This is a genomic window from Micromonospora sp. NPDC005174, from assembly GCF_040608495.1.
GTDB lineage: Bacteria > Actinomycetota > Actinomycetes > Mycobacteriales > Micromonosporaceae > Micromonospora.
This window is the reverse complement of the sequence record NZ_JBEXIJ010000001.1, coordinates 1-113,454: the sequence shown is the minus strand read 5'-3', so window position 1 is coordinate 113,454 and position 113,454 is coordinate 1. Positions and strand designations below refer to the sequence as shown.

Annotated in this window: 107 protein-coding genes, 1 tRNA gene and 1 other RNA gene (1 of these 109 only partly in view); 48 read left to right on the top strand and 61 right to left on the bottom strand. The window is 71.2% G+C overall.

Going from position 1 to position 113,454, the window contains the following annotated elements:
- On the bottom strand, positions 1–144 hold the 5' end (the start) of the coding sequence (locus ABZU91_RS00545; protein ID WP_355051904.1) for a cupin domain-containing protein. Its footprint begins 249 nt before the window's first position; 144 of the gene's 393 nt are visible here — the first part of the coding sequence; the start codon lies at positions 142–144; the stop codon falls past the left edge of the window.
- A 287-nt stretch (positions 145–431) separates the two neighbouring features.
- Positions 432–1,325 (bottom strand): sulfotransferase domain-containing protein, encoded by an 894-nt coding sequence (locus tag ABZU91_RS00540; protein ID WP_355232816.1) that lies wholly within the window; start codon positions 1,323–1,325, stop codon positions 432–434.
- 91 nt (positions 1,326–1,416) lie between these two features.
- Between ABZU91_RS00540 and ABZU91_RS00535 the strand changes: the two genes are divergently transcribed.
- Complete coding sequence (locus ABZU91_RS00535) at positions 1,417–2,487, top strand: hypothetical protein (RefSeq protein WP_355232815.1); 1,071 nt, start codon at positions 1,417–1,419, stop codon at positions 2,485–2,487.
- Between the two features lie 20 nt (positions 2,488–2,507).
- Here the strand turns inward: ABZU91_RS00535 and ABZU91_RS00530 are convergent, their stop codons facing one another.
- A complete protein-coding gene (locus tag ABZU91_RS00530) occupies positions 2,508–2,789 on the bottom strand; it encodes an adhesin (RefSeq protein WP_355232814.1) in 282 nt (93 codons plus the stop codon).
- Between the two features lie 274 nt (positions 2,790–3,063).
- Between ABZU91_RS00530 and ABZU91_RS00525 the strand changes: the two genes are divergently transcribed.
- Positions 3,064–3,795 (top strand): aquaporin, encoded by a 732-nt coding sequence (locus ABZU91_RS00525; protein WP_355232813.1) that lies wholly within the window; start codon positions 3,064–3,066, stop codon positions 3,793–3,795.
- A gap of 51 nt (positions 3,796–3,846) precedes the next feature.
- Positions 3,847–5,430 carry a D-alanyl-D-alanine carboxypeptidase/D-alanyl-D-alanine-endopeptidase gene (dacB, locus tag ABZU91_RS00520; RefSeq protein WP_355232812.1) on the top strand — a complete coding sequence of 528 codons (1,584 nt, stop codon included), beginning with the start codon at positions 3,847–3,849 and terminating at the stop codon, positions 5,428–5,430.
- Positions 5,431–5,444: 14 nt separating this feature from the next.
- Here the strand turns inward: dacB and ABZU91_RS00515 are convergent, their stop codons facing one another.
- From ABZU91_RS00515 to ABZU91_RS00505, 3 genes are all read right to left on the bottom strand, one after another.
- Positions 5,445–5,768: a hypothetical protein gene (locus ABZU91_RS00515; protein ID WP_355232811.1), complete on the bottom strand. Its 324-nt coding sequence runs from the start codon at positions 5,766–5,768 to the stop codon at positions 5,445–5,447.
- A gap of 87 nt (positions 5,769–5,855) precedes the next feature.
- The gene (locus ABZU91_RS00510) at positions 5,856–6,821 is read right to left on the bottom strand and encodes a hypothetical protein (RefSeq protein ID WP_355232810.1); all 966 of its coding nucleotides are present in this window, start codon (positions 6,819–6,821) and stop codon (positions 5,856–5,858) included.
- A 165-nt stretch (positions 6,822–6,986) separates the two neighbouring features.
- Complete coding sequence (locus tag ABZU91_RS00505) at positions 6,987–7,580, bottom strand: pentapeptide repeat-containing protein (RefSeq protein ID WP_355232809.1); 594 nt, start codon at positions 7,578–7,580, stop codon at positions 6,987–6,989.
- A 72-nt stretch (positions 7,581–7,652) separates the two neighbouring features.
- Here ABZU91_RS00505 and ABZU91_RS00500 point away from each other — a divergent pair, with 72 nt between their 5' ends.
- Positions 7,653–8,885: a serine hydrolase domain-containing protein gene (locus ABZU91_RS00500; protein WP_355232808.1), complete on the top strand. Its 1,233-nt coding sequence runs from the start codon at positions 7,653–7,655 to the stop codon at positions 8,883–8,885.
- A gap of 53 nt (positions 8,886–8,938) precedes the next feature.
- On the top strand, positions 8,939–9,580 hold the full coding sequence (locus tag ABZU91_RS00495; RefSeq protein WP_355232807.1) for an NAD(P)H-binding protein: 642 nt from the start codon (positions 8,939–8,941) through the stop codon (positions 9,578–9,580).
- Positions 9,581–9,592: 12 nt separating this feature from the next.
- Here ABZU91_RS00495 and ABZU91_RS00490 read toward each other — a convergent pair whose 3' ends face one another.
- Together ABZU91_RS00490 and ABZU91_RS00485 are read right to left on the bottom strand one after the other, a co-directional pair.
- Positions 9,593–10,057, bottom strand: a complete 465-nt coding sequence (locus ABZU91_RS00490; RefSeq protein ID WP_355232806.1) for a PPOX class F420-dependent oxidoreductase — start codon at positions 10,055–10,057, stop codon at positions 9,593–9,595.
- A 45-nt stretch (positions 10,058–10,102) separates the two neighbouring features.
- Complete coding sequence (locus ABZU91_RS00485) at positions 10,103–10,741, bottom strand: hypothetical protein (RefSeq protein WP_355232805.1); 639 nt, start codon at positions 10,739–10,741, stop codon at positions 10,103–10,105.
- A 305-nt stretch (positions 10,742–11,046) separates the two neighbouring features.
- Between ABZU91_RS00485 and ABZU91_RS00480 the strand changes: the two genes are divergently transcribed.
- Positions 11,047–11,826: a D-Ala-D-Ala carboxypeptidase family metallohydrolase gene (locus ABZU91_RS00480; RefSeq protein WP_355232804.1), complete on the top strand. Its 780-nt coding sequence runs from the start codon at positions 11,047–11,049 to the stop codon at positions 11,824–11,826.
- A gap of 105 nt (positions 11,827–11,931) precedes the next feature.
- Here the strand turns inward: ABZU91_RS00480 and ABZU91_RS00475 are convergent, their stop codons facing one another.
- The 4 genes from ABZU91_RS00475 to ABZU91_RS00460 form a co-directional block, all read right to left on the bottom strand.
- Complete coding sequence (locus tag ABZU91_RS00475; RefSeq protein ID WP_355232803.1) at positions 11,932–12,426, bottom strand: hypothetical protein; 495 nt, start codon at positions 12,424–12,426, stop codon at positions 11,932–11,934.
- An 88-nt stretch (positions 12,427–12,514) separates the two neighbouring features.
- On the bottom strand, positions 12,515–13,939 hold the full coding sequence (locus ABZU91_RS00470) for an ATP-binding protein (RefSeq protein WP_355232802.1): 1,425 nt from the start codon (positions 13,937–13,939) through the stop codon (positions 12,515–12,517).
- A 63-nt stretch (positions 13,940–14,002) separates the two neighbouring features.
- Entirely contained in the window at positions 14,003–14,767 is a 765-nt protein-coding gene (locus ABZU91_RS00465; protein WP_355233075.1) for a response regulator transcription factor, read from the bottom strand.
- Complete coding sequence (locus ABZU91_RS00460) at positions 14,746–15,999, bottom strand: histidine kinase (protein WP_355232801.1); 1,254 nt, start codon at positions 15,997–15,999, stop codon at positions 14,746–14,748. The genes ABZU91_RS00465 and ABZU91_RS00460 overlap by 22 nt, the downstream gene beginning before the upstream one ends.
- Before the next feature lie 132 nt (positions 16,000–16,131).
- Here ABZU91_RS00460 and ABZU91_RS00455 point away from each other — a divergent pair, with 132 nt between their 5' ends.
- Genes ABZU91_RS00455 through ABZU91_RS00440 form a run of 4 tightly spaced genes read left to right on the top strand, consistent with a single transcriptional unit; the run spans position 16,132 to position 19,157 of the window.
- A complete protein-coding gene (locus tag ABZU91_RS00455; protein ID WP_355232800.1) occupies positions 16,132–17,028 on the top strand; it encodes an ATP-binding cassette domain-containing protein in 897 nt (298 codons plus the stop codon).
- Positions 17,025–17,822, top strand: a complete 798-nt coding sequence (locus ABZU91_RS00450) for an ABC transporter permease (RefSeq protein ID WP_355232799.1) — start codon at positions 17,025–17,027, stop codon at positions 17,820–17,822. Before ABZU91_RS00455 ends, ABZU91_RS00450 begins: the two co-directional genes overlap by 4 nt.
- A 2-nt stretch (positions 17,823–17,824) precedes the next feature.
- Entirely contained in the window at positions 17,825–18,562 is a 738-nt protein-coding gene (locus ABZU91_RS00445; protein ID WP_355232798.1) for a hypothetical protein, read from the top strand.
- A 31-nt stretch (positions 18,563–18,593) separates the two neighbouring features.
- Entirely contained in the window at positions 18,594–19,157 is a 564-nt protein-coding gene (locus ABZU91_RS00440) for a heme-binding protein (RefSeq protein ID WP_355232797.1), read from the top strand.
- A gap of 23 nt (positions 19,158–19,180) precedes the next feature.
- On the opposite strand, the gene ABZU91_RS00435 is transcribed toward ABZU91_RS00440, so the two are convergent.
- Together ABZU91_RS00435 and ABZU91_RS00430 are read right to left on the bottom strand one after the other, a co-directional pair.
- Positions 19,181–21,607 (bottom strand): ABC transporter permease, encoded by a 2,427-nt coding sequence (locus tag ABZU91_RS00435; RefSeq protein WP_355232796.1) that lies wholly within the window; start codon positions 21,605–21,607, stop codon positions 19,181–19,183.
- Entirely contained in the window at positions 21,604–22,353 is a 750-nt protein-coding gene (locus ABZU91_RS00430; RefSeq protein WP_355232795.1) for an ABC transporter ATP-binding protein, read from the bottom strand. Before ABZU91_RS00430 ends, ABZU91_RS00435 begins: the two co-directional genes overlap by 4 nt.
- A 169-nt stretch (positions 22,354–22,522) precedes the next feature.
- Here ABZU91_RS00430 and ABZU91_RS00425 point away from each other — a divergent pair, with 169 nt between their 5' ends.
- The 3 genes from ABZU91_RS00425 to ABZU91_RS00415 are packed head-to-tail and all read left to right on the top strand — an operon-like array spanning position 22,523 to position 24,914.
- Positions 22,523–23,680 carry a sensor histidine kinase gene (locus tag ABZU91_RS00425; RefSeq protein WP_355232794.1) on the top strand — a complete coding sequence of 386 codons (1,158 nt, stop codon included), beginning with the start codon at positions 22,523–22,525 and terminating at the stop codon, positions 23,678–23,680.
- Positions 23,677–24,345, top strand: a complete 669-nt coding sequence (locus ABZU91_RS00420) for a response regulator transcription factor (protein WP_355232793.1) — start codon at positions 23,677–23,679, stop codon at positions 24,343–24,345. The genes ABZU91_RS00425 and ABZU91_RS00420 overlap by 4 nt, the downstream gene beginning before the upstream one ends.
- 29 nt (positions 24,346–24,374) lie before the next feature.
- Positions 24,375–24,914, top strand: a complete 540-nt coding sequence (locus ABZU91_RS00415; protein ID WP_355232792.1) for a DUF1697 domain-containing protein — start codon at positions 24,375–24,377, stop codon at positions 24,912–24,914.
- Between the two features lie 32 nt (positions 24,915–24,946).
- Here the strand turns inward: ABZU91_RS00415 and ABZU91_RS00410 are convergent, their stop codons facing one another.
- Positions 24,947–25,921, bottom strand: a complete 975-nt coding sequence (locus ABZU91_RS00410) for an MBL fold metallo-hydrolase (protein WP_355232791.1) — start codon at positions 25,919–25,921, stop codon at positions 24,947–24,949.
- A 153-nt stretch (positions 25,922–26,074) separates the two neighbouring features.
- The gene (locus tag ABZU91_RS00405) at positions 26,075–27,028 is read right to left on the bottom strand and encodes a serine hydrolase (RefSeq protein WP_355232790.1); all 954 of its coding nucleotides are present in this window, start codon (positions 27,026–27,028) and stop codon (positions 26,075–26,077) included.
- Here ABZU91_RS00405 and ABZU91_RS00400 point away from each other — a divergent pair.
- Positions 27,011–27,970 carry a LysR family transcriptional regulator gene (locus ABZU91_RS00400; protein ID WP_355232789.1) on the top strand — a complete coding sequence of 320 codons (960 nt, stop codon included), beginning with the start codon at positions 27,011–27,013 and terminating at the stop codon, positions 27,968–27,970. The genes ABZU91_RS00405 and ABZU91_RS00400 overlap by 18 nt on opposite strands.
- A gap of 97 nt (positions 27,971–28,067) precedes the next feature.
- Positions 28,068–28,919, top strand: coding sequence for an aldo/keto reductase (locus tag ABZU91_RS00395; RefSeq protein WP_355232788.1), 852 nt, complete (start codon positions 28,068–28,070; stop codon positions 28,917–28,919).
- Positions 28,920–28,975: 56 nt separating this feature from the next.
- Here ABZU91_RS00395 and ABZU91_RS00390 read toward each other — a convergent pair whose 3' ends face one another.
- Positions 28,976–29,818 carry a helix-turn-helix transcriptional regulator gene (locus ABZU91_RS00390; RefSeq protein ID WP_355232787.1) on the bottom strand — a complete coding sequence of 281 codons (843 nt, stop codon included), beginning with the start codon at positions 29,816–29,818 and terminating at the stop codon, positions 28,976–28,978.
- 103 nt (positions 29,819–29,921) lie between these two features.
- Here ABZU91_RS00390 and ABZU91_RS00385 point away from each other — a divergent pair, with 103 nt between their 5' ends.
- Complete coding sequence (locus tag ABZU91_RS00385) at positions 29,922–30,674, top strand: SDR family oxidoreductase (RefSeq protein ID WP_355232786.1); 753 nt, start codon at positions 29,922–29,924, stop codon at positions 30,672–30,674.
- 82 nt (positions 30,675–30,756) lie between these two features.
- On the top strand, positions 30,757–31,743 hold the full coding sequence (locus ABZU91_RS00380) for an aldo/keto reductase (protein ID WP_355232785.1): 987 nt from the start codon (positions 30,757–30,759) through the stop codon (positions 31,741–31,743).
- A 24-nt stretch (positions 31,744–31,767) separates the two neighbouring features.
- Here ABZU91_RS00380 and ABZU91_RS00375 read toward each other — a convergent pair whose 3' ends face one another.
- On the bottom strand, positions 31,768–32,283 hold the full coding sequence (locus ABZU91_RS00375) for a GNAT family N-acetyltransferase (RefSeq protein ID WP_355232784.1): 516 nt from the start codon (positions 32,281–32,283) through the stop codon (positions 31,768–31,770).
- Positions 32,284–32,458: 175 nt separating this feature from the next.
- Between ABZU91_RS00375 and ABZU91_RS00370 the strand changes: the two genes are divergently transcribed.
- Positions 32,459–33,472 carry an ATP-binding cassette domain-containing protein gene (locus ABZU91_RS00370; RefSeq protein WP_355232783.1) on the top strand — a complete coding sequence of 338 codons (1,014 nt, stop codon included), beginning with the start codon at positions 32,459–32,461 and terminating at the stop codon, positions 33,470–33,472.
- The gene (locus ABZU91_RS00365; RefSeq protein WP_355232782.1) at positions 33,469–34,329 is read left to right on the top strand and encodes an ABC transporter permease; all 861 of its coding nucleotides are present in this window, start codon (positions 33,469–33,471) and stop codon (positions 34,327–34,329) included. Before ABZU91_RS00370 ends, ABZU91_RS00365 begins: the two co-directional genes overlap by 4 nt.
- Positions 34,330–34,577: 248 nt before the next feature.
- On the opposite strand, the gene ABZU91_RS00360 is transcribed toward ABZU91_RS00365, so the two are convergent.
- The gene (locus ABZU91_RS00360) at positions 34,578–37,949 is read right to left on the bottom strand and encodes an AAA family ATPase (RefSeq protein WP_355232781.1); all 3,372 of its coding nucleotides are present in this window, start codon (positions 37,947–37,949) and stop codon (positions 34,578–34,580) included.
- A 109-nt stretch (positions 37,950–38,058) separates the two neighbouring features.
- On the opposite strand from ABZU91_RS00360, the gene ABZU91_RS00355 reads away from it, so the two are divergent.
- From ABZU91_RS00355 to ABZU91_RS00335, 5 genes are all read left to right on the top strand, one after another.
- Positions 38,059–38,589: a PadR family transcriptional regulator gene (locus ABZU91_RS00355; RefSeq protein WP_355232780.1), complete on the top strand. Its 531-nt coding sequence runs from the start codon at positions 38,059–38,061 to the stop codon at positions 38,587–38,589.
- Positions 38,586–39,314 (top strand): ABC transporter ATP-binding protein, encoded by a 729-nt coding sequence (locus tag ABZU91_RS00350; protein WP_355232779.1) that lies wholly within the window; start codon positions 38,586–38,588, stop codon positions 39,312–39,314. The genes ABZU91_RS00355 and ABZU91_RS00350 overlap by 4 nt, the downstream gene beginning before the upstream one ends.
- Before the next feature lies 1 nt (position 39,315).
- The gene (locus ABZU91_RS00345) at positions 39,316–41,100 is read left to right on the top strand and encodes an FtsX-like permease family protein (RefSeq protein WP_355232778.1); all 1,785 of its coding nucleotides are present in this window, start codon (positions 39,316–39,318) and stop codon (positions 41,098–41,100) included.
- Between the two features lie 107 nt (positions 41,101–41,207).
- Complete coding sequence (locus ABZU91_RS00340; RefSeq protein WP_355232777.1) at positions 41,208–41,657, top strand: helix-turn-helix domain-containing protein; 450 nt, start codon at positions 41,208–41,210, stop codon at positions 41,655–41,657.
- On the top strand, positions 41,650–42,018 hold the full coding sequence (locus ABZU91_RS00335) for a DUF4180 domain-containing protein (RefSeq protein WP_355232776.1): 369 nt from the start codon (positions 41,650–41,652) through the stop codon (positions 42,016–42,018). The genes ABZU91_RS00340 and ABZU91_RS00335 overlap by 8 nt, the downstream gene beginning before the upstream one ends.
- A 5-nt stretch (positions 42,019–42,023) precedes the next feature.
- On the opposite strand, the gene ABZU91_RS00330 is transcribed toward ABZU91_RS00335, so the two are convergent.
- From ABZU91_RS00330 to ABZU91_RS00320, 3 genes are all read right to left on the bottom strand, one after another.
- On the bottom strand, positions 42,024–42,656 hold the full coding sequence (locus tag ABZU91_RS00330; RefSeq protein WP_355232775.1) for a hypothetical protein: 633 nt from the start codon (positions 42,654–42,656) through the stop codon (positions 42,024–42,026).
- A 171-nt stretch (positions 42,657–42,827) separates the two neighbouring features.
- Entirely contained in the window at positions 42,828–43,733 is a 906-nt protein-coding gene (locus tag ABZU91_RS00325; RefSeq protein ID WP_355232774.1) for a hypothetical protein, read from the bottom strand.
- Between the two features lie 157 nt (positions 43,734–43,890).
- Positions 43,891–44,817: an S-4TM family putative pore-forming effector gene (locus ABZU91_RS00320; protein WP_355232773.1), complete on the bottom strand. Its 927-nt coding sequence runs from the start codon at positions 44,815–44,817 to the stop codon at positions 43,891–43,893.
- Between the two features lie 249 nt (positions 44,818–45,066).
- Between ABZU91_RS00320 and ABZU91_RS00315 the strand changes: the two genes are divergently transcribed.
- A complete protein-coding gene (locus tag ABZU91_RS00315; protein ID WP_355232772.1) occupies positions 45,067–47,475 on the top strand; it encodes a hypothetical protein in 2,409 nt (802 codons plus the stop codon).
- Between the two features lie 53 nt (positions 47,476–47,528).
- Here the strand turns inward: ABZU91_RS00315 and ABZU91_RS00310 are convergent, their stop codons facing one another.
- Complete coding sequence (locus tag ABZU91_RS00310) at positions 47,529–47,915, bottom strand: peptidase inhibitor family I36 protein (RefSeq protein ID WP_355232771.1); 387 nt, start codon at positions 47,913–47,915, stop codon at positions 47,529–47,531.
- 390 nt (positions 47,916–48,305) lie between these two features.
- On the opposite strand from ABZU91_RS00310, the gene ABZU91_RS00305 reads away from it, so the two are divergent.
- On the top strand, positions 48,306–49,190 hold the full coding sequence (locus ABZU91_RS00305; RefSeq protein WP_355232770.1) for a cellulose binding domain-containing protein: 885 nt from the start codon (positions 48,306–48,308) through the stop codon (positions 49,188–49,190).
- Between the two features lie 93 nt (positions 49,191–49,283).
- Here ABZU91_RS00305 and ABZU91_RS00300 read toward each other — a convergent pair whose 3' ends face one another.
- Positions 49,284–50,423, bottom strand: a complete 1,140-nt coding sequence (locus tag ABZU91_RS00300; protein ID WP_355232769.1) for an FAD-binding oxidoreductase — start codon at positions 50,421–50,423, stop codon at positions 49,284–49,286.
- 215 nt (positions 50,424–50,638) lie between these two features.
- Here ABZU91_RS00300 and ABZU91_RS00295 point away from each other — a divergent pair, with 215 nt between their 5' ends.
- From ABZU91_RS00295 to ABZU91_RS00285, 3 genes are all read left to right on the top strand, one after another.
- Positions 50,639–51,157 (top strand): flavoprotein, encoded by a 519-nt coding sequence (locus ABZU91_RS00295; RefSeq protein ID WP_355232768.1) that lies wholly within the window; start codon positions 50,639–50,641, stop codon positions 51,155–51,157.
- A 108-nt stretch (positions 51,158–51,265) separates the two neighbouring features.
- Positions 51,266–52,783 carry a hypothetical protein gene (locus ABZU91_RS00290; protein WP_355232767.1) on the top strand — a complete coding sequence of 506 codons (1,518 nt, stop codon included), beginning with the start codon at positions 51,266–51,268 and terminating at the stop codon, positions 52,781–52,783.
- Positions 52,783–53,376, top strand: coding sequence for a GNAT family N-acetyltransferase (locus ABZU91_RS00285; RefSeq protein WP_355232766.1), 594 nt, complete (start codon positions 52,783–52,785; stop codon positions 53,374–53,376). The genes ABZU91_RS00290 and ABZU91_RS00285 overlap by 1 nt, the downstream gene beginning before the upstream one ends.
- A gap of 22 nt (positions 53,377–53,398) precedes the next feature.
- On the opposite strand, the gene ABZU91_RS00280 is transcribed toward ABZU91_RS00285, so the two are convergent.
- The 4 genes from ABZU91_RS00280 to ABZU91_RS00265 form a co-directional block, all read right to left on the bottom strand.
- The gene (locus ABZU91_RS00280; RefSeq protein ID WP_355232765.1) at positions 53,399–54,124 is read right to left on the bottom strand and encodes a GIY-YIG nuclease family protein; all 726 of its coding nucleotides are present in this window, start codon (positions 54,122–54,124) and stop codon (positions 53,399–53,401) included.
- A 239-nt stretch (positions 54,125–54,363) separates the two neighbouring features.
- Positions 54,364–54,843, bottom strand: a complete 480-nt coding sequence (locus ABZU91_RS00275) for a very short patch repair endonuclease (protein WP_355232764.1) — start codon at positions 54,841–54,843, stop codon at positions 54,364–54,366.
- 11 nt (positions 54,844–54,854) lie between these two features.
- A complete protein-coding gene (gene dcm, locus ABZU91_RS00270; RefSeq protein WP_355232763.1) occupies positions 54,855–56,009 on the bottom strand; it encodes a DNA (cytosine-5-)-methyltransferase in 1,155 nt (384 codons plus the stop codon).
- A gap of 64 nt (positions 56,010–56,073) precedes the next feature.
- Positions 56,074–56,418: a helix-turn-helix transcriptional regulator gene (locus ABZU91_RS00265; protein ID WP_355232762.1), complete on the bottom strand. Its 345-nt coding sequence runs from the start codon at positions 56,416–56,418 to the stop codon at positions 56,074–56,076.
- 241 nt (positions 56,419–56,659) lie between these two features.
- Between ABZU91_RS00265 and ABZU91_RS00260 the strand changes: the two genes are divergently transcribed.
- Positions 56,660–57,097 carry a VOC family protein gene (locus ABZU91_RS00260; RefSeq protein ID WP_355232761.1) on the top strand — a complete coding sequence of 146 codons (438 nt, stop codon included), beginning with the start codon at positions 56,660–56,662 and terminating at the stop codon, positions 57,095–57,097.
- Positions 57,098–57,132: 35 nt separating this feature from the next.
- Here the strand turns inward: ABZU91_RS00260 and ABZU91_RS00255 are convergent, their stop codons facing one another.
- From ABZU91_RS00255 to ABZU91_RS00240, 4 genes are all read right to left on the bottom strand, one after another.
- Positions 57,133–58,350: a hypothetical protein gene (locus tag ABZU91_RS00255; RefSeq protein ID WP_355232760.1), complete on the bottom strand. Its 1,218-nt coding sequence runs from the start codon at positions 58,348–58,350 to the stop codon at positions 57,133–57,135.
- A gap of 157 nt (positions 58,351–58,507) precedes the next feature.
- Positions 58,508–59,644: an epoxide hydrolase family protein gene (locus tag ABZU91_RS00250; protein ID WP_355232759.1), complete on the bottom strand. Its 1,137-nt coding sequence runs from the start codon at positions 59,642–59,644 to the stop codon at positions 58,508–58,510.
- A gap of 196 nt (positions 59,645–59,840) precedes the next feature.
- The gene (locus ABZU91_RS00245) at positions 59,841–60,374 is read right to left on the bottom strand and encodes a hypothetical protein (RefSeq protein WP_355232758.1); all 534 of its coding nucleotides are present in this window, start codon (positions 60,372–60,374) and stop codon (positions 59,841–59,843) included.
- Positions 60,375–60,419: 45 nt separating this feature from the next.
- Positions 60,420–61,568 carry a hypothetical protein gene (locus ABZU91_RS00240; RefSeq protein ID WP_355232757.1) on the bottom strand — a complete coding sequence of 383 codons (1,149 nt, stop codon included), beginning with the start codon at positions 61,566–61,568 and terminating at the stop codon, positions 60,420–60,422.
- A gap of 244 nt (positions 61,569–61,812) precedes the next feature.
- On the opposite strand from ABZU91_RS00240, the gene ABZU91_RS00235 reads away from it, so the two are divergent.
- The 3 genes from ABZU91_RS00235 (at position 61,813) to ABZU91_RS00225 (ending at position 66,364) form a co-directional block, all read left to right on the top strand.
- A complete protein-coding gene (locus ABZU91_RS00235; RefSeq protein ID WP_355232756.1) occupies positions 61,813–63,345 on the top strand; it encodes a gluconokinase in 1,533 nt (510 codons plus the stop codon).
- Between the two features lie 56 nt (positions 63,346–63,401).
- A complete protein-coding gene (locus ABZU91_RS00230) occupies positions 63,402–64,916 on the top strand; it encodes an SLC13 family permease (protein WP_355233074.1) in 1,515 nt (504 codons plus the stop codon).
- Between the two features lie 152 nt (positions 64,917–65,068).
- The gene (locus ABZU91_RS00225) at positions 65,069–66,364 is read left to right on the top strand and encodes a serine hydrolase (RefSeq protein WP_355232755.1); all 1,296 of its coding nucleotides are present in this window, start codon (positions 65,069–65,071) and stop codon (positions 66,362–66,364) included.
- Between the two features lie 7 nt (positions 66,365–66,371).
- On the opposite strand, the gene ABZU91_RS00220 is transcribed toward ABZU91_RS00225, so the two are convergent.
- The 7 genes from ABZU91_RS00220 to ABZU91_RS00190 all read right to left on the bottom strand — a co-directional run bounded on the left by ABZU91_RS00220 (position 66,372) and on the right by ABZU91_RS00190 (position 74,452).
- Positions 66,372–67,130 carry a MerR family transcriptional regulator gene (locus ABZU91_RS00220; RefSeq protein ID WP_355232754.1) on the bottom strand — a complete coding sequence of 253 codons (759 nt, stop codon included), beginning with the start codon at positions 67,128–67,130 and terminating at the stop codon, positions 66,372–66,374.
- Between the two features lie 50 nt (positions 67,131–67,180).
- Positions 67,181–69,421 (bottom strand): EAL domain-containing protein, encoded by a 2,241-nt coding sequence (locus tag ABZU91_RS00215; RefSeq protein ID WP_355232753.1) that lies wholly within the window; start codon positions 69,419–69,421, stop codon positions 67,181–67,183.
- A gap of 365 nt (positions 69,422–69,786) precedes the next feature.
- Positions 69,787–70,020 carry a zinc-ribbon domain-containing protein gene (locus ABZU91_RS00210; RefSeq protein ID WP_355232752.1) on the bottom strand — a complete coding sequence of 78 codons (234 nt, stop codon included), beginning with the start codon at positions 70,018–70,020 and terminating at the stop codon, positions 69,787–69,789.
- A 174-nt stretch (positions 70,021–70,194) separates the two neighbouring features.
- Positions 70,195–71,064, bottom strand: coding sequence for an SRPBCC family protein (locus ABZU91_RS00205; RefSeq protein WP_355232751.1), 870 nt, complete (start codon positions 71,062–71,064; stop codon positions 70,195–70,197).
- Complete coding sequence (locus ABZU91_RS00200) at positions 71,057–71,614, bottom strand: helix-turn-helix domain-containing protein (protein WP_355232750.1); 558 nt, start codon at positions 71,612–71,614, stop codon at positions 71,057–71,059. Before ABZU91_RS00200 ends, ABZU91_RS00205 begins: the two co-directional genes overlap by 8 nt.
- Positions 71,615–71,714: 100 nt before the next feature.
- Positions 71,715–73,058, bottom strand: coding sequence for a class I SAM-dependent methyltransferase (locus tag ABZU91_RS00195; protein ID WP_355232749.1), 1,344 nt, complete (start codon positions 73,056–73,058; stop codon positions 71,715–71,717).
- Positions 73,055–74,452, bottom strand: a complete 1,398-nt coding sequence (locus ABZU91_RS00190) for an FAD-binding oxidoreductase (protein ID WP_355232748.1) — start codon at positions 74,450–74,452, stop codon at positions 73,055–73,057. Before ABZU91_RS00190 ends, ABZU91_RS00195 begins: the two co-directional genes overlap by 4 nt.
- A 93-nt stretch (positions 74,453–74,545) precedes the next feature.
- On the opposite strand from ABZU91_RS00190, the gene ABZU91_RS00185 reads away from it, so the two are divergent.
- Positions 74,546–75,016 (top strand): YbaK/EbsC family protein, encoded by a 471-nt coding sequence (locus ABZU91_RS00185; protein ID WP_355232747.1) that lies wholly within the window; start codon positions 74,546–74,548, stop codon positions 75,014–75,016.
- Between the two features lie 58 nt (positions 75,017–75,074).
- Complete coding sequence (locus ABZU91_RS00180; protein WP_355232746.1) at positions 75,075–75,785, top strand: RICIN domain-containing protein; 711 nt, start codon at positions 75,075–75,077, stop codon at positions 75,783–75,785.
- On the opposite strand, the gene ABZU91_RS00175 is transcribed toward ABZU91_RS00180, so the two are convergent.
- Positions 75,782–77,086, bottom strand: coding sequence for an MFS transporter (locus tag ABZU91_RS00175; RefSeq protein WP_355232745.1), 1,305 nt, complete (start codon positions 77,084–77,086; stop codon positions 75,782–75,784). The genes ABZU91_RS00180 and ABZU91_RS00175 overlap by 4 nt on opposite strands.
- Positions 77,087–77,156: 70 nt before the next feature.
- On the opposite strand from ABZU91_RS00175, the gene ABZU91_RS00170 reads away from it, so the two are divergent.
- Positions 77,157–78,146, top strand: coding sequence for a DJ-1/PfpI family protein (locus ABZU91_RS00170; RefSeq protein ID WP_355232744.1), 990 nt, complete (start codon positions 77,157–77,159; stop codon positions 78,144–78,146).
- 130 nt (positions 78,147–78,276) lie between these two features.
- Here the strand turns inward: ABZU91_RS00170 and ABZU91_RS00165 are convergent, their stop codons facing one another.
- The 7 genes from ABZU91_RS00165 to ABZU91_RS00135 form a co-directional block, all read right to left on the bottom strand.
- Positions 78,277–78,741: a hypothetical protein gene (locus ABZU91_RS00165; RefSeq protein WP_355233073.1), complete on the bottom strand. Its 465-nt coding sequence runs from the start codon at positions 78,739–78,741 to the stop codon at positions 78,277–78,279.
- A 113-nt stretch (positions 78,742–78,854) separates the two neighbouring features.
- Positions 78,855–80,807, bottom strand: coding sequence for a VWA domain-containing protein (locus tag ABZU91_RS00160; protein WP_355232743.1), 1,953 nt, complete (start codon positions 80,805–80,807; stop codon positions 78,855–78,857).
- A gap of 2 nt (positions 80,808–80,809) precedes the next feature.
- On the bottom strand, positions 80,810–82,261 hold the full coding sequence (locus ABZU91_RS00155; protein ID WP_355232742.1) for a sigma 54-interacting transcriptional regulator: 1,452 nt from the start codon (positions 82,259–82,261) through the stop codon (positions 80,810–80,812).
- Between the two features lie 66 nt (positions 82,262–82,327).
- The gene (locus tag ABZU91_RS00150; protein ID WP_355232741.1) at positions 82,328–83,404 is read right to left on the bottom strand and encodes a hypothetical protein; all 1,077 of its coding nucleotides are present in this window, start codon (positions 83,402–83,404) and stop codon (positions 82,328–82,330) included.
- A gap of 80 nt (positions 83,405–83,484) precedes the next feature.
- Entirely contained in the window at positions 83,485–84,135 is a 651-nt protein-coding gene (locus tag ABZU91_RS00145) for a response regulator transcription factor (RefSeq protein WP_355232740.1), read from the bottom strand.
- Positions 84,132–85,376 (bottom strand): histidine kinase, encoded by a 1,245-nt coding sequence (locus ABZU91_RS00140; protein WP_355232739.1) that lies wholly within the window; start codon positions 85,374–85,376, stop codon positions 84,132–84,134. Before ABZU91_RS00140 ends, ABZU91_RS00145 begins: the two co-directional genes overlap by 4 nt.
- A 55-nt stretch (positions 85,377–85,431) precedes the next feature.
- Positions 85,432–85,929: a hemerythrin domain-containing protein gene (locus ABZU91_RS00135; RefSeq protein WP_355232738.1), complete on the bottom strand. Its 498-nt coding sequence runs from the start codon at positions 85,927–85,929 to the stop codon at positions 85,432–85,434.
- A 104-nt stretch (positions 85,930–86,033) separates the two neighbouring features.
- Between ABZU91_RS00135 and mgrA the strand changes: the two genes are divergently transcribed.
- A complete protein-coding gene (gene mgrA / locus ABZU91_RS00130; protein ID WP_355232737.1) occupies positions 86,034–87,029 on the top strand; it encodes an L-glyceraldehyde 3-phosphate reductase in 996 nt (331 codons plus the stop codon).
- Positions 87,030–87,052: 23 nt separating this feature from the next.
- On the opposite strand, the gene ABZU91_RS00125 is transcribed toward mgrA, so the two are convergent.
- Positions 87,053–87,958: a lytic polysaccharide monooxygenase gene (locus ABZU91_RS00125; protein WP_355232736.1), complete on the bottom strand. Its 906-nt coding sequence runs from the start codon at positions 87,956–87,958 to the stop codon at positions 87,053–87,055.
- 138 nt (positions 87,959–88,096) lie between these two features.
- Here ABZU91_RS00125 and ABZU91_RS00120 point away from each other — a divergent pair, with 138 nt between their 5' ends.
- Together ABZU91_RS00120 and ABZU91_RS00115 are read left to right on the top strand one after the other, a co-directional pair.
- Complete coding sequence (locus tag ABZU91_RS00120) at positions 88,097–88,219, top strand: 50S ribosomal protein L36 (protein ID WP_091591861.1); 123 nt, start codon at positions 88,097–88,099, stop codon at positions 88,217–88,219.
- A 225-nt stretch (positions 88,220–88,444) separates the two neighbouring features.
- On the top strand, positions 88,445–89,677 hold the full coding sequence (locus ABZU91_RS00115) for a hypothetical protein (RefSeq protein ID WP_355232735.1): 1,233 nt from the start codon (positions 88,445–88,447) through the stop codon (positions 89,675–89,677).
- A 70-nt stretch (positions 89,678–89,747) separates the two neighbouring features.
- On the opposite strand, the gene ABZU91_RS00110 is transcribed toward ABZU91_RS00115, so the two are convergent.
- Together ABZU91_RS00110 and ABZU91_RS00105 are read right to left on the bottom strand one after the other, a co-directional pair.
- Positions 89,748–91,121 (bottom strand): fatty acid--CoA ligase family protein, encoded by a 1,374-nt coding sequence (locus ABZU91_RS00110; protein WP_355232734.1) that lies wholly within the window; start codon positions 91,119–91,121, stop codon positions 89,748–89,750.
- Positions 91,111–92,649 (bottom strand): NAD(P)-binding domain-containing protein, encoded by a 1,539-nt coding sequence (locus ABZU91_RS00105; protein ID WP_355232733.1) that lies wholly within the window; start codon positions 92,647–92,649, stop codon positions 91,111–91,113. Before ABZU91_RS00105 ends, ABZU91_RS00110 begins: the two co-directional genes overlap by 11 nt.
- A gap of 63 nt (positions 92,650–92,712) precedes the next feature.
- On the opposite strand from ABZU91_RS00105, the gene ABZU91_RS00100 reads away from it, so the two are divergent.
- From ABZU91_RS00100 to ABZU91_RS00070, 7 genes are all read left to right on the top strand, one after another.
- The gene (locus tag ABZU91_RS00100) at positions 92,713–94,230 is read left to right on the top strand and encodes an aromatic amino acid ammonia-lyase (protein ID WP_355232732.1); all 1,518 of its coding nucleotides are present in this window, start codon (positions 92,713–92,715) and stop codon (positions 94,228–94,230) included.
- Positions 94,220–95,785, top strand: coding sequence for an NAD(P)-binding domain-containing protein (locus tag ABZU91_RS00095; protein WP_355232731.1), 1,566 nt, complete (start codon positions 94,220–94,222; stop codon positions 95,783–95,785). Before ABZU91_RS00100 ends, ABZU91_RS00095 begins: the two co-directional genes overlap by 11 nt.
- A 1-nt stretch (position 95,786) precedes the next feature.
- On the top strand, positions 95,787–96,776 hold the full coding sequence (locus tag ABZU91_RS00090; RefSeq protein ID WP_355232730.1) for an alpha-hydroxy acid oxidase: 990 nt from the start codon (positions 95,787–95,789) through the stop codon (positions 96,774–96,776).
- The gene (locus tag ABZU91_RS00085) at positions 96,773–98,026 is read left to right on the top strand and encodes a cytochrome P450 (RefSeq protein WP_355232729.1); all 1,254 of its coding nucleotides are present in this window, start codon (positions 96,773–96,775) and stop codon (positions 98,024–98,026) included. The genes ABZU91_RS00090 and ABZU91_RS00085 overlap by 4 nt, the downstream gene beginning before the upstream one ends.
- A complete protein-coding gene (locus tag ABZU91_RS00080; RefSeq protein ID WP_355232728.1) occupies positions 98,023–99,282 on the top strand; it encodes a cation:proton antiporter in 1,260 nt (419 codons plus the stop codon). Before ABZU91_RS00085 ends, ABZU91_RS00080 begins: the two co-directional genes overlap by 4 nt.
- Before the next feature lie 71 nt (positions 99,283–99,353).
- On the top strand, positions 99,354–100,010 hold the full coding sequence (locus ABZU91_RS00075; protein ID WP_355232727.1) for a response regulator transcription factor: 657 nt from the start codon (positions 99,354–99,356) through the stop codon (positions 100,008–100,010).
- Complete coding sequence (locus ABZU91_RS00070; protein ID WP_355232726.1) at positions 100,007–101,215, top strand: HAMP domain-containing sensor histidine kinase; 1,209 nt, start codon at positions 100,007–100,009, stop codon at positions 101,213–101,215. Before ABZU91_RS00075 ends, ABZU91_RS00070 begins: the two co-directional genes overlap by 4 nt.
- A gap of 95 nt (positions 101,216–101,310) precedes the next feature.
- On the opposite strand, the gene ABZU91_RS00065 is transcribed toward ABZU91_RS00070, so the two are convergent.
- Positions 101,311–101,383: transfer RNA gene (locus tag ABZU91_RS00065), tRNA-Ala, on the bottom strand.
- A gap of 87 nt (positions 101,384–101,470) precedes the next feature.
- Positions 101,471–102,061 carry a YqgE/AlgH family protein gene (locus ABZU91_RS00060; RefSeq protein WP_234583082.1) on the bottom strand — a complete coding sequence of 197 codons (591 nt, stop codon included), beginning with the start codon at positions 102,059–102,061 and terminating at the stop codon, positions 101,471–101,473.
- A 172-nt stretch (positions 102,062–102,233) separates the two neighbouring features.
- On the opposite strand from ABZU91_RS00060, the gene ABZU91_RS00055 reads away from it, so the two are divergent.
- Positions 102,234–103,034 (top strand): S-methyl-5'-thioadenosine phosphorylase, encoded by an 801-nt coding sequence (locus ABZU91_RS00055; RefSeq protein WP_355232725.1) that lies wholly within the window; start codon positions 102,234–102,236, stop codon positions 103,032–103,034.
- Between the two features lie 123 nt (positions 103,035–103,157).
- Positions 103,158–104,753, top strand: a complete 1,596-nt coding sequence (gene mdlC / locus ABZU91_RS00050) for a benzoylformate decarboxylase (RefSeq protein ID WP_355232724.1) — start codon at positions 103,158–103,160, stop codon at positions 104,751–104,753.
- A gap of 81 nt (positions 104,754–104,834) precedes the next feature.
- On the opposite strand, the gene ABZU91_RS00045 is transcribed toward mdlC, so the two are convergent.
- The 9 genes from ABZU91_RS00045 to pruA form a co-directional block, all read right to left on the bottom strand.
- Complete coding sequence (locus tag ABZU91_RS00045) at positions 104,835–105,782, bottom strand: hypothetical protein (RefSeq protein WP_355232723.1); 948 nt, start codon at positions 105,780–105,782, stop codon at positions 104,835–104,837.
- Between the two features lie 102 nt (positions 105,783–105,884).
- On the bottom strand, positions 105,885–106,529 hold the full coding sequence (locus ABZU91_RS00040; RefSeq protein WP_355232722.1) for a hypothetical protein: 645 nt from the start codon (positions 106,527–106,529) through the stop codon (positions 105,885–105,887).
- A gap of 141 nt (positions 106,530–106,670) precedes the next feature.
- Positions 106,671–107,046: a transfer-messenger RNA gene (ssrA, locus tag ABZU91_RS00035) on the bottom strand.
- Positions 107,047–107,150: 104 nt separating this feature from the next.
- Entirely contained in the window at positions 107,151–107,630 is a 480-nt protein-coding gene (gene smpB, locus ABZU91_RS00030) for an SsrA-binding protein SmpB (RefSeq protein WP_124775313.1), read from the bottom strand.
- Between the two features lie 217 nt (positions 107,631–107,847).
- Positions 107,848–108,723: a permease-like cell division protein FtsX gene (ftsX, locus tag ABZU91_RS00025; protein WP_355232721.1), complete on the bottom strand. Its 876-nt coding sequence runs from the start codon at positions 108,721–108,723 to the stop codon at positions 107,848–107,850.
- 67 nt (positions 108,724–108,790) lie between these two features.
- On the bottom strand, positions 108,791–109,471 hold the full coding sequence (gene ftsE, locus ABZU91_RS00020; RefSeq protein ID WP_007455859.1) for a cell division ATP-binding protein FtsE: 681 nt from the start codon (positions 109,469–109,471) through the stop codon (positions 108,791–108,793).
- 118 nt (positions 109,472–109,589) lie between these two features.
- Positions 109,590–110,711 carry a peptide chain release factor 2 gene (gene prfB, locus ABZU91_RS00015; protein ID WP_355232720.1) on the bottom strand — a complete coding sequence of 374 codons (1,122 nt, stop codon included), beginning with the start codon at positions 110,709–110,711 and terminating at the stop codon, positions 109,590–109,592.
- 118 nt (positions 110,712–110,829) lie between these two features.
- Positions 110,830–111,345, bottom strand: coding sequence for a PadR family transcriptional regulator (locus ABZU91_RS00010; RefSeq protein WP_355232719.1), 516 nt, complete (start codon positions 111,343–111,345; stop codon positions 110,830–110,832).
- A 175-nt stretch (positions 111,346–111,520) separates the two neighbouring features.
- Positions 111,521–113,149, bottom strand: coding sequence for an L-glutamate gamma-semialdehyde dehydrogenase (pruA, locus tag ABZU91_RS00005; protein WP_355232718.1), 1,629 nt, complete (start codon positions 113,147–113,149; stop codon positions 111,521–111,523).
- Positions 113,150–113,454: the final 305 nt, after the last annotated feature.

Here is a 113,454-nt window from a genome sequence, read left to right as displayed (position 1 = left end):
GTCGATGCCCTCGTGCACCTCCTCGCCGATCTCCCCGCCCGGCGGGATGGTCATGATCACCAGCTGGGTGTGCTCGCCGGTCCACAGCACCCGCCGGAAGTCGGGGCTCTTCTCGGCGACGGTCGCGATCGTGAAATGCTCCATGGCCCGGTCATACCCCATTCGATCACGCGTCACGCCGGGACTGGCAGATGGTGGAATTCCCCACGCTCGACAGGTTTGAGTCCGCGCCCAGCGGGGATCGTCAACTCCGACCGGCGCGAACGGCCGGTCGAGCCAGGTCCCCGCTGGCGTACCGCCGAACGGCTGCGGTGGTGGGAGACGGCCAGAGCGCGGCGACGTTGCGACCACGGTCGAAGCGGCGCCGCGCGCTCGTTTCCGCGTATGCCCCAGAGGTCGCGGTGTACACGGCAGGCGTCGCGGTGTACGTCTCAGGCGTCGCGGTGCAGCCAGGCGAGAAGATCCGGTGGGGCCAGCGCCCGCGCCCGCTCCTCGTAACGGGCCAGACCGGCCGGGTCCAGCAGGTCGCGCCCCTGACCCGAGCCGCCCCGACGGAAGAACGCCCGGCGGTCCCGCAGGACGCCCAGCGTGTCCGGGGCGAGCTGATCGGCACGCTCCCGCATCCGGCCGAAGGTGGCCGCCTCGACCAGATCGGGCCACCGCCCGGCGGGCACCGCGACACCCCACCGGTCGGCCAGAAGGCGCATCTGGCCACCCAGGTCGGCGCGAAGGTCGTCGTAGTGCACCAGTTCGACGTTCGGCTCGTGCCGGCGGGCCCAGGCGTCGCCCAGGTGCCAGAACACCCCGGGCAGCGAGTCCAGCTCGACGCGCGGGTCCACCTCGTGGTCGATCCAGCTCGGCAGCCACTCCGCCAGCGGCGGACGGACCCGCGGCGGCCCCGCCGGCGCGGGCTGGCCGGTCAGCTCGGCGACACGGGCACGGTCCAGGTTGCCGGCCTGGTGATACAGGGAGATCGCCATGTCCAGCGGATGCCGCGCCACCACCACGTAGTGCGCCCGGGGATCGAGCGGTACGCCGTCCAGCGGAGTGTGCGTCTTGACGAACCGGCGGTGCGGCTGGGCGGCCAACCGCTGATACACCACGTCACGTGGCTCACCGAGCCAGTCCAGCCAGGGCGACAGCTCGGACAGCGGCGCCGGCAGCTCCGGGGTGCCCAGCACCAGCAGCGCGCAGATCATCTGCATCCAGGTGGTGCCGCTCTTGGAACGGGTGCTGATCACGATGTCGCCGGCACGGAACGGAAAGCCGACCCAGCGGGCGCTGTCCTCGTCGTCGGAGCGGTAACGGTGGGGCGACGTGGACATCGGGCGAGCGTAGTCGCCGAACCGACAGTCAGACAGCAGATTTTCGGTACCAGAAGTGGGGAGGCATGCAAATGCCTGACTAGATTGAAGTATGGTGCCCGCCCACGGGGGCCGGGCAGTGGCACCGGTCTACCGCCCCATCCTCGCCAGCCGCCGACGCGGCGAGCTGGAGGCGTTGAATCACCTCGATCCGGCGGCTGCCCCGCTCGTCGCCCCGATCCTGGAGGTCAGCGCGGTCGACCGTTCCATCTCCGACGCCCTGCGTCGGCTGCCGACCGGCCTGCTACCGGCCGTCGACGTGACAGCCCTGCCCGACTCGACCGACACCGAGCTGGCCCGGTGGGGCGTACCGCTGATGCCCGTCGTGGGGCTCGCGGAGAGCGAGCGGCGGCTCATCGCGCACGGTGCGGCAGCCCGGGCGTACGCGCGGCGGGCGCTGGTCCGGGTGCGGGTCGCGCACGACCGGGCTGGTCCGGACGCGGACACGACCGCCGTGGAGCGGATCTGGCGGTACACCGGCCTCGCGCCGGAGGAGTGCGATCTTCTGGTGGACGCGGGTGACGTCTGCTGCCCGGCGGACGTGCGGGTGGCGGAACCACGGGTACGCCGGCTGCTGGACTGGGCCCGTCGCCACGCCTGGTGCTCGGCGACGGTGGCGGCGGGCGGTATGCCTCCGACGCTGTCCCGGTTGCCCACCGACGAGCCGGTGCGGCTGGGACGCTGGGACTGGCAGCTCTGGCAGCGGCTGGCGGACGTCGGCGTCGACTACGGCGACTACGGCGTCGGCTCGGCGCTGCCCGACTCGGGCGACGCCGGCGACCGACTGCCCACGGTTCGCTACACCGCCGAGGACGGTTGGTGGGTCTACCGCTGGTCGCGCCGGGGCGGCCGGGGCGACGAGCGCTTCGCCGACCTGTGTCGCACGCTGGTGGCGGCATCGCACTGGTCGAGCGCCGGAGCGGCGTTCTCGTGGGGCGACCACGAACTGCTGCGGCGCGCACGCCGCGGGGCGGGGGCCGGGTCACCCGCCAACTGGACGGCGTGGAGCACGTCGCACCATCTGGCGCACGTGCTCGCCGCGCTGCTCCGGCCCGACGACACCGGCGGGCCGGGCTGGCGCCCGCCGCCGGGCCCGCCGCAGCGAGGGCGATCGCTGCGGTGAGACCCCTTCGGGGCGCGTGTCTACTGCTTCTCGGTGAAGCCGAACTGGATGATGCCCTCGTCGTCGACGGTGGCATCCACCGATGCTTCGCCGAGCAGTTCGGCGGCGTCGGGGTCGAGGAAGATCCGCGCGCCCTGGTTGTCGACGACCTGGTCGCCCTGCTCCGGCTCGGGCACCAGCTCCACGGTGAGCGATCCGGCGTCGGTGTCGGCCGCGATCCGTACGCCACCGTCCTGGGCCACGTCCTGTTGGCTGGCGAGGTCACGGATGACGAGCACGGCGTTGTCGGTCATGGTGAGCATTGGTGGAACTCCTCGTGGTTTCTCGGCTCGCGGTCGGTTGTCGCGCAGACCGGACAATCGGCCCGCGTGCGAGCACGCGTGGGAGGCGACGGGAGGGACGGACGGTCATCGCCGTCGCATCGAATCGGGGCGGCTGAGAGGCCCCTTCTCTGCCCACCGTGCCCCGTGCCCGGCGATCCGTCAAATAGAGCGGAGTCAGTCGAGCGCTCGCTCCCTGCCTGGTCACGAACCTGATTTGCCCGCTAGCGGGCGGAACTATCCTTACGCTGAGTACATGGATGACGCCCGTCGCGCAGCCGCGGAATTTCTCGGCACGCTGTTGCTGGTCTTCTTCGGCGTCGGCGCTGCGGTCGCCGCGCGGGTCCAGGGTGGTGTGGTGGTCGTCGCGCTGGCCTTCGGGTTCGTCATGCTGGCCCTCGTCTACACGATCGGTCCGCTCTCCGGTAGTCATGTCAACCCGGCGGTGACGCTCGGTGTCCTGCTGTCCGGCAAGATCTCGGTGATCGGCGCTGTCGCCTACTGGATCGCGCAGTTCGCCGGGGCGACGGTGGCCGGTTTCCTGCTCTGGGCGCTGACCCGTTGGGGTGACGTAGCGGACCAGACCGGGGCGCTGGGCTCGAACGGGTACGGCGCGCACATCAACCGGGGTGGCGCGGCCGTGGTGGAAATCGTGCTGACCTTCCTCTTCGTCCTGGTCGTCCTGGTGGTCACGAGCCGTACCGAGAATCCGGGCACCGCCGGGTTGGCCATCGGACTGGCCCTGGCCGCCACCCAGCTCGTCGGCGTGACGCTGACCGGCGCGGCGGTCAACCCGGCCCGAGCCTTCGGTCCGGCCGTCTTCGAGGGTGGAACGGCGCTCCGCCAACTCTGGGTGTTCATCGTCTTCCCGCTGCTGGGCGGTGCGCTCGCGGCGCTGGTGGCACCGCTGGTGATGGGCGCGCAGCGGCACTACTGGGGCGGACACGAGCGAGCGGTCGGCAGACCGGGACACCACGAAGGGCAATAACCTTCGTCCGGGGCTCTTTTCCGGCGATTACCTTCGTGGCAGCATCGGCGCATGCATCGTCGTCTCTTTCCGCGCGCCGTCGCGCTGCTCGCGCTGGTCGCCACCGTGGCCACGGTCGGCGCGTCCGGCGCCACCGCCGAGTCGCCGACCCCCGCGACGACCCGCCTGCGCGCCACCATCGACGCGATCCTCGCCGACAACCGGCTGACCGGCGCGCAGACCTCGGTGGTCGTCGTCGACACCAGCACCGGCGAGACCCTCTACGACCGCAACGGCGACCGGCGGCTGATCCCGGCCTCCAACACCAAGTTGCTGACCTCCACCGCCGCCCTCGGGCTGCTCGGTTCCGGCCATCACTTCAGCACCGACGTGCAGGCCACCGGAGCGCGCCGCGCCGGGTTGCTCTCCGGCAGTCTCTACCTGCGGGGCGGCGGTGATCCGACCATGCTCGCGGCCGACTACGACGCGCTCGCCGCACGGGTGGCCGCCGCCGGCGTCCGGGTCGTCACCGGCAACCTGGTCGCCGACGACACCCGCTACGACCGCACCCGGCTGGGCCCCGACTGGACGTGGGACGACGAGCCGTACTACTACGCCGCGCAGGTCTCCGCGCTGACGGTCGCCCCGGACACCGACTACGACGCGGGCACCGTGATCGTGCACGCCGCTCCCGCCGACCGGGCCGGCGCCCGCCCGGTTGTCACCACCACGCCGCCCACCAGTTACGTCCGCATCGACAACCGCGCCGAGACGGTCAGCGAGGGTGAGACGTCGATCTCCATCGAGCGCGAACACGGCGGCAACACGGTCGTGGTGACCGGCCGGATCGTCGTCGGCGACGAGCCCGCGAGCGACTGGGTGACCGTTTGGGAACCCACCGGCCTCGCAGCCGAGATCTTCCGGGCAGCGCTGTACCGGCACGGCGTCCGGGTGCTCGGCCGGACCGTGCTCGGCGAGCCCACCCCGGAGACGGCCCACCCGGTGGCCAGACACGACTCGATGAGCCTCGGTGAGCTGATGACGCCGTTCCTCAAGCTCTCCAACAACGGGCACGCCGAGGTCCTCACCAAGGAGATCGGCCGCGTGCTGTCCGGCACCGGCACCTGGTCCGCCGGTCTCACCGCGATCAGCGAGTACGTCGCCGACACCGGAATGGACACCGGAACGCTGCGCCAGCGCGACGGCTCGGGACTGTCCCGCCGCAACCTGGTGCCGGCGGCCGAGTTCGTCGACCTCCTGGCCGCCGTGCGTACCCAACCCTGGTTCGCCGCCTGGTACGCGGCGCTGCCCATCGCGGGGCAACCGGAGCGTTTCGTGGGCGGCACGCTGCGCAGCCGCATGGCCGGCACCCCGGCGGCGGGCAACGTCCACGCCAAGACCGGCAGCCTGACCGGCGTGTCCGGGCTGTCCGGCTACGTCACCAGCGCCGACGGTCACCTGCTGGCCTTCTCCATCCTGCTGAACAACTACCTGACGGCGTCGGTCAAGGCGCTGGAGGACCAGATCGCCGTGACGCTGGCCGGTCACCGCGAGGACGCCGCGAGCACGGCATGGATCGCGCGGCCCGAGGTGCCCCAGGCGCCGCGTACGCCCGAGGGCGTGGAGTGCTCCTGGGTCAAACCGATCACCTGCTGACCGGCGGAGGCGGGTCAGGCCGGGTGCTTCGGTGTGGGGGGCACCGCCGCGGGGTCGCCGCGCTCGATGAGGGCGGCGATCTCGGCGGCGTGCAGGCCGCGGAGCGTCAGGACGCGGGTGCCCCAGCGGTGCAGCCGGCAAGGGTGCGGGCTGGCGTCGTTGCGACAGACCACTCCGCCGGACCAACGGCGGGGCGCGTGCACGACCACCGCACGCACCGCGAACTGGGCATCCTCGCCCGTCACGTACGGCGGCAGGGGAATGTCGCGGAGCGCCTCCGGCTCGTCGGCGCCGGAGGAGACGGCGGGACGGAGGCGGTGGGCGGTACTGCTGCTCATCTGCACTTCCTCCACAGTGGAAGGTGAGACGGGGACAGCAGAAAGCTACGTCGACGTGGACGGAGGGCGACGGACAAACTGTCCCGCTCAGCGCAGCGCGACAGCCTGGAGGCCGACGTTGCCGCAGTGTTCGGTGAAGACCTTCTCGACCGTCCAGGTCACCACCAGCCGGGCGTCCTTCGGCGCCGTGAACCGGATGACGAACTGGGCGCTCTGACTGGTGTACGGGTCCTCCAGACGCACCGTGCTCACCGGCCCTCCGGTCGACAACCGCACGTCCAGCCGGCCGCGTGCCATCCAGATCCCGGCGTAGACCTGGACGGTGCGCGACGTGCCGCTGCCGGCGACCGACAGGCTGAATCCGTTGCCGACGCCGCAGGTGTAAACGCCGTCGGAGCTGCCCCGATCCCACCGCTCGGGCGCACCGTCGGACCAACGGACAACCTCCTGGTTGCCGTCCCAGCCGACCCGGCGGCCCTTGCCGCCCCCGTCGACGATCTCCCCGGAGCCGGAGCGCTTGCGGACTGTCGAGTCACCGCCGCGCAGCCCCCAGTGCATCCAGTCGCGGGTGCCCACGGCGGTCAGGTCGACCTCGGCGGGCACCTCGGCGCGGCTCACCGACAGCAGCGACGTCGACGGTTTCTCCGCAGGAGGGGTCGTGGGCGGGCTCGTCGACGGGGTCGGCTCGGGCGAGGGTGGGCGCTGACGGGGCCGCAGACCCGGCAGCGCCGGGCCGGCATCGGTGCGCCCGTCGGCGCCCGGCAGACCCGTCGGACGGACTGCCCCGGCGGGCACGCCACCCGAGCCGCCGGCCCTGCCGTCACCCGAGTCCGGGTCGGACCGGGTGCCGAGGTACGCGACGAGCACCACGAGGCAGACGGCCGCGCCGGCTCCTTCCAGCGCCCAGCGCCGCCGCTGTCGGGCGCGCGTGAGTCGGCGCAGCGCGCGGTGGTTCAGACCGACGGCGTCGGTTCGCGGCCGGTGCGACGCAGGTCGGTCTGCCGGGTCGTCTCCGGCCCGCGAACCATCCCGCGTACGGTCCTCGTCCGCCACCGACCCCTCCACGTTGCCGCCCGACCGCCACCGCACCTGACGGATCGACCGTCCACTGTGGGTCGTTTACGATTGCACCGGCGTGGTCGACACGCTAAATCGGGACAGCATGACGTGTCCAGTCCGGATCGGGACGGTATGGGACAGGGGTTGGTCGATCCCAGCTCAGCCGATCCGGAAGCCCAGCGCCTGGGCGATGACGAGAGCCTGCTCGGCGTCCACGATCGCGCCGGCGCACTCGGCCGACGTCGGGTCGAGCGCGGTGAGGTCGCTGCGCCGCAGGTCGGCACCGCCGAGGCGGCAACGCTGAAGCTGCGCGCCGGAGAGGTCGACACCGGTCACGGCGGCTCCGCCGAGGTTGGCGCCGGTGAGGTCGGCCTCGCGCATCCGCACGTCGCTGAGCCGGACGGCGCGCAGGTCCGCGCCGGGTAGCGCGACGAACGACCAGTCGCCGCCGTCGACGCGCAACGGGCGCAGCTCGCACTGGACGAAGGTGCTGCCCACCAGCTTGCAGCCGGTGAACTCGGCCTCGAAGAAGTTGCAGCGCTTGAAGACACAGCGGGTGAACGCCGAGTCGAGGTGCCGGGACGCGTTGAACCGCACGTTGCCGAACGTGCAGCCGGTGAAGACCGCGCCCCGGGTGACCGCCTCGGTCAGGTCCACGTCGTAGAACTCGCAGGCCACGAACTGACGATCGGTCAGCTCCTCGCCGTACCAGTCCTCGTGGCGGAAGGTCACGTCCTCGGTCAACTCCGGCATCCGGCCAGGCTAACGACGCCGCCGGGGGCGGCCTCTTCCGGTAGCGGCGTACCGGCGAGTAGTTTCGGCGGCGTGAGTGTGGCGCGGAGCAATGACCCGGATGAGATCGGCTTCGACCCGGCGCGGCTGGCCCGGATCGACGACCACTTCGGCAGGTACGTCGACGACGGCCGGCTGGCCGGCTGGCAGGTGGTGGTCACCCGCCGCGGCGAGGTGGCGCACTCCTCGACGTACGGCGTTCGGGACCGCGAGTCGGGGGCGCCGGTCGAAACCGACACGCTCTGGCGGATCTACTCGATGACCAAGCCGGTCACCTCGGTCGCGGCCATGATGCTGTGGGAGGAGGGCCGCTTCGAGCTGACCGACGAGATCAGCCGCTGGCTGCCCGAGTTCGCCGACATGCGGGTCTACTCGAAAGGCTCGACGCTCAAGCCGTACACGGTGCCGGCGACCGAGCCGATCCGGGTCTGGCATCTGCTCACCCACACCGCCGGCCTGACGTACGGCTTCATGCAGACGTCGGTGGTCGACGGGCTCTACCGGGCCGCCGGCTACGACCTGTACCCGCCGACGGACGTCGACCTGGCCACGGCCTGTGAAGTCTTCGGCGGACTGCCGCTGCTCTTCGAGCCCGGTACGGCCTGGGGTTACTCGGTCGCCACGGACGTGCTCGGTCGACTGGTCGAGGTGGTCTCCGGGCAGAGCCTCGACGCCTTCTTCGCGGACCGGATCTTCGCCCCGCTGGGCATGACGGACACCCGCTGGTGGGTCGAGGGCGACGAGGCCGAGCGGCTGGCCGCGCTCTACGCACCTGATCCGCGCAACGGGCAGGCGACCCGCTACGACCGGCTCGGCACCCTCGCGCACCACAAGCCCGGCCTGCTCTCCGGTGGCGGTGGCCTGATCTCCAGCGCGGCCGACTACCACCGCTTCACCCAACTGCTGCTGCGCGGCGGCGAGTTGGACGGCGTACGCCTGCTCGGGCCTCGCACGGTGCGTTTCATGACCCGCAACCACCTGCCCGGCGGGCAGGACCTGGGCACCCTGTCCACCGGCGGCTTCGCCGAGAGCACCCTGGACGGGATCGGCTTCGGCCTCGGCTTCGCGGTCGTCGAGGATCCGATTCCGAGCCGGGTGCCGAGCAGCGTCGGCGAGTACTACTGGGGTGGGGTCGCCAGCACCGCCTTCTGGGTGGACCCGGCCGAGGAGATCACCGCGCTCCTTTTCACGCAGCTCATGCCGTCGAGCACCTACCCACTGCGCTCCCAACTGCGCCAGCTCGTCTACGCCGCCCTGGTCGACTGACCGGGATCGCCGTTTGACGGGCGGGCGGCCGGCCCGGTCCCTAGCCTGGGCTGGTGAGCACCATCGTCGTGTTTGGCGCGGGCGGCACCGCCGGATCGCGGGTCGCCGCCGAGGCGGCCGACCGGGGGCACCGGGTGATCGCCGCGGTCCGTCGTCCGGAGGCGACCTCGTACCTGCCGGACGGCGTGCGGACGGTCACCGGCGACGCCACCAGCGAGCGCAGCGTCCGGGAGCTGGCACCGGACGCGGACGCCCTGGTGGTGGCCATCGGTGGTGGCGAGCGTGGGCTGTGGCGCAGCGCCGCCGAGACCCTGGTGACCACCCTGCGGGCCATGCCGGCGGCGCCCCGGATCATCCACCTGGGTGGCGGTTCCACCCTGCTCACGCCACGCGGCACCCGGTTCCTCGACGAACCGGACTTCCCCGAGCAGTACCGGGAGTCGGCGATGGGCCAGGCCGACGCCCTGGACTACTACCGCAGCTCCGCCGACGGGGTGCGCTGGACCTACGTCTCGCCCCCACCGCTGGAATTCCACCCCGGCGACCGCACCGGGCACTACCGGACGGGCACCGACGAGCCGGTCACCGACGACCAGGGCCGCTCGGTGCTCACCTATGAGGATCTCGCGGTCGCGATCGTCGACGAGATCGAGCAGCCCCGGTACGTCAACACGCGGTTCACCGCCGCGTACTGAGCGACAGCGCGATCAGTCGGCGAGGCGGGCCGGGAAGCCGCCGGTGGCGATCGGACCCCAGGCGTCGATGGTGACCCGGATCAGCGACTTGCCCTGACGCACCATGGCCGCCCGGTAGTCGTCCCAGTCCGGGTGCTCGCCGGAGATGCTGCGGAAGTACTCGACCAGCGGCTCCAGCGCCTCGGGCAGGTCCAGCACCTCGGCGGTGCCGTCGAGCTGCACCCAGGGGCCGTTCCAGTCGTCGGAGAGCACGCAGGCCGAGACCCGGGGGTCGCGGCGGATGTTGGTCACCTTCGCCCGCTCGGGGTAGGTGGACACGACCAGCCTGCCCTCGCCGTCGATGCCGGCGGAGACCGGGGAGGACTGCGGGCGGCCGTCGGCCCGGGTGGTCATCAGCACCACCCGGTGTCGCGGGCGGAGGAAGTCGAGCAGGGCGTCCCGGTCGACCCGGGTGTTCTTCGCGATGCTTGGCGCCATCTCTCGTTCCTACCAGGGCGGCGGCGGGTCCGGGGGCGGTGGGGGTCAGCGGGGGCGGGCAGCGGTGGGTGGCACCGCCTGGCTGGGCACGCGAGGTCGCCCGGCCGGGCGCCAGGCCCGGCCGTTGGCGTAGATCACCCGAAAGCCGAGGTACGAGGCGAGTGGCGCCCAGTGCGCCGAGCCCATCCGCAGTTCGGCGGCGTTGTGCCGCTGCCCGTTGGCCAGCACGTCGAGCAGGACGGTTTCGAAGGCGGCCGATTCGACCCAGTCGACGTCCCGGGTGAAGCCGCAGATCAGCGCCGCGCCGGTGACCTCCAGGAACTCGCGCAGCACCGCGTCCGACGCGCGCAGCACGGAGCAGCTGCCGAAGTAGAGCCTGCGCCCCTCGCAGCGGCCGGCCATCAGCTCGGCCACCTCGTTCAGCTCCACGGACTGCCAGTCGGTGAGGCAGAGGCGACTCGGCTCGCCGTGCATGGCGAAGAAGCCGACGCGGTGGTCGGCGTACTGCTTGAGCAGCCAGCGGTCCAGGAAGTAGAACAACTCGTCGCGGGTGGCCGCGTCCTTGTGGATGAACCGGATCTTGCCCAGCCGCTCCAGCAGTTCGAGGGTGGGCAGCACGGAGCCGCGTTCGTTGAGGTCGCGGTGCCACTGACCCTCGACACAGAAGACGCCACCGCGTGCCACGTGCACCTCCGCCCGTCCGCCGCCCGAGGCTGACGTTACCGGCTGCTCGTCGGCGAGGAACATCACCCTGGGTGTGGCTGATTGCGACGTTCGGTGCAGTTCTCGCGCTACCTGCGCGATCGGGGGAAATGGCTGTTTCACAAATCAGCCGAATTCACAGGCGACGCCCAGGAACGGGCGATTCGTGAGGACAATTCTCGTTATTGCCGCCAAGCGCCCTGATCAGTGCGAGGGTGGAAATCACGGGACGTCCCGGTCGATGTCCCAGAGCCCACCCCATTCGCTCTCCTATCGGGAGGACTTCTGTGCGCGTAAACACCTTGAAGCGAGTCGCAGTCGCTTTCGCCCTGGCACTGCCCGGGGCAGCGATCGCCGCGGTGGTCGCCGCGCCGGCAGCGTACGCGGACGGCTGCTACACCTGGAACCGCAACCTGTACCAGGGACGCTCGGGCGACGACGTCCGTCAGTTGCAGATCCGCGTCGCCGGCTGGGCCGGCTCCCGGGACATCGTGGAGAACGACGGCCGCTACGGACCAAAGACCGCCGCCGCGGTGAAGCGGTTCCAGCAGGCGTACGGGCTACGCGCCGACGGCATCGCCGGCCCGCAGACCTACGCCAAGCTGTACCAACTCCAGGACAACGACTGCACCCCCGCGCACTTCAGCTACGGCGAGCTGGACAACGGGTGCGGCGGCAGCGGCTGGAGCGGCGGCCCCCTGTCGGCGGCCCAGACGAAGCAGAACGCGCTGCGCACCATGTGGAAGCTGGAGGCGCTGCGCAAGAGCCTCGGCGACAAGCCGCTGAACGTGTCGAGCGGTTACCGCAGCCGCGCCTGCAACAACCAGGTCGGCGGCGCGTCGGACAGTCAGCACCTGTACGGCAACGCGGCCGACGTCACCTCACGGACGTCGTCGCTGTGCCGGGTGGCGAAGGATGCCCGTAACCACGGCTTCAGCGGGATCTACGGGCCGGGCTACCCCGATCACGACGACCACGTGCACGTCGACTCACGGCGCGAGAACAACAGCGACAACAGCTCGAACACGACGAGCTGGTCCGCGCCGGACTGCGGGATCGGCGGCTGACGACTGGACCAGCCGGTCGGCGTGACGTCGGCCCGGCGCGGGTGGGGAACCCCGCGTCGGGCCGGCGTCGTGTCGTCCCCTGAAGGGCGGCTCGGGGTAGGCCGTTCAGCTCGCCCGGGGCCAGCGCGGCGCGGTGACACCGGGAGCCGCCGGTCGGCCGGCAGCGGCAGCAGGTCGTACCCCCGTGGGGGTGACCCGCGCGGCCTGGTGCCGCGCCGGCAGTCCGGCCCGGCCGGGTGGCGGCGCCGCGTGGCCGGCGGTCGTCGCCGGCCGGACGCCGGTCGGCCGCGCGGACGACGGCCCGGTCGCGGTGAACGGGAAGGGCACGTGCACGAACGGGTTGCCGTGCCGGATCAGCGCCTCGATCTGCCGCTCGTTGAGCCCGTGTGTCTCCAGGACCCGCCGCCCCCACCGATGCAGGCGGCACGGATAGGAAGCGCCGTCGTTGCGGCACAGCGGCCCGGTCGGCCACTCCTCGGCGGTGTGCACGACCACCGCCCGGACCGCGAGCCGGACATCCTCGGGGGTCAGTGGCGCCGGCATTGGCACCTCACCCAGCACCTGGTCGATGGGATCCGTCGACTGCTCACCAACTCGCACGGCAGGCCTCCCGCAGTTCGGCAGCGGTACGGCGGACCCACCGCACCGACATCCTCGGGCAGTGGTACGGCCGGCATCGGACGAAAGTTCAATCCCGGTACGCGCTGAGCAGATCCTCTGGCGACAGCACGTGGATTCCGTCGACGGCGGTGCCGCTGCGCGACACGGCAACGGTCGGCACCGATTCGTCCGCTCCGGGCAGCCGGGACCGGTGCAGAAGCAGTCTGCCCAGGTCATGGGCATCGAAGGGGCGGTTCTCCTGCCACTTCACCGAGCCGACGAAGCAGATGCGCTGAGCGACCGGCCCACGATCGGCACCGACGATGTCGATCTCGGGGTCGTTCGTACGGGTCCAGTAGCCGCCGATCACCGATGCTTCGGCCGGCAGCGTGCCTCCGGGCAGCCGGCGCATCGTCTCGCGGACGACAGGTTCGATCGCCCGACCTCGCCAGGACGTCCACGATCGCAGAATCCGCTCCAAGGTCAGGTCACCTCGCCCACGCTCGATCTCGGCCAGGTGGGGCCCCAGGAACGACAGCCAGAAACGCAGGTACGGATCAGCCACCGCATACCTCGTCTCCCGCGACGGCTTGGTCGACAGCGGGACGGCGACCTCCACGGCCCGCTTCTGGGTCAGCAGACCCAGGGCGCGGTTCAGGGACGCCTGCGGTAGATCCCCCGCCGCGCGGGAGATCAGCGTGAAGGTCCGCTCACCGGTGCCGATGGCTCGCAGCACCAGGCCCGCCTGGGACTGGGGTGGGAACTCCGCCGCGAGCGCGCGTTCGCCGCTGACCAGCAGGGCCGAGGTCGGGTCGCGTACCGCGTCGGCCAGATATTCGTGCACCGACGCGCCGGTCGGCCACTCGTCGAGGATCAGCGGCAGACCGCCGGACACCAGATAGGCGTCGAACGCGTCGGCGGCGGCCAGATCGAGCATGTCGCGGACGTCGGCCGGGCTCAGCGGAGGGATGACCATCTCGGTGGCCCGCTGGTGGAACGGCCGACCATAGTCGTTCAGGGCTTCCATCATGGCCAGGTCCGAGCCGACGCAGATCAGCAGGACCGGCCGCCGGGACAGCTCGCGATCGAAGACCTTCTGGAGCGTGCCCTCGAAGCCCGGATCGCTCGCGATGAGATACGGCATCTCGTCCAGGACGACGACGCTCGGCCGGTCGGTCGGCAGCGCGGCGGCGAGGAGGGTGAGCGCGGCGTCCCAGGTCCGTGGATGCTGCTCGCTCAACAGGTGCGCTCCGGGCAACGTGGAGGCGGCCGCCGCTTCCACGAAGAGGGCGAGATCGGCCGCGGCGGTCGGCTGCGCGGAGGCGGTGAAGAAGAGGTGTGGGACCTCAGCTCGCTCGACGAACTCCTCCACGAGCCGGGACTTGCCGACCCGTCGGCGACCGCGCATGAGCAGGGCGCGACCCGGGCGACCAGCCCGGCCGCCTCGCTGCACACGGGAGAGCATGCCGCTCAGGAGGTCGAGTTCCCGGTCCCTCCCCACAAAGCCGTCCACGATCACCCCTGATACTGCCAACGATGGAACAACCAGAAATGAGTGTAACCTCATCCGTGTTGTTCAGACGAGGTCGGCGTCGTGCACGAGCAGGGCCACCTGGACCCGGTTGTTGAGGTCGAGTCGGGTCAGCAGGCGGGAGACGTACGCCTTCACCGTCGCCACGCTCATGAACAACTCCCCCGCGATCTCCGCGTTGGTGCGGCCCCGACCGAGGGCGATGGCGACCTGCCGCTCCCGTTCGCTGAGCCCACCGAGCAGGCGCAGCGCCCGCTCCTGACGCGGATCGGGGCCGGGCAGGCCCGGGTTGGCGGCGGTCACGTGCTTGATCAGCGTGCGGGTCACCGTCGGAGAGAGCATCGCCTCGCCCGCGGCGACACGGCGTACCGCGTGCACGATGTCCGCCGGCGGGGTGTCCTTGAGCAGGAAACCGGCCGCGCCCGCGCGCAGTGCCCGCAGCACCTGCTCGTCGGCGTCGAAGGTGGTGAGCACCAACACCTCGGGCGGGTGCGGTTGCGTGCGCAGCGCCTCGGTGGCGGCCAGCCCGTCCACCCGGGGCATCCGGATGTCCATCAACACCACGTCGGGGGCGTACGCGGCGACCGCCGCGGGCACCTCGCCGCCGTCGGCCGCCTCGCCCACCACCAACAGGTCCGGCAGGCCGCCGAGGATCATCGAGAGCCCCGCCCGGACCAGCGCGTCGTCGTCCACGATCAGCACCCGTACCGGCTCCGCCCCGCCGGCCGGGCCGGACCCGTCGCGGGCGCCGCGCACGTCAGGAGAGCCAGGCCCGCCGGCCGGCCCGGTCACGCCGGCCACGGCAGCCAGGCTGCCAGCCGGAAGTCGCCGGTGTCGTCCCGACCGTAGGCGAGTCGCCCGCCGGCCAGGGTGACCCGTTCGCTGATGCCGACCAGGCCGGTGCCCGCGCCCGGAAGTGTGCCGCCGACCGGAGCGCCCACCGGCCACCGGTTGGCGATCGCCACGGTCAGCCCGGTGCCCGGCCCGCCCGCGACGTCCACGGTGACGGCCGCGCCGGCCGCGTGCTTGCGGGCGTTGGTCAACCCCTCCTGGACGATCCGGTACGCGGCCCGCCCCAGCGCCGCTGGCACCTCCTCCGGCCGGGCGACGCTGTCGCTGACGTTGACCCGCACCCCGGCCGTCCGCGACTCGTCCACCAGGGCCGGCAGGTCGGCGAGGGTGGGCTGCGGCGGCTCGGGCGCGTCGCCGGTGGCGTCGCCCTCGGCCCGGAGCACCCCGATGACCTCCCGCAGGTCCTGCAGGGCGGCGTGCGCGCTGGCTCGGATCACCCCGGCCGCCCGCCCGACCTCGTCGGCCGGCGCGTCGGGGCGGAACTCCAGCGCGCCCGCGTGCAGGCTGAGCAGGGAGATCCGGTGGGCCAGCACGTCGTGCATCTCCCGGGCGATGCGGGTGCGTTCGAGGTGGCGGGCCTGGGCGACCCGCAACTGCTGCTCGGCCTCGGCACGCTCGGCGCGCTCGCGCAGCGACACGATCAACTGCCGCCGGGCCCGCACGAACATCCCCCAGGCCAGCACGGCGAACGTGATCACCACGCCCCACGACACGGTGGCCCAGTACGGCCAGCTCGGATCCGGGCGTGCCCAACTGAAGATCAGGTTGGTAACGAGGCCGGCACCGGTTAACGCGATCGCGACGGCGGTGCGGCGGTGCACCACGACGGTGAAGTACAGAATCAGCAGCGGGACGGCAGCGGCCAACGAGAAGGCGCTCAGCGGCAGGGTGGCCACCGCCAACCCGAGCGGCCACCGTCGCCGCACCCAGAGCAGCCCGCAGGAGGCCAGCCCGAGCAGCGCGTCCACGCCGGCCATCCAGTCGTGCGGCAGCGGGATCGCCGTCTCCGGAGCGGGCGACAGGGCGTCCACGGTGGCGAACAACACCCAGAGCAGCCCAGCCAGGAACGCAAGGCTGTCCACGATCCAGTCGCGGGTGGTGCGGCGCGGGTGTGCCCGGTCACGTTCGCCCGGCACGACCAGCTCCCCTGGCAGCAGCCAGGGGTGTTCCGGGACGGCGAGGCTGGTCACGCGCCCATGCTAGGCAGCAACGGGCACCGGCAACCAGCTACCAAAGTATCGTCCGGAGCGTCGACCAAGGTCGACGCGACGCCGACCGGTGGCCGCAGCGGATGACCGGACGGCGCGGGCAGGCTCGACCGCATGATCAGCGTGGAGAACCTCACCAAGCGGTACGGGCCGCACCCGGCGGTGGACGACGTGTCGTTCCAGTGCGAGCCGGGCACCGTCACCGGCTTCCTCGGCCCCAACGGCGCCGGCAAGTCGACAACCATGCGCATGATCTGCGGGCTGACCACACCGACCGCCGGTCGCGCCACCGTCTCCGGACACCCCTACCGGGAGCTGCCCAACCCGGGACGGGAGGTCGGCGTGCTGCTGGACGCCTCCGCCCAGCACGCCGGGCGCACGGGCCGCGAGGCGTTGACGCTGTCCGCGTACACCCTGGGTCTGGACAAGCGCGAGGTCGCCGCGAAGCTCGACCTGGTCGGGTTGAACGCGGTGGCGGCGAAGCGTCGGGTACGGGCGTACTCGCTGGGCATGCGCCAGCGGCTCGGCCTGGCGCAGGCGCTGCTCGGTGACCCCCGGGTGTTGATCCTCGACGAGCCGGCGAACGGCCTGGACCCGGAGGGGATCTTCTGGATGCGGGGTCTGCTGCGCGACTTCGCCGACCGGGGCGGCACGGTGCTGCTCTCCTCCCACCTGCTCCGCGAGGTGGAGGCGGTCGCGGACCGGCTGGTGGTGATCGGGGGTGGCCGGATCGTGGCCCAGGGCAGCAAGGACGAGTTGCTGGCCGGTGGCGGCACGGTGGTGCGGGCGCGCGACGACGTGGCGCTGCGTCGGGCGCTGGAGGCGGCCGACCTGACCGCCGCCGACAGCGCCGACGGCCTGCTCGTGCAGGCGGACGCCGAGACGGTCGGCCAGGCCGCGTCCGACGCCGGAGTCGCGCTGACCGAGCTGCGCCCGGCCGGCAGCGGCGGCCTCGAACAGCTCTTCCTCACCCTGACCGCCGGCGAATCCACCAGAGAGGCCGTCCGATGACCACCACCACCGCGCCCACCGCCGGCGCCGTCGCGCCCCGGCACCATTCCCCGGTACGCCGACCGTCACTGCTCCGGCTCACCGCCGTGGAACTGCGCAAGCTCGTCGACACCCGGGCCGGCCGCTGGTTGCTGATCACCATCGGCCTCGTCGTCGTCGCGGTCGTCACCCTCCTGCTGATCTACGCGGAGGACGCCGAACAGACCTTCGGCACCTTCTTCGTGACCTCGCTGCTGCCCGCCAACGTGCTCCTGCCGGTGCTGGGCATCCTGTCGATCACCAGCGAGTGGTCGCAGCGCACCGCCCTCACCACGTACGCGCTGGTGCCCCGGCGGGAACGGGTGGTGGCCGCGAAGCTGATCGCGGTGGTGCTGGCCGCGGTCGCCTCCGTGCTGGTCGCCGTCGCCGTCGCCAGCGTCGGGACGCTCGTGGCGTCGGCCACGGGCGGTGCGGGCACCTGGCAGGTCGGCGCGACGCTGATCGTCAACGGGGTGATCGTCCAGGTGGCCGTGGTGCTGATGGGTGCCGCCTTCGGCCTGCTGCTGCTCAACACGCCGTTGGCGATCGTCGGCTACCTGCTGCTGCCGACGCTCTGGTCGGTGCTCGGCGAGATGGTCCGGCCCCTGCGCGGTCCGGCCGAGTGGCTGGACACCAGCCGGACCATGGAGCCGTTGTTCGGCAGCGATGCGCTCACCGGCGGACAGTGGGGGCGGCTGGCGGTGTCCCTGCTCGTCTGGATGGTCCTTCCGTTGGCCGCCGGCCTGGTCCGGACGCTGCACCGCGAGGTGTCCTGACCATGGACGCGGCCGACTGTCGCCCCCACACGGTGGTCACCGGTGGTCCGCTGGAACTGGTCGTCCTGTGGGGTGGCTTCCCGCTGCTCGGCGCGGGCGCCGGTTGGCTCCTCGCGGCGTCGACGGGGTGGCTGGCCCGGTTGTCGTGGGTACCGTTCGGCGACCTCGTCAGGTGGTTGGACCGGCTGCCCGAACCGCAGGCGACCCTCGGCGCGATCGCCGTGGGCGTCCTCGCCGGCCTGGTCGTCGCCGGCGTCGGCACCGCCGAACGGCTGATCGTCACCGTGGACGGGGTGCAGGTCCGGCTGCGCCGCGCCGACCAGATCCGCACCGCCGCGCGGGCCGACACCCGGGTGGTCTTCCTGGCCGACAAGCACCTGGTGCTGCTCGACGGCCACGGCGCGGAACTCCTGCGGGAGTCGACGGACCTGCCGGCGGTCCAGTTGGCGGAGGCGTTCCACGCGCACGGCTGGGCCTGGGCGGACGACGACCCGCACCGGTCCGCGTACCGGCTGTGGGTGCCCGACCTGCCCGGCCTACCGGCCGGCGCGGACGCGCTGCTGCGCGCCCGCGACCGGGCTCTCGGACGGGACCGCCGCGACGACGTGCGGGAACTGCGCCGTGAACTCGGCCGGCTCGGGGTGGTGCTGCGCGACGAGGGTGGACGCCAGTACTGGCGGACCGTCGCCCCCAAAGCGGGACAGCCGACTTCGGCCGAGCGGGAGCCCGAGGGCAGGTAGCGTCAGTCCCAGGAGATCCTGGGAGCGCACGATGACCGAGCAGCAGCCGTACCGGGTGGTGTCCCGACACCCCGGCTTCGAGTTGCGTCGTTACCCGGCCCACCTGGTGGCCGAGATGCAGGTCCAGGCGTCGTTCACCCGGGCGCCGATCGAGGCGTTCCGGCCGCTGGCCGCGTACGTCGGTGGCGCCAACCGGGCCCGGCACCCCGTCGGGTCCGGCGTGCCGGCGACGTCGACGGCCAGCGACTCGGAGAAGATCGCGATGACCGTGCCGGTCGTCCAGATCGAGGGCGAGCGGCCGGGCGCGTACCTGATCCAGTTCGTCCTGCCGGCCACCGTCACCACCGCGACGGTGCCCGAGCCGGTGGACGCCCGGGTGCGGATCCGTGCGGTCGGGGCCCAACTGGCGGCGGCCGTGCGCTTCTCCGGTCGATGGACGGAGCAGGCGTTCAGCCGGCGGGCCACCCTGCTCGGCCGGTCGGTGACCGCCGCCGGGCTGCAACCCACCGGGGCCATCCGGTACGCGCGCTTCGACCCGCCGTGGAAGCCATGGTTCCTGCGGCGCAACGAGGTCGTGCTGCCGGTCGTGGAGTGAACGGGCGGTGGCCCGGCAGGCGGTCATCCGACCGTGCCGAGCGGGGACCGCGCGGGGCGGTGCCGCAGTGCCCGCCACGTCGGCAGCACGCTGGCGAGGACGGCCAGCAGCAGGCACAGCCCCACCACCGCGCCGACGACCGTCCACGGCACCACCAGGTCGACGGGTGCGCCCACCTGCTCGGCGAGGCCGGCACGGATGCTGAGCAGACCGACGAGCGCGACCGTCCCACCGAGCAGCGCGCCGATCAGCACCACCAGGGCGGATTCCGCCGTGACCAGCCAGACGACCTGCCTCCGGGTCGCCCCGGCCAGCCGGATCAGCCGCAGGTCCGCGGCCCGACCGGCGGCGGCCAGCAGCAACGTGTTGGCGACCGCGATGGCCCCGTAGCCGGCGGACACCCCGATGAGCAGCAACGTGAACAGCCACACCAGGCGTTCCTCGGCGGCGTCCGCCTCGGCAGCCCAGGTGGCGACGTCGACGACCCGCCCACCGACGGGTGGTCCGATCCGGTCCCGGACGTACACCGTGGACGTCAGGGCCGACGGGTCGTGCGCCCGCACCACCGCCCGGGGCACCAGCAGGTCACCGGGGAGCGAGCCGTCGGTGACCACGGCGACGACGCGTAGCGACACCGTCCTGCCGTCGGCGAAGACCACCTCGTACGGTGCGGACGGGCGCAGGTTCGTCGCGGCGGTGACCACCACCGTGTCGTCGCCCCGCAGGTCGCCCAGCGAACCGGCGACGACGGTGAGCACCCGGTTCGCGGCGGCGAAGCCCACCGGGTCCACGCCGAGAGCGGTGAGTGGACGGTTCGCCGGCAGCGCCCGGGGGTCGGTGCGGTAGACCGTGGTCGGCAGGAGGGCGGTCCCGCCGGTCTCGGCGACTGCCGCGTCCGACAGACCCGGTCCCCGCTCGGGCACGACGATCCAACCGGCGTTCACGTTGTCCGCCCGACCTGCCGCGTACGCGGCGGTCGTGGTGCGCACCATCCCGGACACCAGCACCGCGAACGCGACGGTGAGCAGAACCGGCGCGGCGATGGAGGCGGTCCGTCGGGTGGCGGTCAACGCCCCGCCCCGGACCAGCATCCCGATCGCGCCCCCGGGCCGCCGCACCGGTGACCGCAGCAGCCGTACGACCGGCCCGACCACCGCCGGCGCGAGCACTGTGGCACCGGCCACCAGGGCCATCACCGCGTAGAGGGCGTACTGCGCGGCGATCCGGGCCTCGTCGGCCGTCGCCGTTCCGACGCTGAGCGCGAACCCGGCCGCGACCAGGAGCACGCCGGTGGCGACCCGCACCCGCCCGATCGGCCGCTGCTCCACCGCGGCCTCGCGCAACGCCTCCAGCGGACGGACCCGTGCCGCCCGTCGGGACGCCGACCAGACGGCCAACAGCGCGATCACCGGTCCGGCGACGAGCGAGACCGCAACCGGCCAGAGGCTGTAGCGGACCGCGAAGGTCGCCGGCTCCAGACCGGAGTCGACCAGCAGCCGACCCAGCGCCGGGGCGAGCGCCGCGCCGACCAGCAGGCCGACGACTCCACCGCCGGCCCCGACGGCGAGCGCCTCGGCGTACACCAGGCGGCGGACCTGACGCCCGGTGGCGCCCACGGCGCGGAGGAGACCCAGCTCGCGGCGGCGCTGCGCGACGGTGAACGCGAAGGTGGAGGCGACCACGAACACCGTGACGAAGCCGGCGAGGGCCGCCGTGGCGGTGAGCACCTGCATGCCGATCCACCGGGTGCGGGCGTCACCACGAGGCTCCAACGCGCCACGCGCGTCGCCGGTCAGCACCCGTCCATCGCCGCCGACGACACCACGCGCCGCCAGGGCGACCTGTTCCGGGTCGGCGTCGGGCGCGAGCAGCAGACCGATCGCCCGGACGCCGGGCGCGAGCACGGCGGCCACCTCGTCCGCGACGTGGACGCCGGGTGCGGCGACCAGACCGCGCACGGTGTACGGCTCCGGACCCGAGGCGGTGAGGAGGGTGATCGACGCGCCGACCGGCAGCCCGAGCGCACGGTCGACGGCCACCTCGCCGGCCCTGCGGGGCGGACCGCCGGCCGTGGTGCGCAGTCCACCGAGCTGGGCGCTGGACCACCCGTGCCCCTGGTGGGCGTCCTCGCGCCGACTGTCGACGGCCACGGGGTGACCGTCGACGAGCGGCTGGGCGTAGAAGGTCCGGTCCGGAACGGCCGCCACGACGCCCGGCAACTCGGTCAGCTTGCCGACGAGGTCCGCCGCGACCTCGGCGGACCAGGGGCGGGTCGGCACGAACGAGTCGGGAGAGGCGCCCGCCTCCGGGCTCTGCACCACCACCGCCGCCCGCGCCAGCCGGTCCGGCACCTGCGGCCGGCCGGAGGCGAGCAGCAGGGTCGCCGCCGCGACCAGCGCGACCCCGAGAGCGACGGCCACGAACGCGCTGGCCGAACGCCGGACGCTCACCACGACGGCTCCCCGACGGTCTCCCGCTCGGCGATCCGGGCGGCGACGACGGCGGCGGTGATCCCGTCGGTCAACTCGTCGACCACGCGCCCGTCGGCGAGCAGGAGGACCCGGTCGGCGTACGCGGCCGCGCCCGGATCGTGGGTCACCATCACCACGGTCTGCCCGTGGTCGTCGACAAGCGCGCGCAGCAGCCGGAGCACCTGACGCGACGCCCCGCTGTCCAGCGCGCCGGTCGGCTCGTCGGCGAAGAGCACCGCCGGACGGGTGATCAACGCTCGGGCCACGGCGACGCGCTGCTGCTCGCCACCGGACAGCTCACTCGGCCGGTGCCCGGCCCGGTCGGCCAGTCCGACGGCGGCGAGCGCGGCGGCCACGTCCCCGGCCGGTGGACGGCGACCGGCAAGGCGGGACGGCAACTCCACGTTCTGCGCGGCGGTCAGTGTGGACACCAGGTTGAACGCCTGGAACACGAAGCCGATCCGGTCCCGCCGCAGTCGGGTCAGCTCGTCCTCGCCGAGGTCGTCCAGTCGGACACCGTCGATCGTGACGGTCCCCTCGGTCGGGGTGTCCAACCCGGCCGCGCAGTGCAGCAGGGTGGACTTCCCCGAGCCGGACGGGCCCATCACCGCCGTGAACGTGCCGCTCGCGAAGCTGGTCGTCACGCCGTCGAGCGCCGTCACCGGCCGTCCCGGGGTGCCGTACACCGCGCGTAGTCCCGTCAGGGTCACCGTGTCTGTGGTCATGGCCGTCACAGTGCCGCTTCCGGCCGGTGTCAGGCGTCGTGCCAGCGCGGACACTTTCTCGCCCGCCCCTGGGCGGACCTCGGGAGCGGGAGGCGACCCGGAGTCGTACCCGGGGATGACGGCCCACGGGTGGACGCGCCCGCCGCCGCTTGTCGATAGCGTTCGTGGCGTGATCGCTCACCTGCTGTCCCGGCGACTGCGGCCGGCGGACCTGTACGTCGTGGACGCCGTCCTGGCTGCGGCGGTCGGCGGGCTGCTCTGCCCGTACGCGGCGTTGGAGTCGCCGCTGCACGGCGGCGTCCGCGAGCCACTCTGGATCTCCGTGCTGGTCGGAATGGCCCTCGGGCTGCCCTTGGCCGTCCGGCGACGCTGGCCGGTCGCCGTCGCCGCCGTCATCAGCGCGGTCACCACCGTCGCCCTGATCACCGGCGTGATCCCCAACTTCGCCGCTGCCGCGCCGGCCCTCGCCATCGGCCTGTCCTTCTACACGGTGGCGGTGTCGACGACCACGCGCCGATCGATGCTCAGCGCCGCCGCCTGCCTCGCCCTGGTGAGCGTCGCGCTGGTGGTGACCGCGGGTGACCTCTGGTCGCGGACCGGGGCGGTCGTCTACGCCCTCGTCATGATCGCGCCGGCCTGGCTGATCGGCTGGCTGGTCCGGGAGCGGCGTGCCCTGGCCGCCCGGCAGAGTGACCACCTGGTCCGTCAGGCGGCCACCGAGGAGCGCCTGCGGGTGGCCCGCGAGCTGCACGACGTGGTGGCCCACACGCTGAGCCTCATCGTGGTGAAGGCCGCCGTCGCCAACCACGTCGCCGAGGCCGACCCTCGGGAGGCGGGTGCCGCCCTACGGGTGATCGAGGAGACCGGCCGTGGCGCGTTGACCGACGTACGTCGGGTCCTCGGCGTCCTGCGCGACGGCACCCCGTACGCCCCGACGCCGGGGTTGGACGAGCTGCCGGTGCTCGCCGAGCAGGCGGCGATCGGCGGCGTCGACGTACGGCTCGACGTACGGCGGGAGGAGCCGGCCGCCACGGTGCCCGAGTCGGTGGGCCTCGCGGTCTACCGGATCGTGCAGGAGGCGGTGACCAACGTGGTGAAGCACGCCGCTCCGGCCGCCTGCCTTGCCACGGTGACCGTCCTGCCCACCGAGGTGCGGGTGGAGGTGACCGACGACGGCCGGCGACCGGTGTCGACGGTCGGCGAGGGGCACGGGTTGATCGGCATGCGGGAACGGGTGGCGCTGCACGGCGGGGAGTTCCGGGCCGGTCCCCGCTCCGACGGTGGCTTCGCGGTGAGCGCCAGCCTGCCCTACCGGGTGGCCGCGTGATCCGCGTGCTGATCGCCGACGACCAGGCGCTGCTGCGCGGGAGCTTCCGGTTGCTGGTGGACCTCAGCGGGGACTGCACCACCGTCGCCGAGGCGGGCAACGGGGTGGAGGCCGTGGCGTTGGCCGGGCAGCACCGGCCGGACGTGGTGCTGATGGACGTCCGGATGCCGGAGATGGACGGCATCGAGGCGACGCGTCGGATCTGCGCCGACCCGGCCACGGCCGGCAGCCGGGTCATCATCCTGACCACGTTCGACCTCGACGAGTACGTCTACGGGGCGCTGCGCGCCGGTGCCAGCGGATTCCTGCTCAAGGACACCCCGCCGGCGGACCTGTTGGCCGGAATCCGGGTGGTCGCCGCCGGTGAGGGGCTGCTCGCGCCGACGGTGACCCGCCGGCTGATCGACGAGTTCGCCCGGCGGCCGGAGCCGAGCCGACCCCTGCCCCGACAACTCGACGGGGTGACCGAACGGGAACGGGAGGTGCTCACGCTGATCGGCCGTGGTTTGTCCAACACCGAGCTGGCGGGGCATCTCAACCTCAGCCAGGCCACGGTCAAGACCCACATCGGGCGGTTGTTGACGAAGTTGGCGGTGCGCGACCGCGCGCAACTGGTCATCGTCGCGTACGAGACGGGACTGGTAGGGCCGGGCGGCCTACGCTGAGCCGGTCGGCCGTACACCCAGGAGGAGACATGACCCGGTACGTCGCCCTGCTGCGGGGGGTCAACGTCGGCAGCACCCGCCTCGCGATGGCCGACCTGCGCCGGATCGTCACCGACCTCGGGCACGACGACGTCACGACGTACCTGCAGAGCGGCAACGTGGTCTTCGGCAGCAGTGTGCACGACGCGGAGAAGCTGGCCGCCGGCATCGAGCGGGCGCTCACCGACGAGCTGGGGCTCACCGTGCCGGCGCTGGTGCGCAGCGGCCGGGAGTTGGCGGCGGTGGCGGGCGGCAACCCGTACGCCGAGATCGACGACGACCCGAAGCGGCTGCTGGTGGCTTTCCTCGCGGTAGCGCCGAAGAAGTCCCTGGCCGACGCGCTCACCGTGCCCGGTGGTGAGAACGCGGCGTTCACGGTGACCGGCCGCGAGGTCTTCCTGCACTTCCCCGACGGTGGCTACGGCCGGACGAAGTTCACCAACGCTTACCTGGAGAAGCAGCTCGGCGTGGTGGGCACCACCCGCAACTGGAAATCGGTGCGCACCCTGGCGGAGATGGCGGCCGGCTGACCGGGCGGGCGCGGACGCCCGCCCGGGACCGGTCAGAAGTGGTACGCGGTCTCGTACTCGGGCACCAGCACCCGACTGCGGGGCGAGATCCGACGCACCGCCGCGATCATGTCGTCGAGGCGGGCGCGGTCGGCCGGCGCGACGACCGGCGGGTTCCGCAGCGGCGTCTCGAAGTTGTCCCAGTGCACCGGCACCACGACCTTCGGGTAGTCCAGACCGGCCAGCAGCCGGGGCAGGTAGTCGGCGGTGGTGGTGGCGCTCTGCATGGCCACCATCGCCACGTCCGGCGCCAGGCCGGTGAGGTTGCGCTCGGCGACGTCGCTGGCCCCGGTGAGGTAGACCGACGGGCCGCCCTCGACCCGCAGCAGGTAGCCCAGCGTGTCGCCCTCCGGCAGGTCCGCGATGGTCGCCGGCTGCGCCGGCTGGCTCACCCGCACCCCGGGAAAGGCCACCGAGTACGACGCGTTGCGGCTGTGCAGCGAGCCGACCACCTCGACGGTGTGGTCGCCGAAGTCGAGCACCTCCCCGCCCTTGACGGCGCTGAGCTGCGCCGACGGCACCCCGTAGGCCAACCCGAGGTGGTACGCGGTGAGCGTGCCGAACACCCGCGCGCCGGTACGCCCGGCGATGTACGGCACGTCCATGAAGTGGTCCCAGTGGGTGTGCGTGACCAGGACGGTCGTGGCCTTGTCGACGCGCGGGTCGATCACGTCGGTGCGCACGGCCAACGGGGTGTCCGTCTTGAAGGCGCCGGCGAACAGGCCGGTGTCGATCCGGCTGAGGAACGGGTCGACCAGGATGGTCCGGTCGGCGATGTCGATGCGCCAGCCGGCCGTACCCCACCAGCGGAAGCTGACCGCGCCCCTTGGACGGCCGGTCGGCGTGGGTGCGGCGGGCGGAGGCGCGGCCTGGGCAGGGGTGGTCGAGGCGGCGAGGCCACCGGCGGAGACCAGGGCGGTGGTGGCTGCGGCGTCGCGCAGGAAGCGACGGCGGTCGAGGTTGGGCATGTGGAGCTGCTCCCCGTGTTCGGGTGATCGGTCGAGACGAGCCAACCAGCACCGCCACGCTCCGGTCCAAGATCGAAAGCGCCCACCACCGATACGTCACCGCATATCGAGCCTGCTCAGCACAGGTGTCCACCGCCGGAGGTCGCGGGAAACTCAGTCGCCGCGCAAGGCCTCAGCGGCCGTGCGGGCAGCCCGCCCGACGGCCAGGTCCACGTCGATCCGGCGCGGGGCGAGATCGTCCGCGCGGGCGAAGACGGCGATTCCGTACCGGCCGCCGTCGGGGTATTCGGCGACTCCGGCCTCCAGGTGCAGCCCGGGCAGGGTGCCGGTCTTGCCGGACACCCGCACGGCGGGCGGGAAGCCGGCGGCCAGGCGGGTCCAGAAAAGCTGCCGGGCCATCCAGGCGCGGACCATCGCGCACGCCGACGCCGGCCCGGCCTCGTCCCGCCAGATCAGGCCGAGCAGCCGGGTGATGTCCCGCGCCGTGCTGGACGTGGTGCGCTGCGGGTCGAAGACCCGCATGGCCCGGACCCGGTCCGCCGGCAGGGTCGGGAAGATCCGCGCGAACTCCACCTCGGTACGCGCGCCCACGTCGGCGAGCATCATCTCGACCAGCTCCCGTGGGCCGCCGAGAACGCGGGTACGGCCGAGGCCCAGCTCGGCGGCGAGCATCGGCAGCAGGTCCGGGCCGACCCGGCGCAACAGCAGGTCGGCGGCCGTGTTGTCGCTCACCGACATGGCGAAGTACGCGAGGTCCCGCAACGACACCTCGGCGTCGTCGGCGCAGCCGGCCAGCCCCCAACCACCGAGCCGGTCGGCGGCGGTGACCAGGACGCGTTCGGTCGGGTCGACCTGGCCCGCCTCGACCTGCCGGGCGAACTCCAGCACCAGCAGGATCTTGAAGATCGACGCGATCACCACCTGCTCGTCGGCCCGCACACCGACCTCCCGGCCCGCCGCGTCCAGGTCCACGACGTGCAGGCTGGCGGTCACCCCGGCGTCGGCGAAGATGGCCTCGATCCGCTCCCCCACGTCCACCCCGGCACGGTATCCACTGGCGGTGCCCCGCCGCTGGCGTAGGGTCCGGCCGTGAACCTGCTCCGACATCTGCGGCACTTCGTGGTGGTCGCCCACGAGCTGCACTTCGGACGGGCCGCCGACCGTCTCGGGATGGCCCAGCCGCCGTTGAGCCAGTCGATCCAGCGGCTGGAACGGGAACTGGCCGTCGAACTGTTCGACCGCTCCCGCCGACAGGTGCGACTCACCACCGCCGGTGGTCTGCTGCTCACCGAGGCGGAGGAACTCCTCGCCGGGGAGGGCCGGCTGCGCAACCTCATGGTCCAGGTCCGCGCGGGTGAGCTGGGCGTCCTGCGCGCCGGTGTGCCGCCGGAGACTCCCGCGGTGACGCTGCGGGCTCTGCTGGACCAGCTCGCCACCCGTGCGCCCGGCCTCGACGTGGAGCTGCACGAGCTGACCACCGCCGAGCAGGTGCGGATGCTCACCGAACGGAGCCTGGACGTGGGGCTCGTGCACCACCCGGTCGACACGGACGGGCTGCGCTTCGGCGCCCCTGTCGACGTACCGCTGGGGGTGCTGCTGCCGCGGACCTCGCCGCTGGCGCGCGGCCGGGAGGTACCGCTCGCCGCGCTCGCCGGCCTGGACCTGGTGGCCGCGCCCCGGGCCACCGCGCCGGGCTGGCACGACCACCTGCTCGCGGTGTGCCGGCGGCACGGGTGGCAGCCGACGCGGGTACGGCCCGCCCGCAACCCGGAGTTCCTGTTCGGGTTGGTGCTGGCCGGCGGTGGGGTCGCCGTGGAGCCGGCGACCCTGGCCCGCCGGGAACCCCGGATCGCCTGGCGACCGTTCGCCGACGCGTCGCTGACCAGACGCACCTCGGCGGTCTGGCCGCAGCGGTCGGCCCACCCGGCGGCGCCGATGGTCGGGCAGCTCGCCGCCGAGGTGCTGGCCACCGCCGAGCCGGCGCCACCCACGTCGCCGTCGGTGCCGGCGGCACGGCCCTGGCCGGTGCTGTTCGACACGACCGGGTGAACCGAATCGCCGTTGCGCTCGTCACCTCGCTTTGGGCGGTGAATCGTCCACCTGCCCGGGTATGGATAACGGATAACGAATACGCAAAGGAGCCGCAGTGGCACTCACGATTCCTGACATCAGCCTGAACGACGGCACCACGATCCCGCAGCTCGGCTTCGGGGTGTTCCAGATCGAGCCGAAGGACACCGCCGCGGCGGTGACCACGGCGCTCGAGGTGGGCTACCGGCACATCGACACCGCCGAGATGTACGGCAACGAGGCCGAGGTCGGCGAGGCCGTCCGCACGTCCGGCCTCGACCGCGGCTCGGTGTACGTGACGAGCAAGTTGAACAACGGTTTCCACCGCCCGGACGACGCCCGCAAGGCGTTCGACTCGACGCTGTCGGCGTTGAAGATGGACTACATCGACCTGTTCCTGATCCACTGGCCGCTGCCGACCCTGTACGACGGCGACTACGTCTCGACGTGGAAGGTGCTGGAGGAGTTCCAGCGCGACGGTCGCGCCCGCTCGATCGGCGTGTCGAACTTCCAGGTGGCGCACCTGCAGCGGCTGGCCGACGAGGCGAGCGTGGTGCCGGCGGTCAACCAGATCGAGGCGCACCCGTACTTCACCAACGACGAGGTCCGCGCCTACGGTCGCGAGCACAACATCCTCACCGAGGCCTGGTCGCCCATCGCGCAGGGCAAGGTGCTGGACGACCCGACGGTGGTCGACATCGCCGGGCAGGTCGGCCGTACGCCGGCGCAGGTGGTGCTGCGGTGGCACGTGCAGCGCGGCGACATCATCTTCCCGAAGTCGACCACCCCGAAGCGGATCGAGGAGAACACCGGGATCTTCGACTTCGAGCTGGACGACGCGGCGATGGAGCGCATCACCGGACTGGACAAGGGCGAGGCCGGGCGGCAGGGCCCGAACCCGGACACCTTCGCCTACGTACCCCGCTGAGCGGCGCGCGCTGCCCCGGAGTCACTGCTCCGGGGCAGCGCGCTGTTCGGGGTGGGTCAGCCGTCCACACGCTCGGCGAGCCGGTGGAACACCGCCTGGGTCGGCGAGCCCGGCTCGGGCACGTAGACGATCAGCCGTTGCTCGGTCTCCGGCACCACCAGCACGCGGCACTCGAACTCCAGCGGCCCCAGCCCGGGGTGCGCCACCCGCTTCACGATGGGACGCCGCTCCTCGACCTCGTGCTCGGCCCAGAGCCGGGCGAAGCGTGGCGACGTGCCGAGCAGCTCGGTGACCAGCTCGCGGATCGCCGGATCGTCCGGGTAACGGCCGTAGGCGGCCCGCAGGTCGGCGACCGTGCTGTGCACGAACCGGCGGGCGTCGGCATCGGACCAGTGGGCGTCGGTCACCGGCTGCCGGAAGGTCCAGCGGATCATGTTGCGCTCCGCGTGCGGCACGGCCGCGAGATCCCCCACGAAGTACGTGGCCAGCCGGTTCCAGGCCAGGACGTGGTACGCGGCGTCGACGAGGTACGCCGGGGTCTCCGTCATGGCGTCGAGCAGGTGCCGCAGCCCGGGCGGCACCTCGCGGCTCGGTCCGACGGGCGACGGCGGGTTCTCCCCCGCGACCCGGAACAGGTACTCCCGCTCGTCGCGACTCAGGAGCAGCGCCCGGGCCAGCGCGGCGAGCACCTGCCGGGACGGGTGCGGCCCCCGGCCCTGCTCCAACCGGATGAAGTAGTCGATCGACATCCCGGCGAGCTGGGCGACCTCCTGCCGACGCAGCCCCGGCGTACGCCGCCGTACCCCGTCGGGGAGGCCGACCTCGGCGGGCCGCAGGCGGGCGCGCCGGGCGCGGAGGAACGCCGCCAGTTCGTCACGCCGCAGGCCGCTGGTCGTCATGCCTCCCAGCATGCCGCCTGCCGGGTCGGCCAGGGTGGTACCGCTGGTCCCAGCCTCGGGGCGTCTCTCCCCACCGGCCGCCGGCGAGCACAGGCTCGGTGGCATGACGAAGATGACCGCCCTGATCACCGGGGCCAACAAGGGAATCGGCCTCGCCACCGCCCGTCAGCTCGGCGGCCTCGGGATGACCGTCCTGGTCGGCGCGCGGGACACCGAGCGGGGCCGCGCCGCGGAGCGGGAGCTGCGCGACGGCGGCGTCGATGCCCGTTTCGTGCCGCTGGACGTCACCGACGCCACGTCGGTGGCCGCCGCCGCGAAACTCGTCGAAGCCGAGTACGACCGACTCGACGTGCTGGTCAACAACGCCGGCATCGTGCTCGCCGACGGTACGCGGGGGCTGCCCAGCGAGACGACCGTGGCGACGATGCGCCGGTTGTACGAGACGAACGTCTTCGGGGTCGTGGCGGTCACCAACGCGCTGCTGCCGCTGCTGCGCCGGGCACCGGCGGCACGGATCGTCAACGTCTCCAGCGAGGTCGGCTCGATCGCCGTGATGACCGACCCGGACGGCGCGCTCTTCGCGCTGACCTCGGTGCCGTACCCGTCGTCGAAGGCGGCGCTCAACATGCTCACCGCCATGTACGCCAAGGAGCTGCGGGACACCTCGATCAAGGTGAACGCGGCGAACCCCGGCTACTGCGCCACCGACTTCAACGGCAACAGCGGCTTCCGTACGCCCGAGCAGGGCGCCGAGGTGAGCGTGCACCTGGCGACCCTCCCGGCGGACGGGCCGAGCGGGTTGCTCTGGGGCTTCCAGATGGACGCCGGCGGTGGTTACGGCGTACTCGCCTGGTGAGACGGGCGCTTGACCTGGAGTGCACTCCAGCCGCCAGGGTGGTCCTCGGCGCCCACCGGCAGGGCGCACGGAAGGAGATCCCATGCGGTACCGCACGATCGGCACCGACCCGGCGACCCGGCGCGAGGTCAGCGTGCTCAGCCTCGGGGCCATGCTGTTCGGCAGCACCACCGACGAGGCCACCTCGTACGCGATCCTCGACCGGTACGTCGAGGCGGGCGGCACCTTCATCGACACGTCGGACAACTACGCGTTCTGGGTCGACGGCTCGCAGGGTGGCCAGAGTGAGGAGTTGCTGGGGCGGTGGCGGCGCAGCCGGGGCATCGGCACCGAGATCGTCATCGCCACCAAGCTGGGTGCCCGTCCACTGGCCCCCGGCACCAGCTACCTCGACAACGCCGAGGGTCTGTCGGCGAAGGTGATCCGCGAGTCGGCGGAGCGCAGCCGCGACCGGCTCGGCGTGGAACGGCTGGACCTGCTCTACGCGCACATCGAGGACCGCACGGTGCCGCTCGCGGAGACCGTGGAGGGCTTCGCCGACCTGGTCGCCGAGGGCACGGTGGGCCTGTTGGGCGCGAGCAACCACCGCGCCTGGCGGGTGGAGCGGGCCCGCGCGCTCGCCGCCGCCGCCGGCCTCCCGGGGTACGAGGTGCTCCAGTACCACCACAGCTACCTGACCCGGCGCACCGACGTGGCCAGCGAGCTGGACCCGGACGGCGACCCGGGCGCCGCCGGCGGCCACCTGCTCAGCTACCTGCGCGCCGAGCCGGAGCTGACCCTGGTGGCGTACTCGCCACTGCTCAGGGGGGCGTACAGCCGGGCGGACATGCCGCTCAGCGACGCGTACGACCTGCCGAGCGCACCCCGGCGGCTGGCCGCCCTGCGGGAGGTCGCCGGGCAGGCCGGCGCGACGGTGAACCAGGTGGTGCTCGCCTGGTTGCTCGGCGGTGACCTGCCGTCGATTCCACTGGTGGGCGCCTCCTCGGTGGCCCAGCTCGAGGAGAGCCTGGCCGCGGTGGAGCTGGAGTTGACCGCCGAGCAGCGGCACCGTCTCGACACCACCTGGTGACCTGCGACGACCGCCCCGCCGACCTCAGTCGTCGGCCGGCGGGGCGGTCAGGTCGAGCTGCCAGTCGTTGGCACGCATCAGGTGCCCGGGCGGGTACTCGAAATTCGTCTCGCCCAGCAGGGTGAAGCCCGCCTTGCGGCAGACCGCGTTCGAGGCGGGGTTGTCGACGGACGGGTACGCGTGCGCATAGCGCCGGTCCCGTCGGGCGCGCGTCACGTCGAGAGCCGCGCGCACCGCGGCGGTGGCCAGCCCCTGCCCCCGGTACGCGGGCAGCACCGCCCAGCCCAGCTCGTACACCGGTTGGTCACGCCACTCGCGAGCCCAGTAGCCGACGCTGCCCGCCCGCGTGCCGTCCGGCAGCACCACCGTGAACATGCACCCCTGCCCGCCCTCGGCGAAGTGCACGTACCGGTCGTGCCGGGCGACCACCTGCTCGTCGGTCTCCGGGCCGCCCGTGTGTCTGCGCGTGTCCGGTGAGTTGAGCAGCCGCAGCAGATCGAGATCATCCTCGTGCCACGGCTCGATGCGTACCTGCGTCATTCCGTCCCCCTCGTCGGTCCCAGTCAAGCCGGTCCCACCGACATTCCGTCCCGAAACGGCACGTGCTAGTTCCGATCTAGCGGACAGGCGATCGTCACCTCGCGCCTGTAGGACGGCGGGGTCGTTGGTCACACCGACCACGACGTCGCCGGCCATCGGACGAGAGGTAGGAATGATGAACACACGCTCCACCGGCCTGGCCATCGAGGCCGAGGGGCTCACCCGCACGTTCGGAGAGACCCGGGCGCTGGCCGGCATGGACCTGCGGGTGCCCGCCGGCACCGTCTACGGCCTGCTCGGCCCGAACGGGGCCGGCAAGACCACGGCGGTCCGGGTGTTGGCGACGCTGCTGCGTCCCGACGGCGGCACGGCGCGGGTCTTCGGGCACGACGTGGTCACCGAGGCCGACAAGGTTCGCAGCCGCGTCAGCCTCACCGGCCAGTACGCCTCCGTCGACGAGGACCTCACCGGCACCGAGAACCTGGTGCTGCTGGCCCGTCTGCTGGGCCTGCGCAAGCCGGCCGCCCGGGACCGCGCGGCGGCGCTGCTGGCCGCGTTCGGTCTGACCGAGGCGAGCGACCGCCAGGTGAAGAAGTACTCGGGTGGCATGCGACGACGCATCGACATCGCCGCGAGCATCCTGAACACCCCTGACCTGCTCTTCCTCGACGAGCCGACGACAGGCCTCGACCCGCGCAGCCGTAACCAGGTGTGGGAGATCGTCCGCGCCGTGGTGTCACACGGCACGACCGTGCTGCTGACCACCCAGTACCTCGACGAGGCCGACCAACTCGCCGGGCGGATCGCGGTCGTCGACCACGGTCGGGTGATCGCGGAGGGCACACCGGGCGAGCTGAAGTCGTCGGTCGGCTCCGGCACGGTCCACCTGCGACTGCGCGACCCCGGCCAGCGGCCCCAGGCCGAGCAGGTACTCCGGGAGGCACTGAACGTGCCGGTGCAGCTCGCCGCCGATCCGGTGGCCCTGACCGCCCGCGTCGGCGAGGCCGGCACCGATCTCGACGCCAGCGCGCAGGCGGCCCGCGCACTCGGTGACCTGGCCCGCGCCGGCATCGTCGTCGACGACTTCTCCCTCGGCCAGCCCAGCCTGGACGAGGTCTTCCTGGCCCTGACCGACCACCCGGCCGTGTCGGCCGACGAGCGCGACGACGAGCTGGAGGCAGCCCGATGAGCGACACCACCACCGCCACCACCGCCGAACGGGCACCGTCGGTCTACGTACCGTCCGCCGAGGCGTTGGCGACAGTCCTCGCGCCGGGCGCCCGACCGACCCGGCCGAGCGCGTTGGGCGCGTCGCTCACCTTCGGCTGGCGAGCCCTGCTGAAGATCAAGCACGTGCCGGAACAGCTCTTCGACGTGACCGCGTTCCCGATCATCATGGTGCTGATGTTCACGTACCTGTTCGGTGGCGCTCTCGCCGACAGCCCGCGCGACTACCTGCAGTTCTTCCTGCCCGGCATCATGGTGACAAGCGTCGTGATGATCACCATGTACACCGGCGTCGGCCTCAACACCGACATCGAGAAGGGCATCTTCGACCGCTTCCGGACGCTGCCCGTCTGGCGACCCGCCGCGCTGGTCGGAATGATCTTCGGGGACGTGCTGCGCTACATCCTCGCCGCCCTGGTCATCCTCGGTGTCGGGCTGGCGCTCGGCTTCCGGCCCGCCGGTGGCGTCGCCGGCGTGGCCACCGGGATCGGGCTGCTGGTGGTCTTCTCGTTCGCGTTCTCCTGGGTGTGGACGTTCTTCGGCCTGATCCTGCGCAGCGAGAAGTCGGTGATGGGGGTCAGCATGATGGTGCTGTTCCCGCTGACGTTCCTCAGCAACGTCTTCGTCGAGCCGACCACCATGCCCGGCTGGCTCCAGGCGTTCGTGAAGGTCAACCCGGTGACGCAACTAGTGGCCGCGGTACGCGCCGTCATGTCCGGCGAAACGGACCCGTCCGCCACGATGTGGCTCCTGGTGTGGAGCGCCGGCTTCGTCGTCGTCTTCGGCACCCTGACAATGCACCGCTACAACCGCCGCTAACCCGCCTCCTGCTCCCCCGCGCCCCGCGCCCCTGCCCCCGCCCCGTCGATCATGAAGTTGTGGTGGGCGACAAATCAGCCCGCAAATCCCCAAACCGGGCACCACAACTCCATGATCGACGAGACCTGACGGCGACTGCCCCGCGATCTTGCACTTGCTGTGGCGACATAAGCCACGGGAGCGCCCAAATCAACAACCGAAAGTGCAAGATCGCCGAGGCGGGGGCGGGCGGGGGCGCGGGTGGGGGGTTAGAGGTGCCAGGGGAGGCGGGTTTGCGGGAGGTAACGGCAGGTGGCACCGGTGGAGACCGCATCGCGCAGGTGGTTGGCCAGCGCGGGATGGTTGTCGTCGAGCTTGCGCAGGGTGTCGCGGATTCGCGCGGTGACCGTCTTGCGGGCGCGTTCGGCCTCGTCGCCCAGCCGTCGGCTTCGGCCGGCCAGCCCCGCCGCGGCGCGCAACTCCTCGATCAACGCGCCGCGCTCGACGTCCAGCGCGCCGACCTTCGCCGTGTCGCCACGCGCGGCGGCCCGGTCGATCTCGTCGTCGAGGCGTGTCAGGTGCCGCCGGTAGCGGGCCTTCGCCTCGTCGTCGAGGACCGGGTCGCCGCCCATCCGACGGGCGGCCACCAGCACCGGCCCAGCGGCCGGGTCGAGCAGTTCCACCGCCGGGACGTCACTGCCGGGGCGGCCCAGCAGCAGGTGCAGGTCGTGCAGGCCCTTGGCGTCGGGCAGGTGCGCCACCACTCCCGCGTACGCGAGCCGCCAGACCGGCCCGTCGCGCTGGAACGCGTACCCCTCGATGGTGGGGTCGGACGGCACCACCTGACGCCGGCCGACGGCCGGGCCGCCCCCGACCACCTGGTCGCCCCCGCCTGCGTGGCCTTCCCCGACGGCCTGGCCCGCGAGCGCGACATCGCCCAGCCCGCTGCCCCCGGCCCGGCCAACGGCGTGGCCCGACGCAGCGTGAGACAGCCCGCCTTGGTTCAGCTCGGCGTGGGTTGGGTCCGGGTTGGCGAGCCGGAGGAGCACCTGCTTCATGCCGAGGGCGGTGGCGTCCCGGACGGTGGTGGCGCGCACCTCCGTCAGCGTCGCGGCGTCGCCCGGGTGACCACGGCGGGCGAGGGCGTTCACCAGTTCGGCGCGGGCGATGAGTGACCAGGGTCGGGAGCCCATCCGGTCGGCGGCGTCGCGGGCCGCCGTGAAGCCGGTGATCGCGTCGTCCCAGCGCTCCTGTGCGGCGTTGACGACGGCGAGCCAGTGGTCGATGGGTCCGCTGATGTCGCAGCCGAACAGCCCCACCGCCCACTGTCCACCGTGTGGGGTCAGCGCGACGCGGGCGTCGTCGCAGCGCCGCGGATCCCGGGACGCGGCGGCGGCCTGTGCGCGCAGGCGCAGCCACAGCGGCGACACCGGACGCGGGTAGTGGATGCCGGCGGCCTCGATGCCAGCGGTCAATCGCACCGCCTCGTCGTCGTCGCCACGTTCGGCGGCCGTGATGGCCGACAGTAGTTCCCGGTACGGGTAGTCGGTCGGCGCCCACTCGCGCAGCAGCGCGTCGATCTCGTCGAAGCGCCCCTGCAACAGCAGCCGGGCCCAGCGCAGGTGATGACCCATGAAGGCGAATTCGGCGTGCCCCGGGTCGGACAGCTCGGCGATGACGGTGAACCGCTCGTCCGCCTCGGCGAAGTCGCCCCGGAACGCCGCGATGATCCCACCGTCGACCGCCGCCGCCATCCGGGGACGAGCCAGCTCACCCTGCTGGCCCACGGTGACGAAGGCGGTGAACTCCTCCATGAAGCGCGGGTCGCCCAGTTCCAGTAACGCCACCCAGCGCAGCGACGTGGCCCACAGCTCGGTCTCCCGGTCACCCGAGCGTCGAGCCACGTCCCGGATCTCGGCGGTGAGCGCGGCTCTCGCCGCCGCGGTGCCCAGCCCCCAGGTGGTGTCGTGGCGGGCCCACAGGCTGAAGGTGAGCGCTTCGTCGTCGCGACCCCGACGGGCGATGGTCTCCGTGGCGGTGATCAGATCCGCTACCAGGGTGCCCGTCGAGACGGTGGCGGCGGGCTCGCCGATCAACCGCCGGTACGCCTCGCGGATCAGGTCCGTCGTGTCGACCGCGTGGGTGGTGTCCACCTGGCGGGCGCGGTGCACGGTGAGCGCGACGCGGGCCAGCGGCACGGGGTCGTCGAGCGTACGGGCGAGCGTCGCGGCTTCGGCCAGCAGACGTACGGCCTCCGCTCTGCCGGCGTGGTGGGACTGCACCTCTCCGAAGTCGACGAGCAGCCGAATCCGCTGCGCGGGGTCCTCGACGATCTCCAACGCTCGGCGGAAGTGCATCCCCGCCTCGTCGGCGGCGAGCCGGGCGAACGCGTCCCGCCCGGCGGCGACCAGCAGCTCGACGGCCCGGGTCCGGTCGAGCGCGGCACCGGCCAGGTAGGCGTGGCGGGCCAGGTCGGCAGGGATCGGCCGGTCGGTGGGCGCTCTCGGCGGGTCCACCGCCCGGACCACTGCGGCGTGGCGGGACTGCCGGTCGTCGACGGTGAGCCCGTCGTACAGGGTCTCCCGGACGAGGTCGTGGGCGAAGGTGAAGCGGCCGCCGCCCCGGGCGACCACCAGGCGGGCGGTCACCGCGTCGTCGAGGAGCCGGTCGACCTGCGCGGGCGGGACCGCCGCGCTGGCCGCCACGACCTGCCGGTGGAACTCGCGGCCCAGTACGGCGGCGACGGTCAGCGCCTCGACCACCGCGGCGGGCAACTGGGCGAGCCGACGTCGTACCGCCTCGCGTACGCCGGGCGGGATGGCGCCGGTCGTGCCGTCGGTGTGCCACAGCCGCGCGGTCTCCTCGACGAAGAACGGGTTGCCGCCGGTGCGGCGGTGCACCTCGTCGGCCAGCTCAGGGGCGGGTTCCCGGCCGGCGGTACGCGCCATCAACGCGGCCACCTCGTCGCGGGCCAGGCCGGTGAGGGTGATCGTGGTGGCCTTGGCGACCAGAGGCAGCAACAGCGCGCGCAGCGGATGGTCGCCCGCCTCGACCTCCGCGTCGCGGTACGTGCCGATCAGCAACAGGCGTTCGAACCATGTGTGCTGGGCGGCGAACGCCAGCAGCCGCAGCGAAGCCGGGTCGGCCCAGTGCAGGTCGTCGAGGACGACCACCACCGGCCGGCGCGCGGAGACGGCGACCAGTGCCGCGGTCACCGCGTCGTACAGGGCGAACGCCTCCTGGTCGGCGACATCCTGGCCGTCGCGGGTCGACCAGGCGGCGGTGAGGCCGGGTACGTCACCGGTGCCGGTCTCGCCGAGCAGGGCGGCGAGGGCGGGCTCGGCGTCCGGGCGTGCGAGCGCCCAGTCGTCGGCGGAGCGTCGGATCGCGCGCAACACCTGCACCCATGGCCAGTAACCGGGGGCGCTGTCGGAGTCCCAGCAGGCCGCGCCCACCACGAGCGCCCCTCGCCGACGGGCTTCCCGCGCCGCCGACGTGACGAGTGTGGTCTTGCCGATGCCCGGCTCACCGGTGACCAGGACGAGACCGCCGTGGCTGGTGGCGGCCCGGTCCAGTTCGGCGCGCAGCAGACCCGCGGGATGATCCCGCCCGATGATGGCGTCGCCGGCCCGCGCGTCCATGGTTTCCAGACGGTACTGGAACCCTGCGACGACCAGTGTCGAGATTTGACAGCGGCATAGCTAGCGGTTATCTATAAGCGATCTATTCGGGGGGGTCGCATTGCAGGACGTGGTGCTAGCCCTGTTGGCCAAGGAGCCGGCGCACGGGTACGAGTTGCGCAGCCGGATGCGGAACGCACTTGGCCCGCTCGGGGAGTCGATGAACGCAGGGCAGGTCTACGTGACGCTGGCCCGGTTGGCGAAGGCTGGCCTGGTGACCTCGGAGCAGGCCGAGGGCCTGCCGGACCGGCCGGACCGACGGGTCTACGCGTTGACGCCGGCCGGACAGCAGCGTTTGGCCGGCTGGCTGACCGAGGTGAGCTGGCCGAAGCCGGACCTCACGGAGTTTCACCTGAAGCTGGTAGCCGCCGCAGCTGCCCGGTTGGCCGATCCGGTGGCGTTGGTGGACGCGCAACGACGTGAGGTGCTGCGCCGCCTGCGTGACGCGCAACGGGCGGCGTTGGAGCGGTCGGTGGATCCGGTTGCCGGGTTGTTGTTGGAGGGCGTCGTGTTGCGGCTGCGAGCTGATCTGGAGTGGCTGGAGGCGTGCGAGCGCATCTGGTCCGAGCGTGATCGAGCTGAACGGAAGGCGGGGGCATGACCGGGTCGATGGCCGTGCGGACGCGTGGGCTGAGCAGGTGGTACGGCTGGGACAACGCGCTGGTACGCGCGGTCGACGAGGTGGACCTGGACGTGCCCGCCGGCCAGACGTTGGCGATCATGGGGCCGAGCGGCTGCGGCAAGTCCACCCTGCTGCACCTGCTGGGCGGGCTGCAACGCCCCACCGACGGCGAGGTGTGGCTCGCCGACCGCCGGATCGACACGATGAGCGAGCGCGCCCTCGCCCGACTCCGGCGCGACACCATCGGTCTCGTCTTCCAGTCCTTTCACCTCATGGACGAACTCACCGCCGTGGAGAACGTCGAGATGGCCGCCCTGCTGGCCGGGTGGTCTCCGGGTCGCGCTCGGCGGCGCGCGCTGCATCTGCTCGACCAGGTCGGGCTGGCCGACCGAGCCACGCACCTTCCCTCGGCACTATCCGGCGGCCAGCGCCAACGCGTCGCCATCGCCCGCGCGTTGAGCAACGAGCCGCAGGTCGTTCTGGCCGACGAGCCGACCGGCAATCTCGACACCGCCGCCACCCTGGAGGTGCTACGGCTGTTCGAGGAGTTGCGCCCCACCGGGCAGACCCTCGTGGTGGTCACGCACGACGCCCGCATCGCGGCGGTCGCCGACCGGGTGATCTCCATGCGCGACGGGACCTTCGCCGACGACAGCCTTCTCACCGGGACCGGCACCGGCACCGTCTACGGCGGGGTGCACTGAGATGGCTGGTCGTCTGCTGCTCATCTGGCGACTACTGATACGGGGCCTGCGTCAACACCGGACCGAGAACGTGCTGCTGCTGGTCGCCATCACCGCCGCGACCGCGACGTTGACCCTCGGCCTCGCCCTCAACGAACTCGTCACCCGCCCCTACGAGCGCACCCAGGCCGCCACCGCCGGGCCCGACCTGGTGGTGGAGTCGGGCCTCACCGGTCCGCAGGCCCTCGACGCGCTTGCCCCGCTGGCGACCCTGCCCGGCGTCACCGAGCACAGCGGCCCCTTCCCGCTGGCCTTCCTGACACTGACCGCCCGCGACACCACCGTCCGGGTCATCGTCGAGGGCCGCGACGAGGCACCCGCCGCCGTCGACCGGCCTGCGCTGACCGACGGCACCTGGATACGTGCCGGCGGCGTGGTCATGGAACGCACCTTCGCCGAGGCCCTCGACGTACACACCGGCGACACGGTCACCATCAACGGCCACCCATTGCAGGTGACCGGGTTCGCGGTCACCGCCGCCCGTGCGGTGTACCCACAGGTCCACTGGCACCTTCCGGGCGGGAACCTGGTGGAGAAGGGCGGCCTGGTCTGGGTCGATCACCGCGACATCACCACCCTCGCCGGCGACCGGCGGCTGTCGTACACCCTGAACCTCAAGCTGGTCGACCCACAGGCCGGCGCCCAGGTCGTCGGCCGGTCGACCGACGATCCCCGCTTCCGCGGCTGGATCTTCCGGTCGGCGGGCGATATCGCCACCAGCAGCGGCCGGCAGAACAGGCAGGCGGAGACGGCTCTGACGGTCGGCAGTTGGTTGCTGACTGGCCTAGCGATCGTCGGCGTCGCCGGCATCGTCGCGGGCCGAGTCATCGCCCGGCGTCGCCAGGTGGGGCTGCTCAAGGCCGTAGGCGCCGGGCCGGGCGTTATCGCTGCCGTACACCTGGCCGAATACCTCGTGCTCGGGCTCGCCGCCGCCGGGGCAGGCCTGGCTACCGGATGGTTCGCGGCGCCCCTGCTGTTTCGTCCCAGCCCTGGATTCATCGGCTCCGTCGACGTGAACCCGCCGCTTCGCATGGTGGTCACCGCCACCACGTTCGCCCTCGCGATCGCCGTCGCGGCGACCCTGGGACCGGTGCTACGCGCCGTGGCCACCAGCACCGTCCACGCGTTGGCCGATGCTCCCACGCCAGCGCGCCGCCGACGGTGGCTCATCTGGCTGTCGCGCCGGCTGCCCACCGCACTCCTGATCGGCGTACGCATCAACGCGCGGCGGCCGCACCGTGCCCGACTCGTCACCATGAACACCCTGATCACCACGACCGCGATCGCCGCCGTCCTGTCGATCCTGGCGCAGGACGACGACCCACTGAATCTCGGCTACTCGGAACTCCCCGACCCCCGCAACGAGCGAACCCTCCAAGCCATGCTCATCGTCGCCGGGGTGGCCTGTTTCCTCGCGCTGCTCAACGCCATCGTGAGCACCTGGACGGCAGTGCTCGAAACTCGGCACCCGCTGGCGGTCGCCCGCGCGCTCGGCGCGACACCTACCCAGGCCGGTATGGGCATGGCGGTGGCGCAACTCCTACCCGCCGCGCCTGGCGTCGTCGCAGGGATTCCCGTCGGCACCGGGCTGTACCTGTTCTTCGACGGCGAACGATATCCACCCGCTTCCTGGGCCCTCACCGCGGCACTCGGAGTCCTGCTCGGGGTGGCCCTGATCACCGCCATTCCCGCGCTGGCCGCCGCCCGCAGACCGGTCGCGGACACCCTCCGGGCCGCAGCGACCTGACCGACGCCGTGCAACCAGTCGAGTGGCGGTGTCCTCTGGAGCTGATGTGGTCAACGAGCCGAACCTATCGTTACCCAAACTTCCCTCTAGCGCTATGATAGGGAACGATGACGGAAGAAATGTACTCGGTTGAACAGGTCGCCGACCGGCTCGGCCTGCACGTGCGCACGGTGCGCGGCTACATCCGCTCCGGCCGCCTGCGGGCGGTGCGGATCGGCAAGCAGTACCGGATCGCTGCCCGGGATCTCGACGCGCTCACCGGACGGCCGCCCGCCGCCATGGTGGCCGGGCAGGCGGAGGTGTCCAGCATCGTGCAAGTCGACGGTGTCGACCGGGCCGCCGCCGACCGGCTCGGCACGCTCGTGCTCACCAGCGCCAACACGGCCCACGACCAGGCCAACCCCCTGCGGGTGCAGACCATGTACGACGAGGAACGCCACCGGATGAAGGTCATCATCCTGGGTGACCCCGCCGCCACCGCCGAACTGCTGCACCTGCTCGACGCCGTCCTCACCGCCGACAACGGCCTACTCGACCGGGAGGTCCACGATGCCTGACGAGATGCAGCAGCGCGCCGGGGTGCCGGTGCTGGTCTGCGACCCGACCGGCCCGCCGATCGCCACCGAGCAGGACGCGCTGGACCTGATCGGCGCGGCCTTTCTCGGCGCCCAGGTGGTCGCGGTGCCGGCTCACCGGCTCGACGAGCGGTTCTTCTCGCTGGGCACCCGCTTCGCCGGCGACGTGATGCAGAAGTTCGTCAACTACCGGGTGCGGCTCGCCGTGGTCGGTGACATTTCGACACAGCTCGCGGGAAGTTCGGCGCTGCGCGCACTCGTGCACGAGTCGAACCAGGGCGGGCAGGTCTGGTTCGTCCCCGACCTCGACGCCCTCGACGACCGCCTTCGCGCGGCGCGATAGCCACCTCAGCGGCCCGATCGGAGCGCCATCTCCACCGCGTCCGACTCGATCCCCCGGATGCTGGCCTGCTCGGCGGCCCAGCGCAGGTAGGCCAGCCACTCGTCCGACGACCAATCGTTGCGACGGGTGACGCCGACCTCGGCGGGGAGACGGCTGGCCACCACGCGATCGAGGATCAGGGGTTGCACGCCGCCCACCCCGCGCCGGTAGCCGACGACGTAGAGGACCTTCGTGAACAGACCCGGCCCCAACCAGGGCAGCCGGGCGTGGTCGGGGTCGGCGAACCGGCGGTACGCCGCGCCCAGCGCGGCCTCGTCTGACTCCGGTGTGGAGACCTCCTCGAGCGCGTACGCCAGGCGTTTGCCCTCCGGATCGGCGTCGAGCGACCGGGTGGCACGCCACGGGCCGTACCCGATGGGTCCGTAACCCCAGACCAGCACGGCGGTCAGCAGTTGCCGTGCGCTCGCCAGGCCGGCCCGGTATGCCTCGGCCACCGCGAAGACGTCATGTCGCCAGATCTCGCCGCTCGCCGGCAGGCTGTCGGGCCAAGCGTCCGGCGGCAGCCCGGCCCGCCAACGGTCCACCCGGACCGTGACCGGGACGGACTCACCCAACATCACACCTCCGGCCGTCTGCATGGTCGCCTCCCTCGAATCGAGCGCGTAAACCGTCGATCGGGACGCTACGGTCGGGCCCTCCCTGCCACCGTCCTTCGACGCCATATCGGGGTATCGACCGCAGAGCGCGGATCACGAAGCGGCGTGGCCACCCCGAGCGGTATGGGGTGGCCACGCCGGACCATCAGCCTGTTACGGCGTGGCGCAGATGGCGTACGCCGTGTCGGACCAGTTGCCGGCGAAGGCGTCCTCCTCGTACGCGCCGGACGCGGCGGACGTCGGGGCGGTCGCGGGGCCGCCGTTGGGACGGAAGTCGTCGACGATGCCCTCGCCGGTCACGCCGTTCAGTTCGTAGCCGGCACCGGTCAGCACCTTCCCGACCGGGCAGGTGGCGACGACGCTGCGAAAGTCGACGGAGTTGCTGGCACCTACTGTCGACGTGCGCACCAGACCGGCCAACGGGTTGGCGCAGATCGCGTACGCGGTCACGGACCAGTTCAGCGCGGTGGCGTCCGACTCGTACGCGCCGACGGTGACCGCTGTCGGCGCCGCGGCGACACCGCCGTTGGGGCGGAAGTCGTCAACGACGCCCTCACCAGTGACGCCGTTCAGCTCGTAACCCGTACCGGTCAACACCTTGCCTGCCGGGCAGGTGGCCGTGGCGGAGTGGAAGTCGGCCGAGTCGCTGACGCTGACCGTGGAGACCCGGACCAGGCCGGGCAGCGGGTTGGCGCAGATCGCGTACGCCGTCACCGACCAGTTGCCGGCGAATGCCTCCGTCTCGTAGGCACCTGCGGTGACGGCCGTCGGCGCGGTCGCCGGGCCACCGTTGGGGCGCAGGTCGTCGACGATGCCCTCACCGGTGACGCCGTTCAGCTCGTAACCCGTGCCGGTGAGCACCTTGCCGACCGGGCACGTCGCGGTGGCGCTGTGGAAGTCGGCCGAGTCGCTGACGCTCGTCGCGGTTATCCGAACCAGGCCGGGGACCGCGGCGGACGCCGGGCTCGCCGGGGCGATCACCGCTCCGGCCGCGACAAGACCGAGCACGAGTACGGACGCGCGGGCACCGAACCGGCGGCAGGTGTTCTGAGTACGCATATTTTTCTCCCGTCTGAGGCCGGACGGGGCGGCAGGTAGGACGCCGACGTCGAGGCCGTTCGTGATGACGGGTTGACGCTAGGTAACCATCTGACCAGGCATTATCTTCAAGCCGACTACGTCGCGTAATGGACCGATGATCCGGCGACCACCACCGTCAGTCGACGTGGGCGGCGGGCGGACGGGTGCTGAGAAGGTCGCCGAGATTCATCATCGCCGCCTGGAAGTCGACCCGGTCTGCGGCGTGGAACCGCCGGAAGAACCAGTCGGGAACGCGCGCCTGGGCCTGCCTGCTCTGGAATATCAGGTCCTGAGTCTGCCTCGCGAGGGTCAGCAGGTCGGGTACGGCGGACGAGTCGTCGCCGCGCCGGACGGCGGCGGTGAGCCGCCTGTGCACGATCCCCAGGGCCCGGTATCGCTCGATGGCGACGTCGCGTTGCCCCCGATAGATCTCGACACCGAGCAGGAGAGCGCCGAGCGACGGCACGAACCACTGCGTCAACAGGTTGGCGACGGTGAGATCGGCGGTCACCGCGAAGACGACGCCCACCGCCGTCCAGAGCGCGACACCACCAAGCACGCCGTACGCGTAGCGTCGGCGCACCCGAGCGCCCCACCCGAGGTTCTGCTGTTGACATGCGAGCACGTCGTACGGGCGGGGCAGCGGGGGCACCTCGTAGTAGTCCCGCAGGTATCGCTCGTCACCCCGGTAGGCGCGGTCCAGACGGCTGACCTCCTCCGCACCGAGCGGCTCGCCCGCCGCGACAGTGTTCCAGGGCAGCTCGAAGAGCCGTACGTCGAACATCTCCTGGAGGGTGGCCGCCCGACGGAGCTGGCCGGTCGACCAGGAGGCGAGCCCGATCGCGTTGACGACCGCCCACAGGGCACCGACGGCGGTGACGGCGACGGCCGACACGCCGATGAAGGCGACGACCGCGCCGACGATGCCGATGGCGATGGAGAGCACCATCCGGAGGTTGTCGAGCCGTTGGGCCCGGCTGTGGCACACGGACATCGCGTGCAACAGTGCCATCATGTCGGGTCGGTTCTGCCGGCTGAGCAGGGAGTCAGTACGCTCTGTCACAGGACCCTCCCATCCTGGTGACGAGTCTATATCCAGGTCAATAGATGTGACGTACCGTCGCGAACCGGCTCTCCGCAGTGATCTTTTAGCTACCATTTAGTAGCTTTCACATATCGCTGCGAATTTCTCACGCATTCGCCCTTTCCAGGGGTAATCTTTGATGCCGCGCACATCCCACGCGCGACTCTTTTCGGCCGACACAGACCCGGTCACCCTTGTCCGCTCGAACCAAAGGACCGACCGACGGTCATGAACGACGGCCTCGATGACCTGTTCCAGGACCCGCCAGCCACAAGACGTCTACGAGGCTGGGCGAAGCAACTGGACGGCACGGTGCGGGCACCGAGTCACGCGCTGGTGATCCGCGGCTACACCGACGCCTACCTGGTCGCCGTCACCCTGAGCCGACGCGCCCGCTGGGGCGGCAACAGCGCCGAGAAGCTGATCGTCAAGGTGCACAACCGCGGGACGAGGGAGTCGGGCGGGCACGAACGGGCGTGGCGGCTGTCCAACGAGGAGTTCGCCAAGCGCCACCTGGTGCGACAGCCCTACCCTCCGCTGGATCTGGACGGCGACCGCATCCTCACCTTCCAGGAGATCGCCGCCGGCGGCTGCCAGGTGATCGCCTTCGACGACCTCGGCGACGAGTACGTCGTTGCCGCCTTCTCCGTCGTGGCAGAGCAGCTTCTCACCAACTTGAACCAGCACCCGGACGGCGACCACCACAAGGGCCGACCGCTCGGCAACAGGAGGGTCAGCTCCTACCTCTCTCGGGAGCTGAAGGTTGGCGGCGTCCAGCCCGACGTAAGCCTCCTCGCGGAGCGCATCGGACTGCCGGACCCGTCGAGCGACTGGTTCGTCGTGGACGGCGTCGTCCTACCGAACGCGCTGCGGCTCATCGCGCCGACATCGAGTTTCGGGGCCACCCGCATCGACTACGTCTACGGGTACGCACACAGTGACCTGCACGGTGGCAACATCCTGGTGCCCTTCGACAGGTTCCCGCGGCCCGAGGAGTTCCAACTTGTCGATCTCGGCGCGTTCGCGGAGAAGGCACCTCTCAGCCGGGACCTGGTCTGCCTCCTGCTGACCACTCTGCTGCGCTACGTGGCACCCCGCGATCCCAACGACGGCCCTGGGCTGCCGTCGGCGCAGGCCACGGCACTCATCGACAAACTGCTCGACCCGTCGCCCGGGCGACCGAGCCTGGTGCTGCCGCCGGTGCTGAACGAGCTGGTGGACACCGCCCACCGGGCAGGCCTGAATGCCGTGTTCAGCAGCGGCCTGGGTGGCGAGTGGCAGCAGCAGTTCCGGCTCTCGCTCATTGCGCAGGCCCTGATCTGCACGACCTTCGACAACCTCAGCGCCGCCGGACGTCGGTGGTGCTTCCGCCTGGCCGCGGAGGCGTACAAGAACGTTTTCTACCGGTCGATCACGCCGCCCGCGCCGGCCCGGCTCCCAGTGCTGCCCCGCGTGACCGACCAGCCGGCGCCGCTGCCTGCGGCCGGGCGCCCGTCGGTGTCGCGGCCGGGCGACGACCGGCTCGACCAGGGCTGGTCGACCAACTTCACGGCGGTGCCGGGTGCGCAGCACGGCGATCACCACCGCCCGGCGATCAACACTCTGAAGGCCGAGAACGCGGCGAGAGCAGGGCGCACCGGCCCGGTGGACCACTGGATCCACCCCGCTCCACGAGCGGGCAATCAGTCGGCACGCCAGCGTCCGGCCCCGACCACGGACGGGATACCGCAGCCGAGGCTGCCGCTGAACGACGGCATGGACTGGTCTCGGCGGGCAGCGAAGCACAGGACCATGCGGAGGGTGGGCGCGCGGTGGATCACGGCGGTCTTCGTCGGCGGGGCGGTCCTGGGCACCGCCGCCGCTGTCGCCGTCCCCTCGCCCCTCGGGCTGGATCGCCTGGAGGTGACTCCCACACCCCACTCACGCGCCGAGTCGGAGGCACCGGATCGCGGAGCGTCCCGGGACGAGGCCAGCCAGCACCTGACCGAGCTGGCACTGAAGGTCGCACAGCTGCGAGAGGCTGTGCCGCCGGGCCGCTTCACCTATATCTGCCGGCGGGTCCGAGGTGCCGAGGCAACTGACGAGCCTGGCTCGGAGGACGAGCTCTATCAGGAGATTCGTCTCTGGTGGAACTCCCGCCTGGCCGGCCGTTCCGTCACGACGACCTCAGCCAGCGGGCATCCGACCGAGCCGCCGGACGTGGACACGTACGCCGACGGGGAGCTGTCGGAGGTCCTTCCGCTGCCGGCGCAGGACCTGAGTGAGCTGAACGACCAGCTAGGGACACTCTTCGATGAGTTGCCGCCCGGGCGGCGCAACGCCGCCGGAGCCTTGCGACTCGTGGCACGCTTCCACCAGTACCACCTGTTGACGCCCGGCCAGCGGGCCGTGCTGCTGTCGTACCTGGCCTCGACGCCGGGGATCACCTACCGCAAGAAGCAGCTCGACCAGGCGAACCGGCGCGGCTACGGGTTCAGCGCCGACGATGGTGAGAGCCGCCGCGACACCGTGATCTTCGGCGAGGACGGGCGGCTACTCAGCCACGAGTTGACCGGCGTCGGCGGCGCGGTCCTCAGTCATGAACTGCTGATGACGAGTACGCGGACCGAGACGACCGCGCGCCCCGGCTGCGACTGATCCCGGACGGCCGTGCCGGCTGACCCCGGATGGTCGTGGCGGCGCCATGACCGTCATGGGCAGTACCGGTCCACGTAGTTCGACCACTCCCGGTAGGGCGCGGCGTCGCTGCGGACACGGTTGCCCGTGCCGATGGTGAACAGCTTCGTGCCGTAGTAGTAGAACGACACGGACCCGCTGCTGAGGTTGTAGTGCGCGGACTCCACCCGGTCCTGCCACTGCCAGGTCGCCAGGTTCTGACGGCCGCACGAGGAGAGCCGGCCACGGGGGTACCCGAAGTTGGGCAACTCGTAGAAGCAGTACCAACCCGAGGGACAGTCGGCGGTTGCCAGCACCCCGAAGGGCGCCCGCAGGGTGACGACGAACGTGCCGTTCTGATAGCTGATCTCGTTGTCGTTGATCGCCGTACCGCCCGGATGTTCGGCGAGATAATTCGCCATCTCCGGACGGAGATCGGAATGATCGACCGTCGCGGCGTGGGCCGGGACTGGAGCCAGGAAAAGGACCATGAGCCAGCCAAGCATGGCGGCCAGCGCGGTCCGATAAATGGGAGAAATGACCATTCGACACCTCGCGATGTGAGCGCGCAGGGACCTGAGGGAGGCGCGGGGAATCGGTGGACTCCACCACTCGGCAAGCATATGAACCAGCCGCTGTGATCACCAGTCATGCGGCGACAATCGGCCCGATTGCCATTTCTGCACCATCGAGGAAAGGCTTTCAATCCGACCCGTTGACTTCGGTTGGGTTATGGAAGTTGCATCCGGCAGATGACCAGCAAGCACGAAGAGACATTGATGCCGTGTGATCTAATCCCTACAATCCGGGCCATGCATGCTCGCCGCGTCATCGCAGCCGTCACCGTCGCCGCGCTGGCGAGCCTCCTCGCCGTCACCGGCGCCCGTGCCGACGGCCCGGCCATCAGCACCCCCGGCACCCCGATGGTGGTGGCCAATGGGCCACACCAGCTCACCCTCAGGTGGACACCCTCGACCTGGATTGGCGATCCGGCCGCCGAGCAGCCGATCAACTACGAGGTGCAGGCACCCCTGGGCACCAACACGTACCGCTGGCTGGGCACCACCCTCGACACCACGATCACGCTGACCGACCTCGCGCCCGGCACGACGTACCGGATCGCGGTTGCCGCCCGCGCGCTCGGCGGCTACTCGGACAGCTCGCCCGCCATCACCGTGCGCACCGCCAGCGGGCGCGCGACGGTCAGCTACCTCAACCTCGACTGGTCACCGACGAACAACCAGATCCAGCACCTCCTGAAGGTCACCAACACCGGCACCGGGCCGCTCGATCTGCGAGCGGTGCGGGTGCGCTACCACCTGCGCTTCGAGGGCGGCAACACGTCGCTGGTGCCGAACTGCGACTGGGCCGCGCTGGGTTGCCAAAGGGTCCGGCAGACCGTGCAGTTCTTCGTCCCGCCGGGCGGCCCGCCTGTGCTGACGACGCCGGCACCACCGGGCTACCCGATCCCCGGCACGCCGGTCCCCGGGTGGGTCGAGCTGACCTTCATCGACGGCACGCTGGAGCCCGGCGAGTCGACCGGACCGATCCAGCTGCGGCACCACCGGCACAGTTGGAGTGACATCGACGAGCGCGACGACCCGAGCTGGCTCGCCGCCACCGGCCAGTGGACCGAGAACGGGCGGATCACGCTGGACGTCGACGGGGTACGCGAGTTCGGCGACACGTGGTCCTGACCGCGCACCGGCCGGTCCGGCGGGCCTTGTCCTGACGAGCGGTATACCTGTGAGTCATAGTTATGACTCACAGGTATACCGCTTCATGGGGACCTACTCCCGACTGTCCCGCGCCCTGGCTCTGGCGGCCAGGCGAAGGCCCCTGGGCAGGTGGATGCGCGCGGCGGGGATGCCGAGGGCGCACAGCCGTGACCGCGCGGCGGTCAGCATCGCGGGTGGGCCGCAGACGTAGATGTCCTGGCCCGGCTGGTGATGGTCGAGAGCGATGGTCAGGGCGTCGCCCTGCTCGGCTGGCTCGGCGCAGGGGTCCTCGGAGAGGGCCGGCACGATTGTCAGCCAGTCGTGGGCGCACTGCAGCTTGTCGAGGGCGACCGCGTCGTACAGGTGAGTGAACGTGCGCGCGCCGACGACAAGCGTCACCCGCCGACCGTCCGGTGCGGCGGCGACCTGCTCGACCAGGGCGCGCAACGGCGCCAGCCCGGTGCCACCGGCCACGAGCAGCAGATCGTTGGTGCCCGTCGGGTCGAGGCTCAGCCCGGTGTCGACGGGTGGGCCGAGCCAAAGCAGCTCACCGGGGCGTACCTGATGAACCAGGCGGTGGGAGACGGTGCCGGCGGGTACGGCGCGGACGTGCAGCTCGACGGTGCCGTCCGGGCGTGGGGCGTTGGCCGGCGACAGCCAGCGCCAGTGCCCGGGCAGGCGCGGCGTACAGACCGGCACGGCCTGACCTGGCTGGAAGGGCAGTCGCCGCCAGGGACGTACCGTCAGGATTGCGATGTCGGGCGACGGCCGATCGTGGCCGATGACCTCGACGTGCCACCAGGCTCGGCCGTCGCCGGCGTGCGCGGCGGCGCGACGGATGGCGTGCGTGGCGTGGCGCAGGGCGCGCTCGGCGACGACGGTGAGCTGCGGCGTCCACACTGGCCGGGCGTGGCGGGCGACTGTCGCGAGCAGCGCGTCGCCGATGGTGGTGGCGTGCGGGAGCAGGTCGAAGTGACGGTACGCGTGGCCGAGCACCCGGAGCAGCGCCGCCCGATTCGCCGGCGCGTCGCCGCCGACCAGGAGGCGGCCCAGCGCGGTGAAGAACAGCGGCGCGTCGCGGCGTGGGAGCAGCCCGGCTCGGCGGTCTTCGACTGTGCACCAGAAATCGCCGGCGGCCCGCACGTCGACCGACTCCCAGGCGGCGGCCAGACTCGCGTGGGCCGGTTGGTCGTCGTCGATCACGGTGGGCATACCGGCTCCAAGTCGTTGAATCGTGGGCTGGCACCGGGGCGGGAGGAGTTGTGCCGATGAGGGCCGGCGCAACTCCGGGGCCGAGCACCCGCCCCGGGCCATGCGTCGACTCTCGCGCCTGACCAGGCACAACGGCATGTCGCGGTGATCGTTGACGGCATACGTGATCGGTATGGGCTCCACGCCGCGACTGTCGAATCGGGCAGACTGCGGGCATGACGGAACGCCCGGTGCTGTATCTGGTCGTCTGCGCCGCGGGTCCGGCGGAAAATATCGACGAGCTGGTCGACCTCCTGATCGCCGACGGCTGGCGGGTCTGCATGATCGTCAGCCCGACCGCCGCGCCATGGCTCGACCGGGCGGCGTTGCAAGAAAAAACCGGCTATCTGGTACGCGTGGAGTGGCGAATGCCCGGCGACCCCGAGCCCCACCCGCCCGCCGATGTGGTGGTGGCCGCCCCGGTCACGTTCAACACGGTGACCAAGTGGGCGTTGGGCATCAACGACACGTTGGCGCTCGGCGTCCTCAACGAGTCGCTGGGCGCGGGGCTGCCGATCATCGCGTTCCCGCACACCAAGGAGGAGTTGGCCGCGCATCCCGCCTATGCGGGGCACCTGGCGGTTCTACGCGCTGCCGGCGTGGTGGTGGCGGACGGCAAGCCGCTGGACTCGGTGCACGGGCCGGGGCGTTGGGGCGTGGTCGTCGAGGCGCTGCGGGCGATACGCCAGTCCTGAGTTCGTTTATCCGGCGGTCCCTTGACGATATGCGTCGCGCGTATACCAGCGCTCTACAGAGCGTGTTCAATGGATACGCTCGATGAGGCGAGACGGACGGAGCCGCCGGTGACACACGCGACCTGCCCTCGGTGCGGCGGACGGCTGGCCCGGGACAACGACAGCGGGCGGTGTACGCCGTGCCAGGCCGCCGAGCGGGACCGGCTCAGCGTGCCGCCGGTGGTGCCGGCGAGCTTCTGGGACCACGAGCCGGTGCGACTCGCGCTGGCCGAGCGGCATCTGGGGCGGGTGATCCGGGCGTACCGCTGCCATCCGTACCACGGGCGGGTCGCGTTGCCGCAGTCCGTGGTGGCGGGATGGCTGGGGATCACACAGGCACAGTTGAGCCGCGTGGAGAACGGGCCACCGCTGGTACACCTGGATCGGTTGGCGCACTGGGCGAGGCTTCTCGGGATACCGGCTTCCTGTCTCTGGTTCGGTCTTCCTGGACAGCCTTACCGAGTCGACGATCGCGCCGCAGAGGGCACAGCAGACGATCCTTGTGCGCATGACGCAATAACTGAGCAGGGCAAACTTCCGGCCATGGTGGTTACCGTGGAGGGGGCATCAACCGGAGGGGGTGGCGCTACGGACCGGCGACGCTTCAACGCAATGGCCGCGCTCGCGGGACTCGCCGCAGCCGGTCACCCTTACCTGCTCCCGGGCCCTGCTGACGTGTCCCGGAACATTGGCATGGAGCAGGTGCGCCTGACCAGTTCGCTGGTCGAAGATCTTCGGCGAGCCGATGCGGCAGTCGGTGCCGACCAACTCTGTGACATCGCCATCCAGGCGCACACCAGGCTGTCGAATTGGGCGGCGAGGGCGCACTACAGTCGAGAGGTCGGCGATGCTATTCAAAGCGCCCTGGCCGACCTCGGCATCCAGGCTGCCTGGCTCGCGATCGATGCCAATCGCAGGCCAGAGGCTAGGCCCTACCTGAACGAGGCCATTACTCGGGCCCGCATCGCCGACGATCCTCGCGTTGAAGTACGAGCGCTAGCCCAGCTATCTATGCTGCTCCGCGAGAGTCAGCCCGGCGAGTCGCTGCACTGCGCCCAGGCCGCGCTGCGCGTCTCGGCCAGATGGGCGACACCTCGGCTCACCACGCTGCTACATCTGCGACGAGCGCACGCGTACGCCGTTCTCACGGACGCGGGCGGCTTCAGCCGGGAAATGACCAAGGCTCGCCGCGAGTTGGAGCGCGGACCGCACGAGGACGATCTTGCATTTGTCAGCTTCGTGGACGAGCAGGAAGTCAACGGCATCCAAGGGCTCTCCTACCTCGCGCTGGACCGGCCCGACCGCGCCGCTCAGTCGTTCCGCGCCATCATTGCCAATCCGTCGCCTGGCCATCTGCGCAACCAGGTCCTCTACACCATCGACCTTGCGAACGCGGCGTACCAGCAGGGTGATACCAACGAGGCGGCCCGTATCGCGCTGGACGTCCTGCCCGCGGTGAGCCAGATGAACTCGGGACGAATCAGCCGGAACCTTGCACGGGTGCGTTCGAACCTGGCGATGCCACGGCAGGCGACCGCGGCAACGCGCCAGTTCGTCGCCGCCTACGACCGAGCAGTGACCGTGTGATGGAGAGCGTGCAGCTCCGCCATCGCGATGCCGAAGAGGCCACGGACATCCTGGACCAGCTCGTGAGTCTCTATCTGGAGGTCTACGCGGGCGGAGGCGAGTTCCACAGCGAGGACCGCTACCGGCGTCAGCTCGACCTGCACATGCAGCGAGTGGGGTGGGAGCTGGTCATCGCCGAGGTGGACGGGAGCCTGGTCGGCTACATCTACGGTTTTCCGCTTCCCGCCGAGACGCGATGGTGGGAGGGCATTCAGGACCCTGTACCGCTTGGTTTCACTGACGAGGACGGAACCCGCACGTTCGCGATAAGCGAGCTGATGGTCCACCCGGCCCGGCGACGCCGGGGCATCGCGGCGGCGCTGCACGACGGGTTGATCGCGGCCCGCACGGAGCCACGAACCACGCTGCTAGTCCGGCCGGACAATGTCGCTGCTCAGACCGCGTACCGCTCCTGGGGCTATACCAAGGTAACCAGACTTCGGCCGGGGTGGGAGAACGCGCCGACCTTCGACGTGCTCGTTCTCGACGTCAGTTCCTCCCACCCCCGCCCTTGCGAAAAACTGAACGCCTTAAGCGCACCGAAGATCTGCTGAAATAGGCACTTTTGCAGAGGACTTAGTCGTCAGACCCATCGTCGACCCTTGACTCTTCAAGGACGTTACCGACTAGAGCGTTCACGTTGATGGCGCTAGGAGACGGCCTCACTCGGCCTTCCGCGTAAGCCATTCGCGCAGCCGCTAGATCGGCAAGGCGGACAGCCTGAATCACGATGACTCGCCGCAGACCGGGCGAGACCTCACCGCGCTCGTGGGCAACGGCTGAAACCCTGGCTAAGGTTTCGGCGCGGCGAGCAATACGAACGTCTGGGTGCTCGCGCTCCTCCCGCATGTTTTCAGGCACCAGGTTGAAGCGATAGGAACGCGGTAGTCCCACGATCGCGGAGACCGGTGGAATCTTTTCATTCAGGATCGCTCCATATTTTGAATGATCGATAGCCCATCTATACGCCGAATATTCCACAGCGTGGATTTTGGCTTTTCTGCTAGCGTCATTGCGCAAGTCCTCGGTTGGCCAGAACTCCACCTCAGCCACCTCGAAGGGGTCCAGAATTCTGTAGGCCAGGGTATCGCTTCGTTGGCCGGTCATATGCCTGCCGATACGAATTCCGAAGCTCTCCAACGTCTGACCGACGTAGATCGGCTCACCATCGTAGTCGTAGAAACCATACACGCCGATGCACTTACGCAACTGCTTGCCGCTAGCGGCATCCGTCGACCCGAGCGCATCTTTAAGTAGCTGCCGGAAGCCTTGGACGAACTTAGTCGGCAGAGAGCTCTTCACGGGCGGCTGGTGATCCGGTTCGTTATACGATGCGACGCCGCGACTTGCCACTTGGCATACCTCGATTTCTTTGGGATTCGTGAAGCGAGGCAGCAGTCTACGAGCTAGCGTCTCAACACTCGAAGGCGGACGTGGCGCGCCAACCATGCAAGACCGTTTGCCCTGGTGGCAGCCGTTGTCGGATTAGCGACAGCGCCGATCGCTGCGCCCGCACCCCACATCAGTGAAAACAAGATCCACTAACGAACTTGGCGGGGCGCGGTGGCGCTTCGACTCTTCGCCGAGGCGCTGGAGGCCAGAGCAGCATGAATAGCCTCGGCCACCGCTTCCGCCGACTCGTGCTCCCATACCCGGAAGACGGTCCATCCAGCGGTGCCCAGCACCTCAGTTACCATTACGTCCCGCTTACGGTTACGGTCGATTTTTTGATGCCAGTACCCGCTGGGGTCGGACGGCATCCTGCAATGCTGCGGGCAGCCGTGCCAGAAGCAGCCGTCAACAAAAATCGCCAGCTTGTGACGAGTGAAGACGATATCCGGCCGGACCGCGCGCTCCGGCAATACGATTCGGTAGCCGACTCGGTAGCGCAATCCTCTACGAAAGAGCTGCCGGCGGAGTGCCAACTCAGGCTTTGTGTTGGTACTCTTGTTGGACTTCATGGCACGCGAGGCCGATGACGGCGGTGGCGTAGGGGGTAACCGCTCCTCGCTGCCCTTCACGTGGACGACCGCTACTCACTCCCGCTGTTCGGACGCAGAACTGGCAGCAGATAATTGTTGCCAACCCACTCGACGACGTCTACGACTACAGCGTCACCAAATCCGAATAGCTGTTGGTTTAGGGTGCCGGCAAGAAGCTTGTAGTCGTGGGCACCCATCAGGTTGGCATACTCGCGCGGCGTCATCCATCGGATCGCGCTACTGCCGTTACCCAACCGGATCAGCGCTTGTTTGCTTGATCCTCCCCCCGTAGTCCTGAGACACCCGGCAATGCTGTCCTTGCGCAGTTCCCACACTGCGACCCCTTGCCGCGTGCGGCGGTAGGCAGTCCTGTAGCTGATCGCGTCCGCCCCGACGAGAGCGTCGAAACGAGCCTTTTGAAGTTCGCTAAGAGAACCGATGAAAGCTGCTACGCGGTCCTCGGTCCACCATAGGTTGCCAGCGATTTCTGTCTCGACAAAGCCGTCCAAGTCCTGCGGCCCCTCTGGCAGAGCAGGGAGGCGCATGTAATGCATATCCAGCGTCTCACGGTGCTTCTTGTGGATGGCTTGCACCCATGCAGGTCGCACATCGCTGACCGGCGGAAGCTCCTGGCGCGCAGAGGCCGGCAGCTTGTCTTTCTGAATACCGATGATGAACATCCGCGGTCGAGACTGCGGCACAAAGTGCCGAGCGTCGATCGCGAGCACATCTAGTGAGTAGCCGAGCTTCGACAACCTGGTTAGAGCGGCGGCGAGGTCATTACCACCATGACTTGTAGCGAAACCGTGAACGTTCTCAAGGAGAACCACTGACGGTCGGGGCGACATTCCTTCGACGATCTTGGCAAACTCCCAGAACATCCCCGACTGCTCGCCAACCAAGCCACGCCTGTTACCGGCCAAAGAAAGGTCGATGCATGGGAAGCTGCTTGTTGCCAGCTCAATCCCTTGCGGCAGGTCCATAGCTTCGACTTGCCGGATATCCCGAACAATGAAGTGATCTTCAGCATCAGGAAAGTTGGCGGCGTAGGCATTGTACTTAGCCTGCTTGATATCGTTCGCCCACACAACCTGCACCTGAGCGCCCTTCACGCGCTCAAGAGCGGTTCGGACGAGTCCAATCCCAGCGAAAAATTCTGCTGCCCGGACGGGCGCGCTGTCCATGTTTCCCACCTCGCCCATCATCGCTGCAGCCTATAGGTGCCCGGGACGTAACCCCGAGCCGCGACACTCATCTGTGATGATTCGATCACCTGTTCGACTCCCCGTGACCGCTCGCGTGCCGAAAGTCGTTGTGCACAACGCCCGAGCTCGGCATGAACCTGACGTCCAGCCTGTGTTCCAGCGCCCCGGCAAGGCGAAGCAGGACCGGCAGGGTCGGCACGGTGCCCCCCGCTTCGAAGCGGGCCACTGCGGACTGGGTCATGCCTGCAGCTAGGGCCAGTTGACTCTGGCTCCAGCCGTGCCCCTCACGCAGTTGACGCACTTCCCGACCAAGCTCGAAGGCGATGCGCGTGGCCTCGTAGGTTCTTTCCGTCCTCGGATCGGACATCCGGCGTTCGCTGAGGTCACTCCAATCCAAGCGATCACTCATCGCTCTGCTCCTCGTCTACGATGCGCCGACACGGCTTGCTCACCCTGGAACACCGCGAGCCAGAACCGACTTATAGCGTCGATGCTATGGCTTGGATTGCTCTCGGGGAAGCCCGTTGGCGGCGTTTCGTCTATGAACTCAACCTCGGCACAGCTCCCTCGGTCGTGGTCGTCCGCTGGCCAGCCACAACCCGGGTTGCGGCCTTCCGCGTTTTCAGGGAGGGCGCGTTAGGTTGAAGACCATGGAACAGCGGATCACCCTCATCACTCTCGGAGTCGCGGACATTGCCCGCGCGAAGGCGTTCTACGAGCAGCTCGGCTGGCGAGGCCAGGAGGTCGAGGGGACGGTCTTCATCCAGGCCGGCGGCCTGGCCCTCGTCCTCTGGGGCCGTGACAAGCTGGCCGACGACGCGGGCATCGACGACTCGGGCACCGACGGCTTCGGCGGGGTGACCCTCGCCCAGAACGTCCGCTCCCGGGCTGAGGTCGACGAGGTGATCGCCACCGCGACCACGGCTGGCGCGACGGTGACCAAGCCAGCCCAGGAGACCTTCTACGGCGGCTACGCCGGCTACTTCGCCGACCCGGACGGTCACCTGTGGGAAATCGCCTGGAACCCCGGCTTCACCCTCGCGGAGGACGGCTCCCTCACCGTCCCCGACTTCAGCGCCATGGACTGAGCAGACAGCGGCACGAGAATCAGCGAAGACGCCGATCACGGCTCCGGGGACGGGCAGAGCAGCGAGTCCAGCACCGGCAGTTGAAGAGGGTCCAGACAGATGGCCAGCAACTCCGGATCCGGTGAGGGCGTAGCCGTCAGAGTCGGGGTCGGCGTCGGTGAGGCCGACGCGACGGGCGGCGTCGGCAGGGCTGACGCGGGCGGGTCCGTGCCGGGGACCGGCGTCGGCATCGGACTCGCCGACGGGGTCGGGACGACGGGCGGCGCGGCGGCCGGCGGCAGGGCCACCGCTACGACAGGGGGCACCACTGTAGAAGCATCTGCCGGGGCCGACGGCCGGACAGTCGAGGCGGGCGGGGTGGTCCATACGGCACTGACGGCCGAGCCCACCCGCGTCCTGGCCGGCATCGGCCCGACGGGACCGATCGGAACGAGGACCGCCCCAGCCCTCGGCAGGTCCATCGCGACGATCTCCGCCGAGGGCACCGGGCCGACGGGACCTGACGCTCCAGGGCCCAGAGCGCCCGGTCCGAGCGTCACGAACACCACTGCGGCGACGGCGGCAGCACTGACCGCCCGTCGGTCGGGGCGTACCGCCGTCAGCGGCGCGTCGTCGGGCCCCACCGACAGAGGAGGCGCGGGCGGGGTGGCCCGGTGGGCGTTCAGCAGCGCGTCGATCCGCGCGATGACGGCGGCGCGATCATCCACGGACGCTGCGAGGGTGAGATAGAAGCGGAAGTTCACCACGGCACCGGACGGGACCAGTAGCCCGTCCAGTCGGCCGCGGTCGGGCAGCAGGGTGACCGGCACGTCGGGGTGGTGGGCGGGGCCGATCAGGTCGTCGTACCGCCACTCACGCCGGTGCTCCCGACCGCCGAAGGCCACCCGTCGGCTGGTCACCACGGCCATGCCGGTGTCGACGGCCCGCAGGCCCGGCGGCAGCGCCTCGCAAGACGGCTCAGCGAAGGAACACAAGCCCGGTGTGGGTAGCCCGGGGACGTGTCGCGCCTCGGCCTCGACAAGCGTGGCGACGGGAAGGACGCGGAAGACGAGTTCGTCGTCGTCGAGCTCCACCGGTAGGCCGGTGCGGGGCTGCGTACACCCGAGGAAGCTGGCGGCTTCGATGCGGAGCCGGACCAGGTGGTCGTCGCGGCGCTGCCAGGCGTCGGTGGCGTGCCGGTACGCGCGCTGCCGGCGCTCGTTCTCGCGCTCGGCCCAGGCGGTCCGCCAGGGGACGTGGGCCACAGAGGTCACGGTCACACGCGTTACAACCGCTCACGTACGTGACAGGCAACGCGACCGGGATTGATGTATCCCGTTGCGCCCGAAAGGAGAGTATTGACGGGACGCAGCGCGTGCCCGCTGCCGGCGGCTGCTCCAGCAGGAAACCGGAACAGCCGCCGAGACAGCACTACGGCCGCAGCGAGGTGAAGAACTGCGTCAGTTCACCGGCCAGCAGATCGGGCTCCTCCAGCGGCATGAAGTGCCCGCCCCGGCCCGGTTCGCTCCAGTGCCGGATGTCGGTGCAGGCCCGCTCGGCGATCGAACGGGGAAAGTTCGCCTGCGAGGGTTCGGTGCTCACCGTGAACGCGGCGGGCACAGTGATGTCGGGTCGTGGCGTGTTGTGGTCGAAGTCGGCGTACTGCCGGAACGACGAGCCGATCGTGCCCGTCACCCAGTACAACGTGATGATGGTGAGCAGGGTGTCCCGGTCGATGCTGTTCGCCAGGTCACCGTGGTTGTCGCTCCAGTCCCGGTACTTGTCGACGAGCCACGCGGCCAGCCCGGCGGGTGAGTCGGCGAGCGCCGCCGCCAGGGTGTCCGGGCGGGTGCCCATGATGGCGCTGTAGCCGCCGTCGGTCTCGTCGTACGCGGCCTCGGCGTCCAGGAACGCCTGCTCGGCCGGCGACAGCGGATGCGCGTCGAAGCTGGCCGGGAACGGTGGATGGATCATGTGGATGCCGGCCACCTGCTCCGGGTAGAGGGCGCCGAGCCAACCGGTGACCACTCCCCCGACGTCGCCGCCGAAGGCGCCGTAGCGTTCGTAGCCGAGCACGTCGGTCATCAGCTCGTGCAGCGTCCGGGCCAGCAGCTCCCGGGTGACCGGCTCGTCCGGTGTCTCCGAGAAGCCGAAGCCGGGCAGTGAGGGCACCACCACGTCGAACGCGCCGCCGGGCCGGTCAGGGTCGGTCAGACGGTCGACCAGCGGCAGCATCTCGACGAAGCTGCTGGGCCAGCCGTGGCTGAGGATCAACGGCAACGGCGCGGGCGCGCCGGCCGGGCGCGCGGCCCGGACATGCAGGAAGTGCAGCTTGCGGCCGCCGACGACGGCCAGGTGCTGGGGGTACGCGTTGAGCTCGGCTTGGCGAGCTGACCAGTCGAACCCGTCGTGCCAGTAGGACACCAGGTCCCGCAGGTAGTCGGGATCGACGCCGCCCTGCCACGGTCGGGTGCCGCTGCGGTCGGTGAAGCGGGTACGGGCCAGTCGAGCCCGCAGGTCGTCGAGAACCGCAGCGGGAACGTCGATGCGGAACGAGGAGACAGACATTTGTCCTCCGGTGAAGGAGGGCGCTCCCCGACGCGAGAGGTCAGCTGAGGGGGACGGCCGAAAGGAGCGCCCAGGAATGACGATGGGTGGTCACCGGGCTCACCTCCTCTCATGGCTGACGACGATCACCCTACACAGGCCCGCGCCGCCGTCGGAGGTCCGGCGTTGGGACAAGGAAGCTGGCACGGCCCGGCGGTCAGCCCGCCCGCCGTCGGTACGGCTGTGGCCCTTGGGTCGGGAACCGCGACCGGGTACGCGGTGGGTACGCCTCGCAGTGTTCGGCCCAGTGCTCGGCGGCGGTGGCCAGGGCGTCCGCGGAGACGGTGAGGATCAGCGGGTAGATCGCCGTGGACGGGCGGCGCATCCACGGTGGCAGGGACTCGGCGGAGAACTCCACGATCAACTCCAGCCGGCGGCGGCGCAGCACCCGGCTGCGCACCGCCAGGTTGGGTTCGGTGAACCGGACCATCGCCGGCGGCGCGCTCAGCCCGAGGGCTGCGGTGGCCTGCCCGTGCAGCCAGCCACCGAGTGCGCGGGCCTCCTCGACCATGAGGCTCGGATAGTGGTGTGACCAGGTCTGACCGTCGGCGGTGCGGGCGTCCACCTCGATGAGCAGCCAGTCGTGCCAGCCGGGTGCGGCCGCGTCGAGGTCGTCGGGCGGGTCGACGCCGGGCTGGTAGCCGACCGGGCGGATCCGCACCCGGGCGCCGTCGTCGGAACGGATCTCCACTCAATCATTCTGACTGACCTGAACGAGCGTTCGGGTCAAAACGCGCTACTTCGTGACGGTCCGCCGGACGCCCTCATGCTGGGCGCACGCGTCCGCTCGCCCACCCGCGAGACTGACCGAGCCGTCCCGGCACTGCACCAGGTAGCCCCGGCCCGCCCAGAACTGCGGCACGCAGTCGAACCAGTCGCACACCTCGGCGGCCGGCTTGCGGATCCGCGTCCCGCCACAGAAGTCGTACCCCAGGGGGTTCTCCGGCGCCCCGCAGCGCGGCCCGGACGTCGCGCTGGGCGACGGGCGTGGCGACGGCTTCCGTCTCGGCGCGGTGGTGGCGGCGGGCGGCGGTATCGCCGGCCGCAGCAGCGCGGGGAACGCATTGCTGGTCGGTGCCGGCGTGGCCGCCACGGCGACCTCCGCGCCACGTGTCGGGTTCGACGGGTTCGAGTCGACAAGCGCCGCCGGTACCAGCAGCGCGACGGCCGCCGCCACCGCGATGGACCGACGACCACCGGGCACGAGCGAGGAGAGCCGGGCCTGCGCCGGCGTGGCCGCCGCCGGCCGGAACGGCTTGAGCTGCTCGTGTTCCGCGATCAGCTCGTCGAGCTGGGCGAGCACCGCGGCGCGCTGCTCGATCGAGTCGGCGAAGGCGAGCGTCAGCTTGAACCGGAAGTCCGCCGCCGCGTCGGTGGGCAGCAACAGCCCGGAGGTACGCCGCCGGTCCAGCACCTGGACGAGGCTCACCGGGGCTGCCGGGTCGTGGGCCAGACCGGTCATCCGGCCGTACGCCCAGTCGCGCCGGCCGCGCCCGCCGAGCAGCACCAACCGACGGCTGGTGATGACGGCCACGCCGGCGTCGGTGACGCGTACGCCGTCCGGCCGACGCGGACGCAGGGGCGCGGCCGGCACGGCGACCGTCAAATCGGGGGCGGGCAGCACGGTCGTGTGCCGCACCTCGACGAGCTGCGCGGCGGGCAGCGCCCACAGCACCACCTCGTCGTCGAGGAGTTCGAGTGGAAGGCCCGCGCCGGCCGCCGCGGAACCGTGGAAGTCGGCGGCCAGGGCACGCAGCCGCCGTAACTCGTCGTCGCGTCGCCGCCAGGCCGTCTCAGCGCCGCGGTACGTGCTGACCCGCCGCACGTTCTGCCGCTGCGCCCAGCGGTACCGCCATGTGGAACCCGTCGATTCAGTCTTTGCCACGCCGACTCCTTCGCCGCGCAGGCCACCAATCCGGGGTGCACTCGGATTAACAGTCGTGATGGTCCGCCGGGACACGCCAGGACGGGCGAACTATCCGAACGGTGGAGCAACCCGGACGATAGGGCGATACTGCCGCGTCGATTCACCTTCGCTCGTGTCGTGCGGGGTGGTCGCTGTCTCGGTAACGTCAGCCGCAGCCGGGTGGCGACGCCGCCGCACCGCCCGCACGAAGGGGGTGAGGGTCATGCCGCCGGACACCCTGCCCGGTGTGGTCGTCGGGGTCGACATCGGCACCACGAGCACCAAGACCATGGCGTACGACACCGACGGGCGGCTGCTCGCCAGCCACTGGGCCACGTACCCCCTCGACGACCCGCACCCCGGGTACGCCGAGCAGGACCCGGAGGTGATCCTCGCCGCCGTCGTCGAGTCGATCCGGATCGTGGTGGCCGAGCTGACCGTGCCGGTCGCCGGCCTGGCCTTCTGCTCCGCCATGCACAGCCTGATCGGGCTCGACGCGGCCGGCAACCCGCTCACGCCGTCGGTGACCTGGGCCGACTCCCGGGCCACCCGCCAGGCCGAACGGTTGCGGGCCGTGCCGTCCGGGCTGGCCCTGCACCGGCGCACGGGTACGCCCGTGCACCCGATGTCGCCGCTGCCCAAGCTGCTCTGGTACGCCGAGCAGGAGCCCAGGATCTTCGAACGCGTCGCGCACTGGGTCGGCATCAAGGAATGGGTGCTGCTGCGACTCTGCGACGCGCTGGTCGTCGACCACTCGATCGCCTCGGCCACCGGCCTGATGGACATCCACACCCTCGAATGGGACACCGAGGCGCTGACCGTCGCCGGCATCACCGAGGAGCAGTTGCCCCAACTGGTCGCCACCACCGCCGTCCTGCCCGGCCTCACCCCGCAGGCCGCCACCTCCCTCGGCCTACCTCAGCGCACCCCGGTGGTGGTCGGCGCGGGTGACGGACCGCTGGCCAACCTGGGTCTGGGCGCCGTGCACCCCGGCATCATGGCCTGCTCGATCGGCACCAGCGGCGCCCTGCGGGTCATGGTCGAACGCCCCAGCGTGGACCCGCTGGGCGGGGTGTTCTGCTACGCGCTGACCGAGGATCGCTGGGCGGTCGGCGGCGCGATCAACAACGGCGGCATCGTCCTCAAGTGGGCCGGCTCGGCGCTCGCGCCCGACCTGGGCGAGCAGTCCGAGGAGGAGCTGGTCGCCCTGGCGGCCCGCGCTCCGGCCGGCTCGGGCGGGCTCATCATGCTGCCGTACCTGCACAGCGAACGCGCCCCACACTGGAGTGCGCTGCCCCGCGGCGCGTACGTCGGGTTGACCCACGGGCATCGCCGCGAACACCTCGTCCGGGCCGCGATGGAGGGGGTCTGCCAACAGCTCGCGCTGGTGCTCACCTCCGTACGTGCCGCCGGCAACGAGGTCCGCGAGATCCGGGCCGGTGGCGGTTTCGCCCGCAGCGGCCTGTGGCGACAGATGCTCGCCGACGTGCTCGGCATGCCGGTGAGCTTCCCGGCCGGCCGCGAGGGGTCGAGCTTCGGCGCCGCGCTGCTCGGCATGCAGGCGTTGGGCCTGATCCCCAGCATCGACGTGGCGGCCGATCTGGTCCGCATCGACGAGGTCATCCGCCCCGACCCGGCAGCCGCCGCCACGTACGCCGCGCTGCTGCCCCTCTTCGCCGAGCTGTACGACGCGCTGGTGCCCACCTTCACGTCGATGCGTCGACTGGCGCCCGGCCTGCCCGCCGAACCGATGTAGGCCCTTCGGCCGGCCCACCCCCGGGCCGACCCCCACCGGAGAAGGTCGTGATCGCCGTGCACCCACCCCTCGTCGAACCGCTGACCGTCCTTGCCGCGCCGGCCGAGCCGGTCACCACGGCTGGCGACGGCCAACTCGTCCTCGCCGCGTTGCTCGGCATCGTCGCCGTGGTGCTGCTGATCGCCTGGGCAAAGGTCCACCCGTTCCTGTCGCTGATCCTCGGCGCGGCGGTGCTCGGCGTGGTCGCCAGCGTCGCGCCCGACAAGATGATCGCCTCGTTCACCGGTGGCGTCGGCACCACTGTCGGCGGTGTCGGGCTGCTGATCGCGCTGGGGGCCATGATCGGAGGGCTGCTCGCCGAGTCCGGCGGCGCGGACGGCATCGTCAACCGGGTCGTCGGCCGGGTGTCCGGTCGCGCGCTGCCCTGGGCGATGGCCGGGGTGGCGGCACTCATCGGGTTGCCGCTCTTCTTCGAGGTCGGCGTGGTGCTGCTGGTGCCGATCGTGCTGCTCGTCTCGATGCGGACCGACGTACCGCTGATGAAACTCGGCATCCCGGCGCTGGCCGGCCTGTCGGTGCTGCACGGCCTCGTGCCACCGCACCCCGGCCCACTGGTGGCGATCTCGTCGCTCGACGCCGACCTGGGCCTGACGCTCGGGCTGGGCCTGCTCGTCGCGATCCCCACGGTCATCATCTCGGGGCCGGTCTTCGGCAACCTCATCGCCCGGTACGTGCCGGCGACCGCACCCGCCGCGCTGCTGCCCACTCGCCGCGACGCCGACGGCGGCCAGGCCGCCCGCCCCGATGTGGACGGTGACCTGCTCACCGACGACGATCTCGTCAATCCGGGCGGCGGTCGACCGGGCGAGCCGGTGGACGACAGCGGCACGGAGACCGCCCGTCGTACCCCGGCGTTCTGGCCAGCGGTGATCACCGTGCTGCTGCCGGTGGTGCTGATGCTGCTCCGCGCGATCGGTGAGCTGACGCTGGACGAGGGCACGGCGGGCCGAAAGACGCTCGACATCACCGGTACGCCGATCGTGGCGCTGCTCGCCGGGGTGATCCTGGCGATGTTCACCCTCGGCTACCAGGCCGGTTTCAGCAGGTCCCAGGTCTCGTCGGTGCTCGGAGGTTCGCTGCCTCCAATCGCCGGCATCCTGCTGATCGTGGCGGCCGGCGGTGGATTCAAGCAGGTGCTGGTGGACGCCGGTGTGGGCAACCTGGTCGCCGACGCCGCCAAGGACGCCAACCTCTCCCCGCTGCTGCTGGGCTGGCTGGTAGCGGTCGGCATCCGGGTGGCCACCGGCTCGGCGACGGTCGCCACCATCACGGCGGCGGGCATCGTGGCACCGCTCGCGGCGACCCTGGACCGGCCCGGGGTGGCCCTGCTGGCGCTCGCCATCGGCTGTGGGTCGCTGTTCTTCTCACACGTCAACGACGCCGGTTTCTGGCTGGTCAAGGAGTACTTCGGCCTGACCGTCGGGCAGACCATCAAGAGCTGGTCGGTTATGGAGACGCTCATCTCGGTGATCGGCTTCGCCGGCGTACTCCTGCTCGACCTGGTGGTGTGACGGCGCGGACCCGGCTGTTCGGTGTTGAGCATGATGCCTCTGCGTCATCTTGATGCCGCTGAGGCATCACCCTTTCGGGGACGAGCCCTCCCGGACGGGTGACTGACGTCCCGGCAACCCCATCCGCCTCCCCCGCTTCTTATCGTGCAAACGTGAGGAAAAGCGACAAGAAGCGCTCATCTTCCCTGCTCGCGGCGGCGGTCGCGCTGGTCGTCGCCATGACGACCGGCCCGGCCACCGCCGACGGGCCGGGCGACGACGGACCGAGCGACGGGGGCGGGCGCAGCGACGAGCCGGGCGTGGAGCCCGCGCCGGAGCGGGCGCCGACCAGCGAGGTGTCCTGGCTGTCGTTCCCCGGCGGCGCGTTCGCGGTGGACTCGCTCGGGCACACCGTGCGCTACCGGGCCTGCGACGGCGACACCGGCCGGGTCGCCGACCCGGGCATGCGGGTCGCCGCCGGGGTGGCCAGCGGCGAGGTCACCGTCGACGGCCGGAGCTTCCGCTACCGGGTGCCGCTGGTCGGGCGCAGCACGGGCACGCTCGTGGTGTCCGGGCCGCAGGCCCAGCCGGTGGAGCTGCCCGGCGTCGTCGTCACCAGCCCGCAGCCGCCCACCGACCCGGCCGAGGGTGCCCGACTGTTCCCGCTCAGCGGGCAGCTCGCCAGGGTCGTCGCCGACGCCAGCCTCAACCCGGCCGGAGCCACCGTCCGGGACCTGTCCGGCCGGTACGGCGACCAGCAGGTCTCGGTCAACGGCGCGTTGCGCCCCAAGGCCGCGAGCGTCATCAAACTGTGGATCCTGGTCGAACTCCTGCGCCGCGTCGACTGTGGACAGGTAGCCCTCGACGACGGCGTGCTGGTCACCCCGGCCGACGTGGTGGGTGGCACCGGCCAGCTCCAGTTCGAGACGTTTCCGCAGGTTGTCACGCTGCACCGACTCGCCCAGTACCTGATCAAGTACAGCGACAACGTCGCCGCCAACGTACTGATCACCTACCTGGGTGGGTTCGCGCCGGTCAACGCGCTGATCGACTCGATGAACCAGCGCTCGACGATCCTGGCCCGGCGGATGCTCGACAGCGCGGCGGCGCAACGCGGCGAGGAGAACTACACCAGCCCGGACGACGTGGTGTCACTGCTCGGCGCGGTCTGGGACGGCGAGATCCTCACCCCGGCCTCCCGCGACCTGATGATCGGCTTCATGCGCGAACAGACCCTCAACACCAAGATCCCGGCGGCGCTGCCACCCGGCGTACCGGTGGCCCACAAGACCGGTGACCTGCCGGACGCCTCCCACGACGTCGGCTACTACCTGATCCCGGGCACGGAGACCGCCGTCGCGTTCCTCACCGCCGGGCCGATGGAGACCGGGGACGAGACCGTCCGCCGGATGGCCAGGACCGTCTACGACTTCCTGGTCACCCCATCCGGCGGAGCGGTCGAGGAGTGAACCGCCGTCAGGCCCGGCTGATCGCGTTGGCGTGGATCGCCTCGCTCACGTACGCGGCCAGCCCGGGGGCGATGTTCTCGAAGTACGCGGTGAACCGCTCGTCGGCCAGGTACATGTCGGCCAGCCCGATGTGCATCTCGTACGAGCACTCGTAGAACCAGCGGCTGATGAGCTGCCGGTGCTCCTCGGCCAGGTCCATCGCCTCCGGGCTGTCCGCCGGCACACCCGAGGTCAGCAGCGCCACGATCCGCCGACCCCAGTCCTCGTTCTCCGCCTTGTTCCGCAGCCAGTCGTCCTTGCTGTACCGCGCCACCCGCCGGTTCGACTCCCGGTACGCGTCGGTGTCGCCCCAACGCTGCTCCGCCTCGGCCTCGTACTCCTCCGGCCGGAAGTCACCGAAGACCTCGAACCGCTCCTCGGGTGTCAGTTGGATGTTCAACTTGCTCGCCTCCATCGCGAACTCGACCGCCGTGACCATCTCCTGCAACCGCTTGATCCGTACCGTCAGCAGCTCGTGCTGGCGGCGCAGGTGGGCGGCCGGGTCGGCCGCCGGGTCGTCGATGATCGCGGTGATCTCCTCAAGCGGGAAACCCAGCTCGCGGTAGTACAGGACGAGTTGCAACCGTTGCAGGTCCGCGTCGTCGTAACGGCGGTAACCCGTCGAGGTCCGGCCGCTCGGCGAGAGCAGACCGATCTCGTCGTAGTGGTGCAGCGTCCGTACCGTCACGCCGGCGATCCTCGCCACCTGACCCACCGTGTACGCCATGGTTCCCCTCCCTTCCGGGAACCAGGCTCCCGCCTGCCGTTACGTCAGGGTCAAGCCCAATTCTGGCCCACCGTGGCGGGGCTGTCCGGTCGCCCGTACAGATAGCCCTGGCCGCGCGGACAGCCGATGGCGGTGACCGCGTCGTGCTGGCGCTCGGTCTCCACCCCCTCGGCGATCACCGCCAGGTCGAACGCGCCGGCGAGCCGGGTGACCATCTCCACCGTGGCGTACGCCCGATCGTCCGACCCCAGCCGCGCCACGAACGAACGGTCGATCTTCAGCTCGGTGGCCGGGATGCGGTGCAGGTAGCTCAGCGACGAGTAGCCGGTGCCGAAGTCGTCGATGGCGATCTGGATGCCCAGCTCCCGCAGCTGGTGCAGCCGTTCCAACACCGAGTCGGTCCCCTCGATCAACGCCGACTCGGTCAGCTCCAGCGTCAACGCCCGTGGCGCCAATCCGGCGCTGGCGGTCGCCGCCGTGACAGTGGCGATCAGGTCCGGTCGGCGCAGGTGCGCCGCCGCGATGTTCACCGCGACAGTCGCCTCCGGCGCGCGTTCCCGCCACGTCGCCGCCGCCCGGCACGCCTCGTGGATCACCCAGCGGTCGATCGGGAGGATCAAGCCGGTCTCCTCGGCCAGCGGCAGGAACCTCGCCGGCGGCAACATCCCCAGGCGGGGGTGCCGCCAGCGCACCAGTGCCTCGGCGCTGCGCACCGCGCCGGTGGCCAGGTCGACGATCGGCTGGAACTCCAGGCGCAGTTGCTCCTCGTCGACGGCCCGGCGCAGGTCGGCGATCAGCTCGGCCCGGGACACGGCCGACTCGCGCAACGCCGGGGTGCACGTGCGGTACGCGGACTTACCGGCGGCCTTCGCCGCGTACATGGCGATGTCGGCGTCGCGCAGGAGGTCGCTGTGGGTGGCGTGCTGCGGCCCGTACTCGGCGATGCCGATGCTCGCCGACGGGTGCACGCCCACGCCCTCCTCTCCCTCGGAGGGGCGCAGAGCGTCCAGCAACCGTTCGGCGAGGCGCTCCGGGGACACCGGACGGTCCCCCTCGACAAGCACCGCGAACTCGTCGCCGCCGAGCCGGGCGATCGTGCCGTCACCGTCCACGGCAGCCCGCATCCGAGCCGCCAGCCCGGTCAGCAGGGTGTCACCGGTGGCATGCCCGAACCGGTCGTTGACCTGCTTGAACCCGTCGAGGTCGAGCAGCAGGACGGCCACCGGCCGGCCGTCGCGCAGAGCCAGACGCAGCAGTCGGTTGAACAGCAGCCGGTTCGGCAGGCCGGTGAGCTGGTCGCCGTACGCGAGCCGGCGCAGTCGCGCCACCAGGCGCAGATTCTCGTTGGCGGCCAACCCCTGACGCACCGCGAGGGCAGCGAGCAGCACCATCATGGTCACGAAGACCAGCGGCGGGGTCTGCCCGGTGGGCCGGCGGGCCAGCAGCACCGCGATGATCGCCCCACCGACCGGCAGGTACGGCAGCGCCACGCGCCACCACGGCGGCAGCGGAGACTCGGCGGCCTCGTCGATGCCGTCGCAGTCCGGCGGTGGAGGGCTTCCGGTGGCCAGGCCGATCAGGAGATAGCTCAGCGGCCAGCACAGGTCGATGGGGTGGCCGGCGACGTAGTCACCCCGGGCGACCAGCGAGACGTACACGACGTCGGCGACCACCCGGAGGGTGAGGCTCGCCGCGAGCAGGCGCATCGGCCGCCACAGCGGTCGTGCCGGGCCGGCCACCGCCACCAGGATGGTGAGCTGCATCAGTTCGAACATCGGAAAGAGGAGCCCCAGCGTGCGCGCCGGGTCGGCCAGCTCGGCGGACGCGACCCCGCGGAACACCAGCACCCACGCGACCGGCACCAGGGCCAGCGCGACGATCACGCCGTCCAGCAGCGTCCGCGCACGCCCGACCGCTGTCCGCGGCCCGGAGGGTGAGCTGAGCAGCGCGGCGGTGCCGGTGAGGATGCCGGCGGTGAAGACCACCCCGACCAGCGCGTTGTGCGGCAGGTCGCCACCGGCGAGCCGCTGCACCGTCCAGATCGCCCGACCCGACGCGGCGAGCGCCATGGTGACGGCGAGCAGGGTCCAGAACCTACGCAGTGGGGCCGGATGTCGACGGGCGACGGTCACGCAGGCGACTGTCGCCCAGCCGGCCACCAGCAGCGCGCCCACGTCGCTGACCAACGCGGCGCCGGGGAGCGCGGCGGCCAGCCAGCCCGCCTCGACGGCCAGGGCCGCAACCGCGACGATCGGGCCGGCGGGCTTGAGCTGCCCCACAGCCTGCTTCACGTCCTGTCGCGACACGGTCGCTCCGGCTCCTGGTCGTGTGTGCACAATCGGTCGGACCGGTCCACGGCAAACCCCGAAAGCCTAGCCACCGCACGGATACGCCGCCAGGGCCGAACATCCAGGTCGGTGCGGCCTCCCCGGGCGATCATCGCGGCGTGAGTCGTTGGCGGAGCGAGGGATCAGGTCAGCGGCCGGCGGAGCGGTTCCAGGGTGAGCGGGGCAACGCGGTCCCGGCCAGGGGTCGACGCACGGGTCGGCGTCGTCGCCGGCCCGGAGTGCACGGCGGGCGGGCGGCGGTGTGCACCACGGCCTCGTCCGACGACGGTCGGCCGATCAGCCAGCACAGGAAGCGGGCCATCTGCGACTCAGCCGACCGGGAGACGCTGGGCGTCGGACTTGGCGATCTCGTACTCGGCTCCGCAGAACGTGCACTGCTGCGCGTACCGGGTACGGATCGGGATGAGCGGAATGAAGAAGAGGGTGAACTTGGTCGACCGGCGGGTGATCACCTGCGCGGCGTGGTTACCGCAGTGGCGGCAGACCTCCTGCACGACACCGGACCGGTCGACCTTGGTACGCAGACCAAAGATGAGGAACATCGCCCGGCAGTACCCACTCCACCCCGAAAAGTCACCGAACCCGCCCCACGGGCTGCAAGATCCGCACAAGTACAGGGAAACTGCTGCCTCCAGACAGCCTGAGGCAGCAGTTTCCCTGATGTTGTCCGGATCTTGGACCCTGCCCGATGATCGAGCACGATCACGGCGGGGCGGTCAGAGGGTGGGCTGGGGCTCCAGTCCGGGGACCTCCTCGGCGAGCCAGATCGGCTGCCAGGCCGTCATCTCGTGGAATCGGCGCAGCTCGAACAGCCCGGCCACCGAGCCGGACCAGGCGGCGTACGGCGGGTTGGTCTCGTCGAAGCCGCTCTGCACGAAGGTGAGCGTGGTGCGACCGCCGGATTCGGCGAGCTCCCAGCTCGTGACGCCGGTCGGTCCCCAGTCGACGGACATCCTCCGGCCGGGCTCCAGGTCGACGATCTTGGCGGCGTATCCATGCTCGAAGCCGCCCATGGCGTACCGGCCGCCGACCCACGGCTCGATCCCGATCGGATAGCCGAACCAGGCGCTGGCCTGCTCGGAGTCGGTCAGGGACTCCCACACCTTGTCGGCGGGTGCGGCGATGACCAGCTCACCGCGCAGGTCGGCGGAGGTGAAGTCGGTGCGCGGCAGCAGCGGCCTGCCTTCCAGGTGCGCGGCCAGGTTGGCGATGGACAGCGCCCAGTACGTCTGGAGCACGCCCCGGATGCTGGAACCGCTCATCGCCTCGGCGAAGTCGAAGTGGCTCTGCGTCAGCGTGAGCACCGTGGCGTCCGGGCCGTCCTCGGCGAGCTGGAACCCGGTGGTGGTCTCGACCCCGTCGAGCAGCCAGGCGAAGCGCAGCGTGTCGTCGTCGGCGTGCAGCAGACGCTGATGCGGGGCGTCGCCCTCGGGCGTGTAGCGACCCCAGAACTCGTACCGCTCGGGCAGCTCGACCTCGGCGTGCTCGGCCAGCCAGAGGCGCAGCTCGGCCGGGTCGGTCAGGGCCTGGCGGACGCGCTCCACGGGCGCGGAGAGACGGGCTTGCACCTTCAACGGCTCACTCATTGTCGTTCCCTTTCGGATAGCAGGCGACGGCCAGCTTGAAGGCATCTCCTTCGCTGCCGCCGTAGCGGGTGAACAGGTCCTGAAGTGCGGTTTGCAGGTCGTGCAGGAATTCCTGTCGCCGCTCGGCGGGCACCCGGATCTCGCCGGACACGCCGATCGAGGGCAGCTCGGGCACCGTCCGGTCCAGGGCGGCGACGTCGGCCTGGACCTCCTCCATCAGGTCGAGCAGGTAGCCCAGGCTCAGCTCGTCACGGGCGCGGCGCAGCCCGATGCGCCCGACCAGCCGTGGTGAGAGCCAGTAGGACCGGGCGGCGGCCTGGTAGATGCCCTCGGTGATGCCCCGGACCTTGCGCTCGTTGACCAGCTCGACCAGGCCGGCCGCGACGAGCTGCTTGACGTGGTAGTAGACGCGCTGTGGCGTCTGGTCGAGTCGGGCCGCGACCTCGGTGCAGGTGCGGGGTTCGGCCAGCTGCCGCAGCACTTCCACGCGCTGCGGCTTGAGCAGGACCTCGGCCTGCTCGATCTGCTCCAGGTACAGGACGTCTCTCATGGCAAAATCAGTTTGTACGTACAAAACTTGTTTGTCAATCGCTTCGCGAGAAGCCGCGCCGACTTTCTCGACGCGGCTTCAGGCGACGTTCAGCAGATGATCAGGGCAACCAGTCGGGTCGCAGCGGGTAGCCGTTCACACCGTCCGGGCCGTTGTGGGTGGCCAGCACCTGGTGCAGCTGGATGCCGTTGCGCTCGAACGCCATCCGCGAGCCGGCCATGTAGAGACCCCACACCCGGGCGGTCCCCGCGCCCACCTCGGAGACGCAGAAGTCCCAGTGCTCCACCAGGTTGCGACACCAGGCCGCGAGCGTCAGCGCGTAGTGCTGGCGCAGGTTCTCCTCGTGGTGCACCTCCAACCCGGCGTCGTGCACCTCGCTGATCAGCCGACCCGGGCCGGCCAGCTCGCCGTCCGGGAACACGTACCTGTCGATGAACGCGCCCGAGCGGTGCGGCGCCCGGTTGTCGGCCCGCGTGATGGTGTGGTTCAGCAACCGCCCGCCCGTGCGCAGCCGCGACCGCAGCGCGCCGAAGTAGGACGGGTAGTTGCGCACCCCGATGTGCTCGGTCAGCCCGATCGAGGAGATGGCGTCGAACTGCTCCGCCGGCGCGTCCCGGTAGTCCAGGTACCGCACCTCGGCCAGCTCGGTCAGACCCTCCCGCTCGATCGCGGCCTGCGCCCACTGCGCCTGCGCCTTCGACAGGGTCACCCCGAGCGCCTTGACGCCGTACTCGCGCGCGGCGTGCCGGACCATGCCGCCCCAGCCGCAGCCCACGTCCAGCAGCCGCATGCCCTTCTTCAGCGCGAGCTTGCCGGCGACCAGGTCGTACTTCGCCGACTGGGCCTGCTCCAGGGTGTCGTCCGGGGAGCGGTACACCGCGCAGGTGTACGTCATCGACGGGCCGAGCACCTTCTCGTAGAAGGCGTTCGAGACGTCGTAGTGGTGCGAGATCGCCGTACTGTCGCGGACCCGGGAGTGCCGCAGCCCGTTCACCACCCGCTTCCAGCGCGGCTGGGCCTCCTGCGGCGGGGCCGGCGGCGGCAGCAGTCGCTCCCAGCCCAGCCCCCGCACCAGCGCCACGCCGTCGGCCACCGACGGTGGGCGCAGCCGCAGCTCGTCCTTGAGCACCCGCAGCGCCTCGTACGGGTCACCCGGGTGCACCCCCTGCAACGCCAGGTCGCCGCTGACGTACGCCCGGGCCATGCCCAGGTCGCCGGGGGCCGTGAGCAGGTACGACAGTCCCCGCTCGGAACGGATCGACAGGGTGATGCCGGCATCGGTCGGCCCGACGGCGCTGCCGTCGTACCCGACGATGCGGATCGGCAACGGCCCGCCGGTGACCGCGCGGACGACATCCGCGACGGTCGGACCGGTGCGCCGGCCCCCCGCCGGCGGGGTGGCGGGGACGCTCGCCGCCCCCTGATCTCGGTCGGTCAGGCTCATGCTCGTGCTACCGCCTTCTCGTACAGTCCCGTCAGCCGGTGGTCCGGGTCGTAGCGGTCCTTCACCGCGCGCCAGGTCTCGCCGCCGTAGAGGCGATCGAAGGCGTCCCGGTCGTAGTACGCGTCGGAGTAGAGCGACTTGTGCCCGCCCAACTCCGACACCCTGCGCTCGATCGTGCGGTTGACGTCGCCGTCGGCGGCGCCGGGCGCGATCGGCACACTCCCCCAGAACCCGATGTTGACGTAGTCCTGCCCCGCGTGGAGCGGATACAGCGGCCACGACCGCGCGGAACCGGGACCCTCCGGCTCGCGCAACCGCAACGGGCAGAGCCACACCGGGGTCATCCCCACGCTGGCCGAGAACCAACGCAGGAAGTCGGCCATCCGGTCCAGCGGGATCTCCACGTCCTGCACGACCCGTTCCCGGGCCGGCTGGCCGCGCAGCCGGTCGATCCGGGCCGCCACCTGGTGCCGGTGTTCGAGGCGGACCAGTCGGTGGTAGACGTCGCTGCGCCGGTAACGCGCCGGCCAGAGCCTGCGCACGACCGGATGCTGCGCCCCGAACGCCGCGGAGCACCAGAACCAGTCGGTGTCCCAGCGCCACAGATAGTCGTACGCGGTCAGCACGTCGCGGGTGCGCTGACGCAGCGACCGGTAGTAGATCTCCTGGCCGGTGTAGTCGCTGGGCGGGTCGGCCGTGTCGGTGAAGGTACCCAGCACCAGGTACGCCTCATCGGGGCTGAACATCACGCCGTCCAGCGCGTCGACCGGCTCGCCGGCCCAGGATCGGGTGGCGGTCACCTCGGCGATCGCGTCGGTGAGCGCCTCCAGCTGGGTGAACCGGATGTTGCGCAACGCCACGTACCGCCCGACCGGTTGCAGCTCGATGCGCAGCCGGGTGGCGTAGCCGAGGCTGCCCAGCGAGTTGGGGAACGCGCGGAACAGATCGGCGTGCTCCCCGTCCGGTCGGGCGCTGACGATCGCGCCGGAGCCGGTCAGGATGTCCATCTCGCGTACGGACTCGTGGGGCAGGCCGTTGCGGAAGGACGTCGACTCGATCCCGAGGCCGGTCACCGCGCCGCCCAGGGTGATCGTGCGCAGTTGCGGCACCACCAACGGCATCAGCCCGTGCGGCAGCGTGGCGTCGACCAGGTCCTCGTACGTGCACATGCCCTGCACGTCGGCGGTACGCCCGGTCTCGTCGACCGAGAGCACTCCGTTCAGGCCACTCACGTCGAGGCCCGGAGTGCGGGGAGCGGATCGGGGACGGAACAGGTTGGAGGTGCGTTTGGCCAGCCGGACAGGCTCGCCCGTGGGCACCGCGGCGTACGACCGCCGCAACGTGTCCACCGCTTGATCATGGTCAATGGGGTGATCCACACGCTCAGCGCGCATGTGATCACCTTACGCCTGGACCCGGAAAATCGTGGGATGTCCTCGCCTGCTGTTTCCCGCCCCACAGCAGGTCCGCCGGCTAGCGTGGCGGTCATGCCGTCGCCCGCGATCGTCGCACTCGACTCCGCCGGACTGCCGTACCGGTTGGTCAGTCACGGCGCGGTCGGCAGTCTCACGGAGGCCGCCGCCGTCCGCGGTGTGGCGATCCCGGACGTGGTCAAGACGATCGTCGTGCGCCGTGGCGAGGACGACCACCTGTTCGTGCTCACCCCCGGTGACCGGGTCGTCTCCTGGCCCAAGCTGCGCGCCCTGCTCGGTGTGCACCGCATCTCCATGCCGGACGCGGCGGGTGCGCTGGCCGCCACCGGGTACGAGCGCGGCACCATCACCCCGTTCGGCGCGAGCACGGCGTGGCCGGTGATCGCCGACGAGCGACTGCGGGGCCGGGAGATCACTCTGGGTGCGGGCGAGCGGGGTCTCGCCGTCGCGGTGAACGCCGACGCCGCCATCGCCGCCCTCGACGCCACTGTGGCCGACGTCACCGATCCGCAGCCCACCCGTTGAGCGCCGCCGCGGTCGCCGGACTGGCTCCGGCGCGCCGCCGTGGGTGAGGATGGCGCTTATGCCCGCCCCCGAGGAACGCCCCGACCCCGCCGGCACCGTCTACGGCGGCCCGCGCCGAGCCAGCTCGGGGCCGCTGGCCGACCCGCTGCTGCGGGTGGCGTTGGCGGTCGGGCTGGTGGGCGTACTCCTTGGTGTGGTCTTCGCCACCGGTCTGCTCGACGGCGACGACGAGCCGGTGGTACCGGCGACCGTCGGCGCACCGTCCAGCGCGGCCGAGCCGACCGCCCCGGAAGCCGAGCCGAGCCCGACGCCGTCGGCCGAGCCGTCGCCGACACCGTCGCCCACGCCGGCCGTCCCCAGCACCGGGCCCCACGTGCTGCGGTCGCCCTCGGGCCTCTGCCTCGGGCTCGACGGTGACGGTGAGAAGGCCGGGGCCGAGCTGGCCCCCTGCACCGGAGGCCCGGAGCAGCAGTGGGTGGTCAACCCGGTCGGACCGGACGCGGCGACGCTCACCAACGCCGCCCACGGGCAGTGCCTCGACGTCGAGGGCGGCAGCGGTGACGACGGCGCGCGGATGATGCAGTTCCCCTGCCACGGTCAGGCCAACCAGCAGTGGCGACTCACCGCCACCGGCGCCGGCCCCGTGCTGCTGGTGGCGGTGCACAGCGGCAAGTGCGCGCAGGCCGAGGACGACGGCGCCGAGGCCGGGGACGAGATCCGGCAGCGACCCTGCGACGGCCGCCCCGCCCAGCAGTGGACGGTCGGCTAGCCCCGGAAGCTCCACGCGCGCGGCGCGGTCGCGGCGACGAGGACCGCTTCCGGCACCGGCCGGCCCGGCCGTCGGCGTAGCAGCAACGACAACCCGGCCGCGCCGATCGACAACGCGCCAGCCACGTACCAGGCCAGCGCGTAATCGCCGAGCCGGTCGCGCACCAGCCCCGCGCCGGTCGCGGCGAGGGCCGCCCCGAACTGGTGGGCGGCGAACACCCAGCCGAACACGACCGCCCCGGCACCCCCGAAGTACTCGCGGCACAGCGCCACGGTCGGCGGCACCGTCGCCACCCAGTCCAGGCCGTAGAAGACGATGAACACCAGCATGCTCGGTTCGGCCCTGCCCGCGAACAGGCTGGGCAGCACCAGCAGCGACAGCCCGCGCAGCGCGTAGTACGCGCCGAGCAGCAGCCGGCTGTCCACCCGGTCGGTGAGCCAGCCCGAGGCGATCGTGCCGACGATGTCGAAGAGCCCCACCAGCGCGAGCAGTCCCGCTGCCGTGGTCTCGGCCATGCCGTGGTCGTGCGCGGCCGGCACGAAGTGGGTGCCGACGAGGCCGTTCGTTGTCGCGCCGCAGATCGCGAACCCGCCGGCCAGCAGCCAGAAGGGCCGCGTCCGGGCTGCGGCGGCCAGCGCGCCCAGCGCCCGCGTCGCCGCGCCTCCGGTCGGCGGCGGTGCCGCGACGACCTCGGTCGCGCCGTAGGCGGGCAGGTCGAGATCCGCCGGGTGTTCGCGCAGCAGCCACACCACCAGGGGTACGACCGCCAGGGCGGCTCCGGCCACGACGAGGGCCGCCGTGCGCCAACCGTGGTCGCGCACCAGCACGGCGATCAGCGGCAGGAAGATCAGTTGCCCGGCGGCCCCGCCCGCGGTCAGCACCCCGGTGACGAGGCCCCGCCGACGGACGAACCAGCGCCCCGTGACGGTCGCCACGAAGGCCAGCGCCATCGAGCCGGTGCCCAGACCGACGAGGACACCCCAGCACAGCAGCAGCTGCCAGCTCGCGGTCATGAACACCGTCAGACCGCTACCGGCGGCGACCAGCAGCAGCGCCACCGAGACGACCCGGCGGATGCCGAACCGGTCCATCAGCGCGGCGGCGAACGGCGCGGTGAGCCCGTAGAGGAGCAGGTTGACCGAGACGGCCGCGGAGATGGTGGCGAGCGGCCAGCCGAACTCCGCGTGCAGCGGGTGCAGCAGCACCGACGGGGTGGCGCGGAACCCGGCCGCGCCGACGAGCGCCACGAAGGCGACGGCGGCGACCAGCCAGGCGGGATGCAGGCGACGGTTCTTGGTCACGGGACAAGTCTGAGCTGGGCCGGCCTGCTCGGCGAGTGGCCGGAAAGCCATCATACGCAATAATCAGGCCATGAGCACTGGCCCGCACCGGATCGCCGTCCTCGCCCTCGACCAGGTCGTCGGCCTCGACCTGGGCACTCCGTCCCAGGTCTTCAGCACCGCCCGGGGCGCCGACGACGCGTACCGCTACGACGTGCGGGTGTGCACCCCGGGCGGGAGGCCGGTCCGCAGCACCGCCGGCTTCCAGGTGCTCCCGGACCACGGGTTGGAACTCCTCGACACCGCCGACACGGTGATCGTCCCGGGCATCCACGACGGCGATGCGCTGACGTCGGGCAGCATCGACGACGAGGTGGCCGAGGCACTACGGTCGGCGTACGAGCGGGGTGCCCGGATCATGTCGATCTGCACCGGAGCGTTCGTGCTGGCCGCGGCCGGCCTGCTCGACGGCCGCCGGGCGACGACCCACTGGGCGTACGCCGATCAGTTCCGCCGCCTGCACGGCCGCGTGGACCTCGACCCGGACGTGCTCTTCATCGCCGACGACCGGGTGCTCACCTCGGCCGGAGTGGCCGCCGGCATCGACCTCTGCCTGCACGTCATCCGCCTCGACCACGGCAGCGAGATCGCCAACCGGGCCGCCCGCCGCTGCGTGATGCCGCCGTGGCGCGACGGCGGGCAGGCGCAGTACATCGAACAGCCGGTGCCGAAGGCCACCGATGCGAGCACCGCTGCCGCCCGGGAGTGGGCCCGGCAGCGGCTGCACGAGCCGATTGCCCTGCGCGACCTCGCCGAGCAGGCCCGGATGAGCGTCCGCACCTTCACCCGACGCTTCCGCTCGGAGACGGGGCTGAGCCCCGCCCAGTGGCTGCTGCGTCAACGTGCCGACCACGCCCGACTGCTGCTGGAGACGACCGACCTCACCGTCGACCAGATCGCCCGCCGCTGCGGTTTCGGCACGACTGCCGCCCTCCGTCAACAACTCCACCAGCGCGTCGGCGTGGCCCCGTCGACGTACCGCCGCACCTTCCACCCCCGCCCAGAGCTGGCAACACCCTGACCCCAGCCCCCGGCCCCGGCCCCGGCCTCGGCCCCGGCTCCGCGATCTTGCACTTTCTGTTGTTGAAACGCCCCTTATAATCGCTTTTGTCGGCGCAGAAAGTGCAAGATCGGCGAGGTCCCGGGGTGGGTCAGCGGCGGAGCATGTGGAGCTGGGCCTGGTGTTTGGGGAGGTGAACCCGGGCGTGCAGGTCGAGCGTGCGGGACCAGGGCAACGGCTCGTCGACGATCAGGTCGAAGCCCTCGCGCAGGTGGGTCTCCACCGGCGCCTCCGATGCCAGGCCGAGTTCGGTGACCAGTCCGCAGAGCCGGTCACTGGTGTCGTGCAGCAGGGCCGCCAGACCACGCAGTCCACCCTGCTCGGCGGCCAACGCGTCGAGCTGCGGACGGTGGATGTCCTCCTCCAGCTCGTAGTAGGCGAACGGCGACCCCGCGAGCAACGCCTCGCTCGCCTGGATCATCAGTTCGTCGTTGGCGACGAGGTGCGCGACGATCTGCTCGGCGCTGAGCTGCCCCTGCGGCGCAGGCCCGAACGTCGCCCCGTCGATCTCGGCGAACACCCCGTCATAGGCCCGCCGCAACCCGCCACTGTCCACCACACCCCCACCCCACCCGCCCACCGTGTCGATCATGGCCTTGTGGTGCCCGGTTCACCCGGACGAGCGGCATTCGCCACCCACCACAACCCCTCGATCGACACGGTGGACGTTCAGCGGCGGGACTGGCGGGACCGGAGGTAGTCGGACACGACGTACTCGCCCAGGTCGTCCGTGTCGGGGGTGAACATGCGGCCACGGCTGCGTCGGGCCACCGCGTCGATGAAACGCCGCAGGCCGTCATCGTCGCCGAGCATGAACAGGTTGAGCGTGGCGCCGTAGCGGCTGAGCCGGTCCACCTCGCGGACCGTCGCCTCGATCGTCTCCGGCAGGGGCGGCCAGTGGAACAGCGCCTCCCCGTCGTCCGGGTCCAGGTGTGCGGTCGGCTCCCCGTCGGTGACCACCAGGACGATCGGCTCGGCGTCCGGATGGCGGCGCAGGTGCCGGGCGGCCAACCGCAGCGCGTGCTGGAGGTTGGTGCCCTGTTCCAGATCCGGCTCCACGGCGGCCAGCTCCTGCTGGGTGAGCGTCGTCGCCTCCCGGCCGAAGCCGACGATCTGCAGGGCGTCCTGCGGAAAACGCGTCTCCATCAGGTGCGCCAACGCCAGGGCCGTCTGCTTCATCGGCCCCCAACGACCCTGAGAGATCATCGAGTACGACAGGTCGACGCAGAGCACCACCGCCGCCGAGGCACGCTTCTCGGTCTCCACCACCTCGAAGTCGTCCGCTTCGAGGTGCAGCGGAACCGTCGGCCCGGCCCGGCGCACCGCCCGGGTGAGCGTGCGGACCACGTCCAACGGCTGCTCGTCGCCGTACTCCCAGGGGCGGGACGCACCGCTGACCTCGCCGGCCGCACCCGCCGACCGCAGGTCGTGCTGGCCCCGTGGCCCGGCCGTCAGGTCGGCGAAGACCCGCCGCAGCGCGGTGCCACCGAGCCGGCGCAACGCCTTCGGACTCAGCGTCAGCCCGTCCGCGTCCCGGCCCACCCAGCCCTGCCGGCGCAACTCCCGTTCCAGCTCACGCAACCGGCGGACGTCGTCAGCCGCGTCCCGGCCCAGCGTCCGGGCGACCGCGTCGACGTCCACGTCGTCCAGCGTGGCCCCGGGGTGCTCCTGGTCGAGTTGGTCCAGCAGGTCGTCCAGCTCACCGATCTCACCGAGCGCCCCGGCCGCGTCCGCGTAGTCCAGGGGCTGGTCGCCCCGGACCCGCTCGCCGCGCCCCCAGCGCAGGTCCGGCCGCAGCGCCCGCAGGTTCGCGTCGAGCGCCGACAGCTCACCGGCGAGGCGGTCGCCGAGCGACTGCTGCATCAGACCGGCCAGTTCGGCGCGCTGCCGGTCGGACAGCGAGTTCATCAGGCGCTCACCCGCCGCCGAACGGCGAGCCAGCACGTCGATCAACTCGTCGACCGTCTCGGGCTTCTCGGGGAAGAAGTCGCCGTGCCGCCGCATGAACTCGGCGAACGCGTCGGTGGTGTCCTCCGCGCGGCCGTGCCGGGCCAGCAGGTCGTTCAGGTCCCGCATCATCTCGGCGAGCCGCTGCTGCGCGGCCGGGTCGGCGGACGCGCGCACCGCGTCGCGCAGCCCGGCGAAGCGCTGACCGAGGACGTCGTCCCGGAGCTGGTCGAGGATCTGCTGGTACGAACGACGGGCGTCCTCGCTGGCCCACTGGTAGCCGGACAGCTCCTCGACCGCACGGGCCGTGGAGCGGGGCAGGTTGTCCAGCACCGACTCGGCGAACCGCGCGCCGTCGTCGTCGCGCCCCCGCAGTTCGTCACGTTCGGCGGCGAGGGCCTGGTCGAGCAGGGCCTGTGCCCGGGTCACCGCGCCGTCGAGGTCGCCGCGACGAAGCGCCTCGCGGCGCAGCCGTCGCGCCCGGGCGGCCAGGTCGTCCAACCCGCCACGCCCCTGCGGACCACGGCGTAGCAGATCGCGCAGCGCCTGCCGCAGGCTGCCGCCGGCCAGCACCTCGGCGCCGACCGCGTCCACCGCCTCACGCACGTCGTACGGGGGTGCCAGCGGATCGGGGCCGCCGTTCCACTGCCCGTACCGGAACCGGTTGCCGGCCATGGTCAGCCCCGGCCGCCGTAGACGGTGCGCCCCGACTCGGTGACGTCCTTGCCGAGCCGGCGGGTCAGGTGCAACCCCTCCAGCACGAACTCGACGGCCGCGGCGGCCTCCTCCGGGGTGGGCGCGTCGCCCAGGCCGAGCCGGTCGAGAACCTTTGCCAGGCCGGGCACGGTGCCCACCTGGCGCAGCAGCTCGGCGGAACCGACCAGCTCCCCGGTCTCGATCGCCGCCCCGTCCTCGACGAGGGCGGTGAACCCGGACAGGTCGAGCCCGGCCAGGTGGGCGCGGAACGTCTCGGCGGTCGCGGTCCGCAGCAGGTGAGCCAGGACCTCGATCTCCCGCCCCTCCTCGCCGCTCTCGAACTCCACCTTGCCCCGCAGCGTGCTGGTCACCGACACCGCGTCACCGACCCGGGCCACCGCGGCCTCCGGCCGACCGTCCGCGTCGTCGGAGGCGGCGAGCAGGCCGGCACGACGCAGCGCGGCACCGGCAACCGTCTCAGCGGCGGCGATCGCGAATCGAGCGGAAACTCCGGAGCGCGGGTCCACCGACGGGGATTCCCGCACCGCGCGGGCGAAACGGGCCAGCACCTCCAGCACATGCTCGGGGACGGCCGCGACCAGATCCGCCTCCTGGCGGATCAACGCCAGCTCCAACTCCAGGTCGACCGGATAGTGGGTACGGATCTCCGCGCCGAACCGGTCCTTGAGCGGAGTGATGATCCGGCCTCGGTTGGTGTAGTCCTCCGGGTTGGCGCTGGCCACCAGGAGCAGGTCCAGTGGCAGCCGGAGCTGGTAGCCCCGGACCTGGATGTCTCGCTCCTCGAGCACGTTGAGCAGCGCCACCTGGATGCGTTCGGCCAGGTCGGGCAGCTCGTTGACGGCGAAGATGCCCCGGTTGGTCCGCGGCACCAGCCCGAAGTGGATGGTCTCCGGGTCACCGAGGGTGCGGCCCTGGGCGATCCGGATCGGGTCGACGTCACCGATCAGGTCACCGACGCTGGTGTCCGGGGTCGCCAACTTCTCGCCGTAGCGCATCGAGCGGTGCAGCCAGCCGATCGGCAACTCGTCGCCGGCCTCGGCGACCTGGGCACGGGACGCCGGGGTCAGCGGGTGCATGGGGTGCTCGTTGAGCACCGAGCCGGGGATGACCGGCGTCCACTCGTCGAGCAGCGCGCCCAGGGCGCGGATCAGCCGGGTCTTGCCCTGGCCGCGCTCGCCGAGCAGCACCATGTCGTGCCCGGCGAGCAGAGCACGCTCGACCTCGGGCAGGACGGTGTCGTCGTAGCCGACGATGCCGGGGAAACGGGTCTCGCCCGAACGCATCCGGGCGAGGAGGTTGTCGCGGAGTTCCTGCTTGACGGTGCGGTACTGGTGACCGGCCGCCCGTAGCGCGCCGAGCGTGCCGGGCAGGTCGGCCGGTGGAACCGGGATTACCGGGGTAGGCGCAGTCACCCGAGTAACGCTAGCTCACATTCGCGGGGGCACCTCCGGCTTCGGGTGGCACCCCCACTGCCACCCTCAGCCCCGGCCGCAGCGCCGGCAGGTGCCCCGACGGCGCAGGTGGTACGCGTACGTCGCCGCGCCGAGCGCAACGCCCCACACCGGCCAGAGCAGCATCGGCGCCGCGGTCAGGCTGGTCCCGCCGGTGAGCTCCCAGAACTGGGGGTTGCTGAGCAGGCCGAAGCTCGCCGCGGTGACGGAGATGGCGACCAGGCCCGCCGGCACCACGGCCAGCTTCACCGGCACCCGCCGACCGGCGAGCCCGACCATCCAGCGGGGGAACCGCTCACCCCAGCGCTGCACCAGTCCAAGGGTGAGGATCGCGCCGGCGGTGGCGAAGGCGGCCAGCCCGAACCCGGCCCAGACCAGCCCGCTGTCCTGCATCTCGGTCAGGAACTCCCGGGAGATGCCCAGCGGGATGCCGGCCGCCCAGGCGAACCGGATCGCCGCGTACGTCACCGGGATGACCGCCGCGATGCCGGCGGCCCACCGACCCCAGCGAGCGGCGGCGGTCGGGGTGGTCCAGCCACGGTCGGTGTCGTCCCGCCCACAGGAGACGCAGGCCCGGGCGGTGCGGCGCTGCCAGGCGAGCATCGCCCCGGCCAGCAGCAGCCCGCCGAGCAGCGCGGCGAACCGGCCGAACAGGGCCCAGTTGAAGATGTCGGAGTAGTCGACCGGCGGCCAGCCGAACGGCGCGCCGACGATCAGGATCGGCAGGTAGCCGAGGATGACCAGCACGCGGACGTCCGGCACGACCACGGCGAGGACGAACGCGACCGCCCAGCCGTAGCCGGCGAGCAGCGCCCGCAGGGGGCCGGGTGGGCGTACCGCCGGGCGGCTCATGGCCAGGGCGGCCACGGCGGCGGTCAGCAGGACACCGGCGAAGATCGGGGTGGCCACCTCCACCGGCACCAGGCGCAGCAGGCTGACGTCACCGCCGTGCGGGTCGTTCGGGCCGAACGGGTAGCCGGCGCCGGTGAGCGTGCCGACCAGGGCGAGTACACCCCACAGGCCGAGCCAGGCGGCGGCGAGCGGGGCGAGCCGGTCGGGCCAGCGGGAGTCGGTACGGGTTCGAACGTCGTCGATCGTCGTCATGCTCTCAGCCTCGACCGATCGGCGACCGGTTTCCTCCCGGGCGACGGTGAACCGGCTCCCCCGGCCGGGGGAACGGCCGGTCAGCCGGACGGGGTGACGAAGCCGGACTCGTAGGCGGCGATGACCGCCTGGGTGCGGTCGCGGACGCCCAGCTTGGCCAACACGTTGCCGACGTGCGTCTTGACCGTCTCCACTCCGACGACCAGGTGGGCGGCGATCTCCGGGTTGGACCGGCCGGTCGCCATGAGCCGCAGCACCTCGGCCTCCCGCTCGGTGAGGCGCGCGGCGCGCAGACGGTCCCCACCCGCCGGCCCGTACGCGCCGACGAGCTGGCGGATCGCGGCCGGGAACAGCAGCGACTCCCCCGCCGCGACGACCCGGACCGCCTCGACGACCTCCGCCGGTCGGGCTCGCTTGAGCAGGAAGCCGGACGCTCCGGCGCGCAGCGCCTCGTAGACGTACTCGTCGTTGGCGAACGTGGTGACCACCAGTACCCGGGGCGGGTCGGCGGAGGTCGCCAGCAGGTGTCGGGTGGCCTGGATACCGTCGATGCCGGGCATCCGCACGTCCATCAGCACCACGTCCGGGCGGTGGCGGGCGACCAGGGGCGGCACCTCTGCGCCGTCGGCGGCCTCGGCGAGCACCCGCAGATCGGGTTGCGCGTCGATGATGGCCCGCAGCCCGACCCGGATCAGCTCGTCGTCGTCGACGATCAGCACGCCGGTGCTCATCGCGCGTCCTCGTACGGCAGGCGGGCCCGGACGAGCCAGCGGTCGCCGTCCGGGCCGACGGTGAGCCGGCCGCCGAGCAGCAGCACCCGTTCCCGGATACCGTCCAGGCCCCGCCCGCCCCGCCCCGGATCGGAGCGACGCTGTCGGCCGAGGGCATTTTCCATTTCCAACTCCAGAGCATCGCGGTGCAGGTCGAGCCGCAGCGTCACCGGCCCGTGGCCGTGGCGGGCGGCGTTGGTCAGTCCCTCCTGGACGATGCGGTAACCCTCCCGGGAGACCACCGCGGGCACCGCCGCGGGGTCGCCGGCGCGGCTGTCGTAGACCGTCAGCCCGGCCGCGCGGGCGTCGGTGACCAGCCGGTCCAGGTCGGCGAGCGTACGCTGTGGCGCCACCGACGGCCGGTCACCGCCGGTCTCGCGGAGCAGCCCCAACACGTGGTCCAGCTCGTCCATCGCGGTCCGGCCGGCGTCCTCGATGGCGGCCAGCGCGCGCCGGACGAATTCCGGGTCGGTGTCGAGCACCTCGCGGGCGGCGCCGGCCTGGAGGGTCGCCACGGTCAACGCGTGACCGACGGAGTCGTGCAGTTCGCGGGCCAGCCGGTTGCGTTCGGCGAGCCGGGTGGCCCGCACTTCCAGGGCGGCGATCCGCTCCGCCTGGGCGGGACCGAGCAGCACCGGAGCCATCGACACGGCGAGCGCGCCGAGCCCGGCCACGGCGTAGCCGAGGCCGACCAGCAGGGCGACCCCGCTGAGGGTGAGCCAGCCGCTGTCCCGCCCGTCCAACGGCCCGAACCGTTCCCGGCTGGTCAGCTCGTCGCCGACACCGAACTGCTGCGCGATGAAGGCCAGCGCCATCGGCAGGGCGCTGAACAGCGCGATCATCACCACTGCGCCGACGATGAGGTGCGTGGCGATCCAGAGCGCGCTGCGCAGGCGGCTCTCCCGGTCGCCGCGGTGTCCCAGGGCCGGGTCGGGCAGGTCGACGCCGAGCAGCGCCCGTACGGCGGCGATCTCCAGCGCCCGACTGCCGTCCAGCAGCAAGGGCACCACGGCGATCAGCGCGGCGATCACCAGCAGGACGTACACCAGCGGGCGGGGAATCGCCGAGTCACGCAACATCTGCGCGAAGGTCACCGCGAGGACGCCGTACGGCAGGGCCAGCACGCCGCCCAGCAGCAGGAAGACGCCGCGTCGCCAGGTGCTGCCCGCGACCAGCGGGGCCAGCACCGCGCGGAGGGTCATCGGATCATTCTGCTGCCGTCGGGCGGGCGCGCGACTCCCCCGTACCGGGGAGATCTCAGCGGTGGTCGGCGACGTACCCCTGCGGGTCCTTGTCGCGGAACGCAAGGTCACGGCCGTTCTTGTGCTCGCCGTAGAAGGTCAGCCAGCGTTGCCCCAGCTCGGCGCGCAGTTCGAAGCCGGCGTGCCGGCGGAAGTCGGGCAGCGCCTCGTCCTCCTCCTCGGCCAGGTGCTCGCTGTTCTCCCGGCGGGCCGTGCCGACAGCCTCCCACCAGGGCTTCGAGCCGACCGGGTGCAGTTTGGACTCGGCGATGGCATCCCGGATCTTGTTGTGGTCGCCGATGGCGTCGGCGGTCTCGTCCTCGCCGTCGTCGCCGTGCTTGACCAGGTGCGGGTAGAGGATCGCCTCCTCGGCCTCGGCGTGGATGTCGAGGTGCAGGGCGAGGGCGTCCCAGATGGCCAGCAGTTCCTGCTCGTCGCGGGCGTCGTCGAGGCGGGCGAAGCCGCGCCGGAAGGCGGCGTGGTCGTCCAGGATCAGTGCGGTGATGTCGTCCACGTCGTTCACTTTCTGCGGGTCCGGGACCGGTCGTCGCGTCGAAACTACCCCGACGTCCGACTTCCCACGCCCGATCTCGGGCACGTCCGACCGCGGTTAGGCTCATGATCGTGACCTACCTCGCCGCGGAAGACCGCTACGACACCATGACCTACCGGCGCAGTGGACGCAGTGGCCTGCGGCTGCCCGCCGTCTCCCTCGGGCTGTGGCACAACTTCGGCCCGGACCGCCCGTACGAGCGCCAGCGCGACATCGTCCGACGCGCGTTCGACCTGGGCGTCACCCACTTCGACCTGGCCAACAACTACGGCCCGCCGCCCGGTTCGGCGGAGGAGAACTTCGGCCGGATGCTCGCCACCGACCTGAAGGCGTACCGCGACGAGCTGGTCATCTCCAGCAAGGCCGGCTACCTCATGTGGCCCGGCCCGTACGGCGAGTGGGGCTCGCGCAAGAACCTGATCTCGTCGCTGGACCAGTCGCTGGGCCGGATGGGCCTGGACTACGTCGACATCTTCTACTCGCACCGCTTCGACCCGGACACCCCGCTGGAAGAGACGATGGGCGCGCTGGACGCGATCGTCCGCTCCGGCAAGGCGCTCTACGTGGGCATCTCCAACTACAACTCGGAGCAGACCGCGAAGGCTGCGGCGATCCTGCGCGAGCTGGGCACGCCGCTGCTGATCAACCAGCCGTCGTACTCGATGCTCAACCGCTGGACCGAGGACGACGGCCTGCTCGACACGCTGGAGCAGGTCGGTGCCGGCTGCATCGCGTACAGCCCTCTCGCTCAGGGCCTGCTGACGGACCGTTACCTCAAGGGCATCCCGGCCGACTCGCGGGTGCGGACCAGCGTCTTCCTCAACGAGAGTGACCTCGACGACGAGAAGATGGCCACCATCCGCGGGCTCGGCGCGGTCGCCGAGCGGCGCGGCCAGTCCCTGGCCCAGCTCGCGCTGGCCTGGGCGCTGCGCGACCCGCGGATGACCAGCCTCATCATCGGGGCGAGCAGCGTCGAGCAGTTGGAGACCAACATCGCTGCCGTGCACAACCTCGACCTGAGCGCCGAGGACCTGGCCGAGATCGACCGGCTGCTGGGCTGACCGCCGCAGTACGGGCGGCCGGGTCACCAGATCCGGCGCCGCCCGGCGCGGTGGTTGCGCACCTCGCACCGTCGTCCCGCCGGCACGACGGGCTCACGCCGCCGCCGGCCCACGCCGATCAGCACCGCCAGGACCAGCACGACGGCGGCTCCGGCCAGTACCGGCCACCGGCCGTCGAGGTCGGTCACCGACGCCACCGGCACGCCCGGGTCGGCCGCCGCCGCCACCGCCGACTCCGTGGCGGCCGGCCGGCTGGCGGGGGTACGCGCGGAGGCCTTCGTCGTGGCGGCGCGCTTCTCGGTGCCGGGCGGGGCCGTGAAGACCACGTCGGAGCAGGAGTAGTAGGTGTCCGGGGTGTTGGAGTTCTGCCAGATCGTGTAGATCAGGTGACGCCCGGTGCGACCCGTCGGCAGCCGGCCGGCCAGTTGGTACGCCCCGGCCCGCACGGGCGGGTCGGTCCGGGTCAGGAACGGACGCGGTTCCAGATCCGACCAGGTCAGCGGCTTGCCGGGGTCGTAGTCGGCTGTGGTGACGTAGAGCCGGAAGGTGCCCTTGTGCTCGATGGTGGTCCGGTACCGGAAGGTGAACGTCGCGCCGGTGGTCAACCGGGTGCTCGGCCAGTCGGTGCGGGGCAGGTCCAGCCCCCGGTACGCGGAGAGCCCACCGCTGCACAGTTCGCCGTCCGGAATCCGCTCCCGGTCCCGACCGTTGATCGCCGCGACGCGTACGTTGTCCCATTCCCGCACCGCCGCGCCCGCCGCCACGGCCGCTCGGCAGGCGCTGGTGGAGGCGTACCTGCCCTCGGGTCCGCAGGCCGCCGCCCGGCTGACGGGGTCGGTGGGGGCGCCGTGCGCCCAGGCCGGTGCCGCGCCCAGCGGTGCCGCCGCCACGGCGACCAGCACCGTGACGAGCATCCGACGCACGCTCATGGCTTGACCTCCCGGGTAGTGGTACGGGCGCGGAGGGCCAAAGGTTCGACGCCCGGGGCGCGGGAATCGCGCGGCGGTCCCCGGCGTTCCGATAACCGGTACCGAATGAAGGCCAGACCCCAGGCCGAGGAGGCAGACATGAAGGTACGTAGCTCGTTGCGTTCCCTGAAGCAGAAGCCCGGTTCGGTGGTGGTCCGTCGTCGCGGCCGGGTGGTCGTGGTGAACCGCGCGAACCCGCAGTGGAAGAGCCGTCAGGGCTGATCAACCCCTTACCGGACATACAGTCGAGAACGCCCCGACCGGGACCATCCGGTCGGGGCGTTTCGCGTCTCGGCTGCCGGCAAGCGGTGTGGCCCGGTCGATGGCATCATGCCCCTTGATCAAGCACGTTCATCGATCGAGGGGGCGACGGTGCACAGACCGGACAGATCAGACAGATCAGCGACCCGACGGCGTACGCGACAGCTCACCGCCGGCGTGGTCGGCGTGTTGGCGGCCCTGGCCGCCGTTCCGGCACCCGCGTGGGCGGCCACGTGGTCGCCGATCCAGGTCGTGTCGGAGGCCGGTTGGAGCGGGCAGGACCAGCCCTTCGTCGCGGTAGACCGGCAGGGCGACGCACTGCTGGCCTGGGCGGGCTGCGACAGCAACGCGAGCGGCTGCTACGACCAGGTGAAGACCCAGACGGTCTCGGTCGACGGCGTACCGGGTCCGGTCCAGACGCTCTCGCCGCTCGGCGCGTCCGCGTCCTGGCCCAAGGTGGCGTCCGACGACGACGGCGACTCCGCCGTGGTGTGGACGCAGGACGGTCTCGTGGCGGGACGCCGCGTGTCCGCCACCGGCGAACTGGGTCCGCTCCAGATGATCGCCACGTGGCACGGGGTCAGTCCGGCCGTCGCGGTCGACCCGTCGGGACTGGCGCTGGTCACCTGGACGGAGATCCGCGACGGCACGTACACGACGAAGGCCCGTTACTTCGGCGCGGACAGCTCGCTTGGTCCGGAGTTGACCCTCGGTGTCGGTGTGGACCAGCCGGTCGTGGGCGTCGACCGCACCGGAACCGCCCTCGTGGCCTGGACGGAGAGCTACGAGCGGGTCGTCGCGCGCCGGGTCCGCCCGGAGGGGGTCTCCGCCCTGCGCGTCATCGCCGGCCGGGCCACCGACGTGAGATACGCCAGCGTCTCGCTCGCCGTGGACCGGGACGGGGACGCGGTGATCAGCTACCGGTGGTCGAAGGCGGGTGAGCTGCCCCGCCTGCGCGTGCGGCAGCTCAGCCGCACCGACACGTTGGGCAGTGTCATCAGCGTCTCGCCGGCCGCCCACGAGCTGACGCTCTTCGACGAACTCGCCGGTGATCTGGACGGCGACGCGGTGCTGACCTGGGGTCGCTGGACGTCCGACGGTAGGCAGGTTTTCGCCCGCTCGATCTCCAGCACCGGCGTCCTCGGCACTGTCACCCGACTCGGCGTCGGCGACTGGCCGAAGATCACCCTCGACGACGACGGCGACGGTCTCGTCACCTGGAACACCCCCAGCCCGGACTTCTCGACCACCCAGGTGCAGGCCAGGACGATCGGGCAGGACGGCGCGTTCGGGGCGGCCGAGATCATCGCTCCGGACGGGCGCTACGCGCAGCCGGCGTCCAGCCCGACGGGCCGGTTCTCGGTGATCTGGCAGAAGGCGTCCTACGAGTACGACATCCGGGCCCGCTTCGGCCAGTAGCCGGGCGGCGACAGCAGGACGCCCGGACCGGGGAACCGGTCCGGGCGTCCTGCGTTTCGCGCTACCGGAGCTACCGGAGTTGACTCTTGTCGGGTTTGCCGCTGGCGGCGAGCGGGACCCGGTCGACGACCGTGACGGTTCGGGGCACGGCAAGATCGCCCATCTGTACGGCCACGAGCTTGCGCAGCAGGTCCGGATCAGGCGTCCTCCCGGCCGCCGGCACCACGAAGGCGTGCACGGCCTCGCCGGTCGTCTCGTCCGGACCGCCGACGACGTACGCCTCGGCGATCGCGGCATCGGAGGCGAGCGCCCGCTCCACAGCTCCGGCGTGGACCAACTGCGCGTTGACGATGATCACGTCCCGGGTGCGCCCGAGCAGCCGCAGGTAACCGTCGGCATCGAGCTCACCCAGGTCACGGGTCCGCACCCAGCCGTCCACGAACACCTCGGCCGACTCGTCCGGGTCCTGCCAGTACGACGATGCCTGCGCGGGGGCGCGGACGTAGATCTCCCCATCGCGGACAGAGACCTCCACGGCCGGACGACCGACAGTGGCGAGCGTGGCCGCGTTCGCCACCATCTCGCCGGGGGTCGCCATCGCGATCATCGACGTCTCGGTCTGACCGTAGCCGTGGAAGAGCACCGGACCCAGTACGTCGAGCGCCTCCGCCAGTCGGCCCGGCGCGAGGGGCGACCCGGAGACCATCAGCGCACGCAGGTGACTCAGGTCGACCGGGTGGGCCTGTTGGTCCCGGATCAGTTGGTGCAACTTGCCGACCGTGATCACACTCGCGGTGGCGCGGTGCTCGACCAGGGCAGCCGGGAAGACCGGCCGGGGTGCCACGACGAGGGTGCCGCCCGCCGCGAGGGCGAGGACGCCGTACTCCAGCATCACCTGACTGGCCAGCGAGCCGAAGACCAGGTAGCGCTGCAACCGGGTGGCCAGGTCGGCGATGGCCGGGGGCCACCGGTCCGGGTACGGCACCCAGGCCGCCGACATGGCCGCATAGCTCTGGACCACGCCCTTCGGCGTCCCCGTGCTCCCACTGGTCCAGATGATCCGCGCGGGATCATCGGGCCGTCCCGCCGCGACGAGTGGCAGCCCGTCGTCGGGGTGCTCGGCGAGCGAGGCCAGCCGAGCCGAGTCGACCACGAGGGCGCCGGCACGTTGTGCCGGGCTCAGGTCGGCACGCCACCCGGACACCCGCGCCCCCACGGCGAAGGCGGCAACCGTGGCGGCGAAGGCGGCTGCGGTGACCGGCAGATCGAGCGTGACACCCACTCCTGGCCCCGCGCCCAAGGAGCGCAGCCCGGCCGCGATGCGCCGGATCAGACCCGCCATCTCCGCTGCGGACGTGACGACCGGCCCGTCCTCGAAGACCGGCCGGTCCCCGCCGGCGGTCAGGAGGTCGAGGACGGGCTGCGGCCAGACGTCATCGGACATCGGCGAGGACGCCCTTGACGAAGACCTCGAGGGGCTGCCGGTGCACGGTCGGCAGGTCCCAGTTGTTCTCCAGGTTCTCCGCCAGGTGGTGCTCGGCGACGACCTGCCCGTCGCGTAGCACCCGCACGACGGGGTGGAGATAGCTGGCGTCGTGCGCGGCGTTCGCGTCGTTCTCGGCCGGACGCGGCACGGTGACGTCGAACGGGTCGACCTGGTCGTGGTCGGGGCCGTACTCCAGGGTCACCAGGAACGCGAACACGTCCGGTTCCGCCTCCCGCAGGTAGGCGACCGGCATCTCCTCGCGGTAGCGGGCGGTCTCGTCCTCGACCGTGATGACGTCGCCGAGCACCGCGAACTGCTGCCACAGCGCCGAGGTCACGTTGATCCGGGCGATTATCGAGTCGGCGATCGCCTCCGGCGTCAGGGCGATCTGCCGGGACGGCCAGGGCTGCCCGTGGTGCCGCTCGCGCAGGATGTGGTGCAGCGCGCGGGTGGCATAGCGGAAGCCGTGGATGAAGCCGTTCGTGGACTTCTTGAAGTCACGCTGCTGGCTGAGGGTGCCGGCGAAGTGCAGACCGGGAATGTTCACCGACTCGAAGGCCGGCGTCTGCGCCGGGAACCGATCGTTGATGACCAGCTCCGGCCGGGCGGACTCGGCGAAGATGGACGCGTCGAAGCGGAACCCGGTGCAGAGGATGATCCGGTCGTACTCGAGTTCACGCAGGTTCTCGACCGTCCGGGCGTACCGGAGGAGCACCCGGAACCCACCGCCCTCCCGCTGGCTGATGTGCTCCACAGTGCCGTCCAGGACAGCGTTCTGCGACTTCAGCTGATAGGTGTCCAGGAAGTTGTTGTTCACCGCGCGCAGGTGACCGACGTAGTGGGACTGCCAGGCCAGCTTGATGCTGTGCGGCCCGGCGACGTGAATCGTGGCGGCGGTCTCGACGAGCGCGTCCGCGGTCTCGAAGGCCGAGTTGCCCTTACCGAGGATCAACACCCGCTGGTTGACGAAATCGGCGGGGTCGACGCTCACCGTGTCGTAACGCTCGGCCAGGTCCACGCCCTCGATCGGCGGCACGTAGAGCTGAGAGACGCCGGTGGCGACGACGACTCGCCGTGCCGTCCAGGTGTCGTCGCCGGCCCGTACCGTGAAGACGTCGCCGGCCTTCGACACGGCTGTCACCCGGGTGTCGTAACGGACGCGCAAACCCCGCGCGAAGTCGGCGAGATAACGCACCAGATCGTCCGCGGCCGGAAAGTAGCGCCTGCTGTAGTTCTTGAAGAGCAGCGCCGGATCGTCGGTCAGCAACGAGTTCCAGTCCGACCGTAGATTGAACTCCGGATCCTCCGAGCCGGTCCACACCTTGTTGATCGAGATCAGCTGGCGGTGCCGGGGATAGGTCTCGAAGAACATGCCCGCCCGGGGGCCGCCCTCGAGCACCACATAGTCGTGACCGTCGCGCTCGAGCAGGGCCGCGAGCTGCAGACCCGCCGGCCCGGCTCCGATGATCAGGCAATCGTGCGTCATGCGGCGCAATTTACTGAGGCGATTTCAGAACGCTCTGAGAAGCTGTTCGTAGCATCCGCTTCCATGACGATTCAGGTGGATCTGGCAGCGCCGCTGCGCCCCGCCGACCTGCGCGCCGCAGCAGGCCCGGTCACGGTCGTGGTGGGCGAAGAGGTACGCAACCGGGTGACGACCGGCCGCGCATTCCTGGGCAAGGCACTCGGCGACGACCGGGCGATCTACGGTGCCACCACCGGTTTCGGGGCACTCGTCGGGTACGCGGGTCGAGCCGACCAACGCGACCAGGCCGACAACACCCTCGCCCACCTCGGCGCGGGCCAGGGTCCGGACCTCGCCCCGGACGTCGTACGCGCGACGCTGTTGGTCCGCGCCTGGTCTCTGGCCCGGGGCGCGTCCGGGGTCTCGCCGCACGTGATCGACGCGCTCGCGGCCATGCTCGGCACGACGTTCACACCGGCGATGCCCCGGCTCGGTTCCGTGGGGGCCAGCGGCGACCTGATTCCGCTCGGTGCCGCCGCCCAGGCGCTGCGCGGGCGCGGACACGCCTATCTGGACGGCGTCCGGATGCCCGCCGGGGAGGCACTGGCGAAGGCGGGCCTGGAACCGCTGCCGCTCGACGGCCGGGACGCGCTCGCGCTCGTCAACGGCACGTCGCTGACCACCGCCGCGCTGACCCTCGCCCTGGACCGGGTCCGCGCCTCGCACCGCGTGGTGCAGACGTTGAGCTGCCTCCTGGCCGATCTGCTCGGCAGCGACCCGCAGTTCCTCGATCGCGCCCTCCTGGCCGCCTACGGTCACCGGGGCGCCATCGAGGTCGGCGCCGCGATGCGGGCGACCTGCGTCGGTCTGCGGGCGTCGGGCACCAGACCCTTGCAGGAGCCGTACAGCATCCGCTGCGCGCCACAGTTGCTCGGCGCGGCCGAGGACGCCCTGCGCTATGTCGACGGCGTCGTGGCGGCGGACCTCGGCGGGGTCAGCGACAACCCGCTGTTCTTCCCGGCCGACGACAGGGTCGTGCACGGCGGCAACTTCTTCGGACAGCCCGCTGCCTTCGCCGCCGACGTCCTGACCATGGTGATCGCCCAGGTCGGCAACCTCGCGGAGCGCCAGCTCGACCTGCTGGTGGATCCGGGTCGCAACGGCGGGCTGCCACCGATGCTCGCGGCGGGGCCGGGTCAGCAGCACGGGCTACAGGGCGTCCAGCTCGCGTCGACCGCGCTCATCACCGAGATCAGGCGGGACACCGTACCCGCGAGCACGCAGAGCCTCCCGACCAACCTGCACAACCAGGACGTCATCCCGCTCGGCACCCAGGCCGCGCTCCGTGCCCTGGACCAGGCGGAACTCCTGCGCCTGATCACCGGTTCGCTGGGACTGGGTCTGCGCCAGGCGGTGCATGTCGGAGCGCGCCGCCCGACGGCGGCGGGTTGCGACCGTGCTCTGCGGGCCCTGGAGGAGGCAATCGCCCCGATCGATCCGGACCGACCACTCGACGGGGACGTACGAACGGCTGTCGAGATTCTGGAAGAGCTTGAAAAATCTCTGATTTCCGACTCGTACGGTGAGCGCCGTGACGCTTGATTACCTGATCATCGGGGCCGGTCCGGCCGGTCTTCAGCTCGCCGCCCTGCTCGAGGCCGACGGCACGCGTGACTACGTGGTGCTGGAGGGCGCCGACGGGCCGGGGGCGTTCTTCGCCACCTATCCGCGACACCGCCAACTCATCTCGATCAACAAACCGCACACAGGCACCGACGACCCCGAGCTGAATCTGCGGCTCGACTGGAACTCCCTGCTCACCGACGATCCGGCGCTGCTGTTCACGCAGTACACCGAGCGGTACTTCCCCGACGCCGAGGTGATGGTGCGATACCTCGCCGACTTCGCCGCGAAGACGGGCGTCAAGGTCAGTTACGGCACCCGGGTGACGCGCGTGTCCAAGCGCGACGACGTGTTCACGGTCGAGGCCGGCGACCGGCGCTGGCAGGCCCGCGCGGTGATCGTCGCCACCGGTGTGTCGAAGACCTACCGCCCGGACATCCCCGGATTCGAGCTGGCCGAGGGGTACGACGTGATGAGCGTCGAGCCCCGTGACTATCTCGACCAGAAGGTGCTCATCATCGGTAAGGGCAACTCCGCCTTCGAGACCGCCGACAGCCTCATGGAGACCACGACACTTATCCACCTCGCGGGGCCCAGCTCGGTCCGGATGGCGTGGCGCACCCACTACGTCGGGCACCTGCGCGCGGTGAACAACAACTTCCTCGACACCTACCAGCTCAAGTCGGCGAACGCGATCCTCGACGGCACGATCAAGAGCATCGAGCGCGACGGTACGGGCTACCGCGTCACGTTCAGCTTCTCGCGGGCCAACGAGGTCGTGAAGGAACTGCACTACGACCGGGTGCTGGCGTGCACGGGATTCCGATTCGACGACTCGATCTTCGACGCCTCGGCCCGACCCCAGCTCACCATCAGGGACCGGTTTCCGGCACAGACGCAAGCATGGGAGTCGGTGAACGTCCCGGGGCTGTTCTTCGCCGGAACGATCTCGCAGGTACGCGACTTCAAGAAGTCCACGAGTGGTTTCGTGCACGGCTTCCGCTACGCCGTACGCGCACTGCACAGGGTCCTCGCCCGCCGGTACGACGCCACGGACTGGCCGTCGGACAGGCTCGCCGCCGATCCGGCGGCCATGACCGCGGCGGTCATCGAGCGGATCAACCGCAGCTCGGCCCTGTGGCAGCAGTTCGGGTTCCTCGCCGACGTGCTCACCGTAGCCGGAGACGCGGCCCGGTACCACGAGGAGGTACCGGTGGACTACCTCGTGGCGACCGGCCTGCAGACCGCCGACCACGAGTACGACCAGGCATTCGTGATCACGCTGGAGTACGGCCCCGACCACGACCAGGTCGACCCGTTCGACATCACCGTGTCCCGCGTCGCCCAGGATGTCGTGGGGCAGGCGCACGACGCGGCGTACCTGCACCCGGTGGTCCGTTACCACCGCGAGGGTCAGCTGATCAGCACGCACCACCTCGCCGAGAACCTGGAGAACCAGTGGGATCGGCCCGAGGTCCACGTACGGCCGCTACAGGAGTTCCTCGGCCGTTGCCTCTCCGGTGCCGAGGGCTGACATGGACCCGGTCCACCAGGACTTCTTCGAAGGCGGTGCCGGGCGCGAACGCACCCTGGCCGCCAACGAGCGGGCCTTCGAGCGGCGGTGGATCGTGCCACGGGTGCTGCGGGCGACCGGCGAGCGGGACCTACGCACCACTGTGGCCGGCACGTCGCTGGCCGCACCGGTCCTGGTCGCGCCGACGGCCTTTCATCGCCTCGCGCATGTCGAGGGCGAGGTCGCCACCGCGCGGGGAGCCGCGGCGGCCGGCACCGCGATGGTGGTCAGCATGGCCGCCACCCGGCCGATCGAGGAGATCGCGGCGGTGGGCGGGACGCTGTGGTTCCAGCTGTACCCCCAACCCGACCTCGACTTCACCGAGTACGTGGTGAAGCGCGCCGAGTCGGCGGGCTGCCGGGCGATCGTGGTGACCGTGGACTCCCCGGTGTTCGGGCGACGCGAGCGTGACCTGCGCAACGGCTTCACCGACCTGCCAGCCGGCTGTGCCTGCGAGAACATGCGCGACGCGACAGGCCAGGTGCGCCCGATCGCGATGGACGCGACGGTGGGGTGGGACCGAATCGCGTGGCTCCAAGGCGTCACGGGCCTGCCGATCCTGCTCAAGGGGATCCTGCATCCGGCGGATGCCCGCCTCGCGGTCGAGCACGGCGCCGCCGGCGTGATCGTGTCCAACCACGGCGGACGACAGCTCGACGGGACGATCCCCACGCTCGACGCGCTTCCCGCAGTCGTGGCAGCCGTGAACGGGCAGATTCCGGTGCTGCTCGACGGGGGTGTGCGCGCCGGCACCGACGTGGTGGTCGCGCTGGCGCTCGGAGCGCAGGCGGTGCTGGTGGGGCGCCCGGTGGTGCGGGGGCTCGCGGCGGGCGGGTCGGAGGGCGTACGGGAGACCCTCGAACGACTCACCGGGGAGCTGGATCAGGCCCTCGCCCTGGCCGGAGCGCGGCGACCTGCCGATCTCACGCCCGACCAGGTGGTGACCCGATGAAGGCGGTGGTCGCCCTCCGGGAGTGGATCTTCGAGCAGGTGAACGGGACCGAGGGGGTTCCCGTTCCCGGGCCGCTGGTGGGGCCGGAGGACTTCGAGCGGGTCTACAGTCACCCGGCCGCCGACGGGCGCAGCCGCGGGGCCGGCCTCTCGGACCTGTTCTGGTACTGGCTCGCCCCCGGTCCACAGATGCATCAGGAGCACCTGGAGCCCGGCGAGGCGTACAAGACGGTCGCGCGGACGACACGTCAGGTGCTGGCCGTCCCCCACCCGCGCTCCGACGAGCTGGCGACGGCCGCGACCCGCCGGATCCTCGACGCGCTCCCGACCGGCCGCACCAGTCACGTGCGGCTACGGGACCTGATGATGCCGATCTGGGCCGAGGTCTCGTACGAGCTGGTGTTCGGCGCATCCTGCCCGCGCGAGGTGCGGGACCTCATCGTGGCGAACGCGGACGACGTGGTCACCGCGCTGAAGGGGATGAGTCTGCGGCACATGTCCCGGCGGGATCGCCTGACCCGCTACCTGCTGGACCGGATCGACGCGGGGACGTGCCCGGTCGTGCTGCCGCCGCCCTTCACCGCCCTGGAGACCGCCTGGTACCTCCAGGGCGCGTTCTTCAACACGGCGGTGGTGCAGATGTCGGAGGCCATGACACACATCCTGCTGTGCGCCCGGTCCGTCGAGGACACGTCGGACGACTCCCTCGACCGGATCATCGACGAGACGCTCCGCGTGTACCCGCTGTTCGGTATCGCACACCGGATCACCTCCGGACCGATCACCGTGGGAGATCACGCCCTCCCCACCGGATCGGTGCTGCTCTTCAACTATCCGGCCTACCAGCGCACCGGCCCCGCAGCCGACGACGCGTTCGACCCGGACCGCTGGCTGTCGTTGCGCCGGCAGGACGCCCATTTCATCCCGTACGGCGTCACCGCCAACCGGGCCTGTCCGGCTCGTGGCTCGGCCCCCGTCCAGTTGCGCGCGGCCACCCGGGAGGTGCTGCGGCGCTTCTCGGTCAGCTCGTCGGCGGCGCACACCCGCTCGCTGCCGAGTCGCGGTCCGGCGTACCTGACGCCCCGAGGTCTCGCCGGTCCTGGCCGCAAACGGCTCGCGCTCATGCGGCAGCGTGACCGGCTCTTCGACGTGGGGCGGTCGTTCACGCAGCTCGTCTGCGGCACCTGGATGGTCGTCGACGCCCGGCGACAGAAGTTGTGCACCCGGTTCTTCGAGGAGGCAGACGCATGACCCCCACCGAGCTCGCTCCGCGGTTCTTCATCGCAGTCGCGGTCATCCTGCTCTTCTGCAAGCTGGTCGCCTGGCTCCTGGGCAAGGTGGGCCAGCCACCCGTGGTGAGCGAGATGCTCGCCGGGGTGCTGCTCGGCCCGTCGCTGCTCGGCCTGCTGTGGCCGGGCGCGCAGGCCGCGCTCTTTCCCGCGCCGCTGCTGCCGATCCTGTACGTGGTCGGCCAGGTCGGCCTGGTGCTGTTCATGTTCCAGGCCGGGTACGCCTTCACCTCGCACCGGGTGACCGGGCTCGCGGGCACGGCGGGAGCGGTGTCACTCGCGGGTGTCAGCGCCCCTCTGGTGCTGGGGATCCTGCTGGTCCTGGGCATGGCGGGCTTCGTCCCGATCCGCACGGACGGCGTGTCGCTCGGTGTGTCCGCGGCGTTCGTCGGCGTGGCGCTGGCGATCACGGCCTTCCCGATGCTCGCCCGGATCATCACCGAACGCGGCCTCGCCGGCACCCGCTTCGGGTTGCTCGCCCTGGCCAGCGGCGCGGTCGACGACATGGTCGCGTGGATCATGCTGGCCGCGGTGCTGGCGTTCGCCTCGGGCGCCGCCGGCCCGGCCCTGGTCACCGTGGGTGGCGCGGTGCTGTTCGGGGTGATGCTGTGGCTGGGTGGGCGGCGGGTGACCGGCTACGTGATGGGGTTCCCGGGCGAAGGTGCGCGGCTGCTCGGCACTGTGGCGGTGCTCTTCCTGGTCGCCTGGTACACCGACGAGATCGGGCTCTACGCGGTCTTCGGCGCTTTCGCGGTCGGTGTGGTGATGCCGCGCTCGGCGCAGACCGACAAGGTGGTCGACACGCTGACGCCGATCGCGGCGACGGTGTTCCTGCCGCTGTTCTTCACCTACTCCGGGCTGCGCACCGAGTTCGCGCTGTTGGGCAACCTGGCCGTACTCGGCTTCGCCGCCGCGTGCGTGACCGTCGCGATCGTCGGCAAGTTCGGCGCCTGCTGGGCCGCGGCCCGGGTGCGCGGCGAGCCGAACACTGTCGCGTTGCGGGTCGGCGCCCTCATGAACGCGCGGGGCCTGATGCAGCTCATCGCCCTGAACGTGGGACTGGAGGCGGGCATCGTGAACTCGTCGCTCTTCACCGTGCTGGTGGTGGTCGCGCTCATCACGACACTCATGACGACGCCGCTGCTCACCTGGATCGACCGACGCGAGGCCCGAACTTCCGCGCCCACACCGTCGCGCGTGGCCGTCGGAACCCGGTAAATTGTTTGTTTGAGGCGACAAGTTCTCCGAGACATAGAGACTTCTCGATGAGCCGGTGTCACTATCGAAGCATGAACCGACTCCTGCTCGTCGAGGACGACTCGGAGCTGCGCGGCATGGTGGCCGAGACACTGACCGGCGAGGGATACGTCGTCGACCAGGCCCCCGACGGTCAGCGCGGTCTGCATCTGGGGCTCACCCGGCCGTACGACGTCATGGTGATCGACCGACGCCTACCGGCCCTCGACGGGCTGGACCTGGTCGTCCGGCTGCGCTCGCGTGCGGTGGCCGCCCGGGCGCTGCTGCTGACCGCGCTCGGCACCGTCGAGGACCGGATCGCCGGCCTCGACGCGGGTGCCGACGACTACCTGACGAAACCCTTCGACCTGGACGAGTTGAGCGCCCGCATCCGGGCCCTCTGCCGCCGGGTCACCGACTCCACCGAGGTGCTGCGGTTCGGGGCAGGCCAGCTCGACCTGTCCGTACGCGACGCCGTCCTACCCGACGGCACCCGGATCGCCCTGTCCGCACGCGAGTTCGAGCTCCTCCGGGTCCTCGCGTCCCGGCCGCTCACCGTCCACTCCCGCGCCGAGCTACGCAGCCGAGTCTTCGACGAGGCTGCCGCGGCGTCCCTGGTCGACACGTACGTCTACTACCTGCGCCGCAAGCTCGGCCGCTCGGTGATCCGGACCGTCCACGGCCTCGGCTACCGGCTGGGCAGCCTGTGAACGTCGAGGACACGATGCTGCGCCGAGCCAGGGCGCGGGTCAGTCTGCTCGTCGGACTCACCATGACGGCGCTGCTCGCCCTGGGTGCCGCCATCTCCTATGCCGCCCTGCTGCACAACCAGCACGAGCAGATCGAACGAGAGCTCAGCTACGGCGTGGTCCACGGCACCATCGACGGGCCGCCGGCCTGTAGCTGGATCATCCTGTCCGACGGCGGCCGCACCGACCTGGGTCGGAACCCGCCGCCACCGGGCTTCCCCCTGCGTTCCGCCATCGACGCGGCGGCCTCCGACCAGCAGGTCCACAGCGACAAGGTCGACCGGAACGGCACGACCTACTACGTCCGCACCCAGCCACGCGGCACGGGAGTCGTGCAAGCCGTGTTCGACGCACGCTTCCAACTCTCCGACCGGCGTCACCTGCTCGCCGCCTTCCTGCTCGCCGCGATCGTCGGCCTCGCCGCGGCAGCCCTCACGGGCATCGCCGTGGGCCGCCGGGCCGTGGCACCGCTCGCCGAGGCGCTCGGACGGCAACGTCGGTTCGTCGCCGACGCCAGCCACGAACTCCGGACGCCCATCGCCCAGGTCCACACCCGCGCCCAGATCCTGGCCCGCCGCGCCGGGGCCGACCGGGCCGACTACGACCGCCTCATCGAGACCACCGGACGCCTCGGTGAGATCGTCGACGAGCTCCTGCTCTCCGCCCGCCTCGCCGCCACCCCGGTCGACCGTCACCTCTCCGAGCCGGTCAACCTGGCCCTCCTCACCGCCCAGGCCGTCGACTGCGAGGCCGACCGCGCCGCGGAGCAGGGCGTCCAGCTGCACGTGACAGTCCCGGACAGCCCGGTCCTGGTCCCCGGCATCGCCTCGGCCCTGCGCCGCATGGTCGGTGAACTGCTCGCCAACGCCCTCACGCACACCCCGAGCGGCGGCCGCATCGATGTCGCCCTGCACACCTCCCGCTGCGGCGCGGACCTGGTGGTCAGGGACAGCGGTGCCGGCTTCGATCCCGCCGACGCGCGACACCTCTTCGACCGCTTCCACCGCGGTGCCGGGGCCAAGGACCGGCGCTTCGGTCTGGGCCTGGCCCTCCTGCGCGAGGTCGTCACCAGCCACGGCGGGACGATCTCCACCGACAGCCGGCCCGGTGCCGGCGCGACCTTCACCGTCCGCCTACCGACAGTTTCGCCTCGGGCCGCCGCCTGACCGGCCCGGTCCGGCGAGCTGCGCGTCTCGGCGCAGAAAAGGTCAGCGGCCTGGCCGGTGAACCCGACCAAGCCGCTGACCTGCAAAAACAAGGGTGGAGCCGAGGGGACTCGAACCCCTGACCCCCACACTGCCAGTGTGGTGCGCTACCAGCTGCGCCACGGCCCCTTGCTGTCGTCCCGGTCGCCCGGGCACTGGGAAACTATACACAGACCGGCTGGCATGGTCATCTCGCGGGGTCCCCGACCGGCCGGGTCAGTTCAGCGCCACGTCCGGCGGGAAGTGGGCGACCGCGGCCATCATCCCGCCCTGCCGCCGCAGCACCATCGGCCACAGGTCGTCGGGGCGGTCGACGAAGGCGTCGCCGGGCAGGGCGTCCAGCAGGAACCAGGAGCCGTCGGCGATCTCCTGCTCCAACTGGCCGCTGCCCCAGCCGGAGTAACCGGCGAAGACCCGAATCCCGCCGATGCTCTCCCGCAGCTTCTCCGGGTCGACGGAGAGGTCGATCGTGCCGACCGCCCCGGACACCTGGTGGAAGCCCTTGAGCCGGCGCAGCGGTTGCCGCATCCGGGCCAGGCAGATCGCCGAGTCGGGTTGCACCGGGCCGCCCTCGAAGAGCACCGCCGGGTGGCGGGCCAGGTCGCTCCAGTCACCCAGCACCTCGGCGACCGGCACCTCGGTCGCCCGGTTCAGGACGACGCCGAGCGCGCCGCCCGGCTCGTGGGCGACAAGCAGCACCACCGTACGGTCGAAGTTCGGGTCCTTGAGCGCCGGAGTCGCGACCAGCAGCCGCCCGGTCATCGACTCCATCGCCCGTCCGCCGATCGCCTGGCCCTCTCCCTGCATCCCGCCTACCCGTCAGCCGTGAGCCCGCACCCGGGTTCCGTCATTCGCCGCCTCCGCACGGTGCATCGGTGTCCGCCGCGCTGTCAACGCCATGCCTGGCACCATAGCCTGCGTCCCGGGCGCTGGCTAAGGTCTGAGCGGCGGGTGATCGGACAGTTGCGACGGAGGCTCGATGGCACCGACGGCGGACCTCGCGGTGATCGGCGGCTCGGGGCTCTACGCCCTCCTCGACGGCACCCCCCATGAGCTGGGCACCCCTTACGGTCCGCCGTCCGACGCGGTGACCATCGCGGAGGTGGCCGGGCGACGGGTCGCGTTCCTGCCCCGGCACGGTTCCGACCACCGGTTCCCACCGCACCGAATCCCGTACCGGGCCAACATGTGGGCGCTGCGCTCCCTCGGCGTACGCCAGGTTCTGGCGCCGTGCGCCGTCGGGGGGTTGCGTCCGGAGCTGGGGCCGGGCACGTTCGTGGTGCCGGACCAGCTCGTCGACCGCACCAGCGGACGGGTGCAGACCTACTACGACGAGGGCGCGGTGCACGTGCCGTTCGCCGACCCGTACTGCCCACGGGGCCGTCACGCCCTGCTCGCCGCGGCGGCTTCCCGGGACGTCACGGCGGTGGACGGTGGGACGGTGGTGGTGGTCGAGGGCCCACGGTTCTCGACCCGGGCCGAGTCCCGCTGGTACGCCTCGATCGGCGGCACTGTCGTGAACATGACTGGCCACCCGGAAGCGGTACTCGCCCGCGAGATGGCGCTCTGCTACTCCTCGATCGCGTTGATCACCGACCTGGACGCCGGGGTGCGGGCGGGCGAGTCGGTGACCCAGGACGAGGTCTTCCGGGTCTTCGCGGCCAACACCGAGCGCCTGCGGGACGTGCTGCTGGACGCGGTGGCCGCGTTGCCCACCGAGCAGGACTGCGCCTGCGGTCGGGCTCTCGACGGCATCAAACTGCCCTTCGCGCTCCCCTGAGCGCTCTCCGAAGGCCTCCTCGGACGCCGGAAAAGCCCGAAAGGTCTGTCACATCCCGATAGATTCGGCTGATCGGGAGGGCGGCCACGGTCGCTCCTGCGCGCGAGACGGAGGCAGGCGACGATGACAACGGTCCGGGACGCGACGTACGACGTGCTCCGCGCCCTCGGCATGACCACCGTCTTCGGCAACCCCGGTTCCACCGAGGAGCCGTTCCTGCGCGACTTCCCAGCCGACTTCCACTACGTCCACGCGCTGCACGAGGCCACGGCGGTGGCGATGGCCGACGGGTACGCCCAGGCGGCCGGCACCCCCGCGCACGTCAACCTGCACACCGCCCCGGGCGTGGGCAACGGCATGGGCAACCTGGTGACGGCCTGGCACAACAAGACCCCGCTGATCGTCACCGCCGGCCAGCAGACCCGGGAAATGCTGCTGCTGGAGCCCCGACTGACCAACCGGCGAGCCGTCCAACTACCCGAGCCGTACGTCAAGTGGAGCTACGAGCCGGTCCGCGCGCAGGACATCCCGGCGGCGCTGCTGAGGGCGTACGCGACAGCCGTGCAGCCCCCGGTCGGGCCCGTCTTCCTCTCCCTGCCGATGGACGACTGGGCCCAGCCCGCCGAGGCGCCGCCCGCACCGCGCTCGGTGGCGACCCGATTCGCGCCGGACCCGCAGCGGTTGGAGACCTTCGCCCGCATACTGGCCGACAGCCGTGACCCGGTACTGGTGTTCGGGCCCGGCGTCGACCGCTCCGGCAGTTGGCCGGAGGCCGTCGCGCTGGCCGAGCGGCTGGCCGCACCGGTGTGGTCCGCCCCGGCGCCGGAGCGGGCCGTGTTCCCGGAGGACCACCCGCAGTTCCGGGGCGTCCTGCCGTTCGCGATCGGACCACTGGCGGAGGCGCTGCACGGGCACGACACCGTCCTGGTCGTCGGCGCGCCGGTGTTCCGCTACTACCCGCACGTGCCGGGCGACCACCTGCCCGAGGGCGCCCGGCTGCTACACGTCACGGACGACCCGGACGAGGCGGCCCGAGCCCCGGTCGGCGACAGCCTGCTCGGCGACCCCGGACTGGCCCTCGCCGCCCTGCTCGACCTGCTCCCGGCCGTCGACCGTCGACCGCCGGCACCTCGGGCCGCCCCGACGCCGCCGGAGGTCACCGCGCCGCTGAGCGCCGACGCGATGTTCGCCGCGCTGGCCGCGCACTGGCCCTCGGACGGCGTGCTGGTCCAGGAGTCACCGTCCAACCTGGCCGCGCTCCGCCGCCGCCTGCGCATCAACCGGCCGGCGTCGTACTTCACGATGGCCAGCGGCGGGCTCGGCTACGGCCTGCCGGCCGCGATCGGGGTGGCGCTGGCCGAGCGGGACACCGGGCGCGGCCGGCCGGTGGTGGCGGTGATCGGCGACGGCTCGTTCCACTACTCGGTGCAGGCGCTCTGGACCGCCGCGCGCCTGTCCCTGCCCGTCGTGGTCGTCGTCCCGATCAATCAGCAGTACGCGATCCTGAAGGCCTTCGCCGAGCTGAAGGACACTCCGGGGGTGCCCGGGCTGGACCTGCCGGGGCTGGACATCTCCGCGATCGCAGCCGGCTACGGCTGCGCCACCGAGGTGGTGCAGACCCCCGACGAACTCGGCGCGGCCCTCGCCACCGGCCTGCGCGCCGAGGGTCCCACCGTCCTGCCGGTGCCGATCAGCACCGACGTGCCCACGATCCTCTGAGCAGGAGCCGGACGCGGCACGAATGGTCGCACCGCGCCCGGGGCGCAATACGGGCGGTCGGCGGCCAGGGCCCGGCGGGCGTCACCGCGGGGCGATCGACAGCGGAGTGCCGCTGAAGACGTCCAGGACCGGCCGCGCCCCCAGCGGCGCGGCCAGGGTGACGGTGACCGGCTCCAGTTTGAGCACGGCGGTGCAGACGCCCGTGGACCGGGTGACCGCGCCGCCGACGATCACCACGTCCGGCCGTTCGGAGACCAGCGGGGTGATGCCGGTGTCGCAGGCGCCCACGCCCAGGCGCACGGTCAACCGAGCGTCGTCCACCGCCGCGAGGTCCTGGGCACCCACCAACCCGTCCGGCAGCGGCTGCGTCGGTGGGGGCGCCGAGGGGACCGGTGTGACCGCCGTCGGCGCGACGGCGAGTTGGGCCACCGCGGTGGCCAGCTCCTCCACCGTGAACAACCAGGCTGGTACCTGCGCCTCGCCTCGACTCGTCCGGACCGGTACGGCACCGAGGGTCACCCCGGTGACCGTCAGCGGAAGGCAGGCCGTCTCCGTCGGGCTGGTCGCCCAGCCGTCCGGCCCGGGCTCGACTGTCGGACCGCCGGGGCTCGGCCGGCCGGGTCGCTTCGGCCGTCCCGGGCAGGGCAGTGGGTCACCCTGGTCGAGTTGCCGGTACGCCTCGGCCGCGCTGACCAGCGGCAGCGTCATCCGGCCGTCCGGGAAGCGGATCTCGGCACCGACGCGGGTGGGCGGGATGGCGACCTGCGCGCGGTACCAACCGGCCCGGAAGGCCGTCTCGGTGTCGGGTGTGAAGCGCGGGTCGCCGGTGAGCACGGTCGGTCCCTGCAGAGGGACGTACCCGTCATGCCAGGCCGGACCGGGCCGCCACGCCGCGGCGACCGCGGTGGCCCGCTCGTCGAACGCACGGTTGGTCGACGCGGTGGGGCCGACGGCGGGGTCGACCCCGGTCGCGGCGCAGCCCACCATGGACAGCAGAGGCAGTACGAGCAGCAGAACCGGTCGGCGCATGCCGGGTTGGACGGCGTCGGCGAGCCGTGGGTTCCGCGGTCGACTCAGGTCTCGCGGCACCTTCCTCGGCCCGCGACGGCACGGTGTCGGCGGCGGAGGCGTTCAGGCGTTCGCCAGTCGGCGGAGTTCGGCGGCGACGGCGCGAGCCCCGGGCGCGGCCTCGGCACCACCGGCAACGAACGCGTCGGCCAGTGCGCGCAGCTCGGACGGCGGCAGGATGGACAGGCCCATGCCCCGCAGAGGGATCGTGGCCCGCTGCCCGCTGACCCGATCGGTGACGACGATGGCCGACCGGTCCCCACGGGCCGGAGCGTCCTCCCCCGTCTCGCGGTACGACCCGGGGTCGACGGCGGCGGTGGCGAGATCGACGGTACGGCTGCGCAGGGCACCCCGCACGTGCACGCGGGTGCCGTCCAACCACGCGGCCGTCCGCAGCACCCGCAGCACCAGGTAGACGCCGAGCAGGACGAACGGAAGCCCGCAGAGCCCGAGAAACAGCCCCCGCCCCGGGTCGCCCCCGGACTCCCGCAGGGCGGGCGGGAGCATTCCCGGCGGTAGATCGCGAGCGTCCTCGTAGGAGGCGAACCCGTCCCCCGGACCGGTGAGGCGACGCAGCAGCCCGCCGGCGAGCAGGGGTACCAGCACGAACGCCGCACCGATCGCCGCGACGAGCACCCCCGTCACCACCGCGAGCGTGCGCTGACCGGCCGACGCGCCGACCGACAGGCGCAGTTCCTGGTTCGCCACAGCGGCAGCGTAGGCGGCGACGACCCCACCCCGCCGCCCGGCGCCGGTGCCGAGCGCGCCGCGGTGATCGACTCCACGGGTGACATCGGCCAGATACGACGATGCGCCCCGGCCGATCGGCCGGGGCGCATCGCTTCGAGGTGGTGGAGGTGCCGGGAATCGAACCCGGGTCCTTCGCCGGTTTGTCAGGGCTTCTCCGAGCGCAGCTCGCTGTGCCTCTACTCGGCCCCACCGCTCACGCGAGCAAGTTGGTGTGACGGGCCCAGTCGCTGATTGATCTCGCCGCACGGACCCCGCGACCGGGTCCGATTGGCCAGCCTTCTAGCTGATGCCGGCTACTGGGACGAAGGCGTTCCCAGGCCGACAGACTTAGCTACTCGCCTCAGGCGGCGAGAGCGAAGTCAGCGCGATTGCTCTTGGCGCTTATAAGTTTCCGACGACCGATTCTCGAGACGACGTCGGCTTCCTCGGCTCGCTTCCCCTGTCGCTGCGTACGAAGTCGAAACCAGTCACCCCCTCGACAGGCCGCCGATGTGGCGGCACTGACAAGGATAACGCCTGCCGCAACGGCTTTCATCCCGAGCCCCGAGTCGGCGTGCCGACCTGGACAAACGTGATGAATCAGTCGTCCATTCCCTTGCCGCGCCGACCGGACACCCGGGCGATCTCCCGGTCCGCGTCGCGCTTGGCGAGGTCCTGGCGCTTGTCGTACGACTTCTTGCCCTTGGCCAGGGCGATCTCGACCTTGGCCCAGCCGTCGGAGAAGTAGACCTGCAACGGGACGATCGTCAGACCGCCCTCACGGGTCTTGCCGACGAGCTTGTCGATCTCACCGCGGTTGAGCAGCAGCTTGCGCGTACGCCGGGGCTCGTGGTTGGTCCAGGTGCCCTGCGTGTACTCCGGGATGTGCATCGCGTGCAGGTACAGCTCGCCGTCGCGCTCCTGGGCGAACGCGTCGACGAGCGACGCCCGCCCGGCCCGCAGCGACTTGACCTCGGTGCCGGTCAGCGCCATACCCGCCTCGTACGTGTCGAGGATCGCGTAGTCGTGGCGCGCCTTCTTGTTGGAGGCGACCACCTTGCGCCCCTTTTCCCGTGGCATCGGCGCCACCCCCTCCCCTGGTCCGTCCGACTCCGGGCCACCCCGGCCGGACAACCGATCATGCTACCCGAATGAGGCTTATTCGGGCTCTGGCCGTCGGGCAAGTCGCGCCATCGTGAGGCCGCCCGAATAAGCCTCATCGACAAGGACCCTCCCGCGCCGTTTATTCCGGCTGCGGGAGGGTCCCCGAAAGGCGACGGGCGCGACCCGTACGGCCCTAGACCCGCAGGTAGAAGCGCAGGGTGATCCAGGCGGTGGCGGCGCTGACCAGGCCACCGACGATTGCCATGAACGGGAAGATGAACAGGATGTCGCCCCAGGTGATCGGCGACAGCAGGCCCTGCAACGCCTTGAGTGACCCGTCGAAGAGCAGATATTTCGCTGCCACCAGGGCCACCAGGCCGAGCAGTGCGCCGATCAGGCCGGCCACGACGGCCTCCAGCACGAACGGTGCCTGGATGAACCAGTTGGACGCGCCGACCAGCTTCATGACCGCCACCTCGCGCCGCTTGCTGTACGCGGCGACCTGGATGGTGTTGGCCACCAGGAGCAGTGCGGCGATGGCCATCACGACCGCGGCGGCCAGAGCGATGTTCTGGATCGCGCTGAGGACGTCGAAGATCTTGTCCAGGAGCCGGCTCTGGTCGACGATCTCGTCGACGCCCTCGGTCTCCTTGTACTGGTCGTAGATGTTCTTGTACTGCTCCGGGTTGTTCAGCTTGAGTCGGAACGACTCCGGCAGCTGATCCGGCTTGACCGCGTTCACCAGGTCCGGCGCGTCCTGGTACATCTCCTGGAACTTCTTGTACGCCTCGTCCTTGTTGACGTAGATGACTTCCTTGACCAGGGGGTCGTTCTTCAACTTGTCGTTCAGGTCGGTGCGCTGCTGCTCGCTCACCTCCTGGCTCAGGAAGATCGAGACCTCGATGTTCTTGTAGTAGAGGTCCTTCATGTCGTCAACCTGGCGGTACATGAGACCGCTGGCACCGAGCATGGTCAGCGAGACCGCCATCGTGATGATCATCGCGACGGTCATGGTCACGTTGCGCCACAGTCCGACCAGTACCTCGGACAGGACGTATTTCACGCGCATCGGGTTTTCCTCCGGGTCTCCGGCATGAAGTCTTCGTCGTCAGGCTGCGAAAGGGGTGAGCGCCGGCTCACCCGTAGACGCCGCGGGCCTGGTCACGCACGATGCGGCCGCTCTCGATCTCGATGACGCGGCGGCGCATCTGGTTCACGATGTTGGAGTCGTGGGTGACCATCACGACGGTCGTGCCGGTGCGGTTGATCCGGTCCAGCAGGCGCATGATCTCGATCGAGGTGTCCGGGTCCAGGTTTCCCGTCGGCTCGTCCGCCAGCAGGATCAGCGGACGGTTCACGAACGCCCGGGCGACGGCGACCCGCTGCTGCTCACCACCGGAGAGCTCGTGCGGGTAGCGGTGCTCCTTGCCACCGAGCCCGACCAGCTCCAGCACCTCCGGCACGACCCGGCGGGCAACCGCCTTGGTCTTGCCGATCACCTCGAGAGCGAACGCCACGTTCTCGTAGGCGGTGCGGTTCGGCAGCAGCCGGAAGTCCTGGAAGACGCAGCCGATCGAACGCCGGAAGTGGGGTCGCTTCCAGGAGCGCATCGACGTGACGTCCTTGCTGTTGACGATGACGCGCCCCTTGTTGGGGGTCACCTCGTGCAGCAGCATCTTGATGATCGTGGACTTGCCGGAGCCGGATGGACCGATGAAGAAGACGAACTCGCCCTTCTCGATCGAGACGGACACGTTGTCGAGCGAAGGCCGGGACGCCTTCGGGTACGTCTTCGTCACTTGCTCAAGCTGAATCACGGGTCGTGAGTCTACGCGGTGTAACAACTGAGCCAAGCCCCACGCCCCGCAGAAGGGGCGCGCGTCGTCGAATCAGGCTTTCACCTGGAGATCGACGACGCGCTCCGCCCCCACGCCGTCACGCACTGTCGCCGGCGAGCTGACGCTGCTTACGCCAACGAATACCGGCCTCGATGAAACCGTCCAGTTCGCCGTCGAAGACCGCGCTGGGATTGCCGGTCTCCTGCTCGGTTCGCAAATCCTTCACCATCTGATACGGGTGCAGGACGTACGAGCGCATCTGGTCGCCCCACGAGCCGGCGGCGTTCTCCTTCAGGCCCTCCAGCTTGGCCTGCTCCTCCTGGCGCTTGCGCTCCAACAGTCGCGCCTGGAGCACCCGCAGCGCGGAGGCCTTGTTCTGTAGCTGGGACTTTTCGTTCTGGCAGGTCACCACGATGCCGGTGGGGATGTGGGTGAGCCGGACCGCCGAGTCGGTGGTGTTGACGCTCTGCCCACCCGGGCCCGAGGACCGGTAGACGTCGGTCCGGACCTCGTTCTCCGGGATGTCGATGTGGTCGGTCTGCTCGGTGACCGGCAGCACCTCGACGCCCGCGAAGCTGGTCTGCCGGCGGCCCTGATTGTCGAACGGGCTGATCCGGACCAGCCGGTGGGTGCCCGACTCGACGCTGAGCGTGCCGTACGCGTACGGCACCTTGACCGCGAAGGTGGCCGACTTCAGGCCCGCCTCCTCGGCGTACGAGGTCTCGTAGACCTCGGTCGGGTAGCCGTGCCGCTCGGCCCAGCGCAGGTACATCCGCAGCAGCATCTCGGCGAAGTCGGCCGCGTCCACACCACCCGCGCCGGCCCGGATGGCGACCAGCGCCTCCCGGGAGTCGTACTCGCCGGAGAGCAGGGTGCGGACCTCCATCTCCTGGATGGCCTTGGTCAACCCGGTGATCTCGGTCTCGACCTCGGTCAGCACACCCGGGTCGGACTCGGCCTCGGCCAGTTCCAGCAGCACCCGGGCGTCGTCGAGCTGCGAGCGCAGGCTGCCCAGCTTGCTGATCTCGCCGTTGACGTACGACAGCTGCGAGGTCACCTGCTGAGCCTTGGCCTGGTCGTCCCACAGGTCAGGGGCGGACGCCTCCTGCTCCAGGCGGGCCTTGTCCTCGTGCAGCCGGTCCAGATTGAGGACGGCCTCGATGTTGCGCAGGGTCGCGTCGAGTTCCTTGAGCTGTTCGGCGTAATCGGCAGCGGTCACGACAGACAAGCGTACTGCGCGGACGAGGAGTGAGCTTGCGAGCCCCGCAGGTCCGCGCCAAATCGACACTGTGCCGGCAGCGGCGCAGCTCGTTCCGTGTCCGGGAACCCGCCGGTGATCACCCGACCGGGGCGGACTTCAGCCACGACAGGGCCGCCTTGTGGTAGGCGACGGCGAACTCCAGCGCGCTGGCGTCGTACGTCTCGCCGTCCCGTTTGGCGTTCTTCACCTGTTCCCGGACCTGGGCGAGGGCCTCGGTGTGGTATTCGTTGGCCGAGGCGTACAGGCCCTTGAGCTGGCTGGACGAGTGGAGGTTGCCGAAGGCCATCCGGAGCGCGATCGGGTTGCGGATCGTGTCCCGCCCCGGGTTCTCCGCCAGCCAGCGGGAGAACGTCCGTTTCCCACTGGCGGTGAGCGCGTACGGCTGGCTCATGCGGGGGCCCGGCTTGCCGAGCCGCACGTACCCGCGCTCGGCCAGGACCGGCAACTCGCGGTAGACCTGACTGCGGGTCATCGACCAGTAGGGCGCCAGCCGGCGCTCTGCGGCGGCCATCAACTGGCCGCCTGTCATGGGACCCTCGTGGAGCAGCCCGAGGAGGGCTGCCGCCGTGGGGTTGACTCCGGATTCCGCCATGCCCGTTACGCTGCCACTTTGCGCTGCCGGCGTCCAGGATTTGCCGGTTTGCCACCCGACAGGTCTTCCTATGTGCACTGTCGGCGACAGACTGTCCGTTGAGGACTATCGATGGATGGTCGCCCTCGACCGACCGCCGGCGGCGCTGGGCGCACCGCCGGCGGGTCGCCGCAGGTCAGCCCATGTGGGGGTACGTGTGGTCGGTCGGCGGCACGAAGGTCTCCTTGATCGTCCGCGGTGACACCCAGCGGACCAGGTTCAGCCAGGAGCCCGCCTTGTCGTTGGTGCCGCTGGCGCGGGCGCCACCGAAGGGCTGCTGCCCCACCACGGCACCGGTCGGCTTGTCGTTGATGTAGAAGTTGCCGGCCGCGTACCGCATGCGCTCGCCGACCGCGTCGACGACCCGGCGGTCGGTGGCGAACACCGACCCGGTCAGCGCGTACGGGGCGATCGACTCGGCCTGCGCGACCACCTCGTCGAAGCGGGCGTCGTCGAACACGTGCACACCCAGGATCGGCCCGAAGTACTCGGTGATGAACGTCTCGTGCGCGGCATCGGAGCACTCGAAGAGCGTCGGCCGGACGAAGTAGCCGACCGAGTCGTCGGCCGTGCCGCCGGCCAGCACCCGGCAGCTGTCGTCGCCGGCGATCAGGTCCAGCGCCGCGGTGTGCCGGGCGAATGCCTTGTCGTCGATCACCGCGCCGCCGAAGTTGCCGAAGTCGGCCACGTCGCCGTAGGTCAGCGAGTCGGCGGTCGCGGCCAGGCGGTCACGCAGGCCACCCTCCCAGATCGAGCGCGGCACGTACGCCCGGGAGGCGGCCGAGCACTTCTGGCCCTGGTACTCGTACGCGCCGCGGATCAGCGCGGTGTGCAGCGCGTCCACGTCGGCGCTGGTGTGCGCGACCACGAAGTCCTTGCCGCCGGTCTCGCCGACCAGTCGCGGGTAGCCCCGGTAGCGCGCGATGTTGTCGCCGACGGTCTTCCACAACTGCTGGAAGACCTTCGTCGAACCGGTGAAGTGGATACCGGCCAGGTCCGGGTCGGCGAGCACGACGTCCGAGACCTCCTCGCCCCGGCCGGTCACCATGTTGATCACACCGGGCGGCAGACCGGCGGCCTCGAACAGCCGCATGGTGAAGTGCGCGGCGAACTGCTGGGTCGGGCCCGGCTTCCAGATCACGGTGTTGCCCAGCAGCGCCGGTGCCGACGGCAGGTTGCCGGCGATGGCCGTGAAGTTGAACGGCGTGACCGCGTAGACGAAGCCCTCCAGCGGGCGGTGGTCGAAGCGGTTCCAGACGCCGGGGGACGACGCCGGCTGCTCCTCGAGCAGACGCCGCGCGAAGTGCACGTTGAAGCGCAGGAAGTCGATGAACTCACAGGCCGCGTCGATCTCCGCCTGGATCGCGGTCTTCGACTGGCCGAGCATGGTGGCGGCGTTGAGCGTGTCCCGCCAGGGGCCGGCGAGCAGTTCGGCGGCGCGCAGGAAGATCGCGGCGCGCTCCTCGAACGGAAGTGCCCGCCACATCGGCGCGGCGTCCTTGGCCGCCTTGATCGCGGCGCGGGCATCGTCGTGGGTGGCGTGCGCGGTCACGCCGAGCACGTGGGCGTGCTTGTGCGGCTGCACCACGTTGATCGGGTCACCGGCCGCCATCCGCTGCTCGCCGCCGATGGTCATCGGCAGGTCGACACGCTCGGCGGCCAGCTCGGTCAGCCGCCGCTGGAGCCGCTCGCGGTCCGCGCTGCCCGGCTCGTAGTTACGAACCGGCTCGTTGCGCGGCTCGGGAACGGAGAACACGGCATCCATCAAGGCTCCTGGCGATCTCGACAGCGGTGGCGAAACCGGACCCGCGGGCACCGACCGGACAGCCGGACACCGGACGCCGCGCGGGGTGGCCGAGCAGCGGCGGGACCTCCCGCGATTGTTTCACGCGAAGGTGCTGACCCTGCCGCCGCCGTCACCCGATCGTGAAGGACCGGCTGCCCCTCCTCCCCTTACCGCTCGCGGTGGTGGGCTGGGGCGATCCCTTACCGCTCACGGTGGTGGGCTGGGGGGCGAGCGTCCCCGGCTCCGGGCGGTCAGGCTTGATCCCTCCGCCGGGGACGCTCGCC

Bases quoted from the DNA above. Each gene is read 5' to 3' on its own strand.
- ABZU91_RS00540 (WP_355232816.1), bottom strand. From the start codon at position 1,325: ATGTCCACGTCGCCCCACCGTTACCGCTCCGACGACGAGGACAGCGCC.
- ABZU91_RS00535 (WP_355232815.1), top strand. From the start codon at position 1,417: ATGGTGCCCGCCCACGGGGGCCGGGCAGTGGCACCGGTCTACCGCCCC.
- ABZU91_RS00530 (WP_355232814.1), bottom strand. From the start codon at position 2,789: ATGCTCACCATGACCGACAACGCCGTGCTCGTCATCCGTGACCTCGCC.
- ABZU91_RS00525 (WP_355232813.1), top strand. From the start codon at position 3,064: ATGGATGACGCCCGTCGCGCAGCCGCGGAATTTCTCGGCACGCTGTTG.
- dacB (WP_355232812.1), top strand. From the start codon at position 3,847: ATGCATCGTCGTCTCTTTCCGCGCGCCGTCGCGCTGCTCGCGCTGGTC.
- ABZU91_RS00515 (WP_355232811.1), bottom strand. From the start codon at position 5,768: ATGAGCAGCAGTACCGCCCACCGCCTCCGTCCCGCCGTCTCCTCCGGC.
- ABZU91_RS00505 (WP_355232809.1), bottom strand. From the start codon at position 7,580: ATGCCGGAGTTGACCGAGGACGTGACCTTCCGCCACGAGGACTGGTAC.
- ABZU91_RS00490 (WP_355232806.1), bottom strand. From the start codon at position 10,057: ATGGCGCCAAGCATCGCGAAGAACACCCGGGTCGACCGGGACGCCCTG.
- ABZU91_RS00455 (WP_355232800.1), top strand. From the start codon at position 16,132: ATGATCAGCGTGGAGAACCTCACCAAGCGGTACGGGCCGCACCCGGCG.
- ABZU91_RS00450 (WP_355232799.1), top strand. From the start codon at position 17,025: ATGACCACCACCACCGCGCCCACCGCCGGCGCCGTCGCGCCCCGGCAC.
- ABZU91_RS00445 (WP_355232798.1), top strand. From the start codon at position 17,825: ATGGACGCGGCCGACTGTCGCCCCCACACGGTGGTCACCGGTGGTCCG.
- ABZU91_RS00440 (WP_355232797.1), top strand. From the start codon at position 18,594: ATGACCGAGCAGCAGCCGTACCGGGTGGTGTCCCGACACCCCGGCTTC.
- ABZU91_RS00430 (WP_355232795.1), bottom strand. From the start codon at position 22,353: ATGACCACAGACACGGTGACCCTGACGGGACTACGCGCGGTGTACGGC.
- ABZU91_RS00415 (WP_355232792.1), top strand. From the start codon at position 24,375: ATGACCCGGTACGTCGCCCTGCTGCGGGGGGTCAACGTCGGCAGCACC.
- ABZU91_RS00410 (WP_355232791.1), bottom strand. From the start codon at position 25,921: ATGCCCAACCTCGACCGCCGTCGCTTCCTGCGCGACGCCGCAGCCACC.
- ABZU91_RS00405 (WP_355232790.1), bottom strand. From the start codon at position 27,028: ATGTCGGAGCAGGTTCACGGCCGGACCCTACGCCAGCGGCGGGGCACC.
- ABZU91_RS00390 (WP_355232787.1), bottom strand. From the start codon at position 29,818: ATGACGACCAGCGGCCTGCGGCGTGACGAACTGGCGGCGTTCCTCCGC.
- ABZU91_RS00385 (WP_355232786.1), top strand. From the start codon at position 29,922: ATGACGAAGATGACCGCCCTGATCACCGGGGCCAACAAGGGAATCGGC.
- ABZU91_RS00380 (WP_355232785.1), top strand. From the start codon at position 30,757: ATGCGGTACCGCACGATCGGCACCGACCCGGCGACCCGGCGCGAGGTC.
- ABZU91_RS00375 (WP_355232784.1), bottom strand. From the start codon at position 32,283: ATGACGCAGGTACGCATCGAGCCGTGGCACGAGGATGATCTCGATCTG.
- ABZU91_RS00370 (WP_355232783.1), top strand. From the start codon at position 32,459: ATGAACACACGCTCCACCGGCCTGGCCATCGAGGCCGAGGGGCTCACC.
- ABZU91_RS00365 (WP_355232782.1), top strand. From the start codon at position 33,469: ATGAGCGACACCACCACCGCCACCACCGCCGAACGGGCACCGTCGGTC.
- ABZU91_RS00360 (WP_355232781.1), bottom strand. From the start codon at position 37,949: ATGGACGCGCGGGCCGGCGACGCCATCATCGGGCGGGATCATCCCGCG.
- ABZU91_RS00350 (WP_355232779.1), top strand. From the start codon at position 38,586: ATGACCGGGTCGATGGCCGTGCGGACGCGTGGGCTGAGCAGGTGGTAC.
- ABZU91_RS00345 (WP_355232778.1), top strand. From the start codon at position 39,316: ATGGCTGGTCGTCTGCTGCTCATCTGGCGACTACTGATACGGGGCCTG.
- ABZU91_RS00340 (WP_355232777.1), top strand. From the start codon at position 41,208: ATGACGGAAGAAATGTACTCGGTTGAACAGGTCGCCGACCGGCTCGGC.
- ABZU91_RS00335 (WP_355232776.1), top strand. From the start codon at position 41,650: ATGCCTGACGAGATGCAGCAGCGCGCCGGGGTGCCGGTGCTGGTCTGC.
- ABZU91_RS00330 (WP_355232775.1), bottom strand. From the start codon at position 42,656: ATGCAGACGGCCGGAGGTGTGATGTTGGGTGAGTCCGTCCCGGTCACG.
- ABZU91_RS00325 (WP_355232774.1), bottom strand. From the start codon at position 43,733: ATGCGTACTCAGAACACCTGCCGCCGGTTCGGTGCCCGCGCGTCCGTA.
- ABZU91_RS00315 (WP_355232772.1), top strand. From the start codon at position 45,067: ATGAACGACGGCCTCGATGACCTGTTCCAGGACCCGCCAGCCACAAGA.
- ABZU91_RS00310 (WP_355232771.1), bottom strand. From the start codon at position 47,915: ATGGCGAATTATCTCGCCGAACATCCGGGCGGTACGGCGATCAACGAC.
- ABZU91_RS00305 (WP_355232770.1), top strand. From the start codon at position 48,306: ATGCATGCTCGCCGCGTCATCGCAGCCGTCACCGTCGCCGCGCTGGCG.
- ABZU91_RS00300 (WP_355232769.1), bottom strand. From the start codon at position 50,423: ATGCCCACCGTGATCGACGACGACCAACCGGCCCACGCGAGTCTGGCC.
- ABZU91_RS00295 (WP_355232768.1), top strand. From the start codon at position 50,639: ATGACGGAACGCCCGGTGCTGTATCTGGTCGTCTGCGCCGCGGGTCCG.
- ABZU91_RS00285 (WP_355232766.1), top strand. From the start codon at position 52,783: ATGGAGAGCGTGCAGCTCCGCCATCGCGATGCCGAAGAGGCCACGGAC.
- dcm (WP_355232763.1), bottom strand. From the start codon at position 56,009: ATGATGGGCGAGGTGGGAAACATGGACAGCGCGCCCGTCCGGGCAGCA.
- ABZU91_RS00265 (WP_355232762.1), bottom strand. From the start codon at position 56,418: ATGAGTGATCGCTTGGATTGGAGTGACCTCAGCGAACGCCGGATGTCC.
- ABZU91_RS00260 (WP_355232761.1), top strand. From the start codon at position 56,660: ATGGAACAGCGGATCACCCTCATCACTCTCGGAGTCGCGGACATTGCC.
- ABZU91_RS00250 (WP_355232759.1), bottom strand. From the start codon at position 59,644: ATGTCTGTCTCCTCGTTCCGCATCGACGTTCCCGCTGCGGTTCTCGAC.
- ABZU91_RS00235 (WP_355232756.1), top strand. From the start codon at position 61,813: ATGCCGCCGGACACCCTGCCCGGTGTGGTCGTCGGGGTCGACATCGGC.
- ABZU91_RS00220 (WP_355232754.1), bottom strand. From the start codon at position 67,130: ATGGCGTACACGGTGGGTCAGGTGGCGAGGATCGCCGGCGTGACGGTA.
- ABZU91_RS00210 (WP_355232752.1), bottom strand. From the start codon at position 70,020: ATGTTCCTCATCTTTGGTCTGCGTACCAAGGTCGACCGGTCCGGTGTC.
- ABZU91_RS00205 (WP_355232751.1), bottom strand. From the start codon at position 71,064: ATGAGTGAGCCGTTGAAGGTGCAAGCCCGTCTCTCCGCGCCCGTGGAG.
- ABZU91_RS00200 (WP_355232750.1), bottom strand. From the start codon at position 71,614: ATGAGAGACGTCCTGTACCTGGAGCAGATCGAGCAGGCCGAGGTCCTG.
- ABZU91_RS00195 (WP_355232749.1), bottom strand. From the start codon at position 73,058: ATGAGCCTGACCGACCGAGATCAGGGGGCGGCGAGCGTCCCCGCCACC.
- ABZU91_RS00190 (WP_355232748.1), bottom strand. From the start codon at position 74,452: ATGCGCGCTGAGCGTGTGGATCACCCCATTGACCATGATCAAGCGGTG.
- ABZU91_RS00185 (WP_355232747.1), top strand. From the start codon at position 74,546: ATGCCGTCGCCCGCGATCGTCGCACTCGACTCCGCCGGACTGCCGTAC.
- ABZU91_RS00180 (WP_355232746.1), top strand. From the start codon at position 75,075: ATGCCCGCCCCCGAGGAACGCCCCGACCCCGCCGGCACCGTCTACGGC.
- ABZU91_RS00170 (WP_355232744.1), top strand. From the start codon at position 77,157: ATGAGCACTGGCCCGCACCGGATCGCCGTCCTCGCCCTCGACCAGGTC.
- ABZU91_RS00160 (WP_355232743.1), bottom strand. From the start codon at position 80,807: ATGGCCGGCAACCGGTTCCGGTACGGGCAGTGGAACGGCGGCCCCGAT.
- ABZU91_RS00150 (WP_355232741.1), bottom strand. From the start codon at position 83,404: ATGACGACGATCGACGACGTTCGAACCCGTACCGACTCCCGCTGGCCC.
- ABZU91_RS00145 (WP_355232740.1), bottom strand. From the start codon at position 84,135: ATGAGCACCGGCGTGCTGATCGTCGACGACGACGAGCTGATCCGGGTC.
- ABZU91_RS00140 (WP_355232739.1), bottom strand. From the start codon at position 85,376: ATGACCCTCCGCGCGGTGCTGGCCCCGCTGGTCGCGGGCAGCACCTGG.
- mgrA (WP_355232737.1), top strand. From the start codon at position 86,034: ATGATCGTGACCTACCTCGCCGCGGAAGACCGCTACGACACCATGACC.
- ABZU91_RS00125 (WP_355232736.1), bottom strand. From the start codon at position 87,958: ATGAGCGTGCGTCGGATGCTCGTCACGGTGCTGGTCGCCGTGGCGGCG.
- ABZU91_RS00120 (WP_091591861.1), top strand. From the start codon at position 88,097: ATGAAGGTACGTAGCTCGTTGCGTTCCCTGAAGCAGAAGCCCGGTTCG.
- ABZU91_RS00110 (WP_355232734.1), bottom strand. From the start codon at position 91,121: ATGTCCGATGACGTCTGGCCGCAGCCCGTCCTCGACCTCCTGACCGCC.
- ABZU91_RS00105 (WP_355232733.1), bottom strand. From the start codon at position 92,649: ATGACGCACGATTGCCTGATCATCGGAGCCGGGCCGGCGGGTCTGCAG.
- ABZU91_RS00100 (WP_355232732.1), top strand. From the start codon at position 92,713: ATGACGATTCAGGTGGATCTGGCAGCGCCGCTGCGCCCCGCCGACCTG.
- ABZU91_RS00090 (WP_355232730.1), top strand. From the start codon at position 95,787: ATGGACCCGGTCCACCAGGACTTCTTCGAAGGCGGTGCCGGGCGCGAA.
- ABZU91_RS00085 (WP_355232729.1), top strand. From the start codon at position 96,773: ATGAAGGCGGTGGTCGCCCTCCGGGAGTGGATCTTCGAGCAGGTGAAC.
- ABZU91_RS00080 (WP_355232728.1), top strand. From the start codon at position 98,023: ATGACCCCCACCGAGCTCGCTCCGCGGTTCTTCATCGCAGTCGCGGTC.
- ABZU91_RS00075 (WP_355232727.1), top strand. From the start codon at position 99,354: ATGAACCGACTCCTGCTCGTCGAGGACGACTCGGAGCTGCGCGGCATG.
- ABZU91_RS00060 (WP_234583082.1), bottom strand. From the start codon at position 102,061: ATGCAGGGAGAGGGCCAGGCGATCGGCGGACGGGCGATGGAGTCGATG.
- ABZU91_RS00055 (WP_355232725.1), top strand. From the start codon at position 102,234: ATGGCACCGACGGCGGACCTCGCGGTGATCGGCGGCTCGGGGCTCTAC.
- mdlC (WP_355232724.1), top strand. From the start codon at position 103,158: ATGACAACGGTCCGGGACGCGACGTACGACGTGCTCCGCGCCCTCGGC.
- ABZU91_RS00045 (WP_355232723.1), bottom strand. From the start codon at position 105,782: ATGCGCCGACCGGTTCTGCTGCTCGTACTGCCTCTGCTGTCCATGGTG.
- smpB (WP_124775313.1), bottom strand. From the start codon at position 107,630: ATGCCACGGGAAAAGGGGCGCAAGGTGGTCGCCTCCAACAAGAAGGCG.
- ftsX (WP_355232721.1), bottom strand. From the start codon at position 108,723: ATGCGCGTGAAATACGTCCTGTCCGAGGTACTGGTCGGACTGTGGCGC.
- ABZU91_RS00010 (WP_355232719.1), bottom strand. From the start codon at position 111,345: ATGGCGGAATCCGGAGTCAACCCCACGGCGGCAGCCCTCCTCGGGCTG.
- pruA (WP_355232718.1), bottom strand. From the start codon at position 113,149: ATGGATGCCGTGTTCTCCGTTCCCGAGCCGCGCAACGAGCCGGTTCGT.